This window comes from Candidatus Enterovibrio escicola (genome assembly GCF_002464935.1).
GTDB classification, from domain to species: Bacteria; Pseudomonadota; Gammaproteobacteria; order Enterobacterales; family Vibrionaceae; genus Enterovibrio; species Enterovibrio escicola.
Window position 1 is genome coordinate 1 of record NZ_NBYY01000009.1, and the last position, 115,343, is coordinate 115,343.

The 115,343-nt window shown below is 40.0% G+C and carries 89 protein-coding genes, 1 tRNA gene, 1 other RNA gene and 36 pseudogenes (1 of these 127 running past the window's edge); 43 read left to right on the forward strand and 84 right to left on the reverse strand.

Translation table 11 applies throughout. From position 1 onward, the window contains the following. The 4 genes and pseudogenes from BTN49_RS19945 to guaB all read right to left on the reverse strand — a co-directional run. Positions 1–70: helix-turn-helix domain-containing protein (locus BTN49_RS19945; protein WP_146679147.1), on the reverse strand; the 70-nt coding region annotated here is incomplete at its 3' end. Positions 71–513: 443 nt separating this feature from the next. Next, a pseudogene (locus tag BTN49_RS19950) lies at positions 514–880 on the reverse strand (transposase). A gap of 555 nt (positions 881–1,435) precedes the next feature. Next, complete coding sequence (gene guaA, locus BTN49_RS01610) at positions 1,436–3,013, reverse strand: glutamine-hydrolyzing GMP synthase (RefSeq protein ID WP_097355746.1); 1,578 nt, start codon at positions 3,011–3,013, stop codon at positions 1,436–1,438. A gap of 68 nt (positions 3,014–3,081) precedes the next feature. Beyond that, positions 3,082–4,548, reverse strand: a complete 1,467-nt coding sequence (gene guaB, locus BTN49_RS01615) for an IMP dehydrogenase (RefSeq protein WP_097355747.1) — start codon at positions 4,546–4,548, stop codon at positions 3,082–3,084. 163 nt (positions 4,549–4,711) lie between these two features. Between guaB and xseA the strand changes: the two genes are divergently transcribed. Beyond that, on the forward strand, positions 4,712–6,058 hold the full coding sequence (xseA, locus tag BTN49_RS01620) for an exodeoxyribonuclease VII large subunit (RefSeq protein ID WP_097355748.1): 1,347 nt from the start codon (positions 4,712–4,714) through the stop codon (positions 6,056–6,058). 266 nt (positions 6,059–6,324) lie between these two features. On the opposite strand, the pseudogene BTN49_RS21650 reads toward xseA, so the two are convergent. Then, a pseudogene (locus BTN49_RS21650) lies at positions 6,325–6,891 on the reverse strand (transposase). A 693-nt stretch (positions 6,892–7,584) separates the two neighbouring features. Further along, complete coding sequence (locus BTN49_RS01635; protein WP_158523563.1) at positions 7,585–7,749, reverse strand: transposase; 165 nt, start codon at positions 7,747–7,749, stop codon at positions 7,585–7,587. 55 nt (positions 7,750–7,804) lie between these two features. Between BTN49_RS01635 and BTN49_RS21655 the strand changes: the two are divergent. Continuing rightward, positions 7,805–8,154 (forward strand): annotated as a pseudogene (locus BTN49_RS21655) (transposase); the annotation flags it as partial. 250 nt (positions 8,155–8,404) lie between these two features. After that, a pseudogene (locus BTN49_RS17040) lies at positions 8,405–9,070 on the forward strand (IS5 family transposase); the annotation flags it as partial. 1,018 nt (positions 9,071–10,088) lie between these two features. On the opposite strand, the pseudogene BTN49_RS01655 reads toward BTN49_RS17040, so the two are convergent. From BTN49_RS01655 to BTN49_RS01695, 9 genes and pseudogenes are all read right to left on the reverse strand, one after another. Next, positions 10,089–10,367, reverse strand: a pseudogene (locus BTN49_RS01655) (transposase zinc-binding domain-containing protein); the annotation flags it as partial. Between the two features lie 408 nt (positions 10,368–10,775). Then, positions 10,776–12,275 carry a ribosome biogenesis GTPase Der gene (der, locus tag BTN49_RS01660; RefSeq protein WP_097355755.1) on the reverse strand — a complete coding sequence of 500 codons (1,500 nt, stop codon included), beginning with the start codon at positions 12,273–12,275 and terminating at the stop codon, positions 10,776–10,778. 113 nt (positions 12,276–12,388) lie between these two features. Continuing rightward, complete coding sequence (bamB, locus tag BTN49_RS01665; RefSeq protein ID WP_190319180.1) at positions 12,389–13,546, reverse strand: outer membrane protein assembly factor BamB; 1,158 nt, start codon at positions 13,544–13,546, stop codon at positions 12,389–12,391. 13 nt (positions 13,547–13,559) lie between these two features. Beyond that, complete coding sequence (locus tag BTN49_RS01670) at positions 13,560–14,168, reverse strand: YfgM family protein (protein WP_097355757.1); 609 nt, start codon at positions 14,166–14,168, stop codon at positions 13,560–13,562. A gap of 13 nt (positions 14,169–14,181) precedes the next feature. Beyond that, the gene (gene hisS, locus BTN49_RS01675) at positions 14,182–15,450 is read right to left on the reverse strand and encodes a histidine--tRNA ligase (RefSeq protein WP_097355758.1); all 1,269 of its coding nucleotides are present in this window, start codon (positions 15,448–15,450) and stop codon (positions 14,182–14,184) included. 20 nt (positions 15,451–15,470) lie between these two features. Further along, positions 15,471–16,616, reverse strand: a complete 1,146-nt coding sequence (gene ispG, locus BTN49_RS01680; protein ID WP_097355759.1) for a flavodoxin-dependent (E)-4-hydroxy-3-methylbut-2-enyl-diphosphate synthase — start codon at positions 16,614–16,616, stop codon at positions 15,471–15,473. A gap of 15 nt (positions 16,617–16,631) precedes the next feature. Beyond that, entirely contained in the window at positions 16,632–17,600 is a 969-nt protein-coding gene (gene rodZ / locus BTN49_RS01685; protein ID WP_097355760.1) for a cytoskeleton protein RodZ, read from the reverse strand. Positions 17,601–18,291: 691 nt separating this feature from the next. Next, complete coding sequence (locus tag BTN49_RS01690) at positions 18,292–19,440, reverse strand: dual-specificity RNA methyltransferase RlmN (protein ID WP_097355761.1); 1,149 nt, start codon at positions 19,438–19,440, stop codon at positions 18,292–18,294. 271 nt (positions 19,441–19,711) lie between these two features. Beyond that, a complete protein-coding gene (locus BTN49_RS01695; RefSeq protein WP_097355762.1) occupies positions 19,712–19,996 on the reverse strand; it encodes a hypothetical protein in 285 nt (94 codons plus the stop codon). 607 nt (positions 19,997–20,603) lie between these two features. On the opposite strand from BTN49_RS01695, the pseudogene BTN49_RS14625 reads away from it, so the two are divergent. Continuing rightward, a pseudogene (locus tag BTN49_RS14625) lies at positions 20,604–20,769 on the forward strand (transposase); the annotation flags it as partial. 237 nt (positions 20,770–21,006) lie between these two features. On the opposite strand, the gene BTN49_RS01705 reads toward BTN49_RS14625, so the two are convergent. Next, positions 21,007–21,372: an RnfH family protein gene (locus BTN49_RS01705; protein WP_097355763.1), complete on the reverse strand. Its 366-nt coding sequence runs from the start codon at positions 21,370–21,372 to the stop codon at positions 21,007–21,009. Beyond that, entirely contained in the window at positions 21,365–21,796 is a 432-nt protein-coding gene (locus BTN49_RS01710) for an SRPBCC family protein (protein ID WP_097355764.1), read from the reverse strand. The genes BTN49_RS01705 and BTN49_RS01710 overlap by 8 nt, the downstream gene beginning before the upstream one ends. Positions 21,797–21,992: 196 nt before the next feature. Here BTN49_RS01710 and smpB point away from each other — a divergent pair, with 196 nt between their 5' ends. The 5 genes and pseudogenes from smpB to BTN49_RS01730 all read left to right on the forward strand — a co-directional run bounded on the left by smpB (position 21,993) and on the right by BTN49_RS01730 (position 24,751). Beyond that, the gene (gene smpB / locus BTN49_RS01715; protein ID WP_097356044.1) at positions 21,993–22,478 is read left to right on the forward strand and encodes an SsrA-binding protein SmpB; all 486 of its coding nucleotides are present in this window, start codon (positions 21,993–21,995) and stop codon (positions 22,476–22,478) included. A 46-nt stretch (positions 22,479–22,524) separates the two neighbouring features. Beyond that, positions 22,525–22,891: a transfer-messenger RNA gene (ssrA, locus tag BTN49_RS01720) on the forward strand. Between the two features lie 252 nt (positions 22,892–23,143). Then, positions 23,144–23,377 (forward strand): integrase arm-type DNA-binding domain-containing protein, encoded by a 234-nt coding sequence (locus tag BTN49_RS19965; protein WP_223823838.1) that lies wholly within the window; start codon positions 23,144–23,146, stop codon positions 23,375–23,377. Between the two features lie 24 nt (positions 23,378–23,401). Beyond that, positions 23,402–23,776 carry a phage integrase central domain-containing protein gene (locus tag BTN49_RS01725; RefSeq protein WP_097355765.1) on the forward strand — a complete coding sequence of 125 codons (375 nt, stop codon included), beginning with the start codon at positions 23,402–23,404 and terminating at the stop codon, positions 23,774–23,776. A gap of 148 nt (positions 23,777–23,924) precedes the next feature. Further along, a pseudogene (locus tag BTN49_RS01730) lies at positions 23,925–24,751 on the forward strand (IS982 family transposase). A gap of 319 nt (positions 24,752–25,070) precedes the next feature. Here the strand turns inward: BTN49_RS01730 and BTN49_RS18840 are convergent. The 11 genes and pseudogenes from BTN49_RS18840 to BTN49_RS21660 all read right to left on the reverse strand — a co-directional run bounded on the left by BTN49_RS18840 (position 25,071) and on the right by BTN49_RS21660 (position 32,447). Further along, a complete protein-coding gene (locus tag BTN49_RS18840; RefSeq protein ID WP_263363521.1) occupies positions 25,071–25,196 on the reverse strand; it encodes a hypothetical protein in 126 nt (41 codons plus the stop codon). Positions 25,197–25,538: 342 nt separating this feature from the next. Continuing rightward, positions 25,539–25,862 (reverse strand): hypothetical protein, encoded by a 324-nt coding sequence (locus BTN49_RS14630; RefSeq protein ID WP_199399273.1) that lies wholly within the window; start codon positions 25,860–25,862, stop codon positions 25,539–25,541. Further along, positions 25,852–26,103, reverse strand: a complete 252-nt coding sequence (locus tag BTN49_RS14635; RefSeq protein WP_199399274.1) for a hypothetical protein — start codon at positions 26,101–26,103, stop codon at positions 25,852–25,854. The genes BTN49_RS14630 and BTN49_RS14635 overlap by 11 nt, the downstream gene beginning before the upstream one ends. A gap of 213 nt (positions 26,104–26,316) precedes the next feature. Continuing rightward, positions 26,317–27,132, reverse strand: a pseudogene (locus BTN49_RS17045) (HsdM family class I SAM-dependent methyltransferase). A 121-nt stretch (positions 27,133–27,253) separates the two neighbouring features. Continuing rightward, positions 27,254–27,331, reverse strand: a complete 78-nt coding sequence (locus BTN49_RS19970; protein WP_199399320.1) for an HNH endonuclease — start codon at positions 27,329–27,331, stop codon at positions 27,254–27,256. 5 nt (positions 27,332–27,336) lie between these two features. Continuing rightward, on the reverse strand, positions 27,337–27,840 hold the full coding sequence (locus BTN49_RS14660) for a hypothetical protein (protein ID WP_199399277.1): 504 nt from the start codon (positions 27,838–27,840) through the stop codon (positions 27,337–27,339). 371 nt (positions 27,841–28,211) lie between these two features. Next, positions 28,212–28,520: a hypothetical protein gene (locus BTN49_RS12635; RefSeq protein ID WP_146679018.1), complete on the reverse strand. Its 309-nt coding sequence runs from the start codon at positions 28,518–28,520 to the stop codon at positions 28,212–28,214. Between the two features lie 82 nt (positions 28,521–28,602). Then, positions 28,603–28,728 (reverse strand): hypothetical protein, encoded by a 126-nt coding sequence (locus tag BTN49_RS18845; protein WP_263364195.1) that lies wholly within the window; start codon positions 28,726–28,728, stop codon positions 28,603–28,605. Positions 28,729–28,804: 76 nt separating this feature from the next. Further along, positions 28,805–29,618, reverse strand: a pseudogene (locus BTN49_RS01745) (IS982 family transposase). 833 nt (positions 29,619–30,451) lie between these two features. Continuing rightward, positions 30,452–31,423 carry a phosphoserine phosphatase SerB gene (gene serB, locus BTN49_RS01755; protein ID WP_097355767.1) on the reverse strand — a complete coding sequence of 324 codons (972 nt, stop codon included), beginning with the start codon at positions 31,421–31,423 and terminating at the stop codon, positions 30,452–30,454. Positions 31,424–31,564: 141 nt separating this feature from the next. After that, positions 31,565–32,447, reverse strand: a pseudogene (locus BTN49_RS21660) (IS982 family transposase). A 310-nt stretch (positions 32,448–32,757) separates the two neighbouring features. On the opposite strand from BTN49_RS21660, the gene BTN49_RS19975 reads away from it, so the two are divergent. The 4 genes and pseudogenes from BTN49_RS19975 (at position 32,758) to BTN49_RS18850 (ending at position 36,553) form a co-directional block, all read left to right on the forward strand. Further along, complete coding sequence (locus tag BTN49_RS19975) at positions 32,758–32,970, forward strand: helix-turn-helix domain-containing protein (protein ID WP_097355768.1); 213 nt, start codon at positions 32,758–32,760, stop codon at positions 32,968–32,970. Positions 32,971–33,566: 596 nt separating this feature from the next. After that, positions 33,567–35,156, forward strand: coding sequence for a peptide chain release factor 3 (gene prfC / locus BTN49_RS01770; protein WP_097355769.1), 1,590 nt, complete (start codon positions 33,567–33,569; stop codon positions 35,154–35,156). A 904-nt stretch (positions 35,157–36,060) separates the two neighbouring features. After that, positions 36,061–36,243 (forward strand): annotated as a pseudogene (locus BTN49_RS01775) (transposase); the annotation flags it as partial. 178 nt (positions 36,244–36,421) lie between these two features. After that, on the forward strand, positions 36,422–36,553 hold the full coding sequence (locus BTN49_RS18850; RefSeq protein WP_263363779.1) for a hypothetical protein: 132 nt from the start codon (positions 36,422–36,424) through the stop codon (positions 36,551–36,553). 115 nt (positions 36,554–36,668) lie between these two features. Here the strand turns inward: BTN49_RS18850 and BTN49_RS19980 are convergent. After that, positions 36,669–37,533, reverse strand: a pseudogene (locus BTN49_RS19980) (IS982 family transposase). Positions 37,534–37,545: 12 nt separating this feature from the next. Between BTN49_RS19980 and BTN49_RS18855 the strand changes: the two are divergent. After that, positions 37,546–37,671 carry a hypothetical protein gene (locus tag BTN49_RS18855; protein ID WP_263363781.1) on the forward strand — a complete coding sequence of 42 codons (126 nt, stop codon included), beginning with the start codon at positions 37,546–37,548 and terminating at the stop codon, positions 37,669–37,671. Between the two features lie 523 nt (positions 37,672–38,194). Further along, positions 38,195–38,458, forward strand: a complete 264-nt coding sequence (locus tag BTN49_RS14695) for a hypothetical protein (protein WP_199399279.1) — start codon at positions 38,195–38,197, stop codon at positions 38,456–38,458. Between the two features lie 248 nt (positions 38,459–38,706). Here the strand turns inward: BTN49_RS14695 and BTN49_RS01790 are convergent. From BTN49_RS01790 to BTN49_RS01810, 4 genes and pseudogenes are all read right to left on the reverse strand, one after another. Then, positions 38,707–39,226, reverse strand: a pseudogene (locus tag BTN49_RS01790) (DDE-type integrase/transposase/recombinase); the annotation flags it as partial. A gap of 394 nt (positions 39,227–39,620) precedes the next feature. Beyond that, positions 39,621–41,198 carry a diguanylate cyclase gene (locus BTN49_RS01795; RefSeq protein ID WP_223823990.1) on the reverse strand — a complete coding sequence of 526 codons (1,578 nt, stop codon included), beginning with the start codon at positions 41,196–41,198 and terminating at the stop codon, positions 39,621–39,623. Positions 41,199–41,255: 57 nt separating this feature from the next. Then, positions 41,256–41,636 carry a response regulator gene (locus tag BTN49_RS01800; RefSeq protein ID WP_097355772.1) on the reverse strand — a complete coding sequence of 127 codons (381 nt, stop codon included), beginning with the start codon at positions 41,634–41,636 and terminating at the stop codon, positions 41,256–41,258. A gap of 259 nt (positions 41,637–41,895) precedes the next feature. Beyond that, a pseudogene (locus BTN49_RS01810) lies at positions 41,896–42,467 on the reverse strand (IS6 family transposase). Between the two features lie 655 nt (positions 42,468–43,122). On the opposite strand from BTN49_RS01810, the pseudogene BTN49_RS01815 reads away from it, so the two are divergent. The 4 genes and pseudogenes from BTN49_RS01815 to BTN49_RS01820 form a co-directional block, all read left to right on the forward strand. Further along, positions 43,123–43,797: pseudogene (locus BTN49_RS01815) on the forward strand (IS5 family transposase); the annotation flags it as partial. Further along, positions 43,775–43,864 (forward strand): annotated as a pseudogene (locus BTN49_RS21665) (transposase); the annotation flags it as partial. The pseudogenes BTN49_RS01815 and BTN49_RS21665, both read left to right, overlap by 23 nt. Next, positions 43,836–43,958, forward strand: a complete 123-nt coding sequence (locus BTN49_RS18860) for a hypothetical protein (protein ID WP_263363526.1) — start codon at positions 43,836–43,838, stop codon at positions 43,956–43,958. The pseudogene BTN49_RS21665 and the gene BTN49_RS18860, both read left to right, overlap by 29 nt. A 394-nt stretch (positions 43,959–44,352) precedes the next feature. Continuing rightward, positions 44,353–45,288, forward strand: a complete 936-nt coding sequence (locus tag BTN49_RS01820) for a 2-dehydropantoate 2-reductase (protein WP_097355774.1) — start codon at positions 44,353–44,355, stop codon at positions 45,286–45,288. A gap of 26 nt (positions 45,289–45,314) precedes the next feature. Here the strand turns inward: BTN49_RS01820 and BTN49_RS01825 are convergent. Further along, positions 45,315–45,524 (reverse strand): annotated as a pseudogene (locus BTN49_RS01825) (transposase); the annotation flags it as partial. A 459-nt stretch (positions 45,525–45,983) separates the two neighbouring features. Between BTN49_RS01825 and BTN49_RS17050 the strand changes: the two are divergent. The 4 genes and pseudogenes from BTN49_RS17050 to BTN49_RS01845 form a co-directional block, all read left to right on the forward strand. Beyond that, a pseudogene (locus tag BTN49_RS17050) lies at positions 45,984–46,664 on the forward strand (enterotoxin A family protein); the annotation flags it as partial. Next, positions 46,662–47,000, forward strand: a complete 339-nt coding sequence (locus BTN49_RS17055; protein ID WP_223823995.1) for a subtilase family AB5 toxin binding subunit — start codon at positions 46,662–46,664, stop codon at positions 46,998–47,000. The pseudogene BTN49_RS17050 and the gene BTN49_RS17055, both read left to right, overlap by 3 nt. 167 nt (positions 47,001–47,167) lie before the next feature. Further along, on the forward strand, positions 47,168–47,545 hold the full coding sequence (locus BTN49_RS19985) for a hypothetical protein (RefSeq protein WP_097355778.1): 378 nt from the start codon (positions 47,168–47,170) through the stop codon (positions 47,543–47,545). A 248-nt stretch (positions 47,546–47,793) separates the two neighbouring features. Beyond that, entirely contained in the window at positions 47,794–48,441 is a 648-nt protein-coding gene (locus tag BTN49_RS01845; RefSeq protein WP_097355779.1) for a hypothetical protein, read from the forward strand. Positions 48,442–49,015: 574 nt separating this feature from the next. On the opposite strand, the pseudogene BTN49_RS21670 reads toward BTN49_RS01845, so the two are convergent. Together BTN49_RS21670 and BTN49_RS21675 are read right to left on the reverse strand one after the other, a co-directional pair. Further along, positions 49,016–49,339 (reverse strand): annotated as a pseudogene (locus tag BTN49_RS21670) (transposase); the annotation flags it as partial. 2 nt (positions 49,340–49,341) lie between these two features. Further along, a pseudogene (locus BTN49_RS21675) lies at positions 49,342–49,786 on the reverse strand (transposase); the annotation flags it as partial. 36 nt (positions 49,787–49,822) lie between these two features. Here BTN49_RS21675 and BTN49_RS01860 point away from each other — a divergent pair. Beyond that, positions 49,823–50,538, forward strand: a pseudogene (locus BTN49_RS01860) (transposase). A 220-nt stretch (positions 50,539–50,758) separates the two neighbouring features. Here the strand turns inward: BTN49_RS01860 and BTN49_RS12640 are convergent. Together BTN49_RS12640 and BTN49_RS01865 are read right to left on the reverse strand one after the other, a co-directional pair. Beyond that, complete coding sequence (locus tag BTN49_RS12640) at positions 50,759–50,947, reverse strand: hypothetical protein (protein ID WP_146679019.1); 189 nt, start codon at positions 50,945–50,947, stop codon at positions 50,759–50,761. Positions 50,948–51,147: 200 nt separating this feature from the next. After that, a complete protein-coding gene (locus BTN49_RS01865; protein WP_097355781.1) occupies positions 51,148–51,750 on the reverse strand; it encodes a peroxiredoxin in 603 nt (200 codons plus the stop codon). A gap of 128 nt (positions 51,751–51,878) precedes the next feature. Here BTN49_RS01865 and BTN49_RS01870 point away from each other — a divergent pair, with 128 nt between their 5' ends. The 5 genes and pseudogenes from BTN49_RS01870 (at position 51,879) to aceA (ending at position 57,536) form a co-directional block, all read left to right on the forward strand. Then, complete coding sequence (locus tag BTN49_RS01870) at positions 51,879–52,778, forward strand: hydrogen peroxide-inducible genes activator (protein ID WP_097355782.1); 900 nt, start codon at positions 51,879–51,881, stop codon at positions 52,776–52,778. Between the two features lie 488 nt (positions 52,779–53,266). Next, positions 53,267–53,623: pseudogene (locus tag BTN49_RS13715) on the forward strand (transposase); the annotation flags it as partial. 207 nt (positions 53,624–53,830) lie between these two features. Further along, a pseudogene (locus tag BTN49_RS21680) lies at positions 53,831–54,275 on the forward strand (transposase); the annotation flags it as partial. 281 nt (positions 54,276–54,556) lie between these two features. After that, positions 54,557–56,182, forward strand: a complete 1,626-nt coding sequence (gene aceB, locus BTN49_RS01895) for a malate synthase A (protein WP_097355786.1) — start codon at positions 54,557–54,559, stop codon at positions 56,180–56,182. 49 nt (positions 56,183–56,231) lie between these two features. Continuing rightward, positions 56,232–57,536 (forward strand): isocitrate lyase, encoded by a 1,305-nt coding sequence (aceA, locus tag BTN49_RS01900; protein ID WP_097355787.1) that lies wholly within the window; start codon positions 56,232–56,234, stop codon positions 57,534–57,536. A 13-nt stretch (positions 57,537–57,549) separates the two neighbouring features. Here aceA and BTN49_RS14700 read toward each other — a convergent pair whose 3' ends face one another. From BTN49_RS14700 to BTN49_RS17065, 4 genes and pseudogenes are all read right to left on the reverse strand, one after another. Continuing rightward, positions 57,550–57,870, reverse strand: coding sequence for a transposase (locus tag BTN49_RS14700; protein WP_394336621.1), 321 nt, complete (start codon positions 57,868–57,870; stop codon positions 57,550–57,552). A 37-nt stretch (positions 57,871–57,907) separates the two neighbouring features. Beyond that, positions 57,908–58,084, reverse strand: a complete 177-nt coding sequence (locus BTN49_RS14705; protein ID WP_199399281.1) for a transposase — start codon at positions 58,082–58,084, stop codon at positions 57,908–57,910. Positions 58,085–58,282: 198 nt separating this feature from the next. Then, positions 58,283–58,465, reverse strand: a complete 183-nt coding sequence (locus BTN49_RS14710) for a hypothetical protein (protein WP_199399282.1) — start codon at positions 58,463–58,465, stop codon at positions 58,283–58,285. Positions 58,466–58,739: 274 nt separating this feature from the next. Next, positions 58,740–59,304, reverse strand: a pseudogene (locus BTN49_RS17065) (IS5 family transposase); the annotation flags it as partial. A gap of 116 nt (positions 59,305–59,420) precedes the next feature. Between BTN49_RS17065 and BTN49_RS21685 the strand changes: the two are divergent. Then, positions 59,421–60,218, forward strand: a pseudogene (locus BTN49_RS21685) (IS982 family transposase). Between the two features lie 5 nt (positions 60,219–60,223). Here the strand turns inward: BTN49_RS21685 and BTN49_RS17075 are convergent. The 11 genes and pseudogenes from BTN49_RS17075 to BTN49_RS01955 form a co-directional block, all read right to left on the reverse strand. After that, positions 60,224–60,420: pseudogene (locus BTN49_RS17075) on the reverse strand (transposase); the annotation flags it as partial. 41 nt (positions 60,421–60,461) lie between these two features. Beyond that, a pseudogene (gene deoD, locus BTN49_RS01920) lies at positions 60,462–61,188 on the reverse strand (purine-nucleoside phosphorylase). A gap of 32 nt (positions 61,189–61,220) precedes the next feature. Further along, entirely contained in the window at positions 61,221–62,441 is a 1,221-nt protein-coding gene (locus tag BTN49_RS01925) for a phosphopentomutase (RefSeq protein WP_097356045.1), read from the reverse strand. Positions 62,442–63,729: 1,288 nt separating this feature from the next. After that, positions 63,730–64,497 carry a deoxyribose-phosphate aldolase gene (gene deoC / locus BTN49_RS01935; protein WP_097355788.1) on the reverse strand — a complete coding sequence of 256 codons (768 nt, stop codon included), beginning with the start codon at positions 64,495–64,497 and terminating at the stop codon, positions 63,730–63,732. Positions 64,498–64,983: 486 nt separating this feature from the next. Beyond that, positions 64,984–65,106, reverse strand: coding sequence for an IS1 family transposase (locus BTN49_RS01940; RefSeq protein WP_158523566.1), 123 nt, complete (start codon positions 65,104–65,106; stop codon positions 64,984–64,986). Positions 65,107–65,896: 790 nt separating this feature from the next. Then, on the reverse strand, positions 65,897–66,016 hold the full coding sequence (locus tag BTN49_RS20000; RefSeq protein ID WP_369073702.1) for a hypothetical protein: 120 nt from the start codon (positions 66,014–66,016) through the stop codon (positions 65,897–65,899). A gap of 58 nt (positions 66,017–66,074) precedes the next feature. Then, positions 66,075–66,137 carry a hypothetical protein gene (locus BTN49_RS20005; RefSeq protein ID WP_097356046.1) on the reverse strand — a complete coding sequence of 21 codons (63 nt, stop codon included), beginning with the start codon at positions 66,135–66,137 and terminating at the stop codon, positions 66,075–66,077. A 286-nt stretch (positions 66,138–66,423) separates the two neighbouring features. Further along, the gene (locus BTN49_RS13720; protein ID WP_158523567.1) at positions 66,424–66,573 is read right to left on the reverse strand and encodes a hypothetical protein; all 150 of its coding nucleotides are present in this window, start codon (positions 66,571–66,573) and stop codon (positions 66,424–66,426) included. Between the two features lie 50 nt (positions 66,574–66,623). Beyond that, positions 66,624–66,776 (reverse strand): annotated as a pseudogene (locus BTN49_RS20010) (transposase); the annotation flags it as partial. A gap of 63 nt (positions 66,777–66,839) precedes the next feature. Continuing rightward, positions 66,840–67,707: pseudogene (locus BTN49_RS21690) on the reverse strand (IS982 family transposase). A 251-nt stretch (positions 67,708–67,958) separates the two neighbouring features. Then, the gene (locus tag BTN49_RS01955) at positions 67,959–68,471 is read right to left on the reverse strand and encodes a transposase zinc-binding domain-containing protein (RefSeq protein WP_097355790.1); all 513 of its coding nucleotides are present in this window, start codon (positions 68,469–68,471) and stop codon (positions 67,959–67,961) included. 401 nt (positions 68,472–68,872) lie between these two features. On the opposite strand from BTN49_RS01955, the pseudogene BTN49_RS21695 reads away from it, so the two are divergent. The 7 genes and pseudogenes from BTN49_RS21695 to secF form a co-directional block, all read left to right on the forward strand. Then, positions 68,873–69,064 (forward strand): annotated as a pseudogene (locus BTN49_RS21695) (transposase); the annotation flags it as partial. A gap of 12 nt (positions 69,065–69,076) precedes the next feature. Further along, positions 69,077–69,523, forward strand: a pseudogene (locus BTN49_RS01960) (transposase); the annotation flags it as partial. A gap of 302 nt (positions 69,524–69,825) precedes the next feature. Continuing rightward, positions 69,826–70,878, forward strand: a complete 1,053-nt coding sequence (queA, locus tag BTN49_RS01965) for a tRNA preQ1(34) S-adenosylmethionine ribosyltransferase-isomerase QueA (protein WP_097355791.1) — start codon at positions 69,826–69,828, stop codon at positions 70,876–70,878. A gap of 166 nt (positions 70,879–71,044) precedes the next feature. Beyond that, on the forward strand, positions 71,045–72,148 hold the full coding sequence (gene tgt, locus BTN49_RS01970; RefSeq protein ID WP_097355792.1) for a tRNA guanosine(34) transglycosylase Tgt: 1,104 nt from the start codon (positions 71,045–71,047) through the stop codon (positions 72,146–72,148). A 122-nt stretch (positions 72,149–72,270) separates the two neighbouring features. After that, the gene (gene yajC / locus BTN49_RS01975) at positions 72,271–72,594 is read left to right on the forward strand and encodes a preprotein translocase subunit YajC (protein WP_097355793.1); all 324 of its coding nucleotides are present in this window, start codon (positions 72,271–72,273) and stop codon (positions 72,592–72,594) included. A gap of 27 nt (positions 72,595–72,621) precedes the next feature. Then, complete coding sequence (gene secD / locus BTN49_RS01980) at positions 72,622–74,472, forward strand: protein translocase subunit SecD (RefSeq protein WP_097355794.1); 1,851 nt, start codon at positions 72,622–72,624, stop codon at positions 74,470–74,472. 12 nt (positions 74,473–74,484) lie between these two features. After that, positions 74,485–75,435: a protein translocase subunit SecF gene (secF, locus tag BTN49_RS01985; RefSeq protein WP_097355795.1), complete on the forward strand. Its 951-nt coding sequence runs from the start codon at positions 74,485–74,487 to the stop codon at positions 75,433–75,435. Between the two features lie 98 nt (positions 75,436–75,533). On the opposite strand, the gene suhB is transcribed toward secF, so the two are convergent. Further along, on the reverse strand, positions 75,534–76,337 hold the full coding sequence (gene suhB / locus BTN49_RS01990) for an inositol-1-monophosphatase (RefSeq protein ID WP_097355796.1): 804 nt from the start codon (positions 76,335–76,337) through the stop codon (positions 75,534–75,536). Positions 76,338–76,524: 187 nt separating this feature from the next. On the opposite strand from suhB, the gene trmJ reads away from it, so the two are divergent. After that, positions 76,525–77,265 carry a tRNA (cytosine(32)/uridine(32)-2'-O)-methyltransferase TrmJ gene (gene trmJ / locus BTN49_RS01995; protein ID WP_097355797.1) on the forward strand — a complete coding sequence of 247 codons (741 nt, stop codon included), beginning with the start codon at positions 76,525–76,527 and terminating at the stop codon, positions 77,263–77,265. A gap of 145 nt (positions 77,266–77,410) precedes the next feature. Here trmJ and BTN49_RS14740 read toward each other — a convergent pair. From BTN49_RS14740 to BTN49_RS21700, 11 genes and pseudogenes are all read right to left on the reverse strand, one after another. Beyond that, positions 77,411–77,647, reverse strand: a pseudogene (locus BTN49_RS14740) (transposase); the annotation flags it as partial. Positions 77,648–78,444: 797 nt separating this feature from the next. Further along, the gene (gene pepB / locus BTN49_RS02010; protein WP_097355798.1) at positions 78,445–79,749 is read right to left on the reverse strand and encodes an aminopeptidase PepB; all 1,305 of its coding nucleotides are present in this window, start codon (positions 79,747–79,749) and stop codon (positions 78,445–78,447) included. A gap of 1,022 nt (positions 79,750–80,771) precedes the next feature. After that, complete coding sequence (gene iscX / locus BTN49_RS02015) at positions 80,772–80,972, reverse strand: Fe-S cluster assembly protein IscX (RefSeq protein WP_097355799.1); 201 nt, start codon at positions 80,970–80,972, stop codon at positions 80,772–80,774. Positions 80,973–81,013: 41 nt separating this feature from the next. Beyond that, the gene (gene fdx, locus BTN49_RS02020; RefSeq protein ID WP_097355800.1) at positions 81,014–81,352 is read right to left on the reverse strand and encodes an ISC system 2Fe-2S type ferredoxin; all 339 of its coding nucleotides are present in this window, start codon (positions 81,350–81,352) and stop codon (positions 81,014–81,016) included. A gap of 4 nt (positions 81,353–81,356) precedes the next feature. Next, positions 81,357–83,204, reverse strand: coding sequence for a Fe-S protein assembly chaperone HscA (gene hscA / locus BTN49_RS02025; RefSeq protein ID WP_097355801.1), 1,848 nt, complete (start codon positions 83,202–83,204; stop codon positions 81,357–81,359). Positions 83,205–83,240: 36 nt separating this feature from the next. Then, positions 83,241–83,756, reverse strand: coding sequence for a co-chaperone HscB (gene hscB / locus BTN49_RS02030; protein WP_097355802.1), 516 nt, complete (start codon positions 83,754–83,756; stop codon positions 83,241–83,243). Positions 83,757–83,769: 13 nt separating this feature from the next. Continuing rightward, positions 83,770–84,093: an iron-sulfur cluster assembly protein IscA gene (iscA, locus tag BTN49_RS02035; protein WP_097355803.1), complete on the reverse strand. Its 324-nt coding sequence runs from the start codon at positions 84,091–84,093 to the stop codon at positions 83,770–83,772. Positions 84,094–84,115: 22 nt separating this feature from the next. Next, complete coding sequence (gene iscU / locus BTN49_RS02040) at positions 84,116–84,499, reverse strand: Fe-S cluster assembly scaffold IscU (RefSeq protein WP_097355804.1); 384 nt, start codon at positions 84,497–84,499, stop codon at positions 84,116–84,118. 29 nt (positions 84,500–84,528) lie between these two features. After that, complete coding sequence (locus BTN49_RS02045) at positions 84,529–85,743, reverse strand: IscS subfamily cysteine desulfurase (protein ID WP_097355805.1); 1,215 nt, start codon at positions 85,741–85,743, stop codon at positions 84,529–84,531. 30 nt (positions 85,744–85,773) lie between these two features. After that, complete coding sequence (gene iscR / locus BTN49_RS02050) at positions 85,774–86,295, reverse strand: Fe-S cluster assembly transcriptional regulator IscR (protein ID WP_097355806.1); 522 nt, start codon at positions 86,293–86,295, stop codon at positions 85,774–85,776. Positions 86,296–86,417: 122 nt separating this feature from the next. Further along, a pseudogene (locus tag BTN49_RS21700) lies at positions 86,418–87,215 on the reverse strand (IS982 family transposase); the annotation flags it as partial. A 107-nt stretch (positions 87,216–87,322) separates the two neighbouring features. On the opposite strand from BTN49_RS21700, the pseudogene BTN49_RS17085 reads away from it, so the two are divergent. Beyond that, a pseudogene (locus BTN49_RS17085) lies at positions 87,323–88,110 on the forward strand (IS5 family transposase); the annotation flags it as partial. Between the two features lie 539 nt (positions 88,111–88,649). Here the strand turns inward: BTN49_RS17085 and BTN49_RS20025 are convergent. Further along, positions 88,650–88,742, reverse strand: coding sequence for a DDE-type integrase/transposase/recombinase (locus tag BTN49_RS20025; protein WP_097355809.1), 93 nt, complete (start codon positions 88,740–88,742; stop codon positions 88,650–88,652). 656 nt (positions 88,743–89,398) lie between these two features. Here BTN49_RS20025 and BTN49_RS02080 point away from each other — a divergent pair. Beyond that, positions 89,399–89,803 (forward strand): DNA polymerase III subunit psi, encoded by a 405-nt coding sequence (locus BTN49_RS02080; RefSeq protein WP_097355810.1) that lies wholly within the window; start codon positions 89,399–89,401, stop codon positions 89,801–89,803. Beyond that, positions 89,793–90,242, forward strand: coding sequence for a ribosomal protein S18-alanine N-acetyltransferase (gene rimI / locus BTN49_RS02085; RefSeq protein ID WP_097355811.1), 450 nt, complete (start codon positions 89,793–89,795; stop codon positions 90,240–90,242). Before BTN49_RS02080 ends, rimI begins: the two co-directional genes overlap by 11 nt. Before the next feature lie 611 nt (positions 90,243–90,853). Here rimI and BTN49_RS02095 read toward each other — a convergent pair. The 16 genes and pseudogenes from BTN49_RS02095 to BTN49_RS21705 form a co-directional block, all read right to left on the reverse strand. After that, a complete protein-coding gene (locus tag BTN49_RS02095) occupies positions 90,854–91,051 on the reverse strand; it encodes a transposase (protein ID WP_097355812.1) in 198 nt (65 codons plus the stop codon). A 462-nt stretch (positions 91,052–91,513) separates the two neighbouring features. Then, positions 91,514–93,643 (reverse strand): polyribonucleotide nucleotidyltransferase, encoded by a 2,130-nt coding sequence (gene pnp / locus BTN49_RS02100; RefSeq protein ID WP_097355813.1) that lies wholly within the window; start codon positions 93,641–93,643, stop codon positions 91,514–91,516. A gap of 337 nt (positions 93,644–93,980) precedes the next feature. Then, positions 93,981–94,250, reverse strand: a complete 270-nt coding sequence (gene rpsO, locus BTN49_RS02105; RefSeq protein ID WP_097355814.1) for a 30S ribosomal protein S15 — start codon at positions 94,248–94,250, stop codon at positions 93,981–93,983. A gap of 156 nt (positions 94,251–94,406) precedes the next feature. Continuing rightward, a complete protein-coding gene (truB, locus tag BTN49_RS02110; protein WP_097355815.1) occupies positions 94,407–95,351 on the reverse strand; it encodes a tRNA pseudouridine(55) synthase TruB in 945 nt (314 codons plus the stop codon). Next, the gene (gene rbfA / locus BTN49_RS02115; protein ID WP_097355816.1) at positions 95,351–95,743 is read right to left on the reverse strand and encodes a 30S ribosome-binding factor RbfA; all 393 of its coding nucleotides are present in this window, start codon (positions 95,741–95,743) and stop codon (positions 95,351–95,353) included. Before rbfA ends, truB begins: the two co-directional genes overlap by 1 nt. Before the next feature lie 83 nt (positions 95,744–95,826). Further along, positions 95,827–98,412: a translation initiation factor IF-2 gene (gene infB / locus BTN49_RS02120; protein ID WP_097355817.1), complete on the reverse strand. Its 2,586-nt coding sequence runs from the start codon at positions 98,410–98,412 to the stop codon at positions 95,827–95,829. Positions 98,413–98,434: 22 nt separating this feature from the next. Beyond that, positions 98,435–99,922 carry a transcription termination factor NusA gene (gene nusA / locus BTN49_RS02125; protein WP_097355818.1) on the reverse strand — a complete coding sequence of 496 codons (1,488 nt, stop codon included), beginning with the start codon at positions 99,920–99,922 and terminating at the stop codon, positions 98,435–98,437. A gap of 21 nt (positions 99,923–99,943) precedes the next feature. After that, a complete protein-coding gene (gene rimP / locus BTN49_RS02130) occupies positions 99,944–100,399 on the reverse strand; it encodes a ribosome maturation factor RimP (protein ID WP_097355819.1) in 456 nt (151 codons plus the stop codon). A gap of 328 nt (positions 100,400–100,727) precedes the next feature. Next, a tRNA-Leu gene (locus tag BTN49_RS02135) sits at positions 100,728–100,815 on the reverse strand. A 16-nt stretch (positions 100,816–100,831) separates the two neighbouring features. Then, a complete protein-coding gene (gene secG, locus BTN49_RS02140) occupies positions 100,832–101,167 on the reverse strand; it encodes a preprotein translocase subunit SecG (RefSeq protein WP_097355820.1) in 336 nt (111 codons plus the stop codon). 205 nt (positions 101,168–101,372) lie between these two features. Then, positions 101,373–102,710: a phosphoglucosamine mutase gene (glmM, locus tag BTN49_RS02145; protein ID WP_097355821.1), complete on the reverse strand. Its 1,338-nt coding sequence runs from the start codon at positions 102,708–102,710 to the stop codon at positions 101,373–101,375. Continuing rightward, complete coding sequence (gene folP / locus BTN49_RS02150; RefSeq protein WP_146679023.1) at positions 102,707–103,558, reverse strand: dihydropteroate synthase; 852 nt, start codon at positions 103,556–103,558, stop codon at positions 102,707–102,709. Before folP ends, glmM begins: the two co-directional genes overlap by 4 nt. Positions 103,559–103,645: 87 nt before the next feature. Further along, positions 103,646–105,589 carry an ATP-dependent zinc metalloprotease FtsH gene (ftsH, locus tag BTN49_RS02155; RefSeq protein ID WP_097355822.1) on the reverse strand — a complete coding sequence of 648 codons (1,944 nt, stop codon included), beginning with the start codon at positions 105,587–105,589 and terminating at the stop codon, positions 103,646–103,648. Positions 105,590–105,640: 51 nt separating this feature from the next. After that, positions 105,641–106,270: a 23S rRNA (uridine(2552)-2'-O)-methyltransferase RlmE gene (rlmE, locus tag BTN49_RS02160; RefSeq protein ID WP_097355823.1), complete on the reverse strand. Its 630-nt coding sequence runs from the start codon at positions 106,268–106,270 to the stop codon at positions 105,641–105,643. 506 nt (positions 106,271–106,776) lie between these two features. Next, positions 106,777–107,250 carry a transcription elongation factor GreA gene (gene greA / locus BTN49_RS02165; RefSeq protein WP_190319183.1) on the reverse strand — a complete coding sequence of 158 codons (474 nt, stop codon included), beginning with the start codon at positions 107,248–107,250 and terminating at the stop codon, positions 106,777–106,779. A gap of 690 nt (positions 107,251–107,940) precedes the next feature. Beyond that, a pseudogene (locus BTN49_RS21705) lies at positions 107,941–108,646 on the reverse strand (IS982 family transposase); the annotation flags it as partial. A gap of 433 nt (positions 108,647–109,079) precedes the next feature. Between BTN49_RS21705 and dacB the strand changes: the two are divergent. Continuing rightward, positions 109,080–110,465 (forward strand): serine-type D-Ala-D-Ala carboxypeptidase, encoded by a 1,386-nt coding sequence (gene dacB / locus BTN49_RS02180; protein WP_223823708.1) that lies wholly within the window; start codon positions 109,080–109,082, stop codon positions 110,463–110,465. A 214-nt stretch (positions 110,466–110,679) separates the two neighbouring features. Continuing rightward, positions 110,680–110,920 (forward strand): annotated as a pseudogene (locus BTN49_RS21710) (IS982 family transposase); the annotation flags it as partial. Between the two features lie 370 nt (positions 110,921–111,290). On the opposite strand, the gene carB reads toward BTN49_RS21710, so the two are convergent. Both carB and carA read right to left on the reverse strand, forming a co-directional pair. Then, on the reverse strand, positions 111,291–114,533 hold the full coding sequence (gene carB / locus BTN49_RS02185; protein WP_097355825.1) for a carbamoyl-phosphate synthase large subunit: 3,243 nt from the start codon (positions 114,531–114,533) through the stop codon (positions 111,291–111,293). A 16-nt stretch (positions 114,534–114,549) separates the two neighbouring features. Beyond that, on the reverse strand, positions 114,550–115,343 hold the 3' portion of the coding sequence (carA, locus tag BTN49_RS02190) for a glutamine-hydrolyzing carbamoyl-phosphate synthase small subunit (protein WP_097355826.1). It continues 346 nt past the right edge of the window; only the last 794 of its 1,140 coding nucleotides appear in the window; its start codon lies beyond the right edge, outside the window; its stop codon occupies positions 114,550–114,552.

Below are 115,343 nucleotides of genomic sequence, written 5' to 3' on the forward strand. Positions count from 1 at the left end.
ACGTCTGCTCAAGTAAAGTGACTTGCTCAGGTGTTGGATAAATACGGTATTTATATGCTTTTTCATTCATAACTCACAATAACACGCTTATTCATGTGAGTTGTATATTAATTTTACAAATTGTGAGTTTTCAAGGCATTGCCTTGACCGCTTACCTCCCCTACCTAAAAGGAAGGGGTTTCACGCGGAGTTTCGATGAGAACTTACGAATTAAGAAGGCGCGTTGCCGCCACAATAATTTACGTATGTTGTTTACCTGCATCCGTTTACGGCGATTATCCCTAGCATTAGTGGTACGATTAAAATTAGCCTGTATCTTTTCTTTCCGTGCAAACACTTTATTTACTACATAAACGTAATAGCAAGCACAACTATCATTTTTATTTTTGATAAAAACTTAATCATAACATTGCTAATGTGAATATTTTATGACAAGGTTTGTCATCTTTCGTATTCAATCAACTTGAAAAGGAAAGCTCGAGTACCTGAAATGTTCTATTCGGGATATATTTTTTAGTTGATCAAAGACTGTCGTCGATAATGAATCATTTTCTCAAAGGAACTAGATATATACCCTTTATCTCCATAGAGTGATCCCAAGAGATTATCGGTCATAGCAGGCACGGGTTTTTTATCATCAACATTGGCTGTTGTTACCTTTACCGAAATGATACCCCTTGCTAGTTGAGCATAAGTGAAGTTTAAAGCCATATAACCATCCTATCGTCCCAAAACCTTGTTTAACTACCCTCTCAAATAAGCGATGCCGTGGAATACGTAAGTTATGACAGACCTGTAGCTTGGTTGAACCAACTAACTCGGTGCGAGTAAGTTGGACTTGGCGGTGAAACAGATAAGAACAAAGGGAAATCAGAGCAATTTATATCAATTTACGCATTTGCGTATAGCTGACCAAATCAGGAAATTCACCTGTTAGGTGAAGGTAGATATATTGCATATAATACGTTTTAGAATTACAAAATCCAGATTTATGAAAAGATACAATGATCGTTATTACTTCACTGATTGAAAGGCGAAAATATCTATTTCTTGTTTTGAAATTTGAGACCAAATATTTTTTCTAAGCAGAAAGGAAAACCTGACAGAAATCGTCAATATCGGTAAAAAAAGCGTCTAACTTATTCATGATTAAGTCCCTTGGCTACTAATGATTTAATCAAAATGATTAGCTTTTGACTCGCACATTTAGTTCATTTTTTATGCGAAGCTTAAATTAATCACCCTCCAATCTTCTTTGTTTCGTTCAGATACGGACTATATTCCGTAGGACGCGTTTGTTGACGCCATGCTCGGTGTTATCCATTTTTAATAGAGACAACTACACCTACAAAGGGATATCTTGATCCTAACATCAGTCAAGCTCACTGAGACCTACCTCTTTAAATTGTTTGTATATAGATCTCAGTGTAAACAATTATTCCCATTCGATGGTTGCAGGAGGTTTACCCGAAATATCATAAACTACACGGCTGACGCCATTCACTTCGTTTATGATGCGGTTAGATACTTTACCTAGGAAGTCATAAGGCAAATGAACCCAGTGAGCAGTCATGAAATCAACTGTTTCAACGGCACGCAGACACACTACCCAGTCGTATTTACGGGCGTCACCCATTACACCAACAGAACAGACGGGCAAGAATATTGTAAATGCCTGAGACACTTTGTTGTACAGATCCGCATTTTGCAGTTCTTCAATAAAGATTGAATCAGCATAACGCAACAAATCACAGTACTCTTTCTTAACTTCACCTAGGATACGCACGGCCAAACCTGGACCAGGGAACGGATGACGGTGAAGTATATTGTATGGAAGACCCAATTCAAGCCCAATTTTACGCACTTCATCTTTGAACAGTTCTTTCAATGGTTCAATCAAACCCAGTTTCATATCATCAGGTAGACCACCCACATTATGGTGAGACTTGATTACATGGGCTTTACCAGTCTTAGATGCGGCAGATTCGATGATATCTGGATAAATAGTTCCTTGAGCAAGCCATTTTGCATTTTCTAATTTGCTCGATTCTTCATCAAAAATATCAACAAACACGTGCCCGATCTTTTTACGTTTGGCTTCTGGATCTGAAATACCTGATAGCGCTGATAGGAAGCGTTTTTCAGCTTTTACGTGAATGATATTCAACCCAAAGTGACCGACAAACACATCCATCACTTCGTATCCCTCATTGAGACGAAGCAATCCGTTATCGACAAATACACAAGTCAGTTTATCACCAATTGCTTGGTGGAGAATCATTGCAACAACAGAGGAATCTACACCACCAGACAAGCCAAGGATCACTTCGTCGTCACCTACTTGTTCTTTGACTCGCGCAATTAAATACTCAACGATTGCTGAAGAGTTCCATAGCTTCTCACAGCCACAAATATCAATAACAAAACGCTCTAGTATACGGTTACCTTGACGGGTATGTGTCACTTCAGGGTGGAACTGCACACCATAAAAATTCTTTTCTTCATTCGTAATTGCCGCATATGGACAATTATCAGTTGATGCAGATTTCACAAAATCAGACGGGATTTCAACCACTTTATCACGATGGCTCATCCATACATCTAACACGACAAAACCTTCATCGTTCAATGAATCCTCGATACCTTCAAATAGGCTACTAGGCTGATTGATAGTCATTTTCGCATAGCCAAACTCACGTTCATTTGAATCAGTAACTTTACCACCTAGCTGTTCTGACATGGTTTGCATGCCGTAGCACACCCCTAAAACAGGTACGCCTGAATTAAACACGTATTCAGGTGCACGCGGTGAACCCCCCTCAGTCACGCTTTCTGGGCCACCAGAAAGGATTATGCCGTTTGGGTGAAAATAACGGATATCTTGTTCTTCAATATCCCAATCCAAAATTTCACAATAAACACCAATTTCACGGATACGACGAGCAATCAGTTGAGTGTACTGTGAACCAAAATCAAGGATCAAAATACGTTGTTTGTGAATGTTTTTTAACATTTCGGATTATCTCAAGAAATAATTAACACAAGGGGAAAAGAAACCATTTTAAAATACGTTGTTACATATTACTGACCCGTACGATAGTTAGGCGCTTCTTTGGTAATAGTTACATCATGCGTATGTGATTCGGTCATGCCTGCTCCCGTGATACGGACGAATTCAGCCTTAGTGCGTAAGTCTTCAATCGTGGAATAACCCGTCAGACCCATACATGAGCGTAATCCGCCCATTTGCTGGTGAATTATCTCTTTCAAAAATCCTTTATACGCAACACGACCTTCAATACCTTCTGGCACCAGTTTATCTGCAACACTATCCCTTTGGAAGTAACGCTCAGACGAGCCTCTTGACATCGCACCTAGTGAACCCATTCCACGGTAAGATTTATATGAACGACCCTGATACAACTCGACACCACCTGGTGATTCTTCGGTACCCGCCAGCATTGATCCAACCATCACACAGGAAGCACCCGCTACAATCGCTTTACACAGATCTCCAGAGAAACGAATCCCTCCATCGGCAATGACAGGAATATCATGTTGATTAGCGACTTCTGCAGCATCCGAAATTGCCGTAATTTGAGGAACACCAACACCAGTAACTATACGGGTTGTACAGATTGAACCTGGACCAATACCAACTTTTACTGCATCTACACCTGCATCAATCAATGCCAATGTGCCAGCGGCAGTCGCCACATTACCAGCGATAATTTGTAATTCTGGGAGAGCTGCTCGGGTCTCACGTATGCACTGTAGTATACCTTCAGAATGTCCGTGTGAAGAGTCAAACAACAGAACATCTACACCAGCTTCAACCAGTGCGTTGATACGTTCTTCGTTACCCAAGCCCACCCCCACAGCTGCTCCGACACGCAAACGACCTTTATCGTCTTTACATGCATTAGGTTTACTGTCGGCTTTTTGGAAGTCTTTTGCTGTAATCATACCGCACAAGTGGTGATTATTATTAACCACCAATACTTTTTCAACACGGTGTTGTTGCATAAGCTTCTGAACTTTTTCGTGACTTGCACCTTCTTTCACTATAGCGAGACGCTCTTTTGGTGTCATGACTTCCGAGATCTTTTTATCTAGATCTGTCACGAAGCGTACGTCACGACCGGTGATGATACCCATCAGTTCATTATTTTCAGTGACAACTGGATAACCTGCAAAGCCATTACGCTCTGTTAACACTTTTACATCGTGGATAGTTTGTTCGGGGGTAACAGTTACTGGATTAGAAACTACCCCCGCTTCGAAAATTTTAACTAGTCTAACCTGTTCAGCCTGCTGTTCAATGGACATATTTTTGTGGATAAACCCGATACCGCCTTCTTGCGCAAGCGCAATGGCTAAACGGGCTTCAGTAACAGTATCCATCGCTGCAGAAATCAGAGGGACATTCAAGGAAATATTTTTCGTTAAACGGGTATGTAAATCTGCCATGTTTGGTAGAACCATAGAATGTGCTGGAACCAGCAAAACATCATCAAAAGTTAGAGCCTCTTTCACTATTCTTAGCATTGCAATATCTCACACCAAATTAATATCCGAGAATTCAAATATTGCCGACGTATTATACTGACAGTATCAACCTTTGGCTACAAATTTCCTCGAAAACATTTGGCTTCCATTTCTACCCTAAGTACCATAGCATACCTCCCAGATAATCAAGACTTACATGTCGATGTATCCTACTAACGATAATATCTATAACGTTTCACAACTCAATTCAGATGTTCGGCTTTTACTCGAGAACGGTATGGGGATTGTCTGGTTGATTGGGGAGATGTCGAATTTTTCAATGCCTATTTCCGGACACTGGTACTTCACCTTAAAAGACTGTGATGCTCAGATCAAATGCGTCATGTTTCGTGGCAATAATAACCGTGTAATGTTTACACCCACTAACGGAAACCAAGTTCTCGTTCGGGCTCGTATCTCTCTCTACGAGCCAAGAGGTAATTTTCAGATAATAGCCGAAAGCATGCAGCAGGAAGGAGATGGTCTGCTCCAACAACAATTTAAAAAACTCAAGTCTCAGCTTACCTCAGAGGGGTTACTTACCAAAGAAATAAAACGATCGTTGCCAAGGCAACCTCGTAAAATCGGAATTGTGACGTCAAAAACAGGCGCGGCTTTGCCCGATATTCTTAACGTATTAAAACGCCGAGATCCAACCCTCTCAGTGATTATATACCCTACCAAAGTGCAAGGTAAAGATGCGGCAATTCAAATTGCTCAAGCCATTAGACACGCAAATAGTCGTAATGAATGTGATGTTTTAATCGTAGGCCGTGGCGGTGGTTCTCTAGAAGATCTGTGGGCTTTTAACGAAGAAATAGTGGCAAGAACTATTGCAGCCAGTATTATTCCAGTTGTCAGTGCCGTCGGTCATGAAGTGGATTTCACCATATCTGATTTTGTTGCAGACGTTCGCGCTCCAACCCCATCAGCCGCCGCTGAATTAGTCAGCCATGATATCTCCCTACGCATTCAACAGCTATCCCAACGAACTGATCGATTGGCACACACATTTACAACACATATTTCTCACTACATTATAAAACTCACCCACCTAGTACACAGACTCGCGATGCGCAACCCACGGGTACAGCTACGACAACAAACACAGCAGTTTGACGAATTAGAACGCCGGATCTGCAAATCAATCTCCCAGAAACTGCAAAGTAACAGAGAACATTTAAACCATTCAATTCAACGCATAAAACGCTACTCATCTTCCAATCAAATTCCTCAACTAAAGACTCAACTAGGATATTCAGAACGACGTCTTATTGATGCTATACCCAACCAACTACGGCAACAACAACATGCTCTAGCACTACAAGTAAAAACACTAAACGCGATAAGTCCCCTTACGACACTGGTGCGGGGCTATTCGATTACCTGCAACCAAAATGGGCGGATCTTGAAATCATGCAAAGATGTCTCTGTTGGAGAGGTGATTACCACTTCCCTTTCGGATGGTGAAATTCAATCCGAGATCCTATGGGAGAATCCTAGTAGATAACATGATCTAAGTTTGAAATTATGCCATTATGGTATATATTTTTGGTTCAAACACGATTTGACCGTTAACTCCTGATTTAACCTCAAAGATGCATAAGCGCTCGCTTATCAAACTGAATCATCTGGATGCTCGGCTTATTTGGTTGAAATGAATACGCGATAAACCCCGCCAGCAAGTTGCCCATAAAACTAACGCAACCAAAGTGCCGAAAATGCTCGATTTAAGAGATGTTTTTTTAGTTGGTCAAAAACGGTTTCAATAATAAATTATTTCCGGAGCATCAGGTAGTTCCAAAGTTTCATCAGTTTTGGTTTTATATTCTTTTTTACACCCGTTATAAGTATCACTCCCTTGTCTGCAAATTCCCGCTCCAATGGACCATTGATATAATATTTATCTCCGTATAAAACCCCTCAGAGTTCGTCAACCATTTCCGATACATGGTTTCTATCATCCACGTTAGTCGTCGTCACTTTGACTGAGATAATACCACCTTGATCATTGATAATGAAGGTATAATTTGAAACCGTAGAACCACCACATCGTTCCTTTTCCTCGCTTCGCCGTACCTTTGAAATCTGATGTCTGAGAATGCGTAGGTTGTGATAAACCTGTAGCTTGAACGAATAAACGAAGGCAATCCCTGTCGACCTTACCTGACAGTGAGTGATGTAAAAACAAAGCAAAACTAGAGCACCTTGCATAAGCTTGAGTATTCGCGGGTAGTTGATTAATTCAGGAAATTTGGTGGTGAGATAGCGGCAAACAAAGTGGATGTAATAGGTTTTTAAGTCTCGATACCCTGATTGATGAAAAGCTATCACTATCGTCATCGACGAAAACAATATCTCAGTTATTCATACCAAGTCCTTATGCAATCAATAGTTTTTTCAAACAGTCAGATCTCGACTTTGGCATTTAGTTCATTTCTTATGCGCAGCTCAGGTTGATTTAATCAACAACGCCATTTCGTTGCTAAAACTCCGTGAAATAGACTGATTATTGATCATACGTTCAATAGGTTGTTCTTCTTGTGAAATATTTATTTTCATGGTGATAATTATAGCTACTGTTGACGTTAAATGTCGTTTTTGCTAGCAAACAAAGACGATTTAAAAGCATGGTATCCGTAACAGTGAACACCAACGATTCCATATTACCCGCCAGACAGACGAACTTCCAAAGTTATTGGATACATAAGCATAAAAAGAGTATTTATCAATACAACTCCCGAAAGCATAAGTTACATACTCTGTATATGGATTTTTTACAGCACACATAACTATATTTGTAATATAAAACAGAGATATAAGCATAATATAAATACAGGCCGTAATCTAACCTCAGCTCTGTATAAGCGCTGCTTTTTCAAGCCGAGTAGTTTTGAGGTTAGTCTTTTTTGGTGGGAAACATATACAAAATGAGTCCAGTAATAAGGGTGACCATAAAGCTCACCCAAGTTCAGTGCCGAGAGTGCTCGATTTAGGATATGTTTTTAGTCGGATAAAGACTGTCTCGATGATAAATCATTTTCTTAACATAAGACGATCCCAAAGCTTCATCACTTTTGGTTCCATGTTCTTTAGTTTATTCATGATGAGATTAACTCCTCTCTCGACGCGAGTTTTTTCAAGGAAGCTAGATATATACTCCTTATCTCCAGAGATTATCAGGCACGGACTTTTTGTCATAAACATTAGTTGTTGTTACCTTTACAGAAATGAGACCCCCTTAGTTGTTGATAATTAAGGTGGCATTATCTCAGTCAAAGTGACGACGGCTAACGTGGATGATAGAAACTCTGTATCAGAAATGGTTGACAAAATTTGAGGGGTTTTATACGGAGATAAAGGTTATATCTCTGGTCCACCGGAGCGGGAACTTGCAAATAAGGGAGTGACACTAATAACAGGTATAAAAAACATGAAATCCAAAGTGATGAAGCTTTGGGATCGTCTTATGTTAAGAAAATGATTTATCATCGAGACAGTCTTTATCCGACTAAAAACATATCCTAAATCGAGCATTCTCGGCACCGATGTGGGATACGCTTTATGGTCAATCTGATTGCTGGACTTCTTGCTTATACGTTCTAACAAAATAACCTAGCCTTAAAATCACTCGGTAGGGAAAAACCACGCTTATACAGATCCCAGGCTGATTAATCAGAGTTCACCGATTATCTGTTAAATGAACGAATATTTTACCTCAGGTGGATCGATTTTTAATCGGCGCAGGTGGATAAATTTTACATTGGCGGTGGCGTTGTTTCCCCCAACTATATGAACTAATAGCAATTCCTCCGATCAGATTATCATGGAGTTAAGCGGGAGGTTATCATGGATAATAAAAAGGTCTAACACGAGATTAGCAATCTGGAAACAATATAATCAAGCATTAGTCAACCGTAGCTCAGTGACTTTTTGGATAAACGTCGCTGCTATTAAGGCATACCATTGTCTAAAGCATCACGCTCCTCGTGGCTAGGGGTTTATATTTTCAGATACCGAGGTTGAAACGGCACTGATGGTGAAAGGTATTTTTAAACTCCCACTTCATAAATTAGAAAACTTTCTTAATTCGGTTCTTACATTGAGAAAGATCCCGCTGAAATCCCCTACATACATCTGTATTAGTAAGCGTTCGAAGACACTAAAAGTTAAGTACCATTTGCTGAGTCGAGGAGCTGTCTACCACGTCGTTATTGATACCACAAACCTAAAAGTATACTACGAAGGTGAATGGAAAACACGTAAACACGATTAAGGAAAATCGGTGTATCTGGCTCAAACTTCATCTTGCCGTTGATGTGTATACTCATGAGGTTATTCTTGCAGAAGTTAGTCTAGTTTTTGTGGGTGATAATGAAGTTTTACTTATATGGATTAACCCATTACAGCGAAAGATATAGCAAGTCAGTGCTGATGGAGCCTATGACACAAAACATGTCACCACGTACTGAAGAACAAAGAAATAACGCCCAGTATTCCACCTCGAAATGCAGCCAATTGGCGTCTATCACGTCAAGCATTTTAATACAAGTAGTTCCTTCGTTTTTTTGCTATAGTGAATTGCGACGGCTTTACGCAGGTGATTCGCTTATACCAAACTCCTAAACCCACACCCGTGGTGTCCATGGGATGTGAGTTACATTCTATCACACGCAAATATCATCTATCTAACCAAATTAATATTGAAAATTGAGTCCTCGCTAATAGCGTTTTTCTAGAATCCTGAAACAGTCAGATTCTGCAAAAGGCAGAGCGATAACGAGAATAAAAACCATATCAATTAACCACTATCAGAAGCAAATAATTCAAAGAATAAACCATGCTTGGGGTGGAAGAGACAAACCAAATCCATCCTTCTCCTACAAAACACACATTTTAAGGGATTACGACCTGCTACCTCTTAGAAAAACTCTGCATAGCTGATACATTTGGTCTAGCTCATCATTGCATCCACCAAGTCTCCTGATGCCCTCGATATCACTTCATACCACTTCTTAAAGCGCGCTGTCTCTTGAAGATAATAACGTCTAACTCATTGAAACTATTTATGAAAGATATGCTTAACCAGCCTGACAACAAATACCTGAGCATCCTATGTCTCATCCGTTTTTAACTTCATTTTATGTAATTGATAGTAATACCTAACTATCCTAAATAAGCCTATCGGCGGGGATGATAAATAGTTAGTTAGGTATGGTATTAACCCTCGGTAGCTTTTGCTTAGGACTCTATTTTTACGACCATTGCCAAGATTGGCATAGAAACCATCAGGATAATTAGCCCATAAGGTTATTATCACATATTGACGCGCCGGAAACTCAATCTCCATTAACTTCAGTAAGTGTTTTTGCCAAAGTAATCGTAACTGAAATAACGATAAATTTTGAAACACTTTCCAATCCTAGTTTGAAGGAAAGAATGCACCTTCAGCCAGTATCACATGTAAATGTGGATTGTAGTTGCCATTATGACTATGGGTATGGATGAAAACAATGATGGCGATTTCACACACATCGGTCTTAAAGTGCGCCTGAATCAACTCTGATAAACAGGCTTCCGCCAAGACCAAACCCAGAATATAAACGCTTCTGATTGGAGTGATGATGGATAGGAATACGAAGTTGCTCGGGAAAAGTTAAGACAACTTGCCGATAGTTCACTCTAGGAAACAGGCGGACGCCTATTTTAAGCATACTCTCCCGTGCATAACGCCTTCCACATTGCGGACAAGCTTTCCCCTTACAACTAAAGTTAACTTTATGTTGCCCTTGACCGCAACCCAAGCATTGGTAACCGGCAAAGCCGTTTTCTAAGCTTCAGCATCTTAGCGATTTCTGAATGATAATAATCAGTGTCATAGCGGGGATTACTGGATACGAATATGGCCAAATTCATAGTAAAAATACGTTTAAAGCGAAACAGTTTAGATTTGATACCTTTGAAATTTATTCATGCCTTTTATCTGTTCAATCGTGCTAAATGTATCACAAATAGGGACATGCCTTAAGCCCCTCCTCATATAGTTTTTGGAAGTAAATTCTTAGGTGAAAGGCTCGGTATTATATCGTATCATCCATTTTTGATAGAGCTAACCACATCTACAAAGCAATGCCTTGAGTATTGCCATCAATAAAGCTCGCGGAAAGATTCATCTTCAAGTTCAAGTTTTTTTAGTATAGATTATATCGGATGCCATGACCCATAAATCACCGCTTATTTTTTTTACGATCTTTCACCATCTTATTTACATGCTTCCGATGATGTGATTTGGAGATCGTCAGTTTAGCTACTTTACTTACATACGGATTTTCACTACTTTGGAATTGTATGCGAATCGGTGTACCCATTATTTTTAGTGAGTGACGATAGTAGTTCATTAAATAACGCTTATACGTATCAGGCAGATCTTTAACTTGGTTACCGTGAATAACGAAGATAGGTGGATTATACCCCCCTGCATGCGCATATTTCAACTTCACACGCCGCCCACGAATCATCGGAGGTTGATGATTATCTTGTGCCATCCCCATAATACGTGTTAATACTGCAGTACTGATACGCTTTGTTGCAGATTCATACGCTTCCTTAATGGATTGAAATAGGTGATCAACCCCTGTGCCATACAGTGCTGATATAAAGTGAATACGTGCAAAATCAATGAAGCCTAAACGACGATCAAGCTCAGACCTCACACGATCTTTGATAGGCTTGTCTAATCCATCCCATTTGTTTACTACAACCACAATTGAGCGACCAGCATTCAAGGCAAAACCAAGCAGGCTCAAATCTTGATCTGAGATATTTTCACACGCATCAATAAGCAGCAACACGACATTTGCGTCTTCAATCGCCTTTAGGGTCTGGATAATAGAGAATTTTTCTACTTTCTCGCTCACATGTTTACGACGACGTACACCAGCAGTATCAATGATAACGTATTCACGACCGTCACGTTCCATTGGAATGTAAATCGAATCGCGCGTCGTACCTGGAATGTTGTAAACAACGACACGTTCCTCACCTAGAATACAGTTGGTCAGAGTTGATTTACCAACATTAGGTCGACCGATGATACTGAATTTGATGGGTAAACCACGTAGACATTCAAGGGAAGTTTCTGCATCTTTTTCCGTCAGCTTTTTATCTTCATCATGAATATTTTCTTCACCCTTTAAGTCAAGAACAACTGCTTTAGCTTGGTCAGTAGCCAATACTTTTGCGTATGGCTTCAAAGCGTGATCTATCAAAGCCAAAACACCACGACCATGTTCAGCAGCGATTTGGAACGTATACTCCATCCCTAACTGCCAAAACTCGGCACTCGCTACATCAGGATCAATACCATCAACTTTATTCACAACCAAGAATGTTGTCTTTTCACGTGAACGGAGATACTGAGCAAGAGTTTCATCAGCTAGTGTCAATCCAGTGCGTCCATCAACCATGAACAGCACAATATCAGCTTCTTCAATGGCCACTAATGATTGTTCTGCCATTTTTCTTTCAATACCTTCCTTGGTGCCATCAATGCCGCCAGTATCAACAACAATAAATTCATACTGACCCAACATCGCTTTTCCGTATTTACGATCCCTAGTCAATCCTGGAAAACTAGCAACAAGCGCGTCACGCGTACGTGTTAATCGATTAAAGAGTGTCGACTTCCCAACATTTGAACGCCCAACAAGAGCTACTACAGGAATCATACTGACCTCTTAAAATTTAGTTTTTATGTATAGTATCAGCTCCTTAATTAGTAAGACTAGGAGTCAGAAATTTTATCTTGTATAAAAAACGCCTAAATCTAAATATATTGTAACTATTGGATTCGTCTTTTACTCAAACTTCCAGATCGCGTGATAACAAGATAACCATCATCGACTTGAATAGGTGGTACAGAAATACCACTATCATCAAGTCTTTGCTGTGCCACAAACTCACCAGTCTCATGATTTAACCAATGTAAGTAACCTTTACGGTCACCTACCACAACATATCCTGATATTAATGCAGGTGGGGTAAGCTGGCGATGTTCAAGGTTTATGTTTATCCAAATTCTCGTACCACTACGTGCATCGAGCGCCACTACATGATCCTCATCCGTGATCAGGAACAGGTAACTTCCTACAACTAAAATATCTGTTGAAGAGCTATAGCTACGTTTCCAAACAGTACGGCCTGAATGAAGATCGATGGCAACTAATTTTCCATTATAACCAACAGCGTAAAGCATAGAACCAGAAACGACTGGGGTTGAATCAATATCAACTAATCGAGCAATTTCAGTCCCGCCTTTCGGGTTAGAAATCGTTTGTTGCCAGATAATGTTACCGTTATCAATGTACGCCGCACCTACTCGTCCGTTGGCCATGCCCCAAAAAATACCACCGGAAATCGATATTGGCGAACTATCACCACGCAAGGTCAAGTTTGGTATATTATTGGAGAAACTCCAGAGCTGTTCACCTGTTTCCGCTTCGTAAGCAGAAAGTACCCCTAGACTTGAATTCACCACAACAATACCTTCGTCGACCAACGGTCTCGACAGAATCTCTCCCTTCGTTTTAGTACGCCAAACCACCACTCCCGTTTTTTCATCCAGCACAATCAATTCGCCAGTTTCAGTACCCAGATAAAGTTTCCTGTATGATGCAGTAATACCACCAGAGAACAAAGTAGGCATCTCATTACTAAAGTTGATACACCAAAGTGTTCTTCCACTCTGCAAATCAATGGCACTTACTATGCCATTGCGATCAGCAGCAAACACTTTATCGTAGGCAATCACCGGCGTGAGTTTACTAAAATAGCGACCCACGCCATCTCCCACTTTTGAAGACCAAAGCTGTACTGGTATAAATTTGCTTTTCACCACAGGTGTGGTGGCCATTTTGATAGAATCTTCTTCACCTGCACAACCCACGATCAACGATGCTAGCAAGGGTAGCGTACCAATAAGTTTCCATCCCGTATTCATCAGTATGAGGACCTTATTGGGACAAGTTGTGAAGTTTCATTTGAACCACAGGATTCGAAGCTGCTGCAATCGATGCCAGATACGCTGAACGAGCCGTTGCATTATCGCCTTTCTGCCGTTTAATGTCACCACGAAGTTCTTCAACCTGTGCAGTCCAGCTCTCAACCGTGATTTTATCCAACTCTTGCAATGCTATGTCAAGATTGTTTAATTCAATTTCTACACGAGCCAAACGCATTGTGGCAATAGGAGTCAATATTTCATTTTTTTCCGACTGAACTGCACGCAATTGCTTTCCGGCTTCAACCAACTTATTCTCTTTTATAAACGACTTAGCTAAGTGCAGCGAAACCAAAGAGGCATATATTTCACCATCATGTTCACTAATAAAAGATGAGGCTTTTTGTTCAGCCTTGGCATCGCCAGCTCCCAATGCAATAACCACTTGAGTATAAACTTCTGATGCCTGCTCACGACTTACTTCTTGCTCCGCCTGTAAATAGAACCATCCATAAAAACTACTCACTCCAATAATTACACTGATACAAGCAGGTTTAGCAATATTCAAAAACCATTGCCTAATCACTTCAATTTGTTGTTCTTCTTTGGTATAAGCGTCCAATTTTTATCCTCTCTTAAACTAATTGAGCCAATTTACCGGCTACATCATCCTGAGAAATAATCAGCTGCTCGCCACTTTTAAGATCTTTATAAGTCACCATATTCTGTGATACTTCCTTTTCACCCAACACCAGTGCAACAGAAGCACCTACCTTGTCCGCACGTTTGAATTGCTTTTTAAAGTTGCCTCCACCGAAATGCATCATCACGCGAAGACCTATTATTTTCTCACGCAATACTTCTGCTAGCTTCATACCAGCGATCAACGTACCTTCACCCGTAGTGACCATGTAGACATCTACAATAGGACGGGTTTTATTTAACCCCAAGGTTTCGATGAGTAGAACTAAACGCTCAATGCCTATGGCAAATCCAACCGCAGCCGTGGTATCTCCGCCTAATTTTTCAACCAGACCATCATATCTGCCACCACCACAAATTGTGCCTTGCGTACCCAATTTTCCAGTGATCCACTCAAATACAGTGCGATTGTAGTAATCCAGACCGCGTACCAATTTCTCGTTGATCGAGTATTGGATTCCCACGGAATCCAACAGTTCACATAGACCTAGTAAATGTTGTTTTGATTCATTATCTAAGTACTCATAGAGCTTAGGTGCATCTGTCAATACATCTTGGATCTCAGGAACTTTAGTATCAAAAACCCTCAGTGTATTAGTGTGCATACGGCGTTTACAATCATCATCCAGCACAGATTCATGTTGTTGAAGAAAAGCCACCAACGCTTCACGATAGTTCGCTCGTGTTTCAAATGAACCGATAGAGTTCAACTCAAGGTGAACATCATCTATAATACCTAAAGCTCGCCAAATGCATGCTGTAATCATGATTAATTCAGCGTCAACGTCAGGACCGGTCAAGCCGAAGACTTCTACACCGAACTGGTGAAACTGACGATAACGACCTTTTTGTGGACGCTCATGACGGAACATTGAACCCATATACCACAGTCGCTGTTCTTGGTTATGAAATAGACCATTTTCCATTCCAGCACGGACGCAGCTTGCGGTTCCTTCAGGTCTCAGTGACAGACTATCGCCATTACGATCTTGAAAAGTATACAGCTCTTTTTCTACCACATCGGTCACTTCACCGATAGCGCGATAAAAAAGATTCGTCATTTCAACAATCGGCGTCCGAATCTCACTGTAACCGTATGTGTGTAAGATTTCTTTAATCGTGCCTTCCACTCTTTGCCAAAGTGCAGACTTTGTAGGTAGGCAGTCATTCATACCTCGAATTGCTTGAATTATTTTTGCCACGTTAGTTCTCGTCACCGATATTATGTTCTTGTGTGAAGTTTTTTCATGTTTACTTCGTCTTTAATATTAATACGGTTTTTTTTATCTAGCATTGCTGCTTTTGCTCGAATCTTCGTTTCCAGCTGGTCGATAAGCTTATCATTGTCAAAACGTTCTTTTTGTCGCTTTCCCTCGTCGTAATACGCACTTCCTCTATTGCTTCCCGCCACACCAATATGTGATGCTTCGGCTTCTCCAGGACCATTAACCACACAACCAATGATCGAAACATCCATAGGAACAACGATGTCTTCTAACCGTTGTTCCAGTGTGTTTACGGTGTTTATCACATCAAACTCCTGACGGGAACATGTCGGACACGCAATAAAATTAACACCTCGTGAACGAATACGCAGCGACTTAAGAATATCAAAGCCGACTTTAATTTCTTCTACCGGATCCGCGGCTAAAGAAATACGAAGGGTATCACCAATCCCTTCACTCAGCAGTAAACCAAGACCCACTGCTGATTTTACTGCACCCGAACGTGCACCACCTGCTTCGGTGATACCGAGATGTAGTGGTTGATCAATACGACTGGCAAGTTGATTGTAAGAGTCTACAGTTACAAAGACGTCGGAGGCTTTCACACTGACTTTAAACTGATCAAATTTCAGGCGTTCAAGGATATCAACATGCCTCATAGCCGATTCAACCAAACCTTCTGCTGTCATCTCACCGTACTTTTCCTGCAAATCACGCTCTAGGGAGCCACCATTTACACCAATCCGAATAGAAATGTTTTTATCACGGGCTACATCGACCACAGAACGAATACGTTGTTTACTACCAATATTACCTGGATTAATACGTAAACAGTTGACACCATATTCAGCAACTCGGAGCGCGATTCGATAATCAAAATGGATATCTGCGACTAAAGGCATGCTTGTCTGCTCACGAATATGCCTAAAAGCCTCTGCAGCATCCATAGTAGGCACGGAAATACGAACAATGTCTGCACCAATTTTTTCTAGAGTTTTGATCTGCCTAACCGTCGCTTCAACGTCAGTTGTACGAGTATTTGTCATTGACTGGACTGCTATAGGTGCGCCGTCGCCAATTGGCACATCACCAACATAGATACGTGTTGATGAACGACGTTTAATCGGAATTCCATTATACATTAGGTGTTCTCTGAATTACTTTGGAAGACTCAATCTGGCTACCCGACCTGATGGATAACCACTCAGATCAATTGTTTTGCCAAAATAAGAAACGTCAACTGCCTCAGGTGCTCCCAGTACCATTTTAAAGGGTGCGTTACCCGATAATACTAATGTGTCACCCGCAGACTTTATTCCTGTAACCAGACGTTTTCCACTACTATCACGTATATCAACCCAACAATCTGCAGTAAAATTTAGAGTCAGTGACGAAACCGATACCATCCGTTCACGATCAAGCGTTGTTAAGGTAATAATAGGTTCAGTTTTTTGCTTAGGTATAACGGTGACAGGTGATAGTCCTGTTGCCATCTTTATAGGCACAGCAGCGGGTTGTCTCAATTTTTCATTGCTATCCGACAACTTAATAAGAGAACTAGAATCGTTCTCCAGCAATATCTGTATCTTCTCAGATCCATCTTCATATCCATCTAAAGAGGAAAGTGCTTCATCGATTACAAGATTCGCCTCAGTCTCTTGTAAGGTAAAAAGACTCGATCTACCTAGCAAAGAAAGTAGTGTCTGACCTTGCTGATTTTGCCACCACCAAAATGCCGTTAATCCAACCACAACAGCAAGGATGATCCATGTCAGCCCCATCACACAACTATCATGTTTTTCTAATCGAATTTTTCGAGAAAAACTCTGCATTTTATGTGTAACATCATCATTATCTTTTATCGGTTGATAGCCAGATAACAGCGTATTAGCATCCAGTCCGATAAGTTTTGCATAAGATCGAATATAGCCACGTGTAAAAATCGCTATCTGTTTCTCACCGGAACAATTAGCTTCTAGTTCACGAATAACAGAAACACGTAGTCTTAAACGATCCGCAACATCCTTTTCAGTCAGTCCCTTCGCTTCTCTTGCTTGCTTCAGCACAGTACCTAGATATTTAGGCTTAATGTCTGACACCTTTTTTTCATTCTGTTGAGTATTCATTCGATCAGTACAGTCTATATTCTAGAGATTCATGGAATTTGGTCATATATTCAATAAGTAAATTTTGTATACAATACCTGGTTTTTCATGGGGATTAAGCACTGTTAAAAAGTATGATATCTGTAATGATAGACACCTATACAACTACGTTGATAGTCATACTGACGCGCCTTACAACTTATTGGATATATAACTTGGAATTGTTTAGATAATTATGTTCTTGTCTCATCCACCTAATAAAAACCTGCTACATTTTCTTGTAACATAGTTTATGACTAGTTACTTCCAAACGAGCCAGCTGCAGGGTTGCCAATGGACTATTTTATTCATGTTAAAGAGCGTTTTAAAACTCCAAGATGACTTATAATCATACGGATTCACTAGCACCTTAGCAAAGGCTATATTGTGCTTTCTAAAATTGCTGATCTACATATTTTAATCCATCTATTTCGTGCAGATAAGAAGTAAAAATGATGACTACTCGGTAATAAGTTGTTATAAAATGTATCGCCATTACTTTCTCGATATTCTATCTCGAATGCTCCCATGGATCTGCACTCAAACAGACAAATCCAAGTACAATCCAAGACTCAGGTGTTATCAAGCCACAAATTCTTTTTCTCTTTATGTTATTGTCATAACAATCCTTGATACTCTTATCTATCGACAAACTACAAAACACCCTTATTCCTCATTCCCTTCCTACTTCAGCATGATTATAAACTAGTTTAACGGAAATTTTCTCCTCGACATTGAGTCTATTTTTAATACGTTTCGTACGGTCGATTACATCACCGACGAGTTGACCACAAGCAGCATCAATATCATCACCACGAGTTTTGCGTACTGTGACGGTATAATGGTATTGCGTTAGGGTTTTCATAAACCTATCGATACGCAGATTACTCGGCTTCCTATACAGTGATTCAGGATAAGGATTAAAAAAGATGAGGTTTATCTTAGCTGGTGTATTTTTTAAAAGCTTTGCGAGTTGGCGAGCATGACCAACATCATCGTTGACGTGATCTAAGAGAACATACTCTACTGTCACACGACCACGATTTGCATTTGACAACGCGATATAACGACGTACAGAAGACAATAAGGTTTCGATGTTAAATCGATCATTGATTGGCATAATCTGGCTGCGAAGCTCGTCATTAGGGGCATGTAAGGAAATGGCCAATCTCACATCAATTTTCCCCGTCATTTGATCAAGACCAGACACCACACCAGATGTAGACACGGTAACGTGTCGTTTTGATAGGCCAAAACCTAGATCATCAAGCATTAGGTTTAGCGATGGCAGCAGGTTCCTCATATTAAGCAAGGGTTCGCCCATACCCATCATGACCACGTTAGTAATGGGATGACGGCCAGTGTCCTTCTGAATTCCGATCTCTTTGGTTGCACGCCAAACCTGACCAATGATTTCAGACACTTTCAAATTTCGGTTAAATCCTTGCTGCGCCGTTGAGCAGAAGGTACAAGCGAGAGCACAACCGATCTGAGATGAAACACACAAAGTGGCACGTTTTTCATCAGGAATATAGACAGTCTCAACATTTTGATTACCAACACGCATCGCCCACTTAATGGTACCATCTCTGGAATATTGTACAACATTAACCACAGGGGCACGTATTTCTGCCACAGCATGAAGTTTATCACGAAGCTTTTTATTGATGTTAGTCATCTGATAAAAATCATCACAGCCAGAGTGATAAATCCACTTCATGATCTGTTCTACACGAAACGATTTTTCACCTAATTTTCCAATAAAAAAATCGTTCATCGCTTGCCGATCAAGATCCAGCAGATTAATTTTTTCTATCGTCATCAAATTTCCTTCTGGAACGTAATGGAATATAGAAATCACTTGGTTTCAGATTTTTTAAGGCAAATTAGTTTAGACATTGAAGTTAATATAGTAAGTCCTAACACTAGGTGGGTTATTTTATAGCCTTTATGACTAAAATTCTACTGGTTACTTATAAACCGGATTTAATCCTAAGAACTAAAGGAAAATGGAACATGTATTCCCTTTCTATTTTATAGTATTGATGGGCGTTGTTGATTAAATCATGCCTATAACGCACTGATCCCAATTTCTAAGAGCAGATCATCATGGGAAAATCTTCAAAATGAAGATGATCATCGACGATGAGGTAAAGATAAAGAATCGTGTTGGCATTGAGAAATAGCCTGATATTGCAAACAAAAAGACTGAGTTTGGTCAATTTTAAATTAATATTTTCGTCAGGATTTAGAACTAATCTTTTCTTCTTACCGTGGTGGATAAAACCAATAAACTCTGCCGTATCAGAAAGATGCCAAATAAGTAGGTGGATACAATGGTGGAGAGGTTTATTGATATTGTAGATTCCACCTTCCATGACTTAAAAACTTTCACGTCAGATAACGGTACAAAGGTCTCCGATCATGAAGAGGTTACTGAAACTATATAAGCAGATTTCTATTTTGACAGACCTTATAAGTTAAGTGATCGGTGGCTAAATGAACATACCAATGGTCTGATAAGGCAATTTTTATCCAAGGGAACTGACCTTGACGGTAAGGAATTTGAATGTTGTTTATAGCAATCTTGACACTGTCATCGTCGGTTATTGTCCTATAACTCTCTCTTTTCGGTCGTTGATGATGTCATGGCCTACACCCTCACTCAGCTCAGCTTATCTTATAATTATACGCTATCTATTATAGATTCTAGGTATCCATTCCTCGGATGCTGACATTTATGCCAGCAACATCCGTGACTGGAAAATTGCTTGCTCAATCAATTATTTCCGCGTTACCCCTCTTATGAACATGACAAACATCAACCGACAGTGGCACAAAAGCTTAAAAAAGATACAGCCCGACAACCAAGAAGGTTTATCTGTTTAACCTGAGCTCTGCATAAGAAATGAACTAAATGCCAAAGTCGCGATCTAATCGTTTAAAATAAACTATTGACTGAATAAGTCCTTATGCAGATCTGAAGTTAACTCACTTAAAGCCGTTAGTTCCAAAATACTTCGATGGGAGTTTAATGATATTGCGGGTGCGTTTAGCCATAAATGTTCTCTGGAATCGGAGTTGTTTTGCGGGAACCTGTGGAGGTGCTCCGTTAGATGTGATAAAACAATACATCAGCAACAGGAGAGGCCGCATTAAGCGTTCGCGCTTAAGAAATTTGCCTCTCCTCCGAAGGAGGAGGGAGCCCCCTTTCTTAAAAATCTGGGGTCACTATTATGTGTCTTTCTGTTATGAGAATGGAAAAGATTAGTCAGATCTATCAAGCAAATTCTGAGTATTTGGCATTGCTTCAAGGTTCAACAAAAGAGTATTTAGAAAAAAATACTATTGGTATTGATCGTGGTGTAAAAATACCTATTCGAACACCTTATATTTCCTCGAACTTAATCTTTTTTCGGTTCGGATTTACTCTACCACCGGTGACCGGATCAGCATAACCTTCTAATTTTGCACGCTCAGCACGCCGACGGCGGATCTCTTTTGGATCGGCTACCAGCGGACGATAAATTTCAATGCGATCACCATCATGCACCAGTGTATCGAGCTTGACCAAGCGACTAAAAATACCCACCTTGTTGTGGTCTAAATCGATGTCAGAATAAGCTTCCATCACGCCAGATTGACGAATGATGTCTTCAACGTTCATGTCTGATGTCACACTGCATTTGAAGACATATTGTTCATCAGGTAAAGCATACACTACTTCAATGTATAGCCGTTTTTCCTCACTCATAAATGATTCGTGCACGTTGAGGAAACGCCTTCATCATGTTTATAACTAGCTCGTTAAACATCTGGCCAAATGCCATTCCAATCAAGCAATTAGTGAATTCAAAATCCAAATTAAGCTCGATTTTACAGGCATTAACATCCAATGACCTAAAACTCCAGCCACCCACCAACCTTTGGAAAGGGCCATTAACCAATTCCATATTGATGGCTTCACCCGTTACTAACTCATTGCGAGTCGTAAATCTTTTCCGAATGCCAGCTTTAGCTAGCTCTACCGAAGCTGTCATCGCATTGAGACTCGATTCTAGAACCTGTGAACTTGCACAGCCAGGTAAAAACGACGGGTAAGATTCTACGTCATTAACAAGTTCAAACATTTTCTCTGCACTGTATGGAACAAGTGCAAAACGCGTAATTCTCGGCATAAGATCTCCTAATGGTTCAATAATAGACATTATATCACTGAGAAGTATTTAACCAAATATGTCTTAGAATCCATTGATATCGGTATATCTATTTCCCTGTTCACTTATCCTTTAATTTTAGTGAGTTTGTCAAACTGTATAACATCTGATAAAAGGTATTTCATTGATTCCTCTCCATCTGTATAATGTTATCATTATGATAAAAAAAAATTCAAGGAATAAAACGGGCAACAATACAATTGCACAGAATCGCCAAGCTCGGCACGATTACTTCATTCAAGATGACATAGAAGTAGGACTTGAACTGCAAGGCTGGGAGGTGAAATCCCTCAGGGCTGGTAAGGTCAACATCGCGGAAAGCTATATTTTTTTTAAGGGAGGTGAAGCATATATGTCAGGAGCCACAATCACGCCACTCAATGCTACATCTACTCACGTAGTCTCAAATTCGACACGTATCCGGAAACTACTACTTAAACGCCGCGAGTTAAACTCTCTGATCGGAAAAGTAAACCGAGAGGGTTACACAGTCATCGCCTTATCCATGTATTGGAAACATTCTTGGGCTAAACTCAAGATAGGTTTAGCTAAAGGTAAGAAATTGCACGACAAACGTGACTCGGCTAAGGATCGTGATTGGCTGCGCGACAAAGCACGTATAATGAAGCATGCAACTAGATAATCGTTGACGAAGCAAAGCACTATGCTAGAATAATTTATTAGATTATGGGGCTGATTCAGGATTCGACAGGATTAAGAAGGCTCGTGGAGCATGCCGAGGGGCGGTTTGCCTCGTAAAAAGCCGCAAAAAAATAGTCGCAAACGACGAAAACTACGCTCTAGCAGCTTAATAACCTGTCAGAGCCTGCCCTCTCTAGCCTTTGTCTGTAGGACGGAGATCAAGAGCAGTCAAACCCAGACAGACTCACGTGGAAGCTTTGACCTAAGAGCGGAAACGCTAAATCTAATTTAGGTATGTCTATGTGTGGCGTGTCTATCCGTAGCACCATGACGAGAATAAAGATTAGACTAAGCATGTAGTGCCATTAGTTGAACTAATTTTGGACGCGGGTTCAACTCCCGCCAGCTCCACCAAATACCTACTTCATGAAGTATCATGAAATATCAAAAACCTGCTTTCCTTCAAGGAATTGCAGGTTTTTTGTATCTATAAATGTCTTTTAAGCTTTCATAACATATCATTAACGTGGCACCTACAATAACACCAAGAATGATATGTAATCGAATCTTGGTGTTATAGAAGCAAAGAGGGGTGTTTCATGGCTAAGCTAGTAAAACCACTTACAGACAAGGGAATTAAATCATCAAAAGCACAAGGCAAAGAGTATGTTCTGTACGACGGTAACAACCTCACTCTATCCTAAGATCTTCTGGGAAAAAGTTTGGTTGTTCACCTACAAGAGACCATTCACCAAGAAACGCTCTAAGATAACTATAGATCAGTACTCCTCAATCTCGCTCGCTCAAGCCAGAGGCAAACGAGAAGAATTTAATACCTTACTTTATCAAAATATTGATACCGTGGAATATCGAGAGGAGTTAGTTCGCAAAGGTGTGTAAGAAGCAGAAAACTCCCTCCAATCTGTGGCTGCAAAGTGGCTTGAGGTAAAAAAATTTGAAGTCTCAACGGACTACCCAAATGATATTTGGCGCTCTTTAGAGCTTCACATATTTCCATCCATTGGAAATATGCCGATTACACGAGTCAAAGCTACCCATGCTATTTCAGCCATCAAGCCCATCACAGCCAAGGGTAACCTAGAAACAGTTAAACGTTTATGCCAGTGCATAAATGAAATTATGTATTATTCAGTGAATATAGGATTAATTGATGCTAATCTTTTAGCAAAAATCAATACCGCTTTTGCGGACCCAAAAAAGAAAAACATGACTTCTATTTCTCCTAATGAATTACCAACTATTATGCGTTCGCTCACCCTGCGAGTATCAGCCACATAACTAACCTGATCTGCGCATACGAAATGAACTAAATGCTAAAGTCGCGATCTGATCGTTTGAAATAACCTATTGACTACACAAGGAGTTGGGCATGAATAACTTAGATGCCGTTTTCGTCGATGACTTCTACTAGACTTTCCTCCCTAGCATGGTAAAAACACCTCATTTCTTCCGGTATCAAAAAAGAAACAGGCTTTCTCGTCTTTCAGTTAGTGAAGTGATGACGATAGTGATAGCTTTTTATCAATCTGGATATCGAGACTTCAAAACTTATTACATCCACTTTGTTTGTCGCTACCTCACCAATGAATTTCCTGAAATTAGTTAGTTACACGAGGATGCTCAAACTCATGCAAGCTATCCTAGTTCCGCTTTACTCTTACCTCAGTCACCGTAAGGAAAGGTCGACAGGGATTGCCTTCGTTGATTCGTCTAAGCTACAGGTTTGTCACAACCTAGGCATTCTCAGACATCAGGTTTTTAAAAGTACCAAGAATCGAGGAAAAGGAACGAGGGGGTGGTTCTACGGTTTCAAATTACGCCTTATTATCAATGACCAAGGTGGCATTATCTCAGTCAAAGGGACGGCGAATAACGTGGATGATAGAAAGCCCATATCGGAAATGGTTGACGAGCTTTGGGGGTGTTTATACGGAGATAAAGCTTATATCTCTGGTCCATTGGATCGGGAACTTGCAGAGAAGGGAGTGACACTGATAACGGGTATAAAAAAACATGAAACCCAAAGTGATGAAACTTTGGAACTGCCTGATGCTCCGGAAACGCTTTATTATTGAAACCGTTTTTGACCAACTAAAAAACATATCCTAAATCAAACATTCTCGGCACCGTAGTTGTATCAGCTTTCTGGTCAACTTGCTGGCGGGGATTATCGCGTATTCATTTCAACCAAAGAAGCCGAGTATCAAGATGACTAGGTTTGATAAACAAGCGCTTATGCAGATTGAAGGTTAAATATTAAGATTTTCTTATTGAGAGAACGTTTAGAAACAGTAGATGAAACAACTCCCTCTAATCCATAGCCAACTAAGCCATTTCATTCAGCATCCCACAGTATAAGTACATCGTTAGTATTTGCTTGGACAGCTAAGTATGTCGATGCATAAACACTTTTATTCCCACTCAATGAATTTGTACCCAAGTAAGTACTATAACTAGGAAGTAAATATGAACTAGTTTCAACTTTTTTCCTTTTTGAAAAGAAACTAAAGCGCTAAGAGGTAAAGTATTCCAATCACTCATAGCCTAACTCCATCATAAAGGCTTAAGTTATTCAAAAGCTGTATTCCCGCTCTTGTTCAATAATCTTTGCAGTCACTGAGAACTTTGACCATAAATTTTCAATGGCTTTTATACATGCACGTTGCTCTGCTCGAAGATACGCTCTGTATGTATTCATCAAAGTTAAACGTAAACGTTTAATGATGACTACACGCGCTTCATCTTTAGAAATTTTTTACGAGCACTCTCAACCAAATCATCACGTTTACTTTCAATGCCTTTGATATTTGCTTTAAGTGCTTTAACTTCGTCTTCTATTTCTTTGTGGCACTCTAGGCTTAAGATAATTAACTGGCTGCGTTCAAGTGACTTTTTCCCCTTGCGTTTTAGCCTCTATGAGAGGCTGAGCATACTCGGATTGATGTCCTAGCTATTCTGCTAAATCAATAATACGTTAGCCGTTATCAAATTATGGATCTTTTTGCCCTAAACCTTCAGTGCAATAAAATGCTTTTTTAGCTCATTTTGGTAAAAAACCTAATACTTGGAGTTCAATAAAAAGATTTGTCGCGAGTGCTTTTATTTCCTTTAGATGCGCTTTCCATTCGGCATTAACTGCTTTTAAATCTTCTTTTTTAATTTTTATTTCTTCAGAAGTCATCACACCACTATATTCAGTATCGTCAAAGTCTTCTTCGTTAGATGCCGCAAAAAGCGTCTGTAATTCTGACAAACTAGCTTGAGACTGATCACCATAGCCACTTGCTGCAATAGATTTGAAATCAGATTTTTGTTCATCTACATAATTGGCAAAAGCGCCGCGTACTTGGTAGTTAGTTAACAAATTTTGTTTTAAATAGTTCTTTTTCGATGCTAGTAAGCAACTCACTACGCATTTCATAAACATTGTTACCACGAATATCATGTTGGTTTTCAGGATCAGGCGCTAACGTTTCAACTATCGGTAAGTTGACTTGCCACCATGCATCCAGCTGATCCATAAGCTGTTCATGTCGTTCAGTGACACCTTGATGAGTTGTAATAAAGTCAGCTATTTCACGTTTATCAGCAATAGCTGATGCCAAATCAACGTACGTATCATCTCTTACTACAAAAGCATCTTTACGCAATTATGGGTAGTTTGACCAGAAGAGTTCTAAGTTATCAACCCCAACAATAGGAACATCACCGTGCAAGTGTACACACACATTTTGAGGTTCTGGTGCGGTAGCATTATCGATATAATGACGAATGTTGCAGTTATAATCTTCTTCTGCGATCTCTGTATGCAGTACTAATCACGCATAAGCAGGAATATTACCTCCTGAACGATACGCGGGGATGATTTTATCAATATCTTCGGGGCGTAAATGGTTCTCTGCTTTACCTTCACGATATTTACGATTAGTTATAATAAATAAAACATGATCACGATCAACTGCGCCTACTTTGTTCATCAGTAAAATACACGCAGGTATACCCGTCCCATAGAATAAACTGCTCGGCAAGCCAATAAACGCCTCTAGGTAACCATTAATTATAAAGTGTTTGCGAGCATCACGTTCTTCACCGATTCGGAATAACACTCCATGGGGCATGACTGTCGCTAATCGGCCATTTTGCTTAAATACAGCAAGCATATGCTGTACAAACATTAAATCTGATTTTTTACCTTTTTTAGGTAACATAACGTGAAAACGACTTGGGACTTTAAGGTTTTTCTTAATATAGTTTTGGCTGAAATTAGGGTTCGCAACCACTCGGTCGAAATGCTTTAATGCATTATCTTTATTTAAATGTTATGGTTTACGAAGTGTATCTTCTTGGCGAATATCTGAGTGGTAAATTTCGTGGAGAAGCATGTTCATTTTACAGATAGACCATGTGGTACCAATCTTTTCCTAACCATATAAAATCATTTCATCAGCACAGCTACCATTTTCACGTAAGTAATCGTGCATTTAAATAAGCATACCGCCTAAACCAACTTTTGGATCGTATACACTCATGCCTTTTTGTGGATCACATATTTCAACACATGAGCAAACCACTTCAGCAGGCGTATAGATAATAGAATTTTGGAGCTTTTCTAAAACTATTACATCTCCACTCAATAAGGTCGTGAACCATGTAACAGTTTTATGTCAAGTAATTCGCAAATATTTGGCGGAAACTGGAAGGTAGTAGAGGCGTTTGTCACCTCTATGGCAGAGTGACAATATTATCGCTTTCGACTCACTGACAGTGTATAGCAGGTGACCTACGGTGTAACATTACATGGCAGTTTGGACAAACAGGCACAAGATTATTAATTGGGTCTACTTCATATTCTTCGTTAACTTCAGAAAATTGAGATTATAAACTTGGCAAACCGCTTGATAGTGGTTAATACACGCCTTTCTTACTTTGGTGTTTCTTTCGTATTTATTGACGGTAACCTGTTTTGATGAACCTTCAAAATGACGGTCTATTTCATCATGGTAAATTGATATATCCATACGCTTTGATTGAGCTTGAAACTCTAAGTAAGCCTTCATTGCAGACTTGCAGTTCCTTCTAGATCCATCTAGCCTCTCTGTTTCTGATAGCTGGCTTTCAATATTACAGATATCGTTTTCGGACACGACAGTACTTAAGATTATATCTATACTAAGATGGTTTGTCACATTGTTCAAATAGTCGATATAGCTTGTCGCTATACCTGTTGTCAGCTTCCGTGCTTTTTGGTTAACGAGGGAAAACTTAAACTCACTTTCTTGCTCAATCAGGACACTGCTCCTTGCACATTTACCTTTTACGACTAACCCATAAACTTCAAACACTCAGCAAAGTCATTTCGCTCCGCAAGCACTTGGTCATACATCGAGTAAACTTGTTGGATATGTTCCCACAACTGCTCATTTTGCTTTTGATACGAGCAAGCCATCAACTCAGATTCTTCTTGTTTTTCCTTCGCTTTAATCAGTTTAAACTTAAGGTTTTCAACCTCAGTTGTTGCTTCAACTTAATATCTTTTGGCTTTGATGAGTTTCTTTATCTGTTTGAATTCGTAATTTTGATTCAGAATAACGATTCTAAATAAGCGCATTAGATACACCTGCTTTTTCTGCAACTCGACTTACCTTTATTTTTTCACCAGTTTCAATCATCTCGGTGATAATGTCTTCAATAAGCTTTTTTGTGTCCGTTTCCATTAAGCTTCCTTAACATTGATTTCCAGTTGTTCAATAATGTTATTGGACGCATGTAAATTATCGATTAACGCACCTTGAAATGAAGAGAATCCCGGTTGTATTTCAGGTGGAAATTGTTCAAATACAGCCAACTGTTGTTCACAACGCTTCTTGATCACTAACCAATTAGGTAAATACTTAGGCTTTGCGAGATAAGAGTCACAGTTGATACAATAGCTCGGATCTGCCGCATTGCGAACTTTACAGCTAGTCCATTTAGTACAATAACCATGAGAGAGTCTCCTAAAATTAGAAGAATGCTTAGCCATGTAAGCCAATAACTACTGCATATTGGTAAAGTGTGGTGATACACCACTTTCAATATCATGGCCAAGGAGTTGCTTTAGTCTCTCAATAAATTTCTGACGACCACGACCAACCAAGTGTCCTTGCTTTGCAAGGACTGACCATGTCTGTCATCACTTGCTCAGTTAGATATACTTCAAAGCTTTTAGTTAAACAAATCAGTTCTGCCATTCTGTTTTAACCTCGATGGCTATATACCAACGTCATGCTGATTTCTAAGTGCTTATATTGATATTTAATCTCAGATCTACATAAACACTTGCTTATTAAACCTAGTCATCTTGATACTCGGCTTCTTTGGTTGAAATAAATACGAGATAAGCCCCGCTAGCAAGTTGACCATAAAGCTGATAGAATTACGGTGCCGAGAATACTCGATTTAGGATATGTTTTTTAGTTGGTCAAAACGGTTTCAATAATAAATCGTTTCCGGAGCATCAGGCAGTTCCAAAGTTTCATCACTTTGGGTTTCATGTTTTTTATACCCGTTATCAGTGTCACTCCCTTATCTGCAAGTTCCCGATCCAATGGACCAGAGATATAAGCTTTATCTCCGTATAAACACCCACAACGCTCGTCAATCATTTCCGATACAGGCTTTCTATCATCAACGTTAGCCTCACAGTCCCTTTGACTGAGATAAGGCCACCTTGGTCATTGATAATAAGGCGTAATTTGAAACCGTAGAACCACCCCATCGTTCCTTTCTCTCAATTCTTGGTACTTTTAAAAACCTGATGTCTGAGAATGCCTAGGTTGTGACAAACCTGTAGCTTAGACGAATCGACACAGGCAATCCCTGTCGACCTTTCCTTACGGTGACTGAGGTAAGAGCAAAGCGGAACTAGGACAGCTTGCATTAGTTTGAGCATCTTCGTGTAACTAACTAATTCAAGAAATTCATTGGTGAGGTAGCGACAAATAAAGTGGATGTAATAAGTTTTGAAGCCTCGATATCCAGATTGATGAAAAGCTATCACTATCGTCATCACTTCGCTAACTGAAAGACGAGAAAGCTTGTTTCTTTTTTGATACCGGAAGAAATGAGGTGTTTTTACCATGCTAGGGAGGAAAGTCTAGTAGAAGTCATCGACATCAACGAAAACAACGTCTCAGTTATTCATGACGAGTCCTTATGCAATCAATAGTTTTTTCAAACAGTCAGATTGCAACTTTAGCATTTAGTTCATTTCTTATGCGCAGATCAGGTTAAATAAGTCCACTGACAACATAATAATTAGTTCATGTAAAGACATTGTGCTCACACTGGCTAATGTTGATGATGCTGAGTTTATTTTATCTTTAAATTAAATGAAAGTTTAAATAGTTTTTTCTCTGAAACTTCTACAGATCTTTTAACTCAGCAAACATGGTATATAGATTATAAAAAACGAGAAGCTCTACGATCAGTAGTTTTACTTTATTATTAGGAATTTGAAGATAAACCAACTAGGTACAGTAAGAATATATGACTTTAAAAGAAATTCTTTTTGTTGGGGACGTTGGATGGTATCTCCTAATTCTCCAAGAAAAACGGCAATTGAATCAGCATTCTGTGTTTATGAGTTTATGTTTTTACACATTAGGGTTTAAACAGTCTCATTGTTATATACGAAATGAAAATAAGAAAGTAATTAAGTTCCATGAAAAAATGGGTGCAGAGATAGTGTGCAATAACACACTCAATACCTTCTTTATCTACAAAAAAAATTTTTTGAACAAATTATAAATAAGTACATATTATTTTTAACTTTGTGAACTACTCGGCACTAAAATACCTAGCTTCCAAGATAACAGCCTAAGCCGCTAGCTCTTCTTTTTTGACGTTTATCGGGGAAGATGTGACCGTATTTGGCGTACTCCTAACTAGGATACGGTGCTGGAAGGGTTAAGATCACTCCTTCCAGTTAAATCCTTGTCGCAATAGTGAGGCGGACAGTACGCAAAGTACCCCACCTAGCGTCGCATGTCTGATCACCACTTGAGCCTCTTGCTGCACTTTTAATTTAGCGTGATAAGCAATTCCCAACCCTGCAACCGACATCATTTTAAGATCATTTACTCCGTCTCCGACCGCAATGGTATTTTCAATACCCAACTCATAACGATTGGTAAGATCAAGCAATATATCGGCTTTACGTTGTGCATCCACCACCCGTCCGGTAACTTCCCCTGTGAGTTTTCCATTCTCAATCACTAGTTGATTAGACTCAGCATAAGAAAGTGACAAGCTTTCACACAAGAAATCAGAAAACCAAGAAAAACCACCAGAGGCAATAGCTACTTTCCAACCGCGTGTTTGTAATGATGCAGTAAGGAGACGCATCCCAGGCATCAACGGTAATGTGCATCTAACTTGCTCAAGAATAGACACATCCGTGCCTTTCAGGATCAATACACGTTTCCTAAGGCTTTCCTCAAAATCAAGTTCTCCTTGCATCACCTGTTCTGTAATAGCCGAAACTTTGTCTCCCACGCCTACTAATTTGGCGATCTCATCAATACACTCAATTTGAATCACGGTAGAGTCCATATCGAACAAAGCTAACCCAGGCTCGTATAGCTTTGGAATATTATACAACGGTACACAATCTAGTGACAACGCATCAGTCAAAGCAACGATGTCTGGTCTTACTTCCCCTCGCATTAACAGCACTTCGTATGGTCCGACCATCCAGCCAGCCAACGGTTCAACTGGTAGACCACTGAAACATGCAAAATCAACAAGAGAAGCAGGGCTGATATGAAGACCAAACAATAACCAACCAGCTTGGTTAAAATCCGATGGTTGAAAATAGCAAAGAGAAGGGAATTTGGTTAATAGATTAGTGTGTTTTCTTATTGTGAAAACTGAAGAGCTATCCATTGAAGAAATCCTTAATAATCAGGGGCTATTTATCTTTGATGTACAAACTCGTTCAACAATAAAACGGCAGATACATTAACATAAATTCTAGTGATACCATTCTGACTTAAATTCTTTCCGAGTTGTAATATCTAATTAACCTCAGATCTGCATAAGCGCTTGCTTATCAAGCCGAGTCATCTTGATACTCGGCTTCTTTAGGTTTAAATGAATACGCGATGAGCTCCGCCAGCAAGTTGACCATAAAACTGATACAACTACGGTGCCGAGAGTGCTAGATTTTGAAGATGTTTTTAGTTGGTCAAAAACGGTTTCAATAATAAATCATTTCCGGAGTATTAGGCAGTTCCAAAGTTTCATCACTTTGGGTTTCATGTTTGTTTTTACACCCGTTATCAGTATCACTCACTTGTCTGTAAGTTGCCGCTCCAATGGACCATTGATATAAAATTTATCTCCGTAGAAACACCCCAAAACTCGTCAGTCATTTCCGATATAAGCTTTCTATCATCCAAGTTAATCGTCGTCACTTGGACTGAGATAATACTACCTTGATCATTGTTAATGAGGTGTAATTTAAAGGCCTAAAACCACCCCATCGTTCCTTTTCCTCGCTGCTCGGTACCTTTAAAAACCTGCTATCTGAAAATGCGTAGGTTGTAATAAACCTGTAGCTTGGACGAATCAACAAAGGCAATCTCTATCGGTCTTGCCTGACGGTGAGTGAGGTAAGAGCAAAGCAAAACCAGAACACCTTGCATGAGCTTAAGCATCTTCGTGTAGCTAACTAATTCAGGAAATTCGTTGGTGAGATAGTACCAAACAAAGTGGATGTAATGGATTTTTAAGTTTTGATACTTCGATTGATGGAACGCTATCACTATCGTCATCACTTCGCTAACTGAGAGGCGAGAAGGCTTGTTTCTTTGTTTGATACCGGAAGGAATTAGGTATTTTTTCATGCAGGAAGGAAAGTCTAGCAGAAATTGTCGGCATCGACGAAAATAGCGTCTAAGTTATTCATGCTCAAGTCCTTATACAGACAATGGTTTCTTTCAAACGATCAGATCGAGACTGTGACATTTAGTTCATTTCTTGAGCTCAGCTCAAGTTAACTATCCAGTTGGATGGTTACAAAGTAAAACTCTCTTTAAATATCATTATAAGCCTAGTATTTTGAGCATTTGAAGTTATGTATAATTCACTAGGCTTTATTGTGCAAACCGCAAGGCGGTCTACATCTATGAAATACCCATATCAAAGACGATGAATAGTCTACAAAGATAAAGCCTGAGAATGGGAGTTCAAACAACTACCTTCCAACCACCGACGCCATGGTGTTCATCGAGCATCTCAGAGAGTGTCCTTATCATCATACCTTTCAAATTGTAGCGTCTGTTGAATATCAATTTGGCGTAAAATATACAATTACTAGCATGCTTAAATGGTTCCATCACAATGGCTTCAGTCATAAGATGCCTAAAAGTGTCCCCCAAAGATTTAACGTAGAACCCCATCTTTCGTCCGTCACTATAATGAGCGCATAACCGGCTACATCAAGGATGTAGCCGTTGTATAAATTGACACCGTCCATCCAACGAATGTTACAAGAATCACCCATGTATGAATATGTACGGGACAAGATAAAGTACTTAAAACTATTATAGATCCTCAGTTATCTAATATTATTGATGCGCTCAATCTTTCTAACTATTAAAAATATAGTTGTCGGCGAATATCACACCATTGACAACGTAAAGAGGGTTAGTTTTTTCTGCAAGTTGAGAAACGATTACCCATCAGAGTCATAAGCTGCATATAATCCTTGACGGAGTCCGGTAACACCGAAGTGACCTATTTAGAATAGCTAAATTAATCCTCAATATCTAGCTTCACTATCTATCGCCTTACGATCTAAATCTGATTTCAATCAAAGGCTTTTGAAAGTGATAAATGAAAGGACGAGGAACAACATTTACTTTAAAAACAAACGTGATTTCAAAGAGAGCATTAACTATTCTTGCACTGCAACTCTTCCAGAGATTGGAAACTCTTTGGCATCTTGAATAAACGAAATATTTCAGGTACTCAAACCTGAATCTTCAAGTTATTTTGGTATATACATAAATAGGATTTAAAATCAATGGATTTAGACTTTATTCAACAAATTGAAAAACGCAGAACCTTTGCGATCATTTCTCATCCAGATGCTGGTAAAACAACGATTACAGAAAAGGTACTGTTGTATGGAAACGCAATCCAGCAAGCAGGTACCGTTAAAAGTCGTGGTTCTAACCGATATGCTAAGTCAGACTGGATGGAAATAGAAAAAGAACGTGGTATTTCGATTACCACGTCTGTCATGCAATTCCCCTACAAGGATTGTTTTGTCAACTTATTGGATACCCCAGGACACGAAGATTTCTCGGAAGACACGTACCGCACTCTGACTGCCGTTGACTCTTGTTTGATGGTTATTGATGCTGCAAAAGGTGTAGAATATCGCACACGTAAGCTGATGGAAGTGACACGTCTTCGAGATACCCCAATTATCACTTTTATGAACAAATTGGATCGTGATATTCATGATGCGATGGAACTTATTGATGAAGTTGAAAGCGAATTACAAATTGTATGTACACCAGTGTCTTGGCCAATCGGAAGTGGTAAAGAATTTAAAGGGGTGTTCCACATTCACCGTGGTGAGTCTGTCCTTTATCAATCAGGGAAAGGTCACATCATTCAGGAAAAGCGGATCATTAAAGGCCTCGATAACCCTGAACTTGATTTAGCTATCGGTTATTATCTTGCTCAGCAATTGCGTGACGAACTAGAACTGGTTCTCGGCGTGTCACATGGATTTAATAAAGAACAGTTCCTGCGTGGTAAATTGACCCCAGTGTTCTTTGGTACTGCATTAGGTAACTTTGGTGTCGACCACATGTTGGACGGTTTGACTGACTGGGCACCAAAACCGTTATCGCGTCAAACACACGAACGTGAGGTTAAATCGACCGAAACAAGATTTAGTGGTTTTGTGTTCAAAATCCAAGCAAACATGGATCCAAAACACCGTGACCGTATTGCGTTCATGCGAATTGTGTCAGGTAAATATACCCAAGGTATGAAAATGAAACATGTGCGCACAGGAAGAACTGTTTCTATTTCAGAGGCGGTTACCTTTATGGCTGGAAATCGGTCTCGTACTGCTGAGGCATTCGCAGGTGATATCATTGGTTTACACAATCACGGTACGATTCAGATTGGTGATACATTTACTCAAGGTGAAGCTCTTAAATTTTCCGGTATTCCAAATTTCGCGCCTGAATTGTTCCGTCGCATTCGTCTGCGTGATCCCTTGAAACAGAAACAATTGCTGAAGGGATTAATACAGATGTCTGAAGAAGGTGCGGTGCAGATCTTCCGTCCGTTAGTATCTAATAATTTAATTGTTGGCGCGGTGGGTGTTTTGCAGTTTGACGTGGTGGTGGCACGACTTAAATCTGAGTACAACGTGGATGCGATTTACGAGCCGGTTAACGTTGTAACTGCTCGATGGATAGAATGTTCAGACGGTAAAAAACTGGATTATTTCAAGCGGAAGAACGAAATAAACCTTGCATTGGACGGTGGCAATAATCTAACTTACATTGCACCAACCATGGTTAATCTCAATTTGATGCAAGAACGTCATCCGGATGTTCACTTCCGTACGATTCGTGAACACTGCTAAAATAGCAACAGTGCAAATAGAATGTAAGTCGTTTTTAAGACGAATTCTTGTATACTTTAGGTAATATATATACCAATATAACTTGAAGTTATTCGATTTATCAGGTCATGATTGCATTCACTTTTATGTGAATTTTCATAGGAATAGTCAGTTGATTTCATGGGAATTTAACGGCAACATGGGCGCACTTATACCCTTAGTTGGGTTGAATAGAGATCTATATAAGCGCAAAGAGCCAAGATATATCTGTGACGTATCAACTTGATAACGATGTTATACGACAGATAAAAGTTAGTTGGTATGATGTGAGATAGTGTGCTGGAGACAATAACTAAGAAGTTAAGGAAGATGTAGTAACTGGTGAAATATGATATTCTGAATAAGTAAAAAACAGCTTAAATCAACCTGAACTACGTATAAGAAATGAACTAAGCGCCCGAGATGTGATCTGATAGTTTGAATCAAAGCATCAGTCACAAAATGGCTTTAGCATGGAGGATCTAGACATGGTTGTCATCGCTACTGTCGATTTTTATCAATTTTTCCTGCCTGCTTGGAAAAAATACCACGTTTCAGCTTTCAGAGTAAGAAATAAACCTTCTTGCCTTTCAAGGGCGTTGTTTTCCAAGTATTAAAACTAATCGTAATTCCTACGATCAAATCAACATGGAATTAATAGGGAGGTGATGCTGGGAAAAGTCAAACACAAGATCAACAACTGGAAATCATATAAATCAAGGATTAGTAAACTATGGCTCAGTCACTTTTTAGGTAGGTAACACTGCCATTAAGGCATGGGCGTTGTTCGAAGCATCACGGTCAGAATGACCGTGGGTTTGTATTTTTCGATCCCGCGATTGAAACACCACTACTGATGGTGAAAGGTATTTAAAAGCTTCCAGTTCGTGAATTAGAAGGCTTTCCCAATTCGGTTCTTATGTTGATGAATGTTCCACTGAAATTCTCTACATATACTCGTAGTAGTAAGCGTTCTAAGAACGTAAAAGTTAAGTATCGTTTGCCGAGTCGAAGAGCTGTCGCCCACGTCATTATTGATGTTAGAAATCTAAAGGTATATAACACGTAAACACGGGAAGGAGAAGCTGCGTATCTGGCGCAAATTTCATCTTCTGGTTGATGTGTCTACTTATGAGGTTATCGCCACCGAAATTGGCCTAATGTCGATGAGTGATAATGAGGTTAAACTATTAATCCATTCGCGCATGGTGCCATATAATAATCATTTAGCTATATGACACAAGAGCGTGTCATCACGTACTAAAAATAAAGGAATAACACACAATATTCCACCTCTAAGCAACGCGGGGGACTGGGAGGAAGGGCATATTATAAATGAAGCTGTAAAGGCGTTGAAAGAGAACAAACTGACAAAGTAGAAAAGGACAGTGGTTATCATAAACGCTCATTAACAGAGACAGTAATATTTCGGTATAAACAGTTGCTCAACCCTAAACTCACTCTTCGTAATTAACCTCAGATCTGCATAAGCGCTTAATGATCAAATCTATTCATCCTGATGCTCGGCTTCTTTGGTTGAAATGAATACGCGATAAGCCCTGCTAGCAAGTTGACCATAAAGCTGATATAATTACAGTGTCGCGAATGTTTGATTTGGGATATATTTTTTAGTTGATCAAAAACAGGTTCGATAATAAATCGTTTCCAGAGCATCAGGCGGTTCCTAAGTTTCACCACTTTGGGTTTCATGTTTTTTTCATACCCGTTATCAGTGTCACTCCCTTGTCTACGAGTTCTCGCTCCAATGGATCAGAGAGATAACCTTCATCTCCGTGTAAACACGCCCAAAGCTCGTCAACCATTTCCGATACAGGCTTTCTATCATCCACGTTAGCCGTTGTTACTTTGATTAAGATAATGCCACCTTGATCATTGACCATGAGGTATAATTTGAAGACGTAAAACCACCACATCCTTCCTTTTTCTCGCTTCGCAGTACCTTTAAAAATCTGATGTCTGAGAATGCGTAGGTTATGACAAACCTGTGGCTTGGACGAATTAACGAAGGCAATTTCTGTCGGCCTTGCCTGACGGTGAGTGAGATAAGAGTAAAGCGGAACCAGAATGCATTACATGAATTTGAGCATTCTCGTGTAGCTAACTAATTCAGGAAATTCGTTGGTGAGATAACGGTAAACAAAGTGGATGTAATAGGTTTTAAAGTCTCGATACTCCGATTGATGGAAAGCTATCACTATCGTCATCACTTCGCTAACAGAGAGGCGAAAAGGCTTGTTTCTTTGTTTGAAACCGGAAGAAATTGGGTGTTTTTCCATGCAGAAAGTAAAGTCTAGCAAAAGTCGTCAACATTGATGACCACAGCATCTAAGTTATTCATGCCCACATCCTTATGCAGTCAATAGTTCATTTATTATGCGCAACTCAGGTTAATTATAATGTTCAAGTTAGTGAAGCGCTGGCAAATGTGAAAGCAATGAACCAAGTTCTAAGATTCGATATGCCTGTTTGCCAATAGACAAATTAAAACTGTAAAAAAGATTGGCTGAAGGTGATTCCTTTAGTCAGATTACCCGAACACTTAATTGTGTTTACTCCACTATCAGTCGAGACATCAAGCGCCATATCCCAGATAATTCTTACAGAATATACTGTTATCACCTTGCATTAAAACAGGCTAAAAAAACACGTCCCACCGCCACGAACAGGCGGGGTTTTAACTGTATTTCAAAGAGAATGAAGGCATTCATTCATGAGTATCTCAGCATGCACACATCACCCGATGTCATTAGCGGCAAACTGGCTCTGAAGCACTATGTGATGCTAAGTAAAAACACACCTTCCCAGTATATACAACATGATAGTGGTAATTACTAGGTACTAGACAAGGATCTTCCTCATCATCGCAAACCCTACAAAATCAAAATGAGCAACGGCGATAAAGTAAAGATAAAGAACCGTGTTAGTATTGAGAAATAGCCTGATATTTAAGACGAAAAGACCGAGTTTGGTCATTCCGGAATTGACACTGTCGTCGGGATTTGGTCCAAATTTTTTTCTTACCGTGGTGGATAAAGCCAATAAACTCTGCCGCATCATTAAAGATACCAAATAAGCAGGCGGGTACAGAGTTTACAGGTCATGAAGAAGTTGCTGAGATTACTGACGCTGATTTCTATTTTGCAAAACCTTATCGATTAGGTGTTCGGGGTTTTAATGAGCATACCAATGGTTTGATAAGGCAACTTTTATCCAAAGGAACTAACTTCAACGAGGTCAGTAATGAGGAAAATACCAAGATATAGCACATCCTCAATACATGTGGTAGATTGAGTCTTTGAGATCGATCTCCTAACGATGTTTTTTTGCTAACGATGTTTTTTGAATATTTAATGGTGGTTTAAGATATAACCACCTGTGCATTTCAGATAAACGAGGGTGAAATAGATAAACCCTATGCACTATGGAACTGTCCATTTTTAATCATCGATTATAACTTTATACCAGCGAGTGTTGCGGTGACGCCTTCATTTAATATCCATCCTAAGCACTGATGCATCTTACCTTTGACTTTCTGGTGAATTTTCTCGATCACGTTATTCAAATACTTGACTTGAAGTACTTCGATCAAGTTGAGCTTCCTCCCCGCCAAGTAGAGTTGTATGTTGATATTATGCAGTGCTAATACATTGGTACTACTCCCATTAATCACCACCCTTTCAGGTAACCAGTTATGGTCTATTGCTTTGTTGAATAAAGTGTTCGCACAGTAGAAAATTAATGACATTACCTAACTTATCAAATAGCCAGATAGGAATACTTCCACTAACCTTTGACGTTGATATATATCACGTCTATCCGCCACTAAGAGGCGATAGGCTTCTTTATTCGGCGAGCCTTATATTCCAGTAAAGGAGGATATTTCTGATAACACACCGATGATCAGCATTGATACTCATCTTAGCATGATCTCGTTCGATTTTACGGTAACTGAGTGTATAAAAAACGTAATAACAAACAACCTAGAGGATGATGTCGGAAGGAAAGTAGCGACCATAAAAGTTGATAGTCATAATGCTAGAAATAATGAATGATGATGAGATCATCACTTAGTACTCCAATTTGCGATAAAATCCTAGTTTTTTAGACTGTTCATAGTTTTAAGGTGGAGAAAGACGGTTATCTCATGGATGATCATAACTTAAAAAATCATCGCAGTACCTCAACCATCGAGTATAAGCAGTATCGTTTTGTATGCAGTTTCAGACGCGACCATCACGCGTTGTATCATGCTTGATTTAGAGTGTTTGTTTTTCTTTTTTGTCAAAGTTACTTTCATATCGCGTAGCTTGATCTTGATTTTATTGAAAATAAAACATCTTAAATGATCGCGGGTATATACCTTGGGCTGTATCTGAATTGTAACGATATACGGATACTAGCTTTCATTTTGTTTGTGCTTTTTTGTTACCCGAATCCTAGTTCTACATGGGTCACAACGCGATTTCGTCCCTTTTCCTTGGCGAGATAAAGTGAAGAGTCTGCTGCTTCAATGATTGTCTCAAGAGATTGAAATTCAGGAAACGTCGCTATCCCAGCACTTAGCGTGGTATAAAAGGTTTCAGATCCATTGGAAAATGGTGTTTTAGAAAAGGTCACTCGAAATTCATTAACAAGTTCCAGCGCAATGTCTGTAGATGTATCTGGCAACACGAGGGCGAACTCTTCACCGCCGTAACGAGCAACGGTGTCAGTTTTCCTGAAGCGGTAGTTAAGTCGCCTTGCAACGCCTTTGATGACTTTATCCCCAACAGGATGACCGTATTTATCGTTGACCAACTTGAAATGGTCAATATCAATCATCGCGAAACTGACATTGGCTGCATGCCGCCGCGCACGAGAAAGTTCTCGCTCCAGTGCAACCTTTAAGTTAGAGTGATTTAGAAGACCTGTCAAACTGTCTCTGTCCATCAAGGTACTGAGCTTTCGAAATCGTTTTGCACGAATAGAAACGGCCTGTGTTAGGTGTATATCATTGATAGGTTTAATAAGAAAATCATCAGCGCCAACTTGTAATGCCTCCATTTGCATTTTTAAATCAGTTTCGCCTGAAATGTACACAATAGGTAGGTTAGTGTGGGACAAGTGCTGACGAATAACACAAACTGCATCAATACCTGAGCAATCAGGCATGTAAAGATCCATCAATACGATATCTGGATTGAACTCACCGATTTCATCAAGAAGATGCTCCATATTTTCAAGAAGTAATGTCTTCATCCCCGCTGCTTGAAGGACGATTGAGTAGTGTTCGGCAATGACACGGTCATCATCAACGATCAATACGTGATATTGAACATGCTTCGCTTCCAAGATATTGTCTAAAACCATCAGTAAATCATCATATTCAATCGGTTTCTGTATGAAGGAAAAGGCACCAGCTTGGGCCACATTAAGACGGCTTCTCCAACACTCTGTGGGACATAATACGACCAACGGAACACCACTCTCTTTTCGCCATACTTGTGAAATATCATCAAGTAAATTAAATTCACGTAAGTCAGCGATGATCACGGATGGGGTTGCCTGCTTGATAGCATCGCCAAGTTCACTTGTATTGGCAAAGAAACTGATGTCATAGTCAATCTTCTGCAACTGCTCTATCATCTCTCTGGTGTCTTCTTCTTGGCTGGATATCACGTAGGTCAATTGTTTTTTTTTGTGTATTTCATGTAGCAGACTCACTTCACCATACGTCATTTCAACGGGTTGTTTTGGTGCTATGTCGGATATCTCATTCAATGATGTTACTATTGCGTCAATGACTTCGTCTCCTTTCGGAAGGGTCTTATTCTCCAAAAATGGTTTTAACAAAATTTCAATATCTCGACCTCGTTTACCAAGATCTACGAATCCCAATGTGATGGCGGTGCCAGCAAGTTTATGTGACTCTTGAGCGAATTCCTCAAGTTCAGTCAAGCTATCTGATGGCGCATGTTGAACGGTTTTCCAAATTAATTGGATTTGGGCTATCCGTTTTGGCATATTCTGTAAAAACTTATTTTGATGCTTTTGGAATTTTTTAAGTTGTGATGATCTCACTCACAGTACTCCATCAAGCAGGTGTTTTATTTCATCGCCTAGTTCCATAGGATCAAATGGCTTACTGATCACACCAATGGCGCCCAATTTACGATAAACATCAATTTCATTTTGTTGAACTTTGGCAGTCATGAAGATAGCGGGTGTTGTTGTTAGATGTGAGAATTTTCGCAATTTAACGAGTGTTGTCGGTCCATCCATAACTGGCATCATTACATCTAGTAGAAACACATCTGGCCCTATGAGAGCACCTTTTTCTAGTGCTACATTGCCGGACTCGCATACGACCAAAGCAAAGTCTTTTTCATCGAGTGTCATCTCTGCAATATCGCGAATGTCTTCATCGTCTTCAACGTATAGAATCTGAATGGGTACGGACATTATTTTGCTCCTGTTTACCGATCGTTTTAAGTATAATACATACTTCATGTTTGAGCCTTTTGCTGCAAATATTAGCTTTTTTATCAGGTTTTGTCGCAAAGTTATGCAGAAGTAGTAACATACTGATTATTAAATGCAATTTGGCTGCAGGCGCGCGGAATTTATCCCAAACAGATAAACCATCTTGGTTGTCGAACTGTCCATTTTTAATCATCAACCACAGTTCTATGTGTGCGAGTATTGAGGTGGCTCCTTCATCTTATTTCCATCCTAGGCACTGATACATATTATCTTTTACTTTCTGGTGGCTTTGCTCGACTAGATCGTTAAAGTACTTAACTTGAAGTACTTCAATTAAGTTAAACATCTTTTCTGTAAACCAGAATTGAATGTTGATATTATGAGGCGTTAGCATTTGCATAACTCTTATCAATCAGAATCTTTCCGCGTACATCGTTATGGCCTAATTGCCATGATAAAAAGGGCGCGAGCCACTTTTCCATCACGGTGATCGCAAAGTAAAAAATTAACGTCATTACCGCACTTATTGACTACTAGATAGTAATACTTTAACTGACCTTGGACGTTGATATATGTTTCGTCCATCCGCCATGAAGAGGTGACAGGGTTCTTTATTTGATGAACTGGATGTTCCAGTAAAAGAGCATATGTTATAATCCGCCGATTGATAGTTGAGTGATCAGCATTAATACCAAACTCGGCAATGATCTCTTCGATTTTACGGTAACTGAGTGTATAAGAAACGTAATAGCAAACAGCCTGGAGGATGATGTCGGAAGAAAAATGGTAACCAGAAAAGTTGCTAAGCATAATGCTAGAAATAATGAATGCTGATGAGATCATAACTTAGCACTCCAGTTTGCGATAAAACCAGTAAATTTTATTATTATGGTATCTATTGTTTTTTATATTGACAATATACACTTGGCTCTATCAAGAAACAAATAATCATATAAATAAATAGATCTAATTAAAGTTGCTGTTTGAAAATTATAAAATATTTATATAAATCAAAATTTCATGCTCGTCTACTTGACGAGCAGTCATTGAAAAAACATGCTTTGTCATGTATTCCGTATTTAGTTCATTTATATTATAAAATCAGTTTAGTTTGTCTTTCACAGACTATGATTAGATGTTTACTTTCATCGGATTAGGGCTTTTAGTAAGTAGTTAGTCGTTTGATGTTACCAATATGTAGTAAGCATTCAGAAATACACAATATAATTTTTACTGGTATGGTTGTATTTATTACCTCTTGGCTATCCATTCTTATCTTTATTAAACTGTGAAACTTAACCGTTACAGTATTTCTTTTCCTTATATAAGGAATATTTTCCGATTACACATTCATTGTTCTTTCTTTTTCCTGAATTTCTATGATCCAATGGCGTTGTTTCCCATATATCTGAACTAATCGTAATTTCTACGATCAGATAATCATGGAGTTAAGCAGGAGGTGATGATGGGAAAGATCAAGCACAAGATCAACAACTGGACACAATATAATCAAGCATTAATAAACCTAGGCTCAGTCACTTTTGTGATAGACATCGCTGCCATTAAAACATGGCATTATCTAAAGCATCACGTCCATCGTGACCGTGGGTTTATATTTTCGGAGACCGCGATTGAAACGATACTGATGGTGAAAGGTATTTTTAAGCTTTTACTTCCTTGGATTAAAAGGCTTTCTTAATTCAGTTTTTACGTTGATAAACGTCCCGCTGAAATCCCCTACATACAGTTGCATTAGTAAGTATTCGAAGACCGTAGAAGTTAAGTACCGTTTGTCGAGTTAAGGAGCTGTCGCCCACCTCATCATTGATGCCATAGGCATTAAGGTATACGCAGAAAGTGAATGGAACACGCGTAAATACGGTAAGGGAAATTGGCGTATCTGGTGCAAATTTCATCTTGCCGTTGATGTGTCTACTCATGAAGTTATTGCTGCAGAAGTTAGCATAGTTTCTGTGGGGGACAATGAGGTTTTACCTACATTGCTTAACCCATTACGACGCAAGATACAGCCAATCAGTGCTTATAGAACCTATGACACAAAAGCGTGTCACCACGACTAAAAAACAAAGGAATAACGCCCCATATTCCACCTCGAAGCAACACGGGATACTGGGAGGAATGGGTGGTTTTACGGTTTTAAATTATACCTCATAGTCAATGATCAAGGTGGCATTATCTCAATCAAAGAAGCCGAGTATCAAGATGACTAGGTTTGATAAGCACGCTATTACTGCAGATCTGCGCTTAATGACAAGACTCAAATTGGTGAAACTCTGTTAAATATGAAAACGTTGAACAAAGTTATAAAACTGGATATGCCTGTTCGCTTGCAGATAATTAAAACTGTAAAAAAGATTTAGATCAGTGCATTATAAGCTTTATTTAATCAACAACGACTGAAAAACAACCTATTAATACATGACCATGAATCGAAACAATTTTGAGAATCTCTAGATATAGAACCAAATTTAAATAAAAATGTATTATACCATTATTTTTTAATATCCATTGGTAACTAGTCTTACCTGTTGTTTTTACGAGGAAATGCTAACATAACTAGCATTATTAATGCATCAGAAGGTGTTATTTTTATATTTAAGCAGGAGCGTAATGATAAACATCATTTATAAACAATAGTATCATTTTTGGTATTAAATATAAGAAAGGATAGGTAATGAGGATAACCCTTGTTGGTGCGGGTGCAATCGGCTCACTTTGGGCATTGAAGCTACATCAAGCTGGACACTATATCCATGTTTGGACACGTGACTTTCGGCCCACTATTGAGCTCGGACTAAAAGATGGGACAAAAGAGACTTTCTCTTCAAACAATGTTCAGCTACTGTTAGATAGTGACTGCATTCTATTTTGTGTTAAAATATTCCAGGTAGTGGGGGCACTTGACGCAATTTTACCTTATCTTAATCTAAATGCATTGGTTATTTTTATGTATAACGGCATGGGAATCTCTGAGGCTGTATTGACACGATTAGGAACTACACCAGTAATACTTGCTACAACGGCTCAAGCAAGCTTTAAACTATCGAAAGTCGAAATTAAACATAATGGTATCGGTGAAACTCGGCTTGGGGGTGTGAATGATGCGGGGAAGCAGTATAGCTTTATAGCCGATGTTTTCCATCATGCGCTCGCCCCTTGCTTTTGGGAAGAAGAAATAAAGCATGCTCTTTGGCGGAAATTAGCTATTAATTGCCTGATCAATCCGCTAAGTGCCCTTAATCAAATTGCAAATGGAGAACTGATAAAAAAAATTTGGCATAAGAAACTTGAGCAATTAAGTGGTGAGTTTGCTGAAGTTGCACGTAAGGAGAAAATTAACCTTAGTAAGGAGGAAATATTAGAACTCAGTTTGGCGGTCGCGCGGGCAACCGCAAATAACTATTGTTCTATGAATCGCGATGTGTTCTTTAAACGGCCATCAGAGATCGATTTTATCACGGGATACCTTATATCTCGTGCTAAATATTATAGTATTCACGTTCCCCTAAACGTCTCACTATACCAAGAGATAAAGAATCTAGAGTGTTCCTATGATAAACGTCAGTATACTCATTTTTCTAGCACTAGGTATCGAAAAAATATAAGTTAACATGGCGTTGTTTCCCAAATATCTAAATCTAGAAAGCCTTCTAATCTACGAAGTGGGAACTTAAACATACCTTTAACCATCAGTGCCGTTTCAATCGAGTGATCGGAAAATATAAACCAACATCCACGATGACCTTGATGCTTTAGACAATGCCATACCTTAATGGCTGCGTCATCTATCCAAAAAGTGATTGAGCCACGGTTTACTAATGCTTGATTTATATTATTTCCAATCATCACCTCCAGCTTAACTCCATAATTATCTGATCGTAGGAATTACGATTAGTTCAGATATTCTAGAAATGACGATATATAAACAAATTATTATTGATTAATATCTAGAATAAATCTAGAGAAAACACGTATTCTTCAATCTTTATCTTACTAAATACAGTTTTAACTCTTTCATTAGTACTGATAGTAGGAGACAATAAATAAGCGGAGCTTATAAGTCATTTAATAATATTATTATTCATGATTTATCTATAACGTAGCTAATTTTAGATCTGTATAAGCGAGGCTTTTTAAGCCTAGTTATTTTAAGGTTTGTATTTTTTGATTGGTGTTATAACTCACTTATAATTGAATGTTTTGATGCCATTTTAAATCAAGAAACCTCAAATTATTTTGGCATATTGAACATAACTGAAGAGTATATATGCATATCAAAAGTTCTCCATTAGTGCGTTATTTTTTATTCTAATCATTTTATCGTTTTCCATTAACAAGTCTTTTTCTGAAGATTACTTTCGAGCCGATGGTCGTACTCCAAATGAGATAATAAGAAGTAAAGGCTTATTATCGCGTGGTCAAGATAATGAATATGAATATGGAAAGCCTCAAGATATAAGCTTGTATAGCCATACTATAGGAAACGTCCTTACAGGAAATACACGGTTTGATGATGGATATGTATCCACTACACATTCCATGAGGTCTGCTCTTCGTATCGGACAGAATGTGCTTAGTGGTCTATCTGTTTACTATATATACGTTATTGATTCTGCGCCAAATATATTAGATGTCAATGCTGTGCTTGGACGTTATTCTCCCCATCCAGGAGAATTTGAGTTTGCTGCTCTAAGGGGTGTTCCATTGAGCTAAATTATTGGCTGGTACAGAGTAAGTTATGGGGTTGTAGATGTAGCAATGACTGCTAACCCTGAATATTCCAGAATTTTATTTAGTCCACTGAGTATAGCACCAACCGTGGACGCATATGGATTAGCTGGATTTCCTGATGGACATAGAACATGGAGAGAAGAACCATGGAGAAGCTACGCTCCTGAGAAGTGTGCGTCAGACCTGAGGAGCATTACGTGTATAGATCAAACTGATACTCTGTCTCAGGAAAGATTAAAAAGTTTTAAGGATATGATATTTAATCAAGGATTACTTTCTAAAGAACTTAAGTTGATTCATTCAATACACGTTGAACAATATAAGTATAATTACAAAAATGGTCCATTTTTATGTATAGAACACACTAATAAACAGGGAGAAGATAAGAATACAGCTTGTACATTTTCTATTCTTGGGGAAAGTAGTGTAATGTTTAAAACATTATACTCATTATCTAGATTCGTATACGATAATAAAGTTAGTGTATTCCTCCACATTAGGAATAATATCTGGAACGAGTATGATATTATTTCAAGGTTTTCTTCTACAGAGTTATCTGGCATTGAAGTCCAAATAGGTTATGTTGATTGACGTCCTCCAAAAATTGAACTAAACCTGTTCTCCTGTACATATTTGTTTTTATTATGCATAACTTAATTCCGTCCCATAATCGGTTATAAAAGAAATAAAGACTATAAATTTTAATAGAGTGTATCAACATATAGACTCTCAAATAATAATCAAGAAGGATATTTACGATGACACTACAGAATACGTTTATTATATCTCTCTTATTAATACACTCATTATTCATTGGTAATTCTTATGCTACTGAACATATATATGTTTACAGATACGATGAGAGGGTACCAAAAGAGGTCTTCCGCAATGGCTTCACTGCTTTGGGCAATAATGATGATATATATGAACATATGACTGGTAACTCTTGTAAAACAGGTTCTTTAAATTTAGTGATCATATCTACCACTACTTTGTATTCGTACGCAGAAAAACTTCAAGAATTAAGAGTTAGACAGAAATTACAGGCTGGGGAGGAAACTACTATTATTGGATATATATACAAAACACGAGCGGATGGCAACTTCTATAATATGATACCAACAGAAAACATTTAAGATGTCACTATAACCTCTTTCTATAGACACGGAGATATTACAAATACTGCTGTCACTTTAAACTTGAACTATATATATCAGGATACACAAACAAACAGTGAACCTTATATTGATTCTTATAATAACCATTCACGTTTGAAAACTTTGGTTGCAAAGTTTCCTATTTTTGGTGCTTATATTTACAAACAAAGAGATGTTAGGAATTTGTACTAGGATGATAATTTAGTTTATTTGGGAGATATGATTTTATGAAGCCATTAATGTTATTCATGTCGTTTATGTTATTTATTAGTAATGCGTACGCAAGAGAAGATATCAATTCTATTGAACTCCCCAGTGATCTAATCTATTTATCAGCTGGTGTTTGTCCTTCTGGAAGTAGACTTATTGATTATGATGAGGCCAGTTACCAATCAATAAGAAAACGTATTTCTGAATTGACATATCGTTCACTGTGGGGTTTTTTTACTGTATTGGATGGAAGGTATGAGTCGGGTAACTATGGTCATATATTAAATAAAATTGGTCGTAGAGACTCATTGTCTCAGTTAAGCCAATTTTGCGTAGAAACTATGAAGGAGACACCTTCTAATGAGGGGATTAGGATATTTAACGCTCGTACAGTTAAAGACCTCTTAGTTGGTAATGATAATAAGTTATGTGCTATTTTTGCTCAGGAAGGAGTGCATTCCGTTGTAGGAGGGTGCATTGGGAATAAAGAATCTAATGTAAAATATCATGAATCTTATGAAGCATTCAGGACAATGCTAACAACAGCATATTTATCACAGAGGAATGTAGATATAGTTTTAGATCCTAACCAAACTCATTTCAATTTCACCGCTCCATTATTTTCTACTTATACAATTAAATCCATTATGGCAGTATCCAAATGAAGAGTTATATTTTTTATATTTTATTTATTCTACCCACCCTTGTAAATGCAGCCACAAATGTAGTTGATGGTGTAAATATCGATAAATTCGGTGTCTTCGGAGATCGAGAAGGTTTTATCTGTGCAGTATTTAAAAGAAAAGAAGATAAGTATAATCTTTGTACTTCCAGTAATGACAAGTCTTTTGATGCAACACAAAGTATTTTGAGAGCATATGCATTAAGTGGTAACATCCTTAGGATTTCTTATGATACTAACATATACTATTTATTGAATAATGAAAAATGGTATAAGATCTTAAATCTTTCTCCTTGTTATAGTCCTAATGGATGTTACTAATTATGAATATATCCATGTCTCACATTTCAAATTATAATATTTGATTAACTATCAATGCTTTCCGTCAGGTGAAATGCACAACTTAGCGGAGAGCCCTGCATGACTGAAGTACACTCTCCGCAGGAGTTATTTCCCACATATATGAACTAATCATAATTTTTACGATCAGATTATCATGGGGTTAAGCGGGAAAAAGCCAAGCAAAAGATCAATAACTGGAAACAATATAATCAACCTCAGATCTGCATAAGCACTTGCTTATCAAGCCGAGTGATCTTAATACTCGGCTTCTTTGGTTGAAATGAATATGCGATGAGCCCAACCAGCAAGTTGACCATAAAACTGATAAAACTACGGTGCCGAAAATGCTCGATTTAGGATATGTTTTTTAGTTGGTCAAAAACGGTTTCCATAATAAATCGTTTCCGGAGCATCAGGCGGTCCCACAGTTTCATCACTTTGGGTTTCATGTTTTGTCTCACACCCGTTATCAGTGTCACTCACTTGTCTGCAAGTTCCCGCTATAATGGATCATTGATATAACCTTTATCTCCGTATAAATACCCAAAAACCACGCCATCCTTCCTTTTCCTCGCTTTGAGGTACCTTTAAAAACCTGATGTCTGAGAATGCGGAAGTTATAACAAATCTTGTAACTTGGACGAATCAACGAAGGAAATCCCTATCAACTTTGCCTGACGAGGAGTGAGGTAAAAACAAATCGGAACCAGAAAATCTTACATGAGCTTAAGCATTCGCGTGTGGCTGATTAATTCAGGAAATTCGTTGGTGAGGCAGTGGCAAACAAAGTGGATGTAATAAGTTTTAAAGTCTCTATATCCAGATTGATGGGAAGCTATCAATATCGTCATCACTTCGTTAACTGAGAGGCGAGAAAGTTTATTTCTTTGTTTGAAACCGGAAGAAATTAGTTGTTTTTTCCATGCAGGTAGGAAAGTCTGGCAGAAGTCATCGATATTGATGAAAATAGCATCTAAGTTATTCATGCCAAAGTCCTTATGCAGTCAATATTTTTTTAAACGATCAGATTACGACTTTGGTATTTAGTTCATTTCTTATACGCAGCTCAGGTTAATAAAGTATTAGTCAACCGTGACTCAATTACTTTTTGGATAGAGGCCTCTACCATTAAGGCATAGCCTTGTCTAAAGCATCACGATCATCTAGACCGTGGGTTTATATTTTTGGATACTTCGATTGAAACGGCACTGATGATGAAAGATCTTTTAAAACTCCCACTTTGTGGATTAGAAGGCTTTCTTAATTTGGTTTTTAGGTTGATCTTTCTACTCATGAGGTTATCTCTGCAGAAGTTAGCCTAGTTTCTGTGGGTGACAATGAGGTTTCACCTACATTTCTTAACCCATTACGACGAGAAATACACCAAGTCAATACCGATGGATCCTATGATACACAAGTATGTCACCACGTACTGAAAAACAAAGGAATAATACCCAGTATTCCACCTCGAAGCAACGCGGGGTAGTGGGAGGGAAGCATCCTAGAAATGAACAGGTAAAAGAGTTAGAAAAAAAGAAATTGTGGGAGTAAAAAAGGACAGAGGTTATCACAAACTCTCATTAAGCAGAAACAGCAATGTTTCGCTATAATATAGTTGCTCAGCCCTAAACTCACTCTTCCTGATTACACTGCTCAAGTTGGTGAAGCGTTGGTAAATGTGCAAGCGATAAACAAAGTTATAAAACTCGGTATGCCTGTTCGCTATCAGACCAATTAAGCTGTAAAGAACATTAGGATAAGTGCGTTATAGACCTATTTTTTATCTAGGGATTTCCTCCCAGAAACTATATGTGGGGGGGGCTTAAGGCATGTCCCTATCTGTGATACATTTAGCACGATTGAACAGTTGAAAGGCATGAATGAATTTCCAAGGTATTAAATCTAAGCTGCTTCGCTTTAAACGTATTTTCACTACGAACCTCCCTGACACTTAGGGATTAACTGACACAAATTATAAAGTTGCTAATTCTGCCTATCTCAGGAATGGAAACCTCCGTTGAGATTCTGGTTCTCCAAGTTCCTGTTCTAATCAACAACACCATCCAAAAAGTGACTGAGCCACGGTTGACTAATACTTGATTATATTGTTTCCAGTTGCTGATCTTTTGCTTGGTCTTTCCCATCACCACCTCCAGCTTAACTCTAGGATCATCTGATCGTCGGAATTGCGATTAGTTCAGATATTTAGGAAACAACACCGCTAATAATAATCATGAGAGTTAAGTACACGTTTTTATGCAAAATAAAATAGGCTCATATTACCGAGCCTTAATTTTTTAGCAGCAAATTGAGGTGTTACGCTCGCGTAAACATAGTGTAAGGTTTTCTATAGGTCGTCAGTGTATTCCGACAGGAAAGCAGCTACGCCTTTAGGCGTAGGATCCATCGCTGCTTTACCTTCTTCCCACTGCGCTGGGCAAACTTCACCGTTCTTTTGGTGAAAGCTTAGTGCATCAACCATACGCAACATTTCGTTAATATTACGACCGAACGGAAGGTCGTTAACTACTTGGTGACGTACGATCCCCTCTTCGTCTATCAGAAACGAACCACGGAATGCAACACCAGCTTCTGGATGTTCAACGTCATAGGCTTTACAGATTTCGTGTTTAATATCTGCGACCAGTGGGTATTTAACTTGGGCAATACCACCGTTTTTAATTTCAGTATTACGCCATGCGTTGTGTGAAAATTGGGAATCGATAGAAACACCGATTATTTCAACTCCTTTAGTTTGAAATTCTGAGTGACGCTTGTCAAAGGCAATAAGCTCAGAAGGACATACGAATGTAAAATTTAGTGGGTAGAAAAACAGAACTGCCTTTTTACCTTTAGTAAATTCTTTCAGGTTAAAGTTTTCTACAATTTCACCATTGCCCAGTACCGCTGCTGCAGTAAAGTCTGGGGCTTGACGGCCTACTAGTATCATTTGTCAGCTCCTAAGATTTTTTAGATAACAGGCAAAAGCCCGAATTCCTTGATAAACATGACAAATTCTAATAGAGCTGATAGATTGGGAAAAGTAAATTTAATAGATTAAAGCAATCGGAAAAATCGATGAACAAGTTTCCTTCTCTAAAGCAATTGTACTATTTAGTAACACTGTATGAGACACGGCATTTCGGTGAGGCGGCTAAACGGTGCTTTGTTAGTCAGTCCACACTAAGCTCAGGTATTCAAAATCTAGAAGGTTTAATCGGATCTCAACTTATTGAACGTAATAATAAAACATTGGTATTTTCGGCAATCGGTGAAGATGTGGTATCTCGAGGTAAGGAGATGTTGGCCCGTAGTCAAGATTTAATGGAAATGACACTGGTGAGTGAAAAGCCAATGCAGGGCAAACTACGCGTTGGGTGCATTCCAACCATTGCACCCTTTCTGTTGTGCGATTTGGTGAAAGCCGTTAATCAGCATTATTCAGAATTGGATTTGTTGCTGCGAGAGGACACAACTGCCAATTTGCTCCACGCATTAAAAAGTGGAGAAATGGACGTATTGATACTAGCACTTCCCGTAGGGATTGGCAGTATGGTAAGTCGTTGTGTCGGGCGTGATTTTTTTAAAATGGTCTTGAGCCGTTTTCAGGTGGAAAAAATGAATTGGCCAATAAGGTACGTTGATTTGCCAGACGAATCTGTGTTTCTGTTAGACCGCGAAAATTGCCTGACCGATCATGTAGTTTCTGCATGTAATCTAACGTTAACAGAGAAAATTAATCCCTTTACCGCCACAAGTTTGCATACTTTAGTACAAATGGTCGCTAATGGATTGGGTACCACCTTTGTTCCTCAAATGGCGATCAAACACGGATTGGTGGATAGTTTAGATTTGGTTGTTGTAGAACCCCCAAGTGCTGAAGCTTATCGTGAGATTGGATTGGTTTGGCGTCCAACATCTAGCCGTAAATCCACCTTTGATCTGTTGGCTGATCTCGTAGAAACTTTGCTACAATAAGTTCTTTTGTTCATGATAGTGGGAACGTAGGCAAGTGAAAAAGTGCCTTCCAAGTGGAAATTAGATTTTGTACCAAAACACCTTGAATATTCTCGATTCTAAAAGTCATCAATGCATTCACTTTGAAGCAGATCCTCATAGGAATAAACAGTCTATTTCACGGGAATTTAATGACGAAATGGGCGCACAGATACCTTCCCGTAGGACGAGTTTACTATCGCCATGCTCGTGTTATCCATTTCTGATGGGGCTCACTACACCTACAAAAGAATACTTTGATCTTGACATCAGGAGAACTAGCTGAAATCTTTAACTTCAAGTTCTTGTGGTATACAACATATTACATGAAATTTATCTGCCATCACTTAACATGTGACTTCCGAGCTATAGTGATAGTTTTCCATCAAGCTTGATATCGAGACTTCAAAACCTATTACATCCACTTTGTTTACCGCTATCTCACCCACCGTCAGGCAAAGCTGATAGGGATTGCCTTCGTTGATTCGTCCAAGCTACAGGTTTGTCACAACTTACGCATTTTCAGATATCTGGTTTTTAAAGGTACCGCGAAGAGAGGAAAAGAAACGATGGCTAACGTGTCTAATAGAAAGCCTGTATCGGAAATGGCTGACGAACTTTGGGGGTGTTTATACGGAGACAAAGGTTATATATCTGATTCCATTGGAGCGGGAACTTGCAGACAATGGAGTGACACTCCAACGGATGTGAAAGAAAATATGAAACCCAAAGTGATGAAACTGTGAAACCGCCTGATACTCCGGAAACGATTTATTATTGAAACCGTTTTTGACCAACTAAAGAACATATCCCAAATTGAGCATTCTAGGCACCGTAATTGTATCAGTTTTATGGTCAACTTGCTGGCGGGGCTCATCGCGTGTTCATTTCAACCAAAGAAGCCGAGTATTAAGATCATTTGGCTTGATAAGCAAGCGCTTACTGCAGATCTGAGGTTAAGTTATTCATGCCAAAATCCTTGTGCAGGCGATAGTTTTTTTCAAACGATCCGATCGCAACTTAGGCATTTAGTTCATTTCTTATGCGCTGCTCAGGTTAGCCTATTGTCGGTGGGTGACAATGAGGTTTTACCTACATTGCTTAACCCATTACGACGAAAGATACAGCAAGTCAGTACTGATAGAGACTATGACACAAAAGCATGTCACCACGTACTGAAAAATAAAAAATAACGCCCAGTATTCCACCCTAAAGTAACGAGAGCTACTGAAAGGAAGGCTATCCTAGAAATGAAGCTATAAAGGCGTTGAAAGACGACAAACTGACGGAGTGAAAAAGGATAGTGGTTATCACAAACGTTCATTAGAAGAGACAGAAATATTTCACTATAAACAGTTGCTTTGCCATAAACTCACTCTTCGTGATTACAATGCTCACGTTGATGAAGCGCTGGCAGATGTGCAAGCGATGAACAAAGTTCTAAGACTGGGTATACCTGTTTGCCAGCAGACAAATTAAGACTATAAGTAAAGATCTAGATCAGTGTGTTATCAGCCTAATTTAATCAACAACGTCATTCAATGTTACTTAATTTGATATTTTTAATTGAAATTCTACTACTTATAATATATTGATTATATGGTATTCCTTGTGTCAAGTGTGTAACACTTTAGACATTAATAGACGTCCATAAATAGAGGAGCTTAACAATAATTGACGATAGAATTATGACATACGAAGAGGTAAACGAGTATTATTAATACATTGTTGTTTATTTGCAAATGATTTTTGGAGGATCTATGGCATTACAACAGCAAAAAACGTTGCACGAGAAAAACTCTGAAACAAAATTGTCGTTCGTTCCACTGATCACTAAGAAAGACACTGATGTATTAACAGAGGATGCAATAGTATTTCTGGCAACTCTCGTATCACGATTTACTGATCGTATCTCTTCACTCCTAATAGAGAGAGAAACGCGCCAAGCCTGTTTTGATAGCGGATCGCTTCTCGATTTCTTACCAGAAACTGAGGATATTCGCTCCACCGCTTGGACTATTCGTGGCATACCGCATGACTTGCAAGATCGACGTTTGGAAATTACAGGTCCACCTGACAGAAAAATGGTGATCAATGCGCTGAACGCAAATGTAAACGTGTTCATGGCAGATTTTGAAGATTCATTTTCACCTGTCTGGAAGTCAATACTGGAGGGTCATCGTAATCTGACTGATGCTATCAATCGGACGATCGCCTTTGAGGATATAGCAACCGGAAAACAATATCAATTGAACGATGATACTGCTGTATTAATGTGCCGTGTTCGTGGATTGCACTTAAAAGAAAAACACGTGCTGCTTAATGGCATCCCAATACCTGCTGTATTATTTGACTTTGGTCTGTACTTCTTCCGTAATTACAAAGCATTGCTCGAAAATGGTTCTGGACCCTATTTTTACTTGCCTAAGCTTCAGGCACATCAAGAATCAGCGTGGTGGAATGACGTATTTAACTTTGCTGAAGACTATTTCGATTTGCCACGGGGTACCATAAAAGCAACCGTGTTGATTGAAACCTTACCCGCGGTGTTTGAGATGGAGGAAATTCTTTTCCACCTGAAAGACCATGTTGTAGCGATGAATTGCGGTCGTTGGGATTATATTTTTAGCTACATTAAGACTTTCAGAAATCATTCAGATAGAGTATTGCCAGATCGTCAGGTTATTACTATGGAAAAACCCTTCCTCAATGCGTACTCACGTTTGTTGATTCAAACGTGCCATCGTCGAGGTGCTATGGCGATGGGCGGAATGGCTGCGTTTATTCCATCAAAAGACTCAGTAAAAAATGCGTGGGTGCTAGATAAGATCCAGCAAGACAAATCGTTGGAAGTGAAAAACGGCCACGATGGTACTTGGGTGGCACATCCGGGGTTAGCTGACACGGCCAAGAATGTGTTCGATCTTGTACTTGGTGATCGCAAAAATCAATTGGATATACTGCGTGAACAGGACGCGCCTATTACAGCTACAGAGTTATTAGCACCGTGTAAGGGGGATTGTACCGAAAAGGGGATGCGACATAACATTCGTGTGGCGGTCAAATATATTGAAGCATGGATATCGGGTAACGGATGCGTACCAATATACGGCTTGATGGAGGATGCCGCAACTGCTGAGATTTCACGTGCATCCATTTGGCAATGGATCCGACACCAAAAATCGCTTAGCAACGGAAAGATCGTTACAGCTGATTTTTTTCGTACGTGTTTGGCCGAAGAAATGCTTGTTCTAAGAAAGGAACTTGGAAGTGATGTATTCAACAGTGGAAAATATCATCAGGCCAGTAGCATTATGGAGAAACTAACCACTGGTGACGAACTGGCAGATTTTTTAACGTTATCTGGGTACGAATTCCTAGAGTAAGTTATATCTTGGATTGGCAACTAAATTGTATTGCGGAGAAGGGATCACAATGACTTTAACAAAACAGCAGCAAATTGACGTGTTAAAAAAAGACTGGGCAGAAAATCCACGCTGGAAAAACGTGAAACGTAATTATACTGCAGAGGATGTGGTAGTGTTACGAGGATCCATATTGCCAGAATTTACCTTTGCTCAACGTGGCGCTGAAAAATTATGGAACTTGGTAAATGGCTCAGCGAAAAAAGGTTATGTGAACTGTCTAGGTACGCTGACCGGTGGCCAAGCCATTCAGCAGGCTAAAGCTGGCATTGAAGCCGTTTATTTGTCTGGCTGGCAGGTGGCGGCCGACAATAATACAGCCTCATGCATGTATCCAGACCAATCACTCTATCCGGTAGACTCTGTACCTGTCGCCGTGATGCATATCAACAATGCCTTTCGCCGTGCCGACCAAATTCAGTGGTTAAAAGGTATTACGCCAGAAGAGAGTATTGATTACTTCCTGCCTATCGTCGCGGATGCAGAAGCAGGTTTTGGTGGTGTATTGAATGCCTACGAGCTGATGCGTCATATGATTGAAGCTGGTGCAGCAGGTGTACACTTTGAAGACCAATTAGCATCGTTGAAAAAATGTGGTCACATGGGCGGGAAAGTTTTGGTTCCTACCCAAGAGGCAATCCAGAAATTGGTTGCAGCGCGTCTCGCCGCCGACGTTGCAGGCACAACGACCATTTTAATTGCCCGTACCGATGCAAATGCGGCCGATCTACTGACCTCTGATTGTGATCCCTACGATAAAGATTTCATCGTTGGAAAGCGTTCAGTTGGAGGTTTTCATAAGGTAAGATCTGGTATAGATCAAGCTATTTCTCGGGGTTTGGCGTATTCACCTTATGCGGATTTGGTATGGTGTGAAACAGCGAAACCAGATCTCTCGGAAGCTCGCCTATTTGCCGAAGAGATCCTGAGAGAACACCCAGACCAGCTGTTAGCATATAACTGTTCGCCCTCGTTTAACTGGGAGAAGTACCTCGATGCAAATAGAATTGCAAGCTTTCAGCAAGAGCTATCTGACATGGGTTACAAATACCAGTTCATTACGCTGGCTGGTATTCACAATATGTGGTTTAATATGTTTGACCTTGCCCATGCTTATGCACAGGGTGAAGGTATGCGACACTATGTTGAGAAAGTTCAGCGTCCTGAGTTTGATGCAGCAGGGCGCGGTTACACATTTGTAGCGCACCAGCAAGAAGTCGGTACGGGCTACTTTGATAAAATCACTAACATCATTCAAGGTGAAGACTCTTCTGTGATGGCTCTTACGGGATCTACAGAAGAAGATCAATTTTAGCAACAAGTAAGATCTAATACAAAACGAGATCCAATAAGAAAAGATTACGACCTTCTGGTCGTTTTTTCGTTTCGTCTTCAAGCTTCGATCCTAATATAAACTTAGATCTGTATAATTGTATCTTTTCCAAGCCGAGTGCTTTTAAGGTAGGTTCTTTTGGTTGGAACGTATAAACAATTAATCTAACAATCAGGGTGACTATAGAGCTCACACTACTTCGATACCGAGAATACTCTATTTTGAGTATGTTCTTCAGTTGATCCAATCCTGTCTCGATGATAAATATTTCTCTCAACATAAAACGATCCAAAAGACACATCACCTTTGGTTCCATGTTATTCCGTGTACTCGTAACTAGATCCACCCTTTTCTTAGGGAGAATTTTTCTCAAGAGAGTTTGATATATATCCTTTATATCCATAGAGTAATACCCAGAGATTATCGACCATATCAGGCACGAGTTTTCTATCATCAACATTAGTTATTGTTACATTTACTGAAATGATACCGACTTTGTCGTTGATGATAAGGTAAAGTTTTAAAGCCATAGAACCCTCCCATCGTCCTCTTACTTAGTTCAACCAAACACGCGATGCCAGTTAGGCTTTACTCGGCAATGTGTCCGATAAGAACAAATAGGAGCCAGCACACTTTTTATCAACGTAAGAAGCCGTGTATAGCTGAGAAAAGCAGGACACTCAGTTGTTAGGTAACGGTAGACATATTGTGTGTAATACATCTTAAGATCACGAAACCGCGATTGATGAAAAGATACAATAATTGTCACGACTTAACTGATCAAAAGGTAAGACTTGCTTATTTCTTTGTTTGATGCCGGAAGAAATTAGGTGTTTTTCCCATGCAGGGAGAAACGTTAAGTAGAAATCAGCGACATCGATGAAAACAGCGTCTAAGTTATTTATACTCAAGTCCTTGTGCAGTCAATAGTTTATTTCAAACTATCAGCTCGCGAATTTGGCATTTAGTTTATTTCTTATGCGCAACTCAGGTTAATTAAAACTGAACCATATTATTTAATTCGCCTAAAGGTATTTCATCTTAAATGACGATGCTTCAGAGAGAGATCAGTCTATACCACGTTTATCAATATCTCACTCATGATTTTGCTTATCAATGAAGCGTTGTTGATTAAATCAGGCATATAACGCACTGATCCCAATCTTTTTTACAGTCTTAATTTATCTACTGGCGAACAGGCACACCAAGTCTTATAACTTTGTTCATCGCTTTCATATTTGCCAGCGCTTCACCAACTTGAGCATTATAATCACAAAGAGTGAGTTTAGGTCTTGGCAACTGTTTATAGCAAAATATTTGCTGTCTCTACTAATGAGCGTTTATGTTAACCACTATCCTTCTCCACTCTGATAATTTGTTCTCTTTCAACGCCTTTACAGCTTCATTTATAGGATGCCCTTCCTCCCAGTTCCCGCGTTGCTTCGAGGTGGAATACTAGCGTTATTCCTTTGTTTTTTAGTACGTGGTGACATGCTCTTGTGTCATAGGCTCCATCAGCACGGACTTGCTGTATCTTGCGTCGTAATGGGTTAAGAAATGTAGATAAAAACTCATTATCACCCACAAAAACTAGGCTAACTTCTGCAACAATAACCTCATGAGTAGACACATTAACTGCAAGATAAAGTTTACGCCAGATACGTCAATTTTCCTTATCAAGTTTACGCGTTTTTCATTCACCTTCGCCGTATACCTTTAGGCCTGTGGCATCAATAACGCAGTGGGCGACAGCTCATAGACTCTGCAAACAGTGCTTAACCTAAGCTACGCATAAGAAATAAACTAAATGCCAAAGTCGTGAGCTAATAGTTTGAAATAAACTATTGACTGCACAAGGACTTGAGTATAAATAACTTAGACGCTGTTTTCATCGATGTCGCTGATTTCTACTTAACGTTCCTCCCTGCATGGGAAAAAACACCTAATTTCTTCCGGCATCAAACAAAGAAATAAGCATTTTCGCCTCTCAATTAGCAAAGTGATGACGATAGTGATAGCTTTCCATCAATCAGGGTATCGAGACTTCAAAACCTATTACATCCACTTTGCTCTTACCTTACTCACTGGAAGGAAAGGCCGATAGGGATTGCCTTCGTTGATTCGTCCACGCTACAGGTTTATCACAACTTACACCTTTTCAGATAGCAGGTTTGTAAAGGTACCTCGAAGCGCGGAAAAGAAATGGTCTGGTGGTTCTACGCCTTCAGATTACACCTGATTAGCAATGATCAAGGTGGCATTATCTAAGTCCACGTGATGACGGCTAACGTGGATGATAGAAAGCTTATATTGGAAATGACTGACGAGCTTTGGGGGTGTTTATACGGAGATAAAGTTTATATCTCTGATCCATTGGAGCGGTAACGTGCAGACAAGTGAGTGACACTGATAATGGGTGTGAGAAAAAATATGAAACCCAAAGAGATGAAACTTTGGAACCGCCTGATGCTCCGGAAATGATTTATTATTGAAACCGTTTTTGACCAACTAAAAAACATATCCTAAATCGAATATTTTCGGCACCGTAGTTGTATCAGTTTTATGGTTAACTTGCTGACAGGGATTATCGCGTATTCATTTCAACCAAAGAAACCGAGCATCAAGATGACTAGGTTTGATAAGAAAGCGCTTAGGCAGATCTGAGGTTACTTAACTTCTACGGTCTTAGAATTCTTACTAATGCAAGTGTATGTAGGAGATTTCAGCGGGACATTCATCAACGTAAAAACCAAATTGAGAAAGCTTTATAATCCACGAAGTGGGAGCTTAAAAATACCTTTCACCATCAGTGCCGTCTCAATCGCCATATCCGAAAATATAAACCCACGACAACGATGACCTGATGATTTAGAAAATGCCATGCCTTCATTTTTATTTTTCGCGATACTACGAATCTTCAACATCACTGAGCAGTACAGATTCCAATGCTATTTCAATCATTTCATTGAACATCGATTGACGCTGTTCATAGGTGATTTGTTCACCAGTTTTTATGTGATCAGACACTGTACAAATGGTTAGGGCTTTTGCACCGAACTCAGCAGCTACACCGTAAATACCCGTTGCTTCCATTTCTACACCAAGAATTCCGTATTTCGCCATTACGTCAAAAAATTTTGGATCCGTTGAATAAAATGAATCTGTAGAAAAAAGGTTACCAATAAATACTTTAATGCCTTTTAATTTAGACGCATCCACTGCGTTACGGGACATATCGAAATCAGCAATCGCTGCAAAATCGTGACCATTAAAACGTGTACGGTTGATGTTGTTATCGGTACAAGCACCAATACCGATAATAATATCACGAAGTTTCACGTCCTCACGTACTGCACCACAACTACCCACACGAAGAATTTTCTTCACGCTGAAATATTTTATCAGCTCCGTGGTCTAAGTTGAGCAGGATGGGATACCCATGCCATGTCCCATCACAGATGATCTTCCGCCCTTTATAAGTGCCTGTATAACCGAACATGCCACGAACATCACAAACCAATTGTGCCTCATCTAGAAACGCTTCTGAAATGTACTTTGCACGCTGCGGATCACCTGACATCACAACGACATCTGCGAAATCATCTATTTCAGTATTTATATGTGGAGTTGCCATTTTTCTGTTTCCTTTTTGATCGAAATGTTGGTTTATAGAAATGATTTACCATATTCCATATCTGTAGTATCGAAGTACTGAGCAATCGTTTGTCCAATATCTGCAAAGGTTTCTCGACTCCCAAATGAACCTGCTGGCACTTTCTTACCATAAACTAGGATAGGAATGTGTTCACGTGTATGATCCGAACCAAACCAAGTTGGATCACAACCGTGGTCTGCAGTGAGAATAAGAATATCGTTTTCATCCAGCATATTTATGATCTCAGGCAAACGAATATCAAAGTATTCAAGGGCTGCTGCATAACCTGCCACATCTCGGCGATGGCCATAAGAAGAATCAAAGTCAACAAAGTTAGTGAAAACAATACTGTTATTGCCTGCATATTTAATCGCATCCTTGGTAGCTGAAAACAGTGCAGGAATACCCGTAACTTTCACTTTCTGTGTGATACCACAGTTTGCATAAATGTCCGCAATCTTTCCGATCGAGATAACTTCACCATTTTTTTCTTCAACCAGCTTCTGCAGTACAGTTATTGACGGTGGCTCAACAGATAAGTCTCGACGATTACCAGTACGCTTAAATTGACCTCTTTTTTCCCCTACAAACGGACGAGCTATAACACGTCCAATGTTATAATCTTCAAGTTCTTCACGGACAATGTGGCACAAGTCCATCAGCTTATCCAACCCATAAGTGCCTTCATGACATGCAATTTGAAAAACGGAATCTGTCGATGTATAAAGAATTGGTTTGCCAGTTTCCATGTGATCCTCGCCCAGAGCATCCAGCACTTCTGTACCTGATGCGTGGCAGTTACCCAAATATCCCAGCAAATTCGCACGTTTAATAATGCGATCTAGTAGTTTTTGTGGAAAACTATTTTCACGATCAATGAAGTAACCCCAATCAAACAGCACTGGTACACCCACCATCTCCCAGTGACCTGATAGGGTATCCTTACCAGACGATAATTGCTCCGCATAGCCATAAGCGCCTATGATGTCAGCGTTTTCATCAAGTCCTTCCGAGAAATAACCAGAAGATGCTTCACCAGCTTTCCCCAGACCAAGACTATTCAGGTTAAGTAGATTAAGTAATCCTTTTCGGTTCTCATTATCTGCCTCACCAGCAGCACACGCCTTAGCGATAGAGCCCAATGTATTTGCCCCCAGATCACCAAACTTATAAGCATCTCTCGTAGCTCCAATTCCGAAGGAGTCAAGAACCAAAATAATTACACGTTTCAGGGTCGCCTCCACTAAACATCCTGTAAGCCGATTTGACAATACACATTTGGGATTACCTGAGCCATTTTATCTAAGATAGTCATCACAACCTGAATTTATTCTTCTGCCTGTTACCATTGATCTTCCTCCTTCTCATGAACAATTACTAACGGTTTTGAATTATTAACCTGTATTCCGAATCTGATCACATTACCAAAATCAACTGGATAATAAAGGGGTTAATGTCAGTATGGCATCCACCACTCGAGCCGACATAACCGTACCTATGGTTAGGGTATTCATGAAGAAAATAAAATAGGATATTAATGCAAAAACAGGTTTGATTAAATTTGCAGTCGCCAGATATTTACCGTAATGATTTATACAATTTCACGACCAACCTAGTCCTATGGAGATTTTACTAAAGCACTCAGCAATTTTACCATCCTCTAGCATTGCTTTATAGTTTCAGCAGTGTGGTTACTTTATCTTTAGCAAGGCCATTGATCATCAGCATGTCGGAATATTGTGCCATTCTCATAGCGTATAAGTGAGAGTTTCGGTATTCACCCATCAGGAAATAGACGTTTTCTTCACTTCTAACAAACAACCTGTATTCGATGCTTAATTTTATTTATGTCGATTAGCTAACGCACTGCTATGGATATTTGCATCGTTTGCAACTTCGATAATCGATTCCTCATAAATCTTATGACAGTGAGTAAGTGGGCATTAACCCCCTTGAACCTACTTTGATGTCCATAACAAGTAATTTAAAGTCTACCGCCAATTCTTTGGACACGATAGACTTAGTGCTCAATGAGATTTTATCAATCATAACAGTAACATCAAGATTTACCTGACTGACGACATCATTACTTTGGATAATTCTTTAACCTAGAATTGACTCCAGCCTATCCAACGTTTCACTGGTATGACCCAAACCTCATACTAAAATCATTATCACATAGCCACCACATGTTGCCAATATCTGGCCTAACCTCAAATAGGTTACATCGCCACACCTCCAGTACTGTGTTTATCTATTTATAGAGCCGCTCATAGCGATTTGCTCATCCATGCTTCTATCATTAAAATGTAGAGCACTTGCAAAAGCATCGACCTGTTATTTAGTGAACCTATCATAGCTAACCATTTGAATAAAATAGTGAGTTTTATCATAGTTCTACGCGATCTTGTCACGTTTTCTTATAATAATTTTTTGGGGAAGCTACATATACGACCTCACGATAAATCAATGGAGCCAAACGTTAAGCTTTAAACACCAAAAGAAAGTACTGTTTAATAATCAGCCTTTAGTACTTTTTCTGCCTTCACCTAGAGTGCGAAGAAGGCTTGTTAGCAAGCTTGATGCACCAAAGCGGTAGTGTGCATTATCTGCCCAATGACTACCAAAAATACGGTCAGCCATTACTAGGTATCTTGCTGCATCTTCTGTTGTACGAACACCCCCAGCAGGTTTGAAACCCACCGTCTCAGCCACGCCCATGTTTTTAATTATGTCCAGAATAATTTCTGCTGACTCTGGGGTTGCATTTACCGGCACTTTCCCCGTAGAAGTTTTGATGAAATCTACACCTGCTTCGATAACGATTTCCGATGCACGTTTGATCAGTTCATCTTTCCTCAGTTCTCCAGTTTCTGGGATAACTTTTAGGGTAAGATCCATACACACTATTTTACATTGCTTTACAAGTTCAGCACTTCTTTTTTCGTTGCCAGCCATCAACGTGCGATAAGGGAAAACAACGTCCACTTCGTCCGCACCGTATGCCACAGCAGCTTTGGTTTCTGCTACCGCGAGGGCGATGTCATCGTTACCGTGAGGAAAATTAGTGACAGTCGCAATTTTAATTTCAGGAGTGCCTTGTTTACGAAGTTGTTTCTTCGCCACAGGAATAAAATTCGGATAGATACAAATAGCAGCAGTGTTACCCACAGGGCTTTTTGCTCTCTTACACAATGCGATAACTTTCGCAGTAGTGTCGTCGTCATTCAACGTGGTCAGATCCATCAGTTTCAGAACACGCAATGCTACCGCTTGAAAAGCGTTCATAATTTTCTTCGATCTAAATACCCACAAGTAAATAACAAATGTAATGCAGATGCCAGAATAAACTAGGTTATAATTAAGTCTAGTGTACCTATAAGATTCTCAACTTATAAGTTTCCACGACAACATTTCTTGTTGCCACACACCGACATTTTTATTTATGATGAGTGTAGATATTCCACCGTCCTGCTGGTCATGTATTCAATAAGTTGAATCCAACGTAAAGTTAATATTCACGTACAATGAATAATGGCGATTACTTTATCGTGCATTTACATTAATTTTTGAGTATCCAATCGTTTCCCAATTTCGTCGTTTTAAGCGTATACGGAGAGGCAATTTTTCTATCAAGGCTTTGAGTATAGAGCTTGCCAACAATGTTGTTTATTTTCGGGAATGAAGTATCGTACACATTGGAACCGACCATGCACTAGAATGCAATATTAAATATGGATAAGCGATTTAAAAAATTGAATATTTCCTTTCACGTCAACCGAATGCGGAAACAATAATTTTCTTCAATTGAGGTTCCCAAGCATACCAGAACCAGCGGTGGATGTTTCTATTATCCACGAAAGACCATTGTTCATCTACTTCGCAGATAATCACCACTTCCTGCACATCAAAATGGAATGTGGTTACACCTGAATTTAAGTCTGAAGTGCGACACTTTCAAATCAGGCTGTTAATACCATTCCTTAAAAGATCAGGTTGCATAAACATTTTCTGAGGAAGAAGATTGATCTTTGCTTGAGCAAAGTAATATCTTCATACGTGACTATTTTAGGTCTGTCTCTTATTTTTACGTACTGTCTCAAAAGCTAATTAACATTTTAGTTTATCCCGCGTTACCAAGAAGAGTAAGGGTAGGAAAAGTAAGTTTTAACATCCAAAGCTTTTGCTTTCATCTTTAATAATGAGCAAGATCTCGACCATTATATGTCATCATCGTATAGACATGATTCTTGTATCGCATGCGTAAATAAATTGTCACTGCAGTTAGGACGTCTAGATGAATATTCATTCTGTCGTCACTGAGGTAAAGCCTTCCAGTAATACTTGCTCTAAAATGCAGGGTTCATCATGCAGCACTTTTTCTTTATCACAACACTTATTTTTGTCAACTCTGTCCTCCACCTATTTAAACATATTCCTCATACCATCTAAGTTTCCTGAGGTATAATCACGATAAATTTAGCAAGCATTTTCTCGAATAAACTCAGATCTGCATAAGTGCTTGCTTATTAAGCCGAGCCATCCTAATGTTCGGCTTCTTTGGTTGAAATGAATACGCGATGAGCCCTGCTAGCAAGTTGACCATAAAGCTGATATAATTACGGTGTCGAGAATGCTTGATTTGCAATGTGTTTTTTAGTTGATAACAGATCATCTCGATAATAAATCATTCTCTCAACATAAGACGATCCCAAGGCTTTATCACCTTTGCTTCCATGTTCTTACATGGATTCGTGATAAAACCAACCCTTTCCTCAGCGAGGATCTCCTCAAGGGAGTCAGATATATACCCTTATCTCCATAGAGTAACCCCCTGAGATTATTGGTTATATCAAGCACAGGTTTTATATCTCAACATTAGCTGTTGTTACCTTTACCGAGAGGATACCGCCTTGGTCGTTGATGATAAGGTGAAGTTTAGGGTTATAAAACCTCCCATAGTTCCCTTACCTTGTTTAGGTTCCCCTTCAAATCTAAGAGATCGTGGAATACATAAATTGTGATAAACCTATAACGTGATTGGATCAATAAACGATATGCCAATAGATTTGCTTAATGGTTAATCGGCGTAAGAACAAAAACCATATCAATTAACCACTAAAGAAAGAAAATAAATCTAAGAATACACCATGCTTTGGGTAGGAGAGCCTAACCAATTCCATTCCTCTCCCACAAAACACACATTTTAAGGGATTACGACCTACTACCTCTTCGAAAAGCTCTAAGATAGCTGATACGTTTGGTGTAGCTCATCCTTGCATCCACAAAGTCTCTTGCTACCCTCGCTATTACTTCATGCCACTTCTTAAAGCTCGCTGTCGCTTGAAGATCATGATATCTCATTCGTTGAAATCCTTTAGGAAGAATGTGTTAAACTGCCTGCCAATAAATATCTAAACATCCACTGTCTCATACGTTTTCAACTTCGTTTTATGTGATTGATCGTAATACCTGACTTGATGACCGTCATACTCAACTATCCTAGATAAGCCTATCGGCGGGGATAACAAATAGTTAGTTAGGTATCGTATTAACCCTCGGTAGCTTTTGCTTGGTACTTTATTTTTACAACCATTGCCAAGATGGGCATAGAAACCATCAGGTTATACTCAACCCAAAATCTGCATAGGCGCTTGCTTATCAAACCGAGTCATCTTGATGCTCGACTTCTTTGGTTGAAATGAATATGCGATAAGCCCTGTCAGCAAGTTGCCCATAAAACTGATACAACTACGGTGCCAAAATGCTCGATTTGGGATATGTTTTTTAGTTGGTCAGAAACGGGTTCAATAATAAATCGTTTCCGGAGCATCAAGCGATTCCAAAGTTTCATCATTTTAGGTTTCATATTCTTTTTCACACCCGTTATCAGTATCACTCCCTTGTCTGTAAATTCCCGCTCTAATGGACCAGAGATATAACCTTTATTTCCGTATAAAAATCCCCAAAGCTCGTTACCAATTTCCAATACAGGATTTCTATTATTCACGTTAGCCGTCGTCACTTTGACTGAGATAATACCACGTTAGTCATTGATAATAAGGTGTAATTTCAAACCGTAAAACCACCCTATCGTTCCTTTTCCTCGCTTCGCGGTACCTTTAAAAACCTGCTATCTGAAAAGGTGTAGGTTGTGATAAACCTGTAGCGTAGACGGATCAACGAAGGCAATCCCTGACGATGAGTGAGGGAAGAGCTAAAGAGGAACCAAAACACCTTGCATGAACTTGAGCATCCTCGTGTAGTTAACTAATTCAGGAAATTCGTTGGTGAGGTAGCGACAAACAAAGTGAATGAATAAGTTTTGAAATCTCGATACCCCGATTGATGGCAAGCTATCACTATCGTCATCACTTCACTAACTGAGAGGCGAGAAGGTTTGTTTCTTTGTTTGATACCAGAAGAAATTAGATGTTTTTCCCATGCAGGGAGGAAAGTCTAGCAGAAGTCGCCGAAAACGGCGACTACGTCATTCATGCACAAGTTCTTGTGCGGTCAATAGTTTATTTCAAACGATCAGATCGCGATTTTGGTATTTAATTTATTTCTTATGCACAGCTCAGGTTAATCACATATTGACGCACCGAAAACTCAATCTCCATTAACTTAAGTGAGTGTTTTTGCCAAAAAAATCGTAACTGAGATAACGATAAATGCCGAAACCCTTTCCAATCCTAGTTTGAAGGAAAGAATGCACCTTCAGCCAGTATCACATGTAAATATGGATTTTAGTTGCCATTACGGCAATGGGTATGGATGAAAATAATAACAGCAGTTTCACACGCATCGGTCTTAAAGTGCGCCTGAATTAACTCTGATAAGCAGGCTTCCGTCAAAATCATAAACCCTGAATACAAATGTTTCTGATTGGAGTGATTATGGAAAGGAATACGAAGTTGCTCAGGCAGTGTTAAGACAACTTGCCGATAGCTCACTCTAAGAAACAAGCGGACGCCTATTTTGAGCATACTCTCCCGTGTATAACACTTTCCACATTGCGGACAAGCTTTTCCCTTACAACATAAAGTTAACTTTATGTTGCCCTTTACCGTAACAAAAACATTGGAGCATTGGTAAGTGGCAAAGCCATTTTCTGAGCTTCCACACTTCAGCATTTTTGTGATTTCTGAATGATAACAATCGGTGTCATAGCGGGGATGATTGGATACGAATATAGCCCAATTCATAGTGATAATACGTTTAAAGTGAAGCAACTTCGATTTGATACCTTTGAAATTCATTCATGCCTTTTATCTGTTCAATTGTGCTAAAGGTATCATAGATATAGACATGCCTTAAGCCCCACCACATATAGCTTCTAGGAGGTAATTCCCAGGTGAAATAACAAAGGGGAACCAGAGCTTTTTACATCAATTAAAACATCAGTATTTAGCTGAGGCGTTGTTTCTAAAATATCTGAACTAATCTCAATTCCTACGATCAGATTATCATTAAATTAAGCAAGAAATGATGATGGGAAATGGAAAGGAAAATATTAAACACACGATCAACAGCTTGAAACAATATAATCAGCATTAGTAAACCGAGGCTTAGTCACTTTTTAAATACCGTGATTAAAATAGTACTGATGATGAAAAGTGTTTTTAAGCTCCCACTTCGTGAATTATAGGGCTTTCTTAATTCAGTTCTTATGTTGATGGATGTCCCGCTGAAATCCCCTACATACACTTACATTAATAAGCGTTCGAAAACCGTAGGAGTTAAGTACCGTTTGCCGAGTTTAGGAACTTTCGCCCGTGTCGTTATTGACGCCACAGGCCTAAAGGTATATGGAAAACGCATTCAACATGGGCAGGAGAACCAGCGTATCTAGCGCAAACTTCATCTCGCCGTTAATGTGTCTACTCATGAGGTTATTGTTGCAGAAGTTAACCTGTTTTCTGTGGGTGACAATGAGATTTTATCTACATGGCTTAACCAATTACAATGCAAGATACAGCAAATCAGTGTTGATGGAACCTATGATATAAGAGCATGCCACCACATACTGAAGAATAAGGGAATAACGCCAAGTATTCCACCTCGAAGCAACGAGATGGTACTGGGAGGAAGGGCATTCTAGGAATGAAGCGGTAAAGGAGTTGAAAGAGGACAGGAGTTATCACAAACGCTCATTAGCAGAGACAGCAATGTTTTACTATAAACAGTTGCTCAGCCCTCAACTCAGTCTTCGTAATTACAATGCTCAGGTTGATGAAGCACTGGTAAATATGAATAAGAAATGAACAAAGTTATAAGACCTTATATGCCTGTTCGCCTGCGGATAAATTAAAACTGTAAAAAAGATTTGGCTCAGTGCATTATGGGACGTATTTAATTAACAACGCTTTTATCCTTCAGCTAACGGAAAACAAATTACATATAATACGTTCTCAAATCTAGAAACTTAGATTGATAGAAAGAAACAATAATCATCAATATTGGTAAAAATAGCATTAGAATTATTCATGCCAAGTCCTTATGAGACTAATGATTTTATTCAAACAATCAAATCTGGACTTGGTCATTTAGTTCGTTTCTTATACGTCACTCAGGTTATACTAACCTCTTCTGTAAAGAAGAAGGCATTTGTTAATGCAAGTATCTAATTTTCATTTCGACCTCCCTGATTCGCTGATTGCTCGTTATCCGAAACCGGATCGCACCGCAAGTAGACTGCTTCAGCTTAATGGACACACGGGAGAGTTGAACCACAAGCAATTCACTGATATCGTCGATCTGATTGAACCTGGTGACCTGATGGTATTTAACAACACCCGTGTTGTCCCTGCTCGCATGTTAGGTAGAAAAGCATCAGGTGGTAAGATTGAAGTGCTGATGGAACGTATGCTGGATGATAAATCAATTATTGCACACGTTCGCTCTTCAAAATCTCCTAAACTAGGGGGACAATTATTCCTTGGTGAAAACGATGAATATGAAGCAGAGATGGTAGCACGCCATGATGCCTTGTTTGAGATCCGATTTACAGGTAAGCAAGCTGTGTTGGATATATTGAATCATATCGGCCATATGCCATTACCGCCGTATATCAATCGACCAGAGGAGAATTCGGATAAAGAGCGCTACCAAACAGTGTACAACAAAATCCTAGGAGCTACAGCTGCTCCAACAGCGGGTCTCCACTTCGATGAAAATATGCTGGTCACGTTGAAAGCCAAAGGAGTCAAAATTTCATTTATTACATTACACATTGGTTCTGGTACATTTCAGCCTATACGTGTTTCTAAGATAGAAGATCATGTTATGTATGCTGAATATGCGGAAGTATTACAAGACGTTGTGGATGAGGTAAACGCAGCCAAACTTCGTGGTAATCGTGTTGTAGCTGTAGGTACGACATCTGTGCGTTCGTTAGAAAGTGCTGCGTACCGTGCACCTCATGGAAAAATAAAGGTAAAACCATACCTAAGTGACACCAAGATTTTTATCTACCCAGGTTATGAATGGCAACTGGTGGATGCATTAATCACCAACTTCCACTTACCAGAGTCGACTCTCATCATGTTGGTATCTTCTTTCGCAGGTTATGACCAAGTCATGCATGCATATAAGCAAGCAATTGAAAACAAATATCAATTCTTTAGCTACGGTGATGCGATGTTTGTTACTCGTAAAACTCCTTAGACCTCGTTGCAATTACCCCCACAGAATGCTCGAATATTAATGGGTATATTATTTTTAAGGGGCTGTTCTTCTTTACTAACCGACAGATAGTTTTATCTATGTATAAATGAGACTACCTAAATAGCGCAGTAGCGCTAGACTGTTTTTCTGAAATTTCGGAGGTGTTGTGGAATTTTGGTTGATAAAAAAAGAAAGTTATGCACGTCGAGGGCGTCTTATTTTTGAACGTGGTACAGTGGAAACACCTGTGTTCATGCCAGTAGGCACTTGCGGTACGGTAAAGGGTATGACGCCAGAAGAAGTGGTAGAAACAGGTGCACAAATTCTGTTGGGCAACACCTTTCACTTGTGGCTACGCCCTGGTCAGGAAGTGATACGTGCTCATGGCGATTTGCATGACTTTATGAATTGGCAAGGCCCTATCTTGACAGATTCAGGTGGTTTCCAAGTGTTCAGCCTAGGTAAGACTAGCAAGATTACCGAGGAAGGTGTGTATTTTCGTAATCCTATAAACGGTAATAAAGTCTTCATGGATGCCGAAAAATCTATGGAAATCCAATACTCTTTGGGTTCTGATATCGTAATGGTCTTCGACGAATGCACACCATATCCAGTGACGTATGAAGAAGCAAAAAAATCGACCGAGATGAACCTCCGTTGGGCACAGCGTAGCCGTGATCATTTTGACAGTATGGGTAACAATAACGCACTATTCGGTATCATTCAGGGTTCAGTATATGAGGATCTACGCGATGAGTCGTTTGAAGGGTTGAGTAAAATCGGATTCGATGGTTATGCCGTGGGTGGTCTGGCTGTGGGTGAACCAAAAGAATATATGCACTGTATCTTGGAACATGTCTGTTCCAAACTTCCAGAAAACAAACCACGTTACTTGATGGGTGTGGGCAAACCAGAAGACCTAGTAGAAGGTGTTCGTCGTGGCATTGATATGTTTGATTGTGTCATGCCAACTCGGAATGCGCGTAATGGACACCTATTTGTTACTGGAGGTGTGATCAAGATCCGTAATGCAATGCATAAAAATGATACATCTGCATTGGATCCAGAGTGTGACTGTTACACTTGCCACAATTATAGTAAGGCGTATTTACATCACCTTGACCGCTGTAATGAAATCTTAGGTGCCCGTCTTAACACTATCCATAATCTACGTTATTACCAGCGCCTAATGGAGAGTTTACGTAACGCCATTGATCAAGGTACATTAAATAATTTCATTAGAGAATTCTATGCATCCCGTGATATGTAACAGAGGTCAAAGAAGACTAAGTTTTTACGTACTTTCGGCACAACATTTTCTCTTGAAAAAGAACTGACGGATAGACGTGGGATAAATTAAAAATATTCAGATTGATACGAGGACGTGACTAAATGTTTATTTCACAAGCCCATGCAGCAGAGGGCGCATCCCAAAATAGTATGCAGTTATTTATTATGCTGGGATTATTTGCTGTAATTTTCTACTTCATGATTTATCGTCCACAAGCAAAGCGTGTTAAAGACCATAAGAATTTAATGGTATTAATGGATAAAGGAGATGAAGTACTGACAGGAGGCGGTTTAGTGGGAAAAATCACCAAGATCTCTGAAAAGGACGATTTCATTGTTATTGCATTGAATGACAACAACGAAGTAACTATTAAAAAGGATTTTGTGACGGCAGTTTTGCCAAAAGGTACAATTAAGTCACTATAAATCCATTACCGTAAAGGATCACTAACAGTGATAAATAGATATCCTTTGTGGAAGTATATCATGATCGCGCTGGTGATATTCATCGGCGCCCTGTATGCACTTCCCAATATGTACGGTGAAGACCCATCAGTTCAAATCATCGGAGTTCGTGGTACATCGGTAAGTTCTTTGACTCTGGATACCGTTAAATCAACCCTAGAAAAAGAGAAACTTCCTTATAAATCTATTACCTTAGAAAAGGGCACAGTATTGGTGCGATTTTCTGATACAGATATACAAATTGCTGGACGTGATGTATTAAGCAGTTTGCTTGGTGATGATGTTATTGTTGCATTTAACCTTGCCCCTGCAACGCCAAGCTGGCTAGAAGCCATTAATGCCCATCCAATGAAACTCGGTCTTGATTTGCGTGGTGGTGTACATTTCTTGATGGAGGTGGACATGGACGCGACAATGGAAAAATTGCTAAGCCAACAGGTAGAAACTTTTCGTACGGCGCTGCGGGAAGCGAAAATTCGTTACCGTAGTATTCAAGCCAACAAAAACGAGCATGTTGAAGTGCTGTTCCATAATGGAGCAGACATGGATGCAGCCGAAAGTAAACTAGCAATATTGCATACTGATATGGTGTTTATCATCGATAACCTACATCTTTCTATTTCAGGCAGGTTCACTGAAGAGCGACTTCAGGAAATTCGTAATTATGCAGTCGACCAGAATATCACTATCTTGCGTAATCGTGTTAACGAGTTAGGTGTTGCAGAACCTTTGGTTCAACGACAGGGTGTAAGAAGAATTGTGGTCGAACTGCCAGGTGTTCAAGATACGGCACGTGCGAAGGAAATCCTAGGCGCGACTGCCACACTAGAATTTCGGGAGGTTGACGTTAGTACGAGGTTAATTACCACTTCCATTGACCGAATACCTCTAGGTAGTGAAGTGAAGCAAACTCGTGATGGTCGACCAGTTATTCTGAAAAAACATATCATTTTAGGCGGTTCGAGTATTACTGATGCGAGTGCAAGCTTTGATGAATATCATCGCCCTCAGGTTAAGATCTCGCTAGATAGCGATGGTGGTAGAAAAATGGCAGCGTTCAGTAAAAATCATGTTGGTAAGCTGATGGCCACAGTGTTCACTGAATATAAAGACAGTGGAAAGCGTGATAAACACGGTAATATCATGCTTTCTAAGCATGAAGAAGTGATTAACCAAGCAACCATTCAAACGGCGCTAGGTCGTAATTTCCGCATTACAGGGATGGACACGCAAGCTGAAGCGTACAATCTGGCTTTACTGCTACGGGCAGGTACCTTGACCGCGCCGATTTCGATTATCGAAGAGCGCACAATTGGTCCGTCCATGGGTCAACAGAATATTGATATGGGTATTCGCGCCTGTTTTTTTGGTATGACCGCGGTAATGATCTTTATGTTCATTTACTATCGTCGTTTTGGTTTATTTGCTAACTGTGCACTCTTTGCCAATCTCGTGCTTATTATAGGTATCATGTCGATGATCCCAGGTGTGACTATGACTCTTCCAGGTATCGCTGGTATCGTTCTGACCGTTGGTATGGCAGTGGATGCAAACGTGCTGATATTTGAACGCATACGTGAAAAACTACAGGAAGGCAGAAATCCTCAACAAGCTATTCACCAAGGTTATGCTAATGCATTTACGACTATCGCGGATGCCAACATTACCACGCTGATCACTGCAGTTATATTATTTGCTGTGGGTACTGGTGCAGTGAAAGGTTTTGCAGTAACACTCTCTATCGGTATTATGACGTCAATGTTTACTGCAATTATCGGTACACGTTCACTGGTCAACTTAGTGTATGGAGGTAAATGTATTGATAAGTTATCGATTTAGGGATCAATTAGTATGTTGCAATTTATAAAGGCAAACCTGTTAATCAACTTCATGCGTTGGTCAAAGATCGCTTTCATTCTCTCCTTGTTAATGATCGGGGTATCTGTATTTAGTCTGGCAACTAAATGGCTGAACTGGGGGCTTGATTTTACAGGAGGGACACTGATTGAAGTCGGTTTAGAACAACCAGCTAACTTGCCATTTATCAGAGAGTCTCTTGAAGCCGCAGGATTTGGTGATGCTGTGGTTCAAACGTTTGGAACTTCTCGTGAGGTTTTAGTACGTTTGGGCATTCGTGACGATGTGAAAAGGAAATTGTTGGGTCACCAGATCCTTGATATAATTAAAAAGGATACGGGTCAAATGGTTGAAATGCGTCGTATTGAGTTCGTTGGTCCGAATGTGGGTGATGAGTTGACAGAAGCAGGTGGACTGTCGATTATTGCCTCGCTGATGTGTATTTTGTTGTATCTATCTATTCGCTTCGAATGGCGTTTGGCAGTGGGTGCCGTTCTGTCGTTAGTACACGACATTATCATTACGTTAGGTATTTTCTCGTTCTTCCAGATTGAGGTGGATTTGACCATTATCGCGGCATTGTTGACGGTGATTGGGTATTCTCTTAACGATACTATCGTGGTATTTGATCGTATTCGAGAAAATTTTCGAAAGATGCGTAAAAGTGATGCGATTGAAGTTATTAACGCTTCTGTATCTCAAACATTAAGCAGAACCTTAATCACGTCTGGTACTACATTATTCGTAGTGATCTCACTGTTTTTACAGGGAGGTGCGATGATCCATGGCTTCGCTATTGCCTTATTACTAGGTATTACCATTGGTACGTACTCATCAATATATGTTGCCTCTGCATTGTCGCTTAAACTTGGGGTTACACGTGAACATCTTCTGCCACCACCTACAGTAGAGAAAGAGGGGGAGGAGTTCGATTCAATACCATAGCAAAGAATGGAAGCTAAATGACTTTTTTGACTTTTTTACTATGCAAACTTTAAAAGACAATCTCTTCGGAAGGGTAGTAGAGGAAAAATTAAGGTGTCTTACTTCCTCATTGCTTCAGTCGTGTTGTCGTGAATGTGTGCTAAAATGCCTTTAAGCACTTTCGTGCCGGCAGCAACAATGTTGCCTGATTGCATATAATTAGTACCGCCAGAGAAATCAGTACACAAAGCACCTGCTTCACGTGCAATCAATTCACCTGCAGCCATGTCCCAAGGTTTCAAACCTAGTTCAAAGAAGCCGTCTACACGAGCTGCTGCTACGTAACAAAGGTCAAGTGCTGCCGACCCTGTACGTCGGAAATCTGCACAATCAATGAATAGAGCACCTATAACTTTCATAAAGCCTTCAGAATGCTGCTTCGCTTTATACGGGAAACCTGTGGCTAAAATTGTGCCATATAAGTTCTTTGCATTGCTTACACGGAGACGCTTGCTATTTAACTGTGCACCATATCCGCGTTGAGAGGTAAATAGCTCGTCGCGTATTGGGTCATAAACACAGGCAACTTCGGTGCGGTCTTTAATACGAAGTGCAATAGAGATGGAAAAATGGGGAATTCCTTTAATAAAGTTAGTAGTTCCATCCAGTGGATCGATAATCCATTGGTAATGGAGATTGCTGCCTAGAATAGTACCTACCTCTTCGGTGAAGATACAGTGATTAGGGTAAGATTTTTTGATAACATCAACAATAATGCACTCAGCAGCAGTATCTATATTGGTAACGAAATCGTTAGTGCCTTTTTGAATGGTATTTACCTTCTTAAGGTTTTCAGCAGATTTAGCAATAAAATCACCTGCCTTTCGCGCGGCACGCACGGCTATGTTAAGCATTGGATGCATACAGATTTCCCAACAGATGTTCTAAAGAATGGAGAACACCTGCCGAGTGTATCAGAATCGTAAGAAAAAAGAAGTAGCTATTTGTTATCCATTTGCGATTAACTAACACCAAAAACAACGAAAATCCTATACCAATCTGGTAAAATACGATCGTCATAATTCTTTGAATGTATGTAGTGGTTCTTAAATGTTAGAAAATATTCATATTGTGCTTGTCAGTACTACGCATTCTGGCAATATCGGCTCTGCCGCTCGTGCAATGAAAGTTATGGGGCTCAAGAGTATGGTGTTAGTTGCACCTGAGTGCAATGTTGACAGTCAAGCTATAGCATTGGCTGCAGGTGCGCGGGATATAGCGAATAATGCACATATCGTTGATACCGTTGAAGAAGCTGTGGCGGATTGTGGTCTTGTGATCGGTACGAGTGCCCGAAGACGTACATTTGATTTGCCAATATTGGACTCGCGAGAGAGCGGTATTAAAGCGATTCAAGAATTAAGTCAGCATTCTGTTGCGTTTGTGTTTGGCCGTGAGCGTACGGGGTTGAGCAACGAAGAGCTTCAAGCTTGTCACTACCACGTTTTTATTCCAACTAATCCAGAATACGGTTCACTTAACTTAGCAATGGCGGTTCAAACTTTGTGCTATGAAGCGCGTATGGCGTGGTTAGGCCAAAAAACCACTACAAAGGGAGAAGTGAAAGAGCAATTGTATCCGTTATCCGAAGACTTGGAGTGTTTTTACACGCACTTAGAATCTGTACTCAACGAAACAGGTTTTATTAATAAACAGCATCCAAGTATGGTCATGACTAAACTTCGTCGCCTATTTAATCGTGCACGACCTGAAACTAAAGAGTTAAATATTCTTCGTGGAATTTTGTCATCAGTGGGAAAAATCAACACGGAAAAAAATAAAAACCATTAAGAACTGTTTGTCTTTTCTTTACAAAACTCGTTCAACAATACAATGATAGCCACATTAACATAACCTGAACTGCAAACTAGCTCTAAAGCACGATGTGATGCTCACTGCTCAGTAAAAGCACCATTTACCAGTATATATAGCTAGATCAAAATAAATTGGCATAATCCACATTATGATAAAACAATTCATCAATGGAATAGCGCTCTTTCCTTCTTAAAGACTTCACCTCTGCCCATTTATGTTTTATTGGCTTAAGATCTGTACTGTAAGGAGAAAAACACTCTAAAGCACAACCACGAGCTTCAATTGCTTCCAGTGTGTAGCTACGCTTATAAAACCTTGCATTATCCATAACAATCACAGCTTGCTCTGAAACTTTCGGAAGTAAATCTTGTTTGACCCATGAGTGACATACCTAGGCATTGACGCTTCCAATTATTAAGCTAAGCGTTAGAAACGTATGATTGATGATAACACCAATGGCGTTAACTCTTTCTTTCAAATGCCAATCATGAACTCCGTAGCATTAGCATCCACTTCATTTTTTAGAGTAACCATGCGTTCGCGGCATACTCTTGGCAAACCAACTTTCATATAAGTGTATGATAGGTATACCTTCTTTTTGATGTTGTTTTATGATTTTCCCGAAGTTTTGGCGTTTTTATTTACAATCTTTAGGGTGAAATAGAGTTCTTGTAAAGGCTATATTAAGGCACTTCAATGCATAGTGAATCGCAGGTTGAGTGCCATTAAATCGTTGTGCTCGCTACCACAGGTAATCATCAATAAACTCCTCTACATCCTTAAGTAAAATATTCTCATCAATTTTTGTAGCAGGTTTATTTTTCGTAATACAAGGCTCTACCTTATTAGCCCCACGAAATAAGGTCCGCATTCCAACATCAAAATTAATGCTTTTCTGTGCAAACGTTAATTCGTATTTTTCTTTAGTACGCCAGAACTCTCTGGCGTAAATCTAAACTATAAGCCATTCGCCTATTGTGCCCTATTATAATTATTTAGCTATAATACCTATGCATTTCAGATGACGGAGGGCGAAGTTCTTTTGACTGATGATTTGATGCAAACAATCAGATCGAGAGTCAAGCATATAATTCATTTCTTATACGAAGTTCAAATTAATTATTATGGCAATTTATTTAAAGATAAATTTTGTCGTTATCGAGTAGATTCGTCCATCAATATACGTGATAATGTTTTCACACCCATTCCCGTAGCACCCACCGACCACTTGTCACTTGCACTTTTACGATAAGCTCCCGAGCAATCTAAATGGATCCAACCTTCTTTATAATCTTCAACAAAATAAGAAAGGAACGCCGCTGCGGTACTTGCTCCTGGTGAATGTTTCCCAGACTCTACATTTGCCAGATCCGCAAAGCCGGAAGGAAGCATGTTGCGATGAAATTCCTCCAATGGGAGTTGCCATAGACCTTCATTTTCTGCATCAGCAGCATTCATACAGCGGAGTGCTAACGCTTGATCGAAAGTAAATAATGCATGGTAGTCATTTCCTAGAGCCATTTTCGCCGCACCCGTCAACGTTGCACAATCAATAGTCAACGTAGGCTTGAAGCTGTTAGCAAACAATAAACCGTCAGCAAGAACCAGACGACCTTCAGCGTCAGAATTTAGCACTTCGACAGTCACACCATTCTTATAGGTAATAATATCACCCAGTTTGTAAGCATTACTGGAGATCATATTTTCCGCACAGCATAAAATTAGCTTTACTCGTTTATTTAGACCTTGCACGATCGCTAAACCTAATCCTCCTGCAGCCATCGCAGCCCCGCTCATATCTGCTTTCATCGTATCCATAGAACTAGACTGCTTTATGCTATACCCACCTGAGTCAAACGTGATGCCTTTCCCGATGATACAAGCGAATACTTTTGAATTTTCATCACCCATTGGATTGTAGTCCAATTGCAGCATGGCCGGTTTTCGCGTAGATCCACGACCCACAGTATGTACACCTACCCACCCCTGCTCTAACAAATCTGTACCAGAAACCACTTTATACCTCACATCTTTAGAGTAAAGTGCTTTCGATTTGATGAATTCACCTGCACGCACAGCCAATTGTTGTGGTCCAACATCTTCCGCTGTTTCATTGATAATTTGACGAACCCAATCAGTCACTGTGATGTGATTATTTAGTAACTTTTGAGCGGTGTTTTCTAATGTTGGTGATTCAAATTCATATCCCACCTTAGGTCCACGCCATCCTTGATAAAATGCCCAAGCTGTATCAACAGACCAGTTATCTCCAGCTAACGAGACTTTTTGGATACCCTGCGTATCCAAATTCCGTGCTGCTTGTTGCACTTGATCAAGCACAAAGTCACCGAAAGCATGAACGGTTGCACCATTCTGATTAAAAGAGATCACGGCCTTTTTACCACCCCAAACATCAGTAGCAGGTTCATGTGATAACTGGATAAGCATTTTGTCGGTCATGTTAAACTCCTTGTTCGGTATGGCCTCTGAAATTGACTGAGAAATAGTTTTAATTTTATAGACAGATACTTTATTAAGACCAATGTTATACGCTTTTTACGTGCAGCTGCAGCATTACTAACTTTACTGTTTCTAGGATTCCAAATCGATCCTGTGGGCATAGTTTGTCTTTATTCACAAAATTCATTTGTCGTCTAGCTCAGGTTAACTGAAATCAGAACATCTTTTCCGTTTTTATTTCATGATGATAGAGTTTTTACCTTGCCGTTTATCGGTTACGCCAAAACAATGAGTCCACTCATAATGGATGGAAACAACTGCAATTAGTTAGTACTCGTGATATTTTCTCAGGACTCCAATCATTTTCTGATCCACAGATGAATGAAAGTATTTTTATCTGCTAATATCTTGTATTGGCTTGCACCCTTGAGATTATTTTTCAATAGATCTTGAGCAATTTTAAGACAATAAGAACCGTTATTACGGTATCTTTCCAGCTTTCTCCTAACTGAGGTATGATGTAACTTGATTGTCTTTGCAATACAGGAGATTAGAATAACCTGCTCCAGAATAGTCTAAATTTGGTATTTTTTGCCAGCGTTAAACTGCTGATAATCTAGAGCGGTACTGCTTATATTTTTGGCAAGAAAAGTATGTTACTTTCAGTAGTTGACCTCCTCTTTTACACTAAACCATAAGTGTCGTAGTTATTATCTAAATCTAGGAGTAAATATGCTCTTATGTAGATCTGCGGTTAACTATACCCAAATAACTTGAAGGTATAGCTTTCAGCGAGCTTTACTCATATACTGACTAAAGAAGTTAGCCATATCAAAAAGATAGCACACTTAGCATATAATCAGCAAACTCACCACATGGGCTGTATGAGAGTCTCTGTGTACCCATTCCGTCATTAAAAACTCATGAAATAGACTGATTATAACTATAAGTATTTACCTCGAACATAACGCAGTTATGACTTATAGAATCGAGCATCTGCAAGTTGTTTTGCTAAAAGACAGTTAATCTATCTCTTCCATCCAGCAGAGGACGATCGCCTCTAGGATCTTTTCATTGGAATGATTAGAATCATCGGAAAAGTTCCTTAACTCCAACACCCAATGATGCAGGTCAGTAAAACGCACCTTTGTCGGGTCTATATCAGGAAATTTATCTAGTAATTCAATCGCAATATCGTGTGAATCAATCCATCTTAGGCTCATAGAGCAGGTTCCTATTCATCAGAATTATTGTTCAAACTTAATCAGTAGTTTTCTGCAGCATGGTTCAATGTATAACGAGGAACTTCAATAACCAGATCTTGATTAGCCACTTTGACCTGACAACCAAGACGTGATTCAGGTACTAAACCCCATGCTTTATCCAACATATCATCCTCCAATTCAGCGCTTTCATCTAGAGAATCGAAACCTTTACAAATGATCACATGACATGTGGTACACGCACAGGATTTTTCGCACGCATGTTCAATCGCAATACCGTTGCGTAAAGCCACATCCAGCACAGTTTCTCCGATTTCCGCTTCCAATACAGCACCTTCTGGACAAAGATCTTTGTGTGGCAGAATAACAATCTGTGGCATGTGCTTAAACCTCGTCAATTGAATGGCCAGAGAGTGCTTCACGGATAGCTTTGTCCATACGGCGTGATGCAAATACCTGACTCACTTTATCTGTATCTTTGATACCTTGCTCAATTTCGGCAGCATTATCGCCTTTTTGAAGTGAAATAAGTCTTTCCATGGCATCTGTTAGCACTTTCTTTTCGGTTTTTGACAACAATGTATCACCATCAGACTTGAGAGCTACGAGAAGTCCTTCAGTCACACGGTCAACTTCAACTCGCTGCTCGGCAAGATAACGGGCATCTTTATCTGCTTCAGCATGTGTAAGTGACGACCGGATCATATTAACCATTTCAGGGTCACTCAAACCATAAGTCGGTTTGACCTGAATTGAAGATTGTAGCCCAGTACTTTTCTCCATTGCCGTAACGGAGAGTAAGCCATCTGCATCGACTTGGTACGTCACTAGAATGTGAGCGACACCCGCCGTCATTGGTGGAATCCCCTTAAAAGTAAAATTAGCCAGAGAACGACAATCATCAACCATTTCACGCTCACCTTGAACCACATGTATTTTCATGCGTGTCTGGCCATCTTTAAATGTGGTGAAATATTGAGCACGTGCCACAGGAATAGTGGTATTCCGTGGAATAATTTTCTCCACCACCCCCCCCATGGCTTCGATACCTAACGATAGTGGAATCACATCAAGTAACAGTATGTCCCCATCAGGTTTATTACCCACCAAAATATTTGCCTGCGTAGCCGCACCAATAGCAACGGATCTATCAGGATCGATATTGGTAAGTGGTTTTCTCCCAAAAAATTCACCGACCTTCTCACGAACCAAAGGTATACGAGTTGAACCGCCCACCATCACAACCTCCAGCACATCGTCAATACTCACTTTTGCGTCTTTTAATGCACGACGACACGACAACAGGGTTTTCATCACCAAGTCACCAATAAGATGTTCAAACTGTGTACGTGAAAGCCTTCCCTGCCAACCCAACACATCAATATCAGCACTACTACTCTTACTTAATGTAAGTTTTGTCGTGATCGATTTATTTAACAAAAGTTGAGACTCGTTGCCTGATAGCTTCGTGAAATTGGCTTGTTCTAAAATCCAATTAGCAATTAGATGATCAAAATCATCCCCGCCCAACATAGAATCACCACCCGTCGCTAGTACTTCAAACACACCTTTTGATAAATGAAGGATAGATATATCAAAGGTACCTCCCCCAAGGTCATAAACAGCGATAGTTCCTTCTTGGCCAGAATCGAGACCATAGGCGATAGCAGCTGCCGTTGGTTCATTCAGTAAACGAAGTACATTCAACCCCGCTAACTTTGCAGCCTCTTTCGTACTGGCACGTTGCGCGTCATCAAAATATGCTGGAACAGTAATAACGACACCATCAAGTTCACCCCCCAGAACGTCTTTTACACGTTCACTTACCATACGGAGAATGTCCGCCGACACTTCAATCGGATTCTTTATACCCGCACGGGTATGGATCAACGGTAAGCCATTTTTAGATGTTGAAAATATATAAGGTAAATGAGGATAACGGGATTTTACATCGGCAAGAGATCGTCCCATCATGCGTTTTACAGACACTATGGTATTTGCACTGTCTGATTCTAATTTTGCTTGTGCATCATAGCCAACTTGGATGGTTTCACCGTAGTGAACGATCGATGGAATCAATGCACGATCTTGGAGATCGTTAAGGGTTATTGCAGTGCAATTACACACTGTTGCAACTAAAGTATTTGTAGTTCCCAAGTCGATGCCGACCGCAAGCTTCTTTTCACGTTGCGCTTTATTCAGACTAGGTTCCTCAATTTGTATCAGTGCCATATGGATTCCTGTCGCCAAACCTATCGCCACGGGCGGTTAGTCGAGCAACCTGTCTTCAATTCGTTCGATTTCTTGTTTGAGTTTGACTAAGAATTTGAGCTTACTCACTAATGTCGCCGCAGCAACATAACATGCATCATCAAATGCATCGGCCAGTTCAGAGAGAAGTTCCTTATGAATACTATTTGTCTTTTTCTCAAAATCAAACAACAATAAATTCGGTTCATCACTTTCAGCAATTTCTTCTAGCTCTTTACGTAATTCCATTTGCTGCAACAGAAACTCATGATCTGTCATCATTTGTTGTTCATCACACAATTCCAAGCCTTTCAACGAAATCATATATTCAGCACGATGCATAGGATCTCTCAATGTCTGATACGCATCATTAATTTGCGTGATTTTCTGAACAGCAAGCTGCCTTTCCTTCCTAGATGCGATGACAAATTTATCTGGGTGAAAACGTCTCTGAAGATCAAGATACTTATAAAACAGAGAGTTAACATCCAGTTCAAACTGACATATTAGCCCGAATAGTTCAAAATGATTCATTTTATCTCACGAGTTAAACATTAAAGCTTTCGCCACAACCACACTCACTATTAACGTTAGGATTATTAAACTGAAAACCCTCATTTAACCCTTTTCTGATGAAATCCAGCTCAGTACCGACGAGATACAACATACTTTTACTGTCGACAATCACTTTTACGCCTTTCTCTTCAAATACCTGATCTTCATCTTGGATCTCATCCACGAACTCCAACACGTAAGACATACCAGAACAACCTGACGTTCTAACACCCAAACGCAGCCCTATTCCTTTTCCTCGTCTTACAAGAAAGCTGCGAACGCGCGATGCAGCAGCATCTGTCATAGTAATGGCCATATACACAATAACCCTTTAATATTTAAGTTTCGTGTTTCTTTTTATAATCGCTAATTGCTGCTTTGATAGCATCTTCCGCTAAAATTGAGCAATGCACCTTCACTGGCGGCAATTCCAGCTCTTCAACGATTTCTACATTTTTAATCGCTATCGCTTCATCAAGAGACTTACCTTTTACCCACTCAGTAATTAATGAGCTTGATGCGATAGCTGAGCCACAACCATAGGTTTTAAACCTAGCATCTTCAATGATACCGTCTTCATTAACTTTGATTTGTAGCTTCATTACATCTCCGCATGCAGGTGCCCCAACCATACCACTACCAACACTTGGATCATTCTTGTCAAATCCACCCACGTTACGTGGATTTTCATAGTGATCGATTACTTTTTCGCTGTAAGCCATGATCTGCTCCTCGAAATACTTACACTGGTTCAGTGATGTGCCCACACAACGGTACTCAAATCAACCCCTTCTTTGTACATATCCCAAAGAGGTGACATTCCACGTAGCTTGATAACCGCTTTACGGACCTGTTCTATCGCGTAGTCAACTTCTTTTTCTGTTGTAAATCGACCAAATGAGAAGCGAATTGAGCTGTGCGCTAATTCATCGTTTAAACCCAATGCCCGTAAAACATAAGAAGGTTCAAGGCTTGCTGAAGTACATGCAGAACCTGACGATACCGCCAAATCTTTCAATGACATCAATAAAGATTCACCTTCGACAAAAGCAAAACTGATGTTTAAGTTCATCGCGACTCGCTGCTCAAAATCACCGTTCACATAAACAGCTTCTAGAACCTTCACACCGTCATAAAAACGGTTACGAAGTGCCAAAGCATGTTTTTGATCTTTTTCAAGATCTTCCTTCGCAATCCGGAACGCCTCACCCATACCCACAATTTGATGAGTCGCGAGGGTTCCAGAACGCATACCACGTTCATGACCGCCACCATGCATTTGTGCTTCAATACGGATACGTGGCTTACGGCGAACATAAAGAGCACCGATACCTTTCGGGCCATACACTTTGTGGGCACTCATTGATACAAGGTCGACTTTAATTTTTTGCGTATCTAGCGGCAATTTACCAATAGATTGTGCCGCGTCAACGTGGAACACCACTTTACACTCACGACACAATTCCCCAACTGCAGCAATATTTTGGATAACTCCAATCTCGTTGTTCACATGCATAAGAGTTACCAAAATAGTATCTTCACGTATCTCATTAGCTAACTTACTCACATCAACAATGCCACTTGGTTCTGGTACAAGATAGGTCACATCGTAACCTTCACGTTCAAGTTGACGACAGGTATCAAGCACGGCTTTATGTTCGGTCTTACATGTAATAATGTGTTTACCTTTCTTACCGTAGAAATGGGCAATACCTTTAATAGCTAGATTGTCTGACTCTGTCGCACCTGACGTGAACACGACTTCACGTGGATCAGAATTCAGATAATTCGCAATATTTTCACGTGCAATATCTATAGCTTCTTCTGCCTGCCAACCATAACGATGCGAACGAGAGGAAGCATTACCAAAACAACCATCAATTGTCAGACAGTGAATCATTTTTTCAACAACACGCGGATCTACTGGGCATGTGGCTGAATAGTCCAAATAAATTGGCAATTTCATTTATATCTCCAAGTACTCTGAAACGGCTAACTATGAACGAAAACGCACACCCATCAAGGTAGAGTTTTTACTGCCACTGGCATTAAAAGCATGTCTAACAATTGTTGACGAATCGAGTGTCGAATCCTGACGACCAGCAACCTGCTTAATTTCGTTATCGTTCATCAATGTTCCAAGTGTAATATCATTCAGAAATGTATTAATACGTGAACTCAAATCACACCATAGTGTATGTGTCAAGCAACGTATTCCACCCTGACAGCCCCCTTTTCCTTGACACTTTGTAGCATCAACCGATTCGTTAACGGCAGCAATGACCATGCCAACAGCGATGTTGGAAGCGCTTACGCCTAAGCGATAACCTCCACCAGGTCCCCGTATGCTGGATACTAATCCAGCTTTGCGAAGACGCGAAAAAAGTTGCTCAAGATAAGACAGCGAAATCCCTTGGCGATCTGAAATATCAGCAAGGGGCACTGGATTTACCTCGGAATGTAACGCTACATCCAGCATCGCTGTTACAGCGTATCTACCTTTAGAAGTCAATCTCATAACATCTTACCTGTGAGTATTCAACTCAGTAATTCTAAAATACTTGACAAAAACAGTCAAGTATATCTCTTCACGTTATAGTTATCCTTTTAACCTTTCTGAATTAATTTCAGATCTGTATCAGCAATGAATCCAGCAATCAGGTTGACCATAAAGCTGATACAACTACGGTGCCGAGAATGCTCGATTTGGGATATGTTTTTTAGTTGGTCAAAAACAGTTTCAATAATAAATCGTTTCTGGGAACATCAGGCGGTTCCAAAGTTTCATCACTTTGGGTTTCATGTTTTTTACACCCGTTATCAGTGTCACTCCCTTGCCTGCAAGTTCCCACTCAAATAGACCAAAGATATAACCTTAATCTCCGTATAACACCCCTCATAGCTCGTCAACCATTTCCGATACAGGCTTTCTATCATCCACGTTAGCCGTTGTCACTTTGACTAAGATAATGCCACCTTGGTCATTGATAATAAGGTATAATTTAAAACCGTAGAACCACCACATCGTTCCTTTTCCTCGCTTCTTAGTACCTTTAAAAACCTGATATCTGAGAATGCGTAGGTTGTGATAAACCTGTAGCTTAGACGAATCAACGAAGGCAATCCCTGTCGGCCTTGCCTGATAGTGAGTGAGGTAAGAGCAAAGCGCAACTAGGATACATTGCATGAACTTGAGCATCCTCGTGTAACTAATTCAGGAAATTCATTGGTGAAGTAACGATAAATAACGTGGATATAATAGGTTTTTAAGTCGCGATACCGAGATTGATGGAAAGTTCTTACTATCGTCATAACTTAGCTAACTAAGAGGCAAGAAAGCTTGTTTCTTTGTTTGATACGGGAAGAAATTAGGTATTTTTCCCATGCAGGAAGGAAAGTCTGGCAGAAGTCGACGAAAACGGCGTTTAAGTCATTCATGCCCAACTCCTTGGGCAGTCAATAATTTATATCAACCGATCAGATCACAACTTTGGTATTCAGTTCATTTCTTATACGCAGTTCAGGTTAATAAATCCTTATTAAATCGTGGCCGTGGGTTTATATTCTCAGATATCGAGATTGAAACAGCACTGATGGTGAAAGGTATTTTTAAGCTCCCACTTCGTCGATTAGAAAGCTTTCTTAATTCGGTTTTTACGTTGATGAATGTCCCGCAGGAATCCCCTACAGACACCTGTATTAATAATACGTTCGAAGACGGTAAGAGTCAAGTACAGTTAACCGAGTCGAAGAGCTGTCGACCACGTCATTATTGAGGCCACAGGCCTCAAAGTATACGATGAAGGTGAATGAGAAACGCGTAAACACGGTAAGGAGAAGTAGCGTATTTTGTGCAAGCTTCATCTTGCCGTTAATGTGTCTACTCATGAGGTTATTACTGCAGGAGTTAACCTAGTTTCTGTGGGTAACCAATGAGGTTTTACCTATTATTGCTTAACTCATTACGACGAAAGATATAGCAAGTCAGTGCTGATAGAGCCTATGACACAAGATCATGTCACCACAAACTTAAGAACAAAGGAATAACGCCCACTATTCTACCTTGAAGAAACATGAAGTACTGGGAGGAAAGGCATCCTAGAAATGAAACTGTAAAGGCGTTAAAAGAGGACAAGCTGGTGGAGTGGAAAAGGATAGGGATTATCACAAACTCTCTCTAGCAGAGACAGCAATATTTCGCTATAAATAGTTGCTCAGACCTAAACTCACTCTTCGTAATTACAATGCTCAAATTAGTGAATCGCTGGCAAATGTGAAAGCGATAAATAAAGTTATAAGATTCGGTATGCCTCTTCGCCAGCAGATAAATTAAGACTGTAAAAAAGATTGGGATCTGTGCGTTATAGGTCTGATTTAATCAACAAAACCGTTTTGACTCCTCAAATCCGTTGTGTTCCCAAGGTAGGAAGGAAAATTGGTTTTGTCGAAAAGTTCTGCAGAGGTAGGAACGTACTTATTTTTAAGTGCGATTAGGCTGCAAGTGTCTAAAATTTATCCTAAACGGATAAACCCTCTGGGTTGTCGAGCTGTCCATTTATAATTATTGACTACAGCTCTATGCTAGCGAGTATTATGGTGTCTTCTTCATTTGATTTCCATGCTAAGCACTGATGCAATTTACCTTTTAATTTTCGATTTCTGGTATCTTTGTTCGCCTGAATTTCTTAAATAATTAACTTGAAGTACTTCAATTAAGTTGAGCATCCTCGCCGTAAACCAAAATTGGATGTTGATATTATTCATCGATAACGCATTGGTACCTCTCTTATCAATCACCACCTTTTTAGGTAAACCATTATGGCCTATCTTTTTGTTGAAAATGGAGTGAGCCACTTTCTCATCACGGTGTTCTCATAGTAGAAAATCAATGATATTACCGAACTTATCAATAGCCAGATAGGAATACTTCCACTGAGCTTTGATGTTGATATATGTCTCGTCCATCAGCAACGACGAGGCGACAGGTTTCTTTGTTCAACGAGGATGATGTCGTTAAGGAAAGTGTCAACCTGAAAATTGATATCTTCTTCCCTCGATCAACTGCTAATAATTCATGGTAGTACGACTTGTTTATGTAGCAGAAAATCGTATTATTTTCAGTTGTTTACCTTAACTTTTACGCTGAACCATAAGTGTTGTAGTTATGATCTGAAATAATCTCTTACTACTAATCAATATATTGAAGTCATGGCCTCTTTTTTGGTAGAATGTTATTTCTAGATGTATATATTATTAATTAACCTCAGATCTGAGGTTAAATCAAGAAATTCGTTGATGAGGTATCGGCAAACAAAGGGGATGTAAATAAGTTTTGAAGTCTCGAAACCAAGATTGATAGAAAGCTATCACTATCGTCATCTCTGCACTAACAGAGAGGCGAGAAGGGGTGTATATTTATTTAATATCGGAAAAAATTAGGTGTTTTTTCCATGCAGGGAGGAACGTCAGGTAGAAATCGGCGACATCGACGACAACAGGGTCTAAGTCATTCATACCCCATCCTTGATGGGGTCGATAGTTTTTTTAAACGATCAGATTGCAACTTTGGCATTTAGTTCATTTCTTATGTACAGCTCAGGTTAATCAGGAACTTGTTTGGCATGAACGATCTACAACGTCTTAAGGAAATGGGAATTGCGGTATGGGAACTTAGACGTCCCGATATATATCCAAACCTTTATCGAGAAATCATATCACTGCCTTTGTCGTGCAAATTACTGCTTATTTGCGATGAATTATCAAATGAACACGATGCATGGCTATTTGGTAAAATATTGGCAAGCATTGGACTTTTACCTGATCAGGCACTTAGATTACCACCAGCAGCATTACCCCATGTTGGCGAACATGCCTTATCATGGTGTTGGTTTGCGGGTGTGAAGGAATCTGATTTATCAAACTTAAAGGGTGTGAAACGATTAATATCACCAGCCTTGTCTGTCCTCCATGGAAGCCCTACGGAGAAAAAAGCATTGTGGTTACAAATACGAGAAAATGAAAGTTGAACTCTTACCGATTGATGACCAGTGGGTTGACGCTATCGTTAATATTGAACGTACTGCACACACACATCCATGGTCGGATTCAATGCTTCGACAATCACCCACTAAATTTTCCTGTAATCGCGTGTTATTAATTGAGGGTGATGTAATTGGATATTTTTACGCGCAATGTATCTCTGGAAATGCTTCGCTCTTGAATATTGCTGTAGTACCTGCTTACCAAGGTAAAGGTTATGGAAAACGGTTACTTGTAACATTTCTTGAAAGCATGAGTGTAATCAGTGCGCAAGAAGCTTGGCTTGAAGTACGACAAAGCAATGTTAGCGCAATACGGCTATATGAATCTCAAGGGTTCAATGAGTTTGATAGACGTAATGACTACTACCCGACAGCTCTTGGTACAGAAGATGCACTTATCATGAGCTATTGGTTCAATGAATAAGTGATTTGATGATTAAAATGGGTTTTATCGCAAACTGGAATGGTAAATTATTACCTCATCAGCATTCATTATCTTTAGTATTATGACTATCAACTTTGCAGATCAACACTTACCTTCCAACATCATCCTTGAGGCTATTTGCTATTACGTTTCTTATAAACTCAGTTACCATGAAATTGAAGATCTCCTAGCTGAGACGAGTATCAATACTGATCACTAAACCATCAATTTGTAGGTTATCAAATACGCTCATTTTCTGGAACAGCATGCTCATCGTGGTAGATGGACGAGATATATATCAATATCCAACTCTGATTTACGGGGAGGACGTTTAACTTTATTGAAAGACTTCAAGTTAAGTATTTGAACAACCTAGACGAACAAAGCCATCGGAAAGTAAAAGGTAGAATTCATCAGTGCCTTTGATGGAAATAAGATGAAGGAGCCAACGCAACACTAGCTAGCATAGAGCTGTTGTCAATGATTAAAAATTGACAGCTCGATAATCCAGAGAGTTTATCTGTTTAGGATAAATTCTATGCGCTTGCAACCTAATTTCATCTAGAAATAAATATATTTCTACTTCTGCATAACTTTGCAACAAACCAGTGTCACTCCCTAGTCTGCAAGTTCCCACTCCAATGGATCATAGATATACCTTTTTCTCCGTATAAACACCCCCAAATCTCGTCAGCCATTTCCAATACAGGCTTTCTATCATCCACGTTAGCCGTTGTCACTTTGATTAAGATCATACCGCTTTGGTCATTGATAATGAGGTATGATTTGAAACCGTAGAACCAGAACATCTTGCATGAGTTTGAGCATTCGCGTATAGCTGACTAATTCAGGAGATTCGTGGTGAGATAGTGGCAAACAAAGTGGATGTAATAGGTTTTGAAGTCTCGATATCCCGATCGATAGCCAAGCTATCACTATAGTCTTCACTTCGCTAATGGAGAGGCGAGAAGTCCTCTTTCGTTATTTGACACCAGAAGAAATTAGGTATTTTTCCATGCAGAGAGAAAAGTCTAGCAGAAGTCGTTGACATCGATGAAAACAGTGTCTAAATTATTAATGTCCAAACTATTCTACAGTCAATAGTTTTTTAAACGATAAGATCGTGACTTAGACATTTAGTTCATTTCATATACTCAGCTAAGGTTAACTATCTGTTTTGGCTTATTTATCCCAGTCACTTACTACTGAAAAATGAAGGGGCACAAAGCCCCTTTTTACACCTCGTTAACATAACCCTTATACAGGGTGAGTTAAGTGTCTTCTCTTGGTTGGACTTCAAAGTTTTCAGATTGTACTTCTTGATCGACTGCTGCTTTCATACTCAGGCGGATACGGCCTTGACGATCTATTTCTAAGACTTTAACTTGAACTTCTTGCCCGTGCTCAACGTAGTCAGACACTTTTTCAATACGCTTATCCGCAACTTGAGAAATATGAACTAAACCTTCTTTGGTACCAATTACAGCTACAAAGCAACCAAAATCAACGATGCGCGTAACTTTACCTATATAGATACGACCGACTTCTACTTCTGCAGTCAGTGCTTCGATGCGAGCAATAGCTTCATTCGCTTTATCACTATCGATTGCTGCTATTTTCACAGTACCGTCATCTTCAATTTCTATTGTAGTGTCAGTTTCTTCAGTCAGCGCACGGATAACCGCACCACCTTTACCAATCACATCTTTGATCTTTTCTGGGCTAATTTTAAGAGTAAAAATACGAGGAGCAAATTGAGAAATATTATCACGCGCAGTAGCTATAGCCTGATCCATAATATTCAGGATGTGCAAACGTGCACCTTTCGCTTGATTCAATGCAATTTCCATAATCTCTTTGGTGATACCTTTTATTTTCATGTCCATTTGCAGCGCAGTAATACCATCATCGGTACCTGCTACTTTAAAGTCCATGTCACCAAGGTGATCTTCGTCACCTAAGATATCAGACAGAACAACGTAATCAGTTCCTTCTTTTACCAAACCCATTGCGATACCAGCAACAGATTTCTTGATCGGGACACCCGCATCCATCAAAGCCAACGAAGTAGCACATACAGATGCCATTGAAGAGGATCCGTTTGATTCAGTGATTTCAGATACTACACGGATGGTATACGGGAATTCGTTTTGTGAAGGCATTACCGCAAGAACACCACGTTTCGCCAGTTTACCGTGACCGATTTCTCGACGCTTAGGTGAACCTATAAAACCTGTTTCACCTACACAGTATGGAGGAAAGTTATAATGCAGTAGGAAGTTATCCGTATACTCACCTGTGATAGAATCAATGATTTGTGCATCACGCTTAGTACCAAGTGTTGCCGTTACCAAAGCTTGTGTTTCACCACGAGTAAACAGCGATGAACCGTGAGTGCGTGGAAGAATACCGGTTCGAACGTCAAGTTCACGAACCATGTCTTTTTCACGACCATCGATACGTGGTTCACCTGCCATAATGCGACCACGTACAACTTGCCTCTCTAAGCTGGCAAGCATATCCTCAATTTCACGAATCTTAAACTTATCGTTCTCTTCAGTTATCTGTGCAATAACATTTTTCTTAATCTGGTCAACTTCTGCAGAGCGGGCAATCTTTTCAGTAATCTGATAAGCACCAGTCAGATTTTTTTCTGCAAGTTCAGTAACTTGGTCTTTCAACTCTGTGTTTATTTTTGGTACTACCCATTCCCAAGGAGGGGTAGCAACTTCAGCAGAAAATTCCTTAATAGCATTGATAACGACTTGTTGTTGATCATGACCAAATATAACCGCCTGCAGCATTTGCTCTTCACTTAGACGGTCAGCTTCTGATTCAACCATCAGTACTGCATTGTCAGTACCCGAAACAACTAGATCTAGCCGACTATTTTTCAGTTCAGCGTTGCTGGGGTTCAGTCCCAACTCCTCATTAATGAGACAAACACGTGCACAACCGATTGGACCGTTGAATGGAATCCCAGAGATAGATAATGCCGCTGAGGTAGCAATCATAGCGACGATGTCAGGGTTTACATTTGGGTTCACAGAAACCACAGTTGCAATAACTTGAACTTCATTTTTGAACCCATCTGGGAACAATGGACGTATCGGACGGTCAATTAAACGACAAATCAGTGTCTCTCCTTCAGAAGGACGCCCTTCACGTTTAAAGAAACCACCTGGGATTTTACCTGCCGCATAAGCACGTTCTTGGTAGTTAACCGTCAACGGGAAAAAATCTTGACCTTCTGTCACTTCTTTTCTACCAACAACACTAACAAACACAGAAGTGTCGTCCATGCTAGCCATAACTGCCGAGGTTGCTTGACGCGCCATTATACCAGTTTCTAAAGTAACGGTATGGTTACCGTACTGGAATGTTTTTACGATTGGATTCACGAGAAATTCCTTGTTTTAATGCACCTAATCGGCACCGAGTCACGTTATTTCATCGGGTCTCACTAATCACGACTAATGACAATACTCGTTGTACAGACACCGACTATTTTCAAGGGTCATGATCCGTTGATCGACTTCGTTGACTGTATAAACCATAAAAGCGCCAACATTATACACGTCTAAGCGCGGAACGGAACGGAACAGCTAGAAGGAAAGTCCTGATAAATATAAGCCCTATTCAACTCAAAATAAGCAAGCCTAATATAAACGGCAAAAGGGGTCACAGGGCACCCTTTCAAGATATGTTGCTTGATGGCCAAAGGTTTAGTTATAGGCATTAGCGACGTAAACCCAAGTGCTTGAGCAGCGCCAAATAACGGTCAGCATTTTTACGTTTCAGGTAGTCCAGAAGCTTACGTCGACGTGATACCATGCGCAACAAACCGCGACGACTGTGGTGATCACCTTTATGCTCGGCAAAGTGCCCTTGCAGATGATTTATTGAAGCAGTCAATAGTGCAACCTGAACTTCTGGAGATCCGGTGTCATTTTCGCCTTGGGCGTGTTCAGCAATAATTACCGCTTTAATTTTTGCATTCAGAGACATAGTCTTTTCCTAAATGGGATGGTTTGATGTATGCCTGCCAATCTCTGATTCAGCCAACACCTAATAGGGTCAAATCATACAATAATTACCTGAATAACGCAATTAATATTGCGTATAACTACATATCTATCCAAAGTAATCAGTGTATAAATATTACTATTGACGAAGATTAACCAAACGGCATGGCTCAACCATGCCATCGGTGTTGATTACACCTACACCGATGAAAGTGCGCTCTCCACCAACCGTCATACGAACTAAGCCTTCATAAGGTATGTTTGGTGCATGGACTGCTTGGCCATGACGCACAGAGCACGCTACCAAATCTGATAAATTAACCTCAACTAAGTCTCGTACCGCAGAATCGAGTGGAAGTAGCAATGGATCAAGTAATTCATGTGACCGAATATTTGCCTCACGAGCTTCCACTAGTAGAGATTCCAATTGCTCTAACGTTACCATATCCTCAGAGGAATAATTTGAAACACCAATACGGCGAAGAGCAATTACATGCGCGCCACAACCTAGTATTTCACCGAGATCATCAACGATAGTGCGAATATAAGTCCCTCTAGAACTATGTACTTCCATCTCCACTTCACCAGCGTCAAACCGCAACAACGTAATTTCATATACAGAGATTTTACGCGCTACACGCGGTACTTCAATGCCTTCACGCATATATTCGTAAAGTGGACGTCCTTGATACTTAAGAGCAGAAAACATGGAGGGCAACTGCATTGTATCACCTAGGAATGTCGAGATAGAAGCTTCAAGCTGTTCTAGATTAACATGTACGTCACGCGTTTTTACTACTTCACCGTCAGAATCTGATGTGTTAGTACGTTCACCCAACTTTGCTACAACACGATAGCGCTTGTCAGAATATAACAAGAATTGAGAGAACTTAGTCGCTTCGCCAAAGCAAATTGGGAGCATTCCAGTTGCTAAAGGATCCAATGCACCTGTATGCCCCGCTTTTTTTGCAAAAAAAATGCGTTTTACCTTTTGTAAGGCAGCGTTAGAGGTAATTCCAGTAGGTTTATCTAGCAGGATAATTCCATCAACAGAACGACTGTAATGACGAGTTCGACGACCCATTACTCTTCTTTCCCATTAACTTTGGGATCTCGATCTTTATCTGATTTTACAGCACTAGATACTAGATTAGAAATACGCATTCCTTCGGTCAGTGAAGGGTCATAAACAAAAATTATTTTAGGTGTAAGTCGTAATCTGATTACTCTACCAAGTAAAATGCGAACATACCAAGCCTGTTCATTTAACGCTTCTAATCTATCTTTTACCGTCTGATCACCAATGGTCAAAAATGTAACGTAAACTCTTGCATGTGCAAGATCACATGATATTTCAACGTCTGATACCGTTACCATACCAATACGTGGGTCTTTGATTTCACGCTGAAGGATCAGTGCAATTTCTTTTCGCACTTGCTGCGAAACGCGTTTAGTACGACTAAATTCTTTGACCATCAATCTATTTCCCATGAAGAACGGGGGCAAGAACTAAGCACTTCCCCCCATGGTATTTATAAACACTTTATTACAGGTAGGTATTAATCGATAGTACGTTTAATTTCAATAAGTTCAAATACCTCTATTTGATCGTCAATGCGAACATCATTGTAGTTTTTCACACCAATACCACATTCGTAGCCTTTGCTAATTTCGTTAACGTCATCTTTAAATCGACGCAGAGATTCAAGCTCACCTTCATAGATAACAATATTATCACGCAAGACACGGATTGGGTTGTTACGCATGATAGTACCTTCAGTAACGATACAACCGGCAATCGAACCAATCTTAGGAGACTTGAAAACATCACGTACTTCAGCCAAGCCCATAATTATCTGTTTGAACTCAGGAGCAAGCAAACCACTCATAGCTTTTTTTACTTCGTCAATCAGAGCATAGATAACTGAGTAGTAACGCAGATCTAAACTTTCTGCATCAATCATTTTACGCGCTGATGCTTCTGCACGAACGTTAAAACCAACCAGAATAGCATTTGACGCGGCGGCAAGAACCGCATCAGTTTCGGTGATAGCACCAACACCTGAACCGATAATTTTCACTTGTACTTCATTAGTAGACAATTTAACCAGTGAGTCTGAAATTGCTTCCACTGAACCTTGCACGTCTGCTTTCAGAACGATGTTCAGATCAGACACTTCTCCTTCGGTCAAATTAGCGAACATATTTTCAAGTTTTGCTTTCTGCTGGCGAGCAAGCTTCACGTCGCGGAACTTACCTTGGCGATACAGTGCAACTTCTCTGGCTTTACGCTCATCTTGAACAACTGTCGCTTCGTCACCCGCTAATGGTACGCCAGATAGACCTAGGATTTCAACAGGAATTGAAGGGCCAGCAAACTCAATGTCTTTACCATTTTCGTCACGCATTGCACGTACGCGACCATATTCCTGACCACATAATACGATGTCACCTCTCTTCAGTGTTCCTTCTTGAACGAGAACAGTAGCAACCGGACCACGACCTTTGTCAAGGCGAGATTCGATAACAACTCCGTGTGCCATGCCAATACGAATCGCTTCAAGTTCAATAACCTCGGATTGAAGAAGAATAGCTTCTAGCAAACTTTCGATGTTAGTACCTAGTTTTGCAGATACGTGAACAAATATATTTTCACCGCCCCACTCTTCTGGAATTACATTGTGTTGAGCAAGTTCATTTTTAACTTGATCTGGATTTGCTGTTTCTTTATCGATTTTATTTACAGCAACGATCAGTGGCACCTCTGCCGCCTTTGCATGTTGAATAGCTTCGATAGTTTGTGGCATAACTCCATCGTCCGCAGCAACAACCAAAACGACGACATCGGTCGCTTTCGCGCCCCGCGCACGCATTGACGTAAATGCTGCATGACCTGGTGTATCTAGAAACGTGATCATACCATTGTCAGTTTCAACGTGGTACGCACCAATATGTTGAGTAATACCACCCGCTTCGCCAGACGCAACGTGCGCCTTACGAATATAGTCAAGTAGTGATGTTTTACCATGGTCAACGTGACCCATTATAGTAACAACTGGTGCACGTGGTTCACGTACAGCATTAGCGTTACGATTAGCCAGTACTGATTCTTCTAGATTGTTCTCCTTATGAAGGATAACATTATGACCCATTTCCTCAGCAACTAGCACAGCCATTTCTTGATCGAGGATCCTATTGATAGTTACTATTTCGCCCATTTTCATCATGGCTTTGATAACTTCGGTCGTTTTAACTGACATTTTATTTGCCAATTCAGAAACGGTGATGGTCTCACCGATTTCTACATCACGGATAATCTTCTGAGCAGGTTTCTGGAAGCCATGCTGCATAGATACCGGCTTAGTCAGACGTCCTTTCCCACGAATTTTATTACCTCCATGATTACGATTGGATACGTTTTCTTGTTGTGTATTTTTATTTTTACGGCGACGAGGGACAGCTTCTTGACGACGATCTGCTTCATCTTCAGCTGCACGTGCGTGCATCGATGTGGTGGTGTGATGATCTGATTTTTCCATCACAATCGTAACTGAATCTTGCTGATTCCACCGTTCTTCATTCAATTTTGCCATATTGCGCGCCACTGCTAGCAGGCGTTGACTATCTTCTTCAGCTCTACGCTTAGCTTGATCTCCATGACGACGCTTGAGTTCATCAGCTTTATCTTTTATTTGCAGCACAACAAGCTCGCGATCGGCTTTTTCTTTTGCCTCACGTTTTGCTTTCTCTGCGATTTCACGCCTTACCACTTCTGCAACCTCACGACGGGCTTTATCCTCAGCCTCTCTCATTGTCGCTTCCTGCGTCACTCGCTGTTCTTCTAGTTCGCTACGCTTCACATAAGTGCGCTTTTTACGTACTTCCACTTGAACATCCTTACTCTTTCCGCCAGAACCTGAAACTTTCAGTGTGCTGCGTTTTTTACGCTGTAACGTCAGTCGAGTGGGAATATTTCCATTATCACCATGCTCACGTTTAAGGTGAGACAGCAAGGTTTGTTTCTCATCTTGGCTTACATTATCGTCTACCGATTTTTGAATGCCTGCATCCTGTAATTGTTTCAACAAGCGTTCTACCGGTGTTTCAATTTCGCTCGCCAGTGCTTTAACTGTAACCTCTGACATTCTGGTCCTCCTTATGCCACGTTTAGGCTTCGTCGCTGAACCAACAAATATTGCGTGCGACCATGATTAGCACACCCGCTTTAACTTCATCCATTCCTTCGATATCCAGAAGATCATCAGTACTCTGTTCAGCTAAGTCTTCCAATGTAAAAATGCCCTTCGCTGCAAGGCGAAACGCCATATCACGCTCTAAACCCTCCAAACCCAATAGGTCTTCATCAGGCTCAGCACCGTCAATGATTTCTTCTTTCGCTAACGCAATAGTGGTCAACGATGCCTTTGCACGTCCTCGTAATTCTTCAACTGTGTCTTCGTCCAAACCATCAATTGCTAGGAATTCAGCCGCAGGTACGTAGGCTACTTCTTCAAGGGTGGTAAAACCTTCTTCAACCAACAGAGCAGCAAAGTCTTCGTCAATATCCAAATACTTGCTAAATAATTCTACCGACTTACTCGCTTCTTCTTGATGCTTTTTTTTCAGATCATCCACCGTCATTACGTTCAGTGTCCAACCACTCAACTGAGAAGCAAGACGAACATTTTGACCATTTCGCCCAATTGCTTGAGCTAAATTATCGGCTTCAACTGCAATATCCATGGTGTGGGTATCTTCATCAACGATGATTGAAGCAACTTCAGCGGGTGACATTGCGTTAATAACAAATTGTGCAGGATTATCGTCCCACAGCACAATATCAATACGTTCCCCGCCCAATTCACTGGAGACAGCTTGAACACGAGCGCCACGCATACCTACACACGCACCAATAGGGTCAATACGCTTATCATTAGTTTTCACAGCAATTTTTGCACGAGAACCAGGATCGCGGGACGCACCCATGATTTCAATCGTTTCTTCACCAATTTCTGGCACTTCGATACGAAAAAGCTCAATCAGCATTTTCGCCTTAGATCGAGTAATGAACAATTGGAAACCACGCGCTTCTGGACGCACAGCATACAGCAAACCACGCACGCGGTCGCCTAGACGTAAGTTCTCACGTGGTAATTGGTCATCACGTTGGATTACCGCTTCTGCGTTGCTACCCAGATCAACGATAACCATATCACGGTTAACCTTTTTAACTACACCCGTAACCAGTTCACCTTCATTGTCCATGAATTGTTCTACGATTTGCGCCCGTTCGGCTTCACGAACTTTCTGCACGATCACTTGTTTCGCAGTTTGCATCGTAATTCGATCGAACGTAACTGATTCCATATCATCTTCGACATAGTCACCAACTTGTATCGATTCGTCTTCATATCGCGCGGCATCGAGGGTAATTTCACGTGTTGGTTGTGTCACTTCAAGAACGACTTCCCAACGACGGTATGTGGATACTTCACTAGTTTTACGATCGATAACAACACGAACCTCAATATCAATGTCATATTTTTTCTTTGTGGCCGTCGCTAGCGCTATCTCTAATGCTTCAAAAATGCGATCACGTGGAATGGCTTTTTCGTTAGACACAGCCTCGACAACAGCCGAGATTTCTTTGTTCATAAACTAATGCCTCATTTAAACTTAAAATGAAGGAATTAGGTTAGCCTTGGCTATATCGCTCAGGGCAAACACTTCTTCGCTTCCATCCACATTGATGGTGACGGTCTCTCCGTCAATAGAAAGAATTTTTCCTTTCCATTTTCGCCGATTTTGTATAGCGATCTTCAGCACAATATTAACATTGTGACCGATAAATTTCTGATAATGTAAAGCGTTAAATAGCGGCCTATTAAATCCCGGTGAAGAGATCTCAAGATTGTAAGCTACTGCGACGGGATCTTCTACGTCCATCACTGCACTAACCTGCAGACTAACCTCCGCACAATTTTCTACGGTGATACCGTTTTCATGGTCGATAAAAACCCGTAGGGTTGAATACCGTCCTGCACGTACAAATTCAAGCCCAATCAGCTCATAACTTAATGCCTCAATTGGAACTTCCAGCATCGCTAGAAGTCTCTTTTCTAGTCCTGTCATACAAACCCCAGAAATAAAAAAAGGGCTTAAAAGCCCTGTTATCTGTCCGAGTGGTCATCTTCAGATAACATAAAATCCCGAATATTGGGGTTCTATGTAGCTAGACCCTGGTGCCATGATTTCTCATGAACAGCGACTGTTTTAATTTCACTAAACAATCACTAATAAAATAGTTACATTGCTGGCTTTCGGATGATGACCTTTTGATTACGAACCCAGAGAGCCCAGAGCACTTCCTCCCAGTTTTCCAGTATCCTATCAGCAAATATTATATCGTTACCTAGTGTCCATTTACAAGTTCTACGAACTTTTTGTCAAAATTTTGAACTGGTGCCGAGAGCGGGGCTTGAACCCGCATGCCTATAATAGGCACTACCCCCTCAAGATAGCGTGTCTGCCAATTCCACCACCTCGGCAAGCCTTGTTTTTTGTTTAGTGAGGAATATCACTGTCATTTACAGTAGACATATCACTTTTTTGAGTTACTTGTTCTCTCTCAGGTATACTCAGGTCTTCATAGTCACTACCCACTTCAGAATTCTGAGTAGCCATGTTGCCTAGAACTAAACTAAGAATAAAAAATAGAGCCACTAAAATTGCTGTCATCCTAGTCAGGAAATTTCCAGAACCACTAGAGCCAAATACAGTATTTGATGCCCCAGCACCAAAAGAGGCTCCCATATCTGCGCCTTTTCCTTGTTGAAGCATAACCAGACCAACAACACCAAGTGATACGAACAGATAAATCACAAGTACAATTTCATACATGGTTTCCACCTAATATCCAAAGTCAATATTTTTCAGGCTTAATACGTTTATCGGTACCCCAATACAACGCCCACCCTCGAGCCGAAGGCATACTAACTAATGCCAGCAGGTGAAACAAGCTAAAAATAAACAAACAGCACGTTTCATTCTATCGTCACAATTTATAACCAGACCTACCCGCAACTCTACCGCTCCCCTATTTAGCTCAGAAACTTGCTTTTACTGCACCCACAATTTCAAATGCGTAGCCTTGTACTTCCTCCTCATTTTCACCTTCAACCATAACTCGAATAAAAGGTTCAGTACCAGATTTACGTAATAGTACCCGCCCATTTTCGCCAAGTTTGGCTTCAACCGCTGCAGTCGCTATCATCACTGCATCCGATGAAATTGGATCACCACTCCCACTATAGCGTATATTTTCAAGTACTTGTGGAAACATTGACATGCCATCGCAGAGATCTTTCAAACTCATACCCGTGCCAACAACACTTGCCAACACTTGAAGTGCCGCGACAATCCCATCACCCGTCGTCACCTTATCAAGTAAAATAACGTGGCCTGAGTTTTCCGCACCAATTCTCCAACCATTTTCGATTAACTTTTGCATCACATAACGATCGCCAACTTTTACGCGGGTAAATGGAATACCAAGCTTCCTTAGAGCAACTTCCATCCCCATATTTGTCATTATCGTGCCGACAATACCACCCTTTAAATCACCACGACGCATAGACTCACGAGCAATTATATAGGTGATCTGATCACCATCAACTTTATTGCCTTCATGGTCAACCATAATGACACGATCACCATCACCATCAAAGGCAATACCAAGAACAGCTTCCTCCTCAACTACAAGTTTTTGGAGTGCTCTGATATCGGTTGTCCCAACTTTATCATTAATATTAATACCATTAGGTTCAACGCCCATTGCCACGATATCTGCTCCAAGTTCGGAGAAGACGGATGGTGCGATGTGATAGGTCGCACCGTTAGCACAATCAATGACAATTTTTAGTCCCTTAAGATTCATTTCTGACGGGAAAGTACCTTTACAAAACTCAATGTACCGACCAGCTGCATCCACAATACGTTTTGCTTTACCCAACTCGGCCGACTCTACACAGGTCAACGGTTTTTCAAGTTCAGCTTCGATCGCTAATTCAATATGGTCAGGCAGTTTTGTGCCTTCCGCCGAGAAGAATTTAATACCATTGTCATAGTAAGGATTATGGGAAGCAGATATAACAATACCAGCTTCCGCACGAAAAGTTAGAGTTAGATAAGCAATTGCTGGTGTTGGCATCGGCCCCGTAAACGCGGCCTGTAAACCTGCGGCGGACAAACCTGCTTCTAATGCGGATTCCAACATATAACCAGAAATACGGGTATCTTTTCCGATCAGAACCTTTTTCGTTCCCTGTTGACTGAGTACTCGACCCGCTGCCCAACCAAGTTTGAGGATGAAATCAGGTGTAATCGGAAATTGACCGACTTTTCCACGAACACCGTCCGTGCCAAAATATTTACGTTCAGTCACTGTATATCTCCAAGTAGATCTGCTGAGTCACGTACCATACTCACTATACGCACTACATCTGAAGTTTCTTTTATGTCGTGAACACGAATAAGTTGAGCTCCCTTCAAAGCTGCAATGGTTGCGCATGCCAAACTTCCACCTAATACTTCGCTCGTAGATTTCTCCAAAAATCCACAAATCATAGATTTACGGGACATACCTGCTAATATTGGCAAACCATGCCGATGAAAATCCTCTAGTTTCGAGAGTAATTGATAATTGTGGGTTAAAGTTTTGCCAAATCCAAATCCAGGATCCAAGATCAGCTGTTTTTTATTGATACCTGCCTGTTTGCAGGCCTCTATTCTTTTTTCAAAAAAACAATGAATATCCGAGAATAACTCATTGTAATGCGGATAAATTTGCATCGAGCGTGGCTGTCCTTGCATATGCATGAGACAGACTGACACTCCCGCCGCCGCTGCAACATCAAGCGCTTTCGGCTCTTGAAGAGCACGGACATCATTAATCAGATTAACACCTGCATTAACGGCTTCTGTCATGACATCAGCCTTGCTGGTGTCAATAGAAATCCAGCAATCAAAACGTGTCCGAATAGCTTCTATTATGGGAATAACACGCGAGAGTTCCTCTTCAACAGAAATCTCTTCGGCTCCAGGCCGTGTTGATTCCCCACCAATATCCAATATTGAGGCGCCCTCAAACAGCATCTGATCCGCATGATATAGGGCGGTATCTCGAGTATAAAATTGACCTCCATCAGAGAATGAATCAGGAGTAACATTTAATATACCCATCACTTTCGGTGAAGAAAGGTCGAGTACGTATTCTTTACTGGTCAGTATCATAAATGAACATTGATTGAGCCTGCAATTTATAAGATAAACAAGAAATACCCCGAACTAGCTCGAGGTATATTCATCATAAAATTAAGTTTACACTTCAGATGTATCATCTGAGTTGACAGTCTCAGAATTTTGATCATCGGTTGATAAAGGTGTATCCGCTTTAACTTCATCATCCGTATTTTCTTGTGTATTATTAAAACAGTCATCATCTACATTCCAGCCTGCTGGTTCACGCACAGGACGTCTTGACATAAGATCATCGATCTGTGCGGCATCAATTGTTTCATATTTCATCAGTGCATCTTTCATCGCATGCATGATGTCCATATTTTCTTCGATTAGCTTACGCGCACGTAAATAATTACGGTCAATAAGCACACGGATTTCACTGTCAATAAGACGTGCTGTTTCATCAGAAACATGCTTTGTTTTCATGACAGAGCGACCTAAGAAAACTTCCCCTTCATCGTCTGCATATAGGAGTGGACCTAATTTTGAAGAAAAACCCCATTGAGTGACCATCTTACGAGCAATATCAGTCGCACGTTCAATATCGTTCGATGCACCCGTCGATACGTTATCGAAACCATAAATAATTTCTTCAGCTAAACGTCCGCCATACAAACTCGAAATCATTGATTCTAGATGTAGACGAGACATACTTACACGATCTTGTTCTGGTAAATACATGGTCACGCCCAATGCGCGCCCACGAGGAATTATTGACATTTTATAAACCGGATCGTGTTCAGGAACGAGTCGACCAACAAGAGCATGTCCAGCTTCGTGATACGCAGTGGATTCTTTAATTTCTTCGGACATCACCATAGATTTTCGCTCAGCACCCATCATGATTTTGTCCTTTGCTAATTCAAATTCAGCCATGGCGACAACACGTTTGTTACTACGAGCAGCAAACAGTGCAGCTTCGTTGACCAAATTTGCCAAATCAGCACCCGAAAATCCTGGTGTACCTCTTGCAATCAGAGAAGCTTCAACATCCTCTCCTAAAGGCACTTTTCTCATGTGCACTTTCAGAATTTGTTCACGACCACGTACATCTGGCAAACCAACAACAACTTGGCGGTCAAAACGACCGGGTCTCAATAGCGCTGGATCAAGAACATCTGGACGGTTAGTAGCTGCGATTACAATAACACCTTCATTACCTTCAAAACCATCCATTTCAACCAGCATTTGGTTCAATGTTTGTTCGCGCTCGTCGTGACCACCACCTAAGCCAGCACCCCGTTGACGACCTACAGCATCGATTTCATCTATAAAAATAATACAAGGTGATGCTTTCTTCGCTTGTTCGAACATATCACGTACACGGGATGCACCCACACCTACAAACATTTCCACAAAATCAGAACCAGAAATGGTAAAAAACGGAACTTTTGCTTCACCTGCAATCGCTTTTGCCAGTAACGTTTTACCTGTACCTGGAGGACCAACTAACAGTACACCTGTTGGAATTTTACCACCTAGTTTCTGGAAGCGGCTAGGGTCTTTCAGATAATCGACAAGTTCTTTCACCTCTTCTTTTGCTTCGTCACAACCAGCAACATCTCCAAAGGTTGTCTTGATTTGCTCTTCACTCATCATTCGCGCTTTAGATTTACCAAAGGACATTGCACCTTTACCACCACCACCTTGCATCTGACGCATGAAAAAAATCCATACTCCAATAAGGAGTAACATTGGGAACCAAGATATAAAAATAGTCGTAAAAATGTTCGTCTCTTTTGGAGGTGTACCACGGACATGTACTTTATGGTTGAGCAGATCATCCAGTAATTTCGGATCTTGAAGGACAGGCATGTGAGTGACATACTGTTTTCCATCACTGCGTATTACTTTCAGTTTTTGATTGTCGAATTGTACTTGTTGTATTTTATCTTGCCCTATTTCTTGGACAAACGTAGTGTAATCGACTGGATGGCTAGCATTGTCACTTGTTCCAAAGCTTTGGAACACAGACATTAATACAACAGCGATAACCAGCCATAAAATCAGGTTTTTTGCCATATCACTCAAGGTGTTAGCCCCGCGAATACTATTATTAATAAAGGTAGCGTACTACAGTTTATAGCCTGTAGCCACTACGTAGACCTCACGGGAGCGTGCCCGGGAGGAAGCGGGTTTACAAATTTTTACTACTTTGAACATCTTACGTACATCAGCCAAAAAGGGATAGAAACCTTCCCCGTGAAAAACTTTCACAACAAACACACCATCTGGCACCAAAACCTGACGACACATTGCAAGCGCTAATTCAACTAAATACATTACTTTTGGTTGATCTGATACCAAATTGCCACTCATATTAGGTGCCATATCAGACATGACTGCATCGACCATATCTGGTTGAATACGATCCAGCAACGCGTTCATTACAGCTTCATCACGAAAATCTCCCTTCAAGAAACTAACGCCTAGCAAAGAATCCATCGGTAGAATATCACACGCAATAACTTTGCCATTCTCACCGATCTGTTTGGCAATGTATTGAGACCATCCACCAGGTGCTGCTCCCAAGTCAACCACCGTCATACCATGTTTAAGCAATTTTTCTTTACCTTGAATTTCCTGCAATTTAAAAATCGCACGTGAACGAAACCCTTTTTTTTGAGCATCTTGGACATATTTGTCATTAAAATGTTCTTTTAACCAGCGGCTTGAACTCGCTGAGTATTTTTTTTTACGCATGTGTTACCTAACCCTTTATTATAACAGTTAAGTGATGACAGTTAAGTAGCAACATTTTTTCCAGCGAGATATTTATCCTGTTTAAACTTTGAATAGAGAGGGTGTTAAAATGTCACGTATTCAACCCTGATAAAACAACAAATCAAGTCAACATTAATCTATCAGCATGCTAGATAAGCACCTTAAAGGTCTATACCCAATCTACTTAAACCTGACGTTCTAATCAGCATCCATAGTCTGACAGAAGTCAGTCTTACTGGGTATGAAAACACCTTGAATATCACGAATTGTTCAAGGAAAAAGTTGTGTCTGAAGACCCTTTAATTAAATGGACTGATTGTCGAAGCAATGGTTCATGAGTTATGGCATAGAAAAACAAGTTATTGGCAAAACTATGGTAGTTTACCGCTAGAAGAAAGCTGTCTTTCCACCTCCGTCTTACGTTATAGCACAGTACATACTCTTAACGTTGACATCCGTAATAACCGTTAACATCTTCATTTATGTTACGCATACTCTACACTGCTTACTTCGAACTCTCTCACACCACTAGGTGTCGAAATAGCAACATCATCCCCTTCCTTTTTCCCAATTAAGCCACGTGCTATCGGCGAGTTGACCGAGATCAGATTTTTTTTGATATTAGCCTCATCATCACCAACGATTCGATAGGTGACTTCGTCATCGGTATTACAATCAATCAAGGTAACGGTCGCACCGAAGACCACCTTACCACGATTTGGTATTTTGGAAATATCGATGATCTGTGCTACTGACAACTTATATTCGATATCTCGAATTTGGGCTTCGCAGAATCCCTGTTCTTCACGCGCAGCATGGTACTCTGCGTTTTCTTTAAGGTCGCCAAACTCACGCGCTTCAGCAATCGCTTTCGTAATGAGAGGGCGTCGCTTCATCAAGCGATCATGCTCTTCACGCAGTTCTTCCTCGCCACGAACGGTCATGGGTACTTTATCCATAAATCATAATACCTCTGTCTCAAAAATATTTAATTTTGGCAAAAAAAAGCCACATCTAAAACAGTAATGCGGACGAAGAAAACAAATATCTTTATTCTTAGTCTAAACAAGTTATTTGATTAGGTCACTAGGGGCTGTTAAAAAGCATGGTATTTGTAATGATCGACACTAATGCTACCATGTAGATTATCATACTGACGAGCACTACAACTTATTGGATACATGACCTAATTTCAAATGCCAAAACAAAAAATAAACCCTCTTGCCTTTCAATCAGTGAAGTCATGACGATTATTGTATCTTTTCATCAATCTTAGTTTCGTGATTTTAGGACGTATTACACTCAACTTGTATAAAGCACCTAACAGGTAACTTTCCTAATTTTATCAGCTATACACGGATGTTCAAGTTGATGCATTGCGCTTTCCTACATGTATACACTTTGTATCAGTTTAAACCTCTAAGTATAGTTGGTCAATCAAGACATTTTATTCTCCTGCATTCGGTCTTAAGTAATATCAGATAAATTGTGGTCATGTATGCAATAGATTTTTATTTGTGTGGAATACTATAATTTTAGAGGGTAATCACCATAACTAACCTCAGATCTGCATCAGCGTTTGCTTATCACGCCGAGTCATCTTGATGCTCGATTTGGGAGATGTTTTTTAATTGGTTAAAAACGTGTTAAATAATAAATTGTTTCCGGAACATTAGTCGGTTCCAAAGTTTCATCACTTTGGGTTTCATATTCTTTTTCACACCCGTTATCAGTCTCACTCTCTTGTCTGCAAGTTCCCGCTCCAATGAAACAGAAATATAACCTAGTCTCTGTATAAACACCCCCAAAGCTCCTCAGCCCTTTCTTACACAGGCTTTCTATCCTCCACGTTGACTGTCTCGTCACTTTGACTGCCTCGTCACTTTGACTGAGATAATGCCACCTTGGTCATTGATAATAAGGTGTAATTTAAAGCCGTAAAACCACCCTACCGTTCCTTTTCTTCGCTTTTCGGTACCTTTAAAAACCGGATGTCTGGGAATGCGTAGGTTGTGACAAACCTATAGCTTGGACGAATCAACGAAGGCCTTTCCTAACGGTAAATGGGGTAAGAGCAAAGCGGAACCAGAACACCTTTCATGAACTTGAGCGTTCTCATGTAGCTGACTAAGTCAGGAAATTCGTTGTGAGGTAGCGGCAAACAAAGTGGATGTAATAGATTTTGAAGTCTCGATACCCCGATTGATGGAAAGTTATCATTATCGTCATTACTTCGCTAACTGAGAGGCAAAAAGGATTGTTTCTTTGTTTGATACCGGAAGAAATTAGGTGTTTTCTCCATGCAAGGCAGAAAGTCTGGCAGACATCGACGCAAACAGCGTCTAAGTTATTCATGCCCAAGTCCTTACGCAGTCAATAGTTTTTTTTAATGATCAGATCTCGACTTGGGCATTTAGTTCATTTCTTATACGCAGCTCAGGTTGATTTAATCAACAATGCCCCTTTAAATCATAATCAATTTATTAAATACATGATTGTATAAAAGAGAGATAAACTTAAGAAAGGTCACGGATGAAAGCTTACCTTCGATAAAGCAAGGATCAATCATCGACTTAAAAAATGTTTAGGGTTAAGAAGTTTTCCGTTATTTTTAAAGAAATGGCATTAACAGATTGTTTGAAAATTGTCATTTTTCAGACTTAAACTCAGGTTTAATCCAGATACAAAAACACCTACCTTTATCTAGTAGATGTTTCTCTATATCATACTGATTTTTATCCTGTTACAGGAGAATTAAACTTTGCGAAACTACCCATTAATCATTTCATTGTTTTTCCCTCTTCGGACACTTGCTGTGCCAATAAGTATGCTAGAAGCCATGCTCCCTATAGGCAGTCAATTAACACTCTTAGTACAAGACGCTAATAGTATGCAAACACTCATAGAGTTAAACGATCATATTTTGCTGCCACCCGCCAGCACACAAAAGCTCGTGACTGCATTAGCTGCTGCACTCTATCTACCACAAAACTTCACCTTCGATACTCATGTTTATCGTAGAAGTAATGACATCATTTTCCAATTTAGCGGTGATCCCACCCTAAAACGGAAAGACCTCCAATCATTGATAAATGAAATGAAAATACAAGGTATTCGTCGTATTAACGGTGATGTGTGGTTAGATGGTTCGATCTTTACTGGTTACGAGCGTGCCGTTGGTTGGCCTTGGGATATTCTTGGAATTTGCTACAGCGCACCTTCTGCCGCAATTTCACTTGAGAGAAACTGCGTTCATAGCGCCGTTTACAGCGTAGAGAACAAACGCAACACTCGTGTACTCGTCTCAAACTTTCAACCTGTATCCATAAAAAGTGATGCCATCATGGTCACTAAAGAAGAAAAGAAATCCCTGCATTGTACTCTCGAACTTTACTACAGAAATAACAACAGCTATCGATTAAGCGGATGCCTATTACACAGAAATCAGCCATTTCCTTTGAAATTTGCCGTTCAAAATACAAAAAAATTCGTCAGTGACATATTGCTTTCTGAGTTCAAAAAAGCTGGTGTTCCTATAAAAGGAAAAATTCAAATTGGTGCCCCTTATGGGGGACGACATTTGATCTCTACTCATTCATCGGTAAAACGGGATGAGCTATTAAATACAATGCTCAAGCGTTCAGATAATCTCATCGCCGAAAATCTTCTTAAGACTATGGGACATCGTTATTATAATCAGTCAGGAACATTCACTAACGGTATCACAGCGATAAAAGCAATCTTAAAAGAGAAGAGTAACATCGATCTCTCACACGCTGTAATGGTAGATGGATCAGGATTGTCACGCAACAATCGCATGACTGCTAAGCAGTTAATGCTAGTAATGCAGTATCTCTATACCCACCTAGAACTTGGGATATTAGCAATGTTTCCGATCTCAGGCATTGATGGTACATTGAAATACCGTGACAGCGTCCGACATCCTCCGCTAAAACACAATCTCATCGCTAAAACGGGTTCTCTTTATGGTGACTATAACCTTGCTGGTATGCTCAAAACTGAGCAAGATAGGGATCTCTTAGTCATTCAACTCATCACTAATTACCATATTCCAGATACCGAAGATCTACCTACTAACGTAGCTCCTCCAATCACTCAATTTGAGCAAGGTCTCTATCAAGCACTCTTTAACTCAACACTCATCCCTCAATAAACCATTTATAATCTGTCACCTCTTCACATGTTTTACGCATCAAAGATTTGAATACGAACGATAAAAGTATTTTCCATAAAAGCTTTCTCTTGATCACATCTCAAAGATCAAAAAACTGCACCAGTTAACCTAAACTATGTATACGAAAGGAACTAGATGCTAAAGTCGCGATTTGATCGTTTAAAAAAATATCTACTTGCATAAGCACTTTGTCATGAATAACTTGGACGCTGTTTGCGTCAATGTCGACGACTTCTGCCAGATTTTCCTCCCTACATGGGAAAAATACCTAATTTCTTCCGGTATCAAACAAACAGAGAAACAAGCCTTCTCTCCTCTCCGTTAGTAAAGTGATGACGATAGTGATAGCTTTCTATCAATCGGGATATCAAGACTTCACAACCTATTACATCCACTTTGTTTGCTTTTTCCTCACTAACAAATTTCCTGAATTAACCTAATATCTATACAAGCAAGGGCTTATGCAGATATTAGGTTATGTTAATGCAGCTGTCGTTATATTGTTAAACTGGTTTTATACAGAGAAGTTCAACAGTGCATAATATGTTAAAGATTCAAGCTTAACAAGTAGCCTTGTTCAGCCAATATCACCTAACTGATCACATTAAAGATGTCTTCCAACTCACTGTTTTTATCTAAAAATAAGATTTCTCATGTAACATCAATGATACAAAAGTAGACGCAATGAAATCCCTCTATTTTCATCAAAGAATTAGTGTATGAGAGACAACCATAAGGTAGATAAGCAGGTTATCTAAGGTGGCTTCCCGACGACGCATCCATTGTTTATTTATTTATAATACATTATGCTTTGCGGTACTTTTCTGCCACAAGAGCATGTAGCTCTTGCAGAGAATTAACTTTCGATATATTGATCGCTGTATGTGCCATACAAGTCGCAAATGATGCATTTAGCGTGGTTGTATAGCTTACCTTTGCAGCCAATGCACCTCGACGTAGAATTTTAGAATCCTCAATCGCCTGACGACCTTCAGTAGTGTTCACTATATAGCTGTACTCACCATTTTTGATACGGTCAAGAATATGTGGACGACCTTCGTGAACCTTATTTACCAAACGTGGATTGATCCCAGCCTCGCCGAGGATAACAGCAGTACCGTGAGTAGCATCCAGCTCAAAACCAAGTTTTATAAGTTTTGCCGCGAGGTCAACAACACGTTGTTTATCATTATTACGAACTGACAAGAGTGCACGGCCACGAACTTGCTCATTATATTTTTTGCCACAGGCTAGATCAGCTTTAGCAAAAGCTTCTGAGAAAGAATAACCCACTCCCATAACCTCACCCGTTGAACGCATTTCTGGTCCCAACAGTGGATCTACACCTAGGAACTTATCAAATGGAAACACCACCTCTTTTACTGAGAAATACGGTGGAATAATCTCTTGAGTAAAATTTTGAGACTCAAGAGACTGACCAATCATCACACGGACGGCAATTTTTGCCAAAGGAGCACCCGTAGCTTTTGAAACAAAAGGAACAGTACGAGCCGCACGAGGATTTACTTCAATTAGGTACACTTCATTATCTTTCACAGCGAATTGCGTGTTCATAAGACCACGAACGCCTAGTTCAAAAGCCAGCTTTTCAACTTGATGACGCATGACATCTTGAATTTCTTGACTCAGTGTATATGCAGGTAATGAGCAAGCAGAATCACCGGAATGAACTCCTGCCTGTTCGATATGCTCCATGATGCCCCCAATGAGCACTCTTTCACCGTCACAAATTGCATCAATATCTACTTCTATCGCATCATCAAGGAAACGATCTAACAGTACTGGTGATTCATTTGACACACTTACCGCTTTTGCAAAGTAGCGACGCAAATCAATTTCATCGTATACAATTTCCATTGCACGTCCACCTAAAACGTAAGACGGCCTAACAACCAGTGGAAAACCAATGGCTTTTGATTTTTCTATTGCTTGATCTAGGGTCGTTACCGTCGCATTTTCAGGTTGTTTCAATCCAAGACGATCAACAGCTTTTTGGAACCGCTCACGATCTTCTGCACGATCAATTGCATCAGGGCTAGTACCAATAATTGGAACACCCTCAGCTTCAAGCAGACGTGCAAGTTTCAGCGGTGTCTGACCACCGTATTGGACAATCACACCTTTTGGTTTTTCTACACGTACAATTGAAAGTACATCTTCCAACGTAACAGGCTCGAAATACAAACGGTCTGAGGTGTCATAGTCAGTTGAAACCGTTTCGGGATTACAGTTAACCATAATTGTTTCGTAACCGTCTTCACGCAGAGCCAATGATGCATGCACACAGCAATAATCGAATTCAATACCCTGACCAATACGGTTTGGTCCACCGCCAAGTATCATGATCTTATCTTTGTCGGTCGGATGAGCTTCACACTCATCATCGTACGTACTATACATGTACGCAGTATCAGACATAAATTCTGCGGCACAGCTATCAACACGTTTGTAAACTGGAAAGACACCATACTGGTCACGTAATTCACGGATTTCACTTTCACTCACACCCAATAACTTGCTCAGTCTTGCATCTGAAAAACCTTTCCGCTTCAGTTTATACAATGTATCCTTGTTCAATCGTGTAAGCCCATTTGCTCTTACTTCGGCTTCTATCTCAATGAGATTCTCAATCTGAACCAAGAACCAACGGTCAATATTAGTAAGTTTGAATACACCGTCAACCGACATGCCTGCGCGGAATGCGTCTGCGATGTACCAAATACGTTCAGCACCTGCATCCTTAAGTTCATGACGAATTTTGATCAATGCATCAGGGATATCTAGATTAACCATCTCATCAAAACCAGTTGCGTTAACTTCCAAACCACGCAACGCTTTTTGCATAGATTCCTGCAGATTACGACCGATTGCCATCACCTCACCTACTGATTTCATCTGCGTGGTTAAACGGTCATTCGCACCTACAAATTTCTCGAAGTTAAAACGGGGAATTTTAGTGACAACGTAGTCGATTGTCGGTTCAAATGATGCTGGTATAGCACCCCCAGTGATATCGTTCATCAATTCATCAAGGGTGTACCCAATTGCCAATTTCGTAGCTACCTTTGCAATCGGGAAACCTGTTGCCTTAGACGCCAGTGCAGAAGAGCGTGAAACACGTGGGTTCATTTCGATAATAACCATACGGCCATCCTTCGGATTAATACCGAACTGAACGTTCGCTCCCCCCGTTTCTACACCAATCTCACGCAGTACAGCCAAGGAAGCATTACGCATAAGCTGGTATTCTTTATCTGTCAACGTTTGTGCGGGTGCAACTGTAATGGAATCACCTGTGTGGATACCCATAGCATCGAAATTCTCGATTGAACAAACTATTATACAGTTATCTTTTTTATCCCGAACTACTTCCATCTCGAATTCTTTCCAACCGATCAAGGATTCATCAATCAGCACTTCATTGGTCGGTGACAAATCCAACCCATTGCGACAAATTTCTTCAAACTCCTCGATGTTATACGCAATACCACCACCCGATCCACCCATTGTAAAAGACGGACGGATAATACAAGGGAAACTGACCATATCGAGAACCTTGTAGGCTTCTTCCATGGTTTTTGCAGTATCCGCTAGTGGACACGCAAGTCCAATTGATTTCATTGCCTGATCAAAGCATGAACGGTCTTCGGCTTTATTAATTGCATCTGCAGTTGCACCAATCATTTCCACCCCAAACTCTGACAAAACACCGTTCCTTTCAAGATCTAAGGCACAATTCAAAGCTGTTTGACCCCCCATGGTTGACAACAACGCATCGGGACGTTCTTTAGCAATGATATTGCGTACAACTTCCCATTGGATGGGTTCGATGTAAGTGGCATCAGCCATATCTGGATCAGTCATGATCGTAGCTGGATTAGAGTTCACCAAAATAACTCGGTATCCCTCTTCAGCTAGTGCTTTACACGCTTGTGCTCCTGAGTAATCAAACTCACACGCCTGTCCAATGACGATTGGACCTGCACCAAGAATAAGAATACTTTTTATGTCAGTACGTTTTGGCATTCTTTGCTACTCCGGATTACGCGGTGTGCTTTTTTATAAGTTCAATAAAGTGATCAAAAAACGGTGCTGCATCGTGTGGTCCTGGGTTTGCTTCGGGATGGCCTTGGAAGCTAAATGCTGGCTTATCCGTGATATGAATACCTTGCAATGAACCATCAAACAAAGATTTGTGTGTCACACGCAGGTTCTCAGGCAGTGTACTTTCATCAGCAGTAAAACCGTGGTTTTGGCTGGTGACCATAACGATATTTCGAACCAAATCTTTGACCGGATGGTTAGCACCATGGTGTCCACATTTCATTTTCATGGTTTTCGCACCGTTAGCAAGTGCTAAAATTTGGTGCCCCAAACAAATACCAAAAATTGGTAAGCCTTTTTGAAGAAAAATTTTGGTTGCTTCAATTGCATAGATACAAGCTGCTGGGTCACCAGGTCCGTTGGATAAGAAAATGCCATCTGGATTCATTTCCAACACACTATCGGCCGAGGTCTGGGCCGGAACAACAGTCAAACGACAGCCACGATCAACCAGCATACGCAAGATATTGCGCTTAGTACCAAAATCATACACTACCACATGGTATGGTAATTCGCTGTCATTTTTGGCTACAGTTAAACCTACTGCAAGTCTCCATGATTCATATTTCCATTCATAAATTTCAGCAGTGGTCACTTCTTTCGCTAAGTCCATTCCCCTCAGGCTAGGGAACTCTTTTGCTTTTGCCAACGCCAATGCTTCATTAATATTATTTCCCACCACGATACATCCGTTTTGCACGCCTTTATCACGAAGAAGACGCGTAAGTTTAC

Coding starts and splice junctions, on each gene's coding strand:
- guaA (WP_097355746.1), bottom strand. CDS start 3,013: ATGTTAAAAAACATTCACAAACAACGTATTTTGATCCTTGATTTTGGT.
- guaB (WP_097355747.1), bottom strand. CDS start 4,548: ATGCTAAGAATAGTGAAAGAGGCTCTAACTTTTGATGATGTTTTGCTG.
- xseA (WP_097355748.1), top strand. CDS start 4,712: ATGTATCCTACTAACGATAATATCTATAACGTTTCACAACTCAATTCA.
- BTN49_RS01635 (WP_158523563.1), bottom strand. CDS start 7,749: ATGACAAAAAGTCCGTGCCTGATAATCTCTGGAGATAAGGAGTATATA.
- der (WP_097355755.1), bottom strand. CDS start 12,275: ATGATTCCTGTAGTAGCTCTTGTTGGGCGTTCAAATGTTGGGAAGTCG.
- bamB (WP_190319180.1), bottom strand. CDS start 13,546: ATGAATACGGGATGGAAACTTATTGGTACGCTACCCTTGCTAGCATCG.
- ispG (WP_097355759.1), bottom strand. CDS start 16,616: ATGTATAATGGAATTCCGATTAAACGTCGTTCATCAACACGTATCTAT.
- rodZ (WP_097355760.1), bottom strand. CDS start 17,600: ATGAATACTCAACAGAATGAAAAAAAGGTGTCAGACATTAAGCCTAAA.
- BTN49_RS01690 (WP_097355761.1), bottom strand. CDS start 19,440: ATGACGATAGAAAAAATTAATCTGCTGGATCTTGATCGGCAAGCGATG.
- BTN49_RS01695 (WP_097355762.1), bottom strand. CDS start 19,996: ATGGAAGGTGGAATCTACAATATCAATAAACCTCTCCACCATTGTATC.
- BTN49_RS01705 (WP_097355763.1), bottom strand. CDS start 21,372: ATGAGTGAGGAAAAACGGCTATACATTGAAGTAGTGTATGCTTTACCT.
- BTN49_RS01710 (WP_097355764.1), bottom strand. CDS start 21,796: ATGCCGAGAATTACGCGTTTTGCACTTGTTCCATACAGTGCAGAGAAA.
- smpB (WP_097356044.1), top strand. CDS start 21,993: ATGATAAAAAAAAATTCAAGGAATAAAACGGGCAACAATACAATTGCA.
- BTN49_RS19965 (WP_223823838.1), top strand. CDS start 23,144: ATGTTCTGTACGACGGTAACAACCTCACTCTATCCTAAGATCTTCTGG.
- BTN49_RS18840 (WP_263363521.1), bottom strand. CDS start 25,196: ATGAATACATACAGAGCGTATCTTCGAGCAGAGCAACGTGCATGTATA.
- BTN49_RS12635 (WP_146679018.1), bottom strand. CDS start 28,520: ATGGCTAAGCATTCTTCTAATTTTAGGAGACTCTCTCATGGTTATTGT.
- BTN49_RS18845 (WP_263364195.1), bottom strand. CDS start 28,728: ATGGCAGAACTGATTTGTTTAACTAAAAGCTTTGAAGTATATCTAACT.
- serB (WP_097355767.1), bottom strand. CDS start 31,423: ATGGATAGCTCTTCAGTTTTCACAATAAGAAAACACACTAATCTATTA.
- BTN49_RS19975 (WP_097355768.1), top strand. CDS start 32,758: ATGGTGTTCATCGAGCATCTCAGAGAGTGTCCTTATCATCATACCTTT.
- prfC (WP_097355769.1), top strand. CDS start 33,567: ATGGATTTAGACTTTATTCAACAAATTGAAAAACGCAGAACCTTTGCG.
- BTN49_RS18855 (WP_263363781.1), top strand. CDS start 37,546: ATGCAGTCAATAGTTCATTTATTATGCGCAACTCAGGTTAATTATAAT.
- BTN49_RS01795 (WP_223823990.1), bottom strand. CDS start 41,198: ATGCCAAAACGGATAGCCCAAATCCAATTAATTTGGAAAACCGTTCAA.
- BTN49_RS01800 (WP_097355772.1), bottom strand. CDS start 41,636: ATGTCCGTACCCATTCAGATTCTATACGTTGAAGACGATGAAGACATT.
- BTN49_RS18860 (WP_263363526.1), top strand. CDS start 43,836: ATGATCAAGGTGGCATTATCTCAATCAAAGAAGCCGAGTATCAAGATG.
- BTN49_RS01820 (WP_097355774.1), top strand. CDS start 44,353: ATGAGGATAACCCTTGTTGGTGCGGGTGCAATCGGCTCACTTTGGGCA.
- BTN49_RS17055 (WP_223823995.1), top strand. CDS start 46,662: ATGATATTTAATCAAGGATTACTTTCTAAAGAACTTAAGTTGATTCAT.
- BTN49_RS19985 (WP_097355778.1), top strand. CDS start 47,168: ATGACACTACAGAATACGTTTATTATATCTCTCTTATTAATACACTCA.
- BTN49_RS01845 (WP_097355779.1), top strand. CDS start 47,794: ATGAAGCCATTAATGTTATTCATGTCGTTTATGTTATTTATTAGTAAT.
- BTN49_RS01865 (WP_097355781.1), bottom strand. CDS start 51,750: ATGATACTAGTAGGCCGTCAAGCCCCAGACTTTACTGCAGCAGCGGTA.
- BTN49_RS01870 (WP_097355782.1), top strand. CDS start 51,879: ATGAACAAGTTTCCTTCTCTAAAGCAATTGTACTATTTAGTAACACTG.
- aceB (WP_097355786.1), top strand. CDS start 54,557: ATGGCATTACAACAGCAAAAAACGTTGCACGAGAAAAACTCTGAAACA.
- aceA (WP_097355787.1), top strand. CDS start 56,232: ATGACTTTAACAAAACAGCAGCAAATTGACGTGTTAAAAAAAGACTGG.
- BTN49_RS14700 (WP_394336621.1), bottom strand. CDS start 57,870: ATGGAACCAAAGGTGATGTGTCTTTTGGATCGTTTTATGTTGAGAGAA.
- BTN49_RS14705 (WP_199399281.1), bottom strand. CDS start 58,084: ATGGCTTTAAAACTTTACCTTATCATCAACGACAAAGTCGGTATCATT.
- deoC (WP_097355788.1), bottom strand. CDS start 64,497: ATGAACGCTTTTCAAGCGGTAGCATTGCGTGTTCTGAAACTGATGGAT.
- BTN49_RS13720 (WP_158523567.1), bottom strand. CDS start 66,573: ATGAGATATCATGATCTTCAAGCGACAGCGAGCTTTAAGAAGTGGCAT.
- BTN49_RS01955 (WP_097355790.1), bottom strand. CDS start 68,471: ATGAATTTCAAAGGTATCAAATCGAAGTTGCTTCACTTTAAACGTATT.
- queA (WP_097355791.1), top strand. CDS start 69,826: ATGCAAGTATCTAATTTTCATTTCGACCTCCCTGATTCGCTGATTGCT.
- yajC (WP_097355793.1), top strand. CDS start 72,271: ATGTTTATTTCACAAGCCCATGCAGCAGAGGGCGCATCCCAAAATAGT.
- secF (WP_097355795.1), top strand. CDS start 74,485: ATGTTGCAATTTATAAAGGCAAACCTGTTAATCAACTTCATGCGTTGG.
- suhB (WP_097355796.1), bottom strand. CDS start 76,337: ATGCATCCAATGCTTAACATAGCCGTGCGTGCCGCGCGAAAGGCAGGT.
- trmJ (WP_097355797.1), top strand. CDS start 76,525: ATGTTAGAAAATATTCATATTGTGCTTGTCAGTACTACGCATTCTGGC.
- pepB (WP_097355798.1), bottom strand. CDS start 79,749: ATGACCGACAAAATGCTTATCCAGTTATCACATGAACCTGCTACTGAT.
- iscX (WP_097355799.1), bottom strand. CDS start 80,972: ATGAGCCTAAGATGGATTGATTCACACGATATTGCGATTGAATTACTA.
- fdx (WP_097355800.1), bottom strand. CDS start 81,352: ATGCCACAGATTGTTATTCTGCCACACAAAGATCTTTGTCCAGAAGGT.
- hscA (WP_097355801.1), bottom strand. CDS start 83,204: ATGGCACTGATACAAATTGAGGAACCTAGTCTGAATAAAGCGCAACGT.
- hscB (WP_097355802.1), bottom strand. CDS start 83,756: ATGAATCATTTTGAACTATTCGGGCTAATATGTCAGTTTGAACTGGAT.
- iscA (WP_097355803.1), bottom strand. CDS start 84,093: ATGGCCATTACTATGACAGATGCTGCTGCATCGCGCGTTCGCAGCTTT.
- iscU (WP_097355804.1), bottom strand. CDS start 84,499: ATGGCTTACAGCGAAAAAGTAATCGATCACTATGAAAATCCACGTAAC.
- BTN49_RS02045 (WP_097355805.1), bottom strand. CDS start 85,743: ATGAAATTGCCAATTTATTTGGACTATTCAGCCACATGCCCAGTAGAT.
- iscR (WP_097355806.1), bottom strand. CDS start 86,295: ATGAGATTGACTTCTAAAGGTAGATACGCTGTAACAGCGATGCTGGAT.
- BTN49_RS20025 (WP_097355809.1), bottom strand. CDS start 88,742: ATGGACGAGACATATATCAACATCAAAGCTCAGTGGAAGTATTCCTAT.
- BTN49_RS02080 (WP_097355810.1), top strand. CDS start 89,399: ATGAACGATCTACAACGTCTTAAGGAAATGGGAATTGCGGTATGGGAA.
- rimI (WP_097355811.1), top strand. CDS start 89,793: ATGAAAGTTGAACTCTTACCGATTGATGACCAGTGGGTTGACGCTATC.
- BTN49_RS02095 (WP_097355812.1), bottom strand. CDS start 91,051: ATGTTCTGGTTCTACGGTTTCAAATCATACCTCATTATCAATGACCAA.
- rpsO (WP_097355814.1), bottom strand. CDS start 94,250: ATGTCTCTGAATGCAAAAATTAAAGCGGTAATTATTGCTGAACACGCC.
- truB (WP_097355815.1), bottom strand. CDS start 95,351: ATGGGTCGTCGAACTCGTCATTACAGTCGTTCTGTTGATGGAATTATC.
- rbfA (WP_097355816.1), bottom strand. CDS start 95,743: ATGGTCAAAGAATTTAGTCGTACTAAACGCGTTTCGCAGCAAGTGCGA.
- infB (WP_097355817.1), bottom strand. CDS start 98,412: ATGTCAGAGGTTACAGTTAAAGCACTGGCGAGCGAAATTGAAACACCG.
- nusA (WP_097355818.1), bottom strand. CDS start 99,922: ATGAACAAAGAAATCTCGGCTGTTGTCGAGGCTGTGTCTAACGAAAAA.
- rimP (WP_097355819.1), bottom strand. CDS start 100,399: ATGACAGGACTAGAAAAGAGACTTCTAGCGATGCTGGAAGTTCCAATT.
- secG (WP_097355820.1), bottom strand. CDS start 101,167: ATGTATGAAATTGTACTTGTGATTTATCTGTTCGTATCACTTGGTGTT.
- folP (WP_146679023.1), bottom strand. CDS start 103,558: ATGATACTGACCAGTAAAGAATACGTACTCGACCTTTCTTCACCGAAA.
- ftsH (WP_097355822.1), bottom strand. CDS start 105,589: ATGGCAAAAAACCTGATTTTATGGCTGGTTATCGCTGTTGTATTAATG.
- rlmE (WP_097355823.1), bottom strand. CDS start 106,270: ATGCGTAAAAAAAAATACTCAGCGAGTTCAAGCCGCTGGTTAAAAGAA.
- greA (WP_190319183.1), bottom strand. CDS start 107,250: ATGGATAAAGTACCCATGACCGTTCGTGGCGAGGAAGAACTGCGTGAA.
- carB (WP_097355825.1), bottom strand. CDS start 114,533: ATGCCAAAACGTACTGACATAAAAAGTATTCTTATTCTTGGTGCAGGT.